106 protein-coding genes and 1 tRNA gene (2 of these 107 only partly in view) are annotated in these 115,343 nt (G+C 54.2%); 51 read left to right on the forward strand and 56 right to left on the reverse strand.

Going from position 1 to position 115,343, the window contains the following annotated elements:
• A protein-coding gene (locus SMB34_RS01485) for a cytochrome b (protein ID WP_007090112.1) crosses the window boundary here: on the reverse strand, nt 1-781 show its 5' portion. Its footprint begins 488 nt before the window's first position; the window shows 781 of its 1,269 coding nt (coding positions 1-781); it begins with the start codon at nt 779-781; the stop codon falls past the left edge of the window.
• Nucleotides 782-792: 11 nt separating this feature from the next.
• Nucleotides 793-1,344, reverse strand: a complete 552-nt coding sequence (gene petA / locus SMB34_RS01490; RefSeq protein WP_007090111.1) for a ubiquinol-cytochrome c reductase iron-sulfur subunit — start codon at nt 1,342-1,344, stop codon at nt 793-795.
• A 394-nt stretch (nt 1,345-1,738) separates the two neighbouring features.
• On the opposite strand from petA, the gene SMB34_RS01495 reads away from it, so the two are divergent.
• Entirely contained in the window at nt 1,739-2,209 is a 471-nt protein-coding gene (locus tag SMB34_RS01495; protein WP_037987335.1) for a tRNA (cytidine(34)-2'-O)-methyltransferase, read from the forward strand.
• Nucleotides 2,209-3,099, forward strand: coding sequence for an oxygen-dependent coproporphyrinogen oxidase (gene hemF, locus SMB34_RS01500; protein WP_051682062.1), 891 nt, complete (start codon nt 2,209-2,211; stop codon nt 3,097-3,099). Before SMB34_RS01495 ends, hemF begins: the two co-directional genes overlap by 1 nt.
• 19 nt (nt 3,100-3,118) lie before the next feature.
• Here hemF and SMB34_RS01505 read toward each other — a convergent pair whose 3' ends face one another.
• Nucleotides 3,119-4,036 carry a hypothetical protein gene (locus SMB34_RS01505; protein ID WP_037987336.1) on the reverse strand — a complete coding sequence of 306 codons (918 nt, stop codon included), beginning with the start codon at nt 4,034-4,036 and terminating at the stop codon, nt 3,119-3,121.
• 116 nt (nt 4,037-4,152) lie between these two features.
• Complete coding sequence (locus SMB34_RS01510) at nt 4,153-5,040, reverse strand: choline sulfate utilization transcriptional regulator (RefSeq protein ID WP_037987337.1); 888 nt, start codon at nt 5,038-5,040, stop codon at nt 4,153-4,155.
• Nucleotides 5,041-5,263: 223 nt separating this feature from the next.
• Between SMB34_RS01510 and betC the strand changes: the two genes are divergently transcribed.
• Nucleotides 5,264-6,778 carry a choline-sulfatase gene (betC, locus tag SMB34_RS01515; RefSeq protein WP_037987338.1) on the forward strand — a complete coding sequence of 505 codons (1,515 nt, stop codon included), beginning with the start codon at nt 5,264-5,266 and terminating at the stop codon, nt 6,776-6,778.
• Nucleotides 6,779-6,823: 45 nt separating this feature from the next.
• Here the strand turns inward: betC and SMB34_RS01520 are convergent, their stop codons facing one another.
• Both SMB34_RS01520 and SMB34_RS01525 read right to left on the reverse strand, forming a co-directional pair.
• Nucleotides 6,824-7,507 (reverse strand): glutathione S-transferase family protein, encoded by a 684-nt coding sequence (locus SMB34_RS01520; protein ID WP_051682063.1) that lies wholly within the window; start codon nt 7,505-7,507, stop codon nt 6,824-6,826.
• A 96-nt stretch (nt 7,508-7,603) separates the two neighbouring features.
• Nucleotides 7,604-8,500: a branched-chain amino acid aminotransferase gene (locus SMB34_RS01525; RefSeq protein ID WP_007090104.1), complete on the reverse strand. Its 897-nt coding sequence runs from the start codon at nt 8,498-8,500 to the stop codon at nt 7,604-7,606.
• 113 nt (nt 8,501-8,613) lie between these two features.
• Between SMB34_RS01525 and SMB34_RS01530 the strand changes: the two genes are divergently transcribed.
• From SMB34_RS01530 to SMB34_RS01540, 3 genes are all read left to right on the forward strand, one after another.
• Nucleotides 8,614-9,129, forward strand: a complete 516-nt coding sequence (locus tag SMB34_RS01530; RefSeq protein WP_007090103.1) for a MarR family winged helix-turn-helix transcriptional regulator — start codon at nt 8,614-8,616, stop codon at nt 9,127-9,129.
• Between the two features lie 155 nt (nt 9,130-9,284).
• Complete coding sequence (locus tag SMB34_RS01535; RefSeq protein ID WP_037987339.1) at nt 9,285-10,013, forward strand: response regulator; 729 nt, start codon at nt 9,285-9,287, stop codon at nt 10,011-10,013.
• 88 nt (nt 10,014-10,101) lie between these two features.
• Nucleotides 10,102-11,400 (forward strand): ATP-binding protein, encoded by a 1,299-nt coding sequence (locus SMB34_RS01540; RefSeq protein WP_037987340.1) that lies wholly within the window; start codon nt 10,102-10,104, stop codon nt 11,398-11,400.
• Between the two features lie 76 nt (nt 11,401-11,476).
• Here the strand turns inward: SMB34_RS01540 and SMB34_RS01545 are convergent, their stop codons facing one another.
• Both SMB34_RS01545 and SMB34_RS01550 read right to left on the reverse strand, forming a co-directional pair.
• Entirely contained in the window at nt 11,477-12,172 is a 696-nt protein-coding gene (locus SMB34_RS01545; protein WP_037987342.1) for a nitroreductase family protein, read from the reverse strand.
• Nucleotides 12,173-12,378: 206 nt separating this feature from the next.
• On the reverse strand, nt 12,379-13,062 hold the full coding sequence (locus SMB34_RS01550) for a GntR family transcriptional regulator (RefSeq protein ID WP_037987343.1): 684 nt from the start codon (nt 13,060-13,062) through the stop codon (nt 12,379-12,381).
• Between the two features lie 310 nt (nt 13,063-13,372).
• Between SMB34_RS01550 and SMB34_RS01555 the strand changes: the two genes are divergently transcribed.
• Nucleotides 13,373-14,149, forward strand: coding sequence for a ferredoxin--NADP reductase (locus tag SMB34_RS01555; protein ID WP_007090098.1), 777 nt, complete (start codon nt 13,373-13,375; stop codon nt 14,147-14,149).
• A gap of 238 nt (nt 14,150-14,387) precedes the next feature.
• Entirely contained in the window at nt 14,388-15,878 is a 1,491-nt protein-coding gene (locus tag SMB34_RS01560) for a methyl-accepting chemotaxis protein (RefSeq protein WP_037987492.1), read from the forward strand.
• Between the two features lie 91 nt (nt 15,879-15,969).
• Here the strand turns inward: SMB34_RS01560 and SMB34_RS01565 are convergent, their stop codons facing one another.
• From SMB34_RS01565 to SMB34_RS01590, 6 genes are all read right to left on the reverse strand, one after another.
• Nucleotides 15,970-16,314, reverse strand: coding sequence for a tRNA-binding protein (locus SMB34_RS01565; protein WP_037987344.1), 345 nt, complete (start codon nt 16,312-16,314; stop codon nt 15,970-15,972).
• A gap of 166 nt (nt 16,315-16,480) precedes the next feature.
• A complete protein-coding gene (locus SMB34_RS01570; protein WP_007090095.1) occupies nt 16,481-16,933 on the reverse strand; it encodes a phasin family protein in 453 nt (150 codons plus the stop codon).
• 199 nt (nt 16,934-17,132) lie between these two features.
• Entirely contained in the window at nt 17,133-17,837 is a 705-nt protein-coding gene (locus tag SMB34_RS01575) for a TetR/AcrR family transcriptional regulator (protein WP_037987345.1), read from the reverse strand.
• Nucleotides 17,838-17,861: 24 nt separating this feature from the next.
• Nucleotides 17,862-18,677 carry a pyrroline-5-carboxylate reductase gene (proC, locus tag SMB34_RS01580; protein WP_037987347.1) on the reverse strand — a complete coding sequence of 272 codons (816 nt, stop codon included), beginning with the start codon at nt 18,675-18,677 and terminating at the stop codon, nt 17,862-17,864.
• A 352-nt stretch (nt 18,678-19,029) separates the two neighbouring features.
• On the reverse strand, nt 19,030-19,536 hold the full coding sequence (locus SMB34_RS01585; RefSeq protein WP_007090092.1) for a type III secretion system chaperone family protein: 507 nt from the start codon (nt 19,534-19,536) through the stop codon (nt 19,030-19,032).
• A gap of 190 nt (nt 19,537-19,726) precedes the next feature.
• The gene (locus tag SMB34_RS01590; RefSeq protein ID WP_007090091.1) at nt 19,727-20,032 is read right to left on the reverse strand and encodes an accessory factor UbiK family protein; all 306 of its coding nucleotides are present in this window, start codon (nt 20,030-20,032) and stop codon (nt 19,727-19,729) included.
• A gap of 256 nt (nt 20,033-20,288) precedes the next feature.
• Here SMB34_RS01590 and rfaD point away from each other — a divergent pair, with 256 nt between their 5' ends.
• The 10 genes from rfaD to SMB34_RS01640 all read left to right on the forward strand — a co-directional run bounded on the left by rfaD (nt 20,289) and on the right by SMB34_RS01640 (nt 30,151).
• A complete protein-coding gene (gene rfaD, locus SMB34_RS01595) occupies nt 20,289-21,272 on the forward strand; it encodes an ADP-glyceromanno-heptose 6-epimerase (protein WP_037987348.1) in 984 nt (327 codons plus the stop codon).
• A gap of 93 nt (nt 21,273-21,365) precedes the next feature.
• Nucleotides 21,366-22,217, forward strand: coding sequence for a prolipoprotein diacylglyceryl transferase (lgt, locus tag SMB34_RS01600; RefSeq protein WP_205618029.1), 852 nt, complete (start codon nt 21,366-21,368; stop codon nt 22,215-22,217).
• The gene (locus tag SMB34_RS01605) at nt 22,214-23,341 is read left to right on the forward strand and encodes a class I SAM-dependent methyltransferase (protein ID WP_037987351.1); all 1,128 of its coding nucleotides are present in this window, start codon (nt 22,214-22,216) and stop codon (nt 23,339-23,341) included. Before lgt ends, SMB34_RS01605 begins: the two co-directional genes overlap by 4 nt.
• Before the next feature lie 11 nt (nt 23,342-23,352).
• On the forward strand, nt 23,353-24,174 hold the full coding sequence (pgeF, locus tag SMB34_RS01610) for a peptidoglycan editing factor PgeF (protein WP_240478717.1): 822 nt from the start codon (nt 23,353-23,355) through the stop codon (nt 24,172-24,174).
• Between the two features lie 112 nt (nt 24,175-24,286).
• Nucleotides 24,287-25,300: a hypothetical protein gene (locus SMB34_RS01615; RefSeq protein WP_037987354.1), complete on the forward strand. Its 1,014-nt coding sequence runs from the start codon at nt 24,287-24,289 to the stop codon at nt 25,298-25,300.
• A 317-nt stretch (nt 25,301-25,617) separates the two neighbouring features.
• Nucleotides 25,618-26,550, forward strand: coding sequence for a ribose-phosphate pyrophosphokinase (locus SMB34_RS01620; protein ID WP_007090085.1), 933 nt, complete (start codon nt 25,618-25,620; stop codon nt 26,548-26,550).
• Nucleotides 26,551-26,672: 122 nt separating this feature from the next.
• Entirely contained in the window at nt 26,673-27,293 is a 621-nt protein-coding gene (locus SMB34_RS01625) for a 50S ribosomal protein L25/general stress protein Ctc (RefSeq protein WP_007090084.1), read from the forward strand.
• A 14-nt stretch (nt 27,294-27,307) separates the two neighbouring features.
• The gene (pth, locus tag SMB34_RS01630) at nt 27,308-28,078 is read left to right on the forward strand and encodes an aminoacyl-tRNA hydrolase (protein ID WP_037987356.1); all 771 of its coding nucleotides are present in this window, start codon (nt 27,308-27,310) and stop codon (nt 28,076-28,078) included.
• Between the two features lie 64 nt (nt 28,079-28,142).
• Nucleotides 28,143-29,246 carry a redox-regulated ATPase YchF gene (ychF, locus tag SMB34_RS01635; protein ID WP_037987357.1) on the forward strand — a complete coding sequence of 368 codons (1,104 nt, stop codon included), beginning with the start codon at nt 28,143-28,145 and terminating at the stop codon, nt 29,244-29,246.
• A 158-nt stretch (nt 29,247-29,404) separates the two neighbouring features.
• Entirely contained in the window at nt 29,405-30,151 is a 747-nt protein-coding gene (locus SMB34_RS01640) for a glutamine amidotransferase-related protein (protein ID WP_037987358.1), read from the forward strand.
• A gap of 22 nt (nt 30,152-30,173) precedes the next feature.
• Here SMB34_RS01640 and SMB34_RS01645 read toward each other — a convergent pair whose 3' ends face one another.
• From SMB34_RS01645 to SMB34_RS01690, 10 genes are all read right to left on the reverse strand, one after another.
• Complete coding sequence (locus tag SMB34_RS01645) at nt 30,174-30,692, reverse strand: DUF2478 domain-containing protein (RefSeq protein WP_037987359.1); 519 nt, start codon at nt 30,690-30,692, stop codon at nt 30,174-30,176.
• Between the two features lie 125 nt (nt 30,693-30,817).
• Nucleotides 30,818-31,408, reverse strand: coding sequence for a cytochrome c3 family protein (locus SMB34_RS01650; protein ID WP_007090079.1), 591 nt, complete (start codon nt 31,406-31,408; stop codon nt 30,818-30,820).
• A gap of 11 nt (nt 31,409-31,419) precedes the next feature.
• Entirely contained in the window at nt 31,420-31,884 is a 465-nt protein-coding gene (locus SMB34_RS01655) for a nitrate reductase cytochrome c-type subunit (protein ID WP_084716440.1), read from the reverse strand.
• An 11-nt stretch (nt 31,885-31,895) separates the two neighbouring features.
• The gene (gene napA / locus SMB34_RS01660; protein WP_007090077.1) at nt 31,896-34,400 is read right to left on the reverse strand and encodes a periplasmic nitrate reductase subunit alpha; all 2,505 of its coding nucleotides are present in this window, start codon (nt 34,398-34,400) and stop codon (nt 31,896-31,898) included.
• Nucleotides 34,401-34,442: 42 nt separating this feature from the next.
• Nucleotides 34,443-34,694, reverse strand: a complete 252-nt coding sequence (locus SMB34_RS01665; RefSeq protein WP_037987361.1) for a chaperone NapD — start codon at nt 34,692-34,694, stop codon at nt 34,443-34,445.
• Nucleotides 34,687-35,214 carry a ferredoxin-type protein NapF gene (gene napF, locus SMB34_RS01670; RefSeq protein ID WP_037987362.1) on the reverse strand — a complete coding sequence of 176 codons (528 nt, stop codon included), beginning with the start codon at nt 35,212-35,214 and terminating at the stop codon, nt 34,687-34,689. Before napF ends, SMB34_RS01665 begins: the two co-directional genes overlap by 8 nt.
• A gap of 17 nt (nt 35,215-35,231) precedes the next feature.
• Complete coding sequence (gene napE / locus SMB34_RS01675) at nt 35,232-35,405, reverse strand: periplasmic nitrate reductase, NapE protein (RefSeq protein ID WP_007090074.1); 174 nt, start codon at nt 35,403-35,405, stop codon at nt 35,232-35,234.
• Between the two features lie 222 nt (nt 35,406-35,627).
• Nucleotides 35,628-36,668 carry a zinc-dependent alcohol dehydrogenase family protein gene (locus tag SMB34_RS01680; protein WP_037987363.1) on the reverse strand — a complete coding sequence of 347 codons (1,041 nt, stop codon included), beginning with the start codon at nt 36,666-36,668 and terminating at the stop codon, nt 35,628-35,630.
• A gap of 33 nt (nt 36,669-36,701) precedes the next feature.
• A complete protein-coding gene (locus tag SMB34_RS01685) occupies nt 36,702-37,664 on the reverse strand; it encodes a rhomboid family intramembrane serine protease (RefSeq protein ID WP_037987364.1) in 963 nt (320 codons plus the stop codon).
• Between the two features lie 54 nt (nt 37,665-37,718).
• Complete coding sequence (locus SMB34_RS01690; RefSeq protein WP_037987366.1) at nt 37,719-38,642, reverse strand: LysR substrate-binding domain-containing protein; 924 nt, start codon at nt 38,640-38,642, stop codon at nt 37,719-37,721.
• A gap of 166 nt (nt 38,643-38,808) precedes the next feature.
• Here SMB34_RS01690 and SMB34_RS01695 point away from each other — a divergent pair, with 166 nt between their 5' ends.
• Both SMB34_RS01695 and ahpD read left to right on the forward strand, forming a co-directional pair.
• Nucleotides 38,809-39,336, forward strand: a complete 528-nt coding sequence (locus SMB34_RS01695) for a peroxiredoxin (protein ID WP_007090070.1) — start codon at nt 38,809-38,811, stop codon at nt 39,334-39,336.
• A 158-nt stretch (nt 39,337-39,494) separates the two neighbouring features.
• Nucleotides 39,495-40,031 carry an alkylhydroperoxidase, AhpD family gene (ahpD, locus tag SMB34_RS01700; protein WP_007090069.1) on the forward strand — a complete coding sequence of 179 codons (537 nt, stop codon included), beginning with the start codon at nt 39,495-39,497 and terminating at the stop codon, nt 40,029-40,031.
• A 109-nt stretch (nt 40,032-40,140) separates the two neighbouring features.
• Here the strand turns inward: ahpD and SMB34_RS01705 are convergent, their stop codons facing one another.
• A complete protein-coding gene (locus SMB34_RS01705; RefSeq protein ID WP_037987367.1) occupies nt 40,141-40,947 on the reverse strand; it encodes an alpha/beta fold hydrolase in 807 nt (268 codons plus the stop codon).
• A 116-nt stretch (nt 40,948-41,063) separates the two neighbouring features.
• Entirely contained in the window at nt 41,064-42,266 is a 1,203-nt protein-coding gene (locus SMB34_RS01710; protein ID WP_037987368.1) for an aspartate transaminase, read from the reverse strand.
• Nucleotides 42,267-42,572: 306 nt separating this feature from the next.
• On the opposite strand from SMB34_RS01710, the gene uvrB reads away from it, so the two are divergent.
• Nucleotides 42,573-44,723, forward strand: a complete 2,151-nt coding sequence (uvrB, locus tag SMB34_RS01715) for an excinuclease ABC subunit UvrB (RefSeq protein ID WP_037987369.1) — start codon at nt 42,573-42,575, stop codon at nt 44,721-44,723.
• A 143-nt stretch (nt 44,724-44,866) separates the two neighbouring features.
• Nucleotides 44,867-45,631 carry a substrate-binding periplasmic protein gene (locus tag SMB34_RS20550; RefSeq protein WP_051682064.1) on the forward strand — a complete coding sequence of 255 codons (765 nt, stop codon included), beginning with the start codon at nt 44,867-44,869 and terminating at the stop codon, nt 45,629-45,631.
• A gap of 28 nt (nt 45,632-45,659) precedes the next feature.
• On the opposite strand, the gene msrP is transcribed toward SMB34_RS20550, so the two are convergent.
• Entirely contained in the window at nt 45,660-46,628 is a 969-nt protein-coding gene (msrP, locus tag SMB34_RS01725; RefSeq protein ID WP_007090064.1) for a protein-methionine-sulfoxide reductase catalytic subunit MsrP, read from the reverse strand.
• A gap of 276 nt (nt 46,629-46,904) precedes the next feature.
• On the opposite strand from msrP, the gene SMB34_RS01730 reads away from it, so the two are divergent.
• The 7 genes from SMB34_RS01730 (at nt 46,905) to SMB34_RS01760 (ending at nt 53,838) form a co-directional block, all read left to right on the forward strand.
• Nucleotides 46,905-47,798 (forward strand): LysR family transcriptional regulator, encoded by an 894-nt coding sequence (locus SMB34_RS01730; RefSeq protein ID WP_007090063.1) that lies wholly within the window; start codon nt 46,905-46,907, stop codon nt 47,796-47,798.
• A gap of 89 nt (nt 47,799-47,887) precedes the next feature.
• Entirely contained in the window at nt 47,888-48,739 is an 852-nt protein-coding gene (locus SMB34_RS01735; protein WP_007090062.1) for a putative hydro-lyase, read from the forward strand.
• 39 nt (nt 48,740-48,778) lie between these two features.
• Nucleotides 48,779-49,831, forward strand: coding sequence for a TRAP transporter substrate-binding protein (locus SMB34_RS01740; RefSeq protein WP_007090061.1), 1,053 nt, complete (start codon nt 48,779-48,781; stop codon nt 49,829-49,831).
• Nucleotides 49,832-49,861: 30 nt separating this feature from the next.
• Complete coding sequence (locus SMB34_RS01745) at nt 49,862-50,410, forward strand: TRAP transporter small permease subunit (protein ID WP_114109680.1); 549 nt, start codon at nt 49,862-49,864, stop codon at nt 50,408-50,410.
• A complete protein-coding gene (locus SMB34_RS01750) occupies nt 50,407-51,687 on the forward strand; it encodes a TRAP transporter large permease (protein WP_007090059.1) in 1,281 nt (426 codons plus the stop codon). Before SMB34_RS01745 ends, SMB34_RS01750 begins: the two co-directional genes overlap by 4 nt.
• Before the next feature lie 134 nt (nt 51,688-51,821).
• A complete protein-coding gene (locus SMB34_RS01755) occupies nt 51,822-52,505 on the forward strand; it encodes a DUF2848 domain-containing protein (RefSeq protein ID WP_037987372.1) in 684 nt (227 codons plus the stop codon).
• A 52-nt stretch (nt 52,506-52,557) separates the two neighbouring features.
• Nucleotides 52,558-53,838 (forward strand): amidase, encoded by a 1,281-nt coding sequence (locus SMB34_RS01760; protein WP_037987373.1) that lies wholly within the window; start codon nt 52,558-52,560, stop codon nt 53,836-53,838.
• A 79-nt stretch (nt 53,839-53,917) separates the two neighbouring features.
• Here SMB34_RS01760 and SMB34_RS01765 read toward each other — a convergent pair whose 3' ends face one another.
• The 5 genes from SMB34_RS01765 to trxB all read right to left on the reverse strand — a co-directional run bounded on the left by SMB34_RS01765 (nt 53,918) and on the right by trxB (nt 62,011).
• A complete protein-coding gene (locus tag SMB34_RS01765) occupies nt 53,918-54,388 on the reverse strand; it encodes a Dps family protein (RefSeq protein WP_037987374.1) in 471 nt (156 codons plus the stop codon).
• Nucleotides 54,389-54,510: 122 nt separating this feature from the next.
• Nucleotides 54,511-56,598 carry an elongation factor G gene (locus SMB34_RS01770; RefSeq protein WP_037987375.1) on the reverse strand — a complete coding sequence of 696 codons (2,088 nt, stop codon included), beginning with the start codon at nt 56,596-56,598 and terminating at the stop codon, nt 54,511-54,513.
• Nucleotides 56,599-57,489: 891 nt separating this feature from the next.
• Complete coding sequence (locus SMB34_RS01775; RefSeq protein ID WP_037987376.1) at nt 57,490-58,803, reverse strand: adenylate/guanylate cyclase domain-containing protein; 1,314 nt, start codon at nt 58,801-58,803, stop codon at nt 57,490-57,492.
• 997 nt (nt 58,804-59,800) lie between these two features.
• Nucleotides 59,801-60,718, reverse strand: coding sequence for a LysR family transcriptional regulator (locus tag SMB34_RS01780; protein ID WP_007089855.1), 918 nt, complete (start codon nt 60,716-60,718; stop codon nt 59,801-59,803).
• Nucleotides 60,719-61,060: 342 nt separating this feature from the next.
• Entirely contained in the window at nt 61,061-62,011 is a 951-nt protein-coding gene (gene trxB / locus SMB34_RS01785; RefSeq protein WP_007089854.1) for a thioredoxin-disulfide reductase, read from the reverse strand.
• A gap of 309 nt (nt 62,012-62,320) precedes the next feature.
• On the opposite strand from trxB, the gene SMB34_RS01795 reads away from it, so the two are divergent.
• Complete coding sequence (locus SMB34_RS01795; RefSeq protein WP_007089852.1) at nt 62,321-62,806, forward strand: Lrp/AsnC family transcriptional regulator; 486 nt, start codon at nt 62,321-62,323, stop codon at nt 62,804-62,806.
• A gap of 263 nt (nt 62,807-63,069) precedes the next feature.
• On the opposite strand, the gene SMB34_RS01800 is transcribed toward SMB34_RS01795, so the two are convergent.
• From SMB34_RS01800 to carA, 4 genes are all read right to left on the reverse strand, one after another.
• Nucleotides 63,070-63,546: a GNAT family N-acetyltransferase gene (locus SMB34_RS01800; protein ID WP_007089851.1), complete on the reverse strand. Its 477-nt coding sequence runs from the start codon at nt 63,544-63,546 to the stop codon at nt 63,070-63,072.
• Nucleotides 63,547-63,631: 85 nt separating this feature from the next.
• Nucleotides 63,632-64,105: a transcription elongation factor GreA gene (greA, locus tag SMB34_RS01805; protein ID WP_007089850.1), complete on the reverse strand. Its 474-nt coding sequence runs from the start codon at nt 64,103-64,105 to the stop codon at nt 63,632-63,634.
• Nucleotides 64,106-64,209: 104 nt separating this feature from the next.
• The gene (gene carB, locus SMB34_RS01810; protein WP_037987378.1) at nt 64,210-67,452 is read right to left on the reverse strand and encodes a carbamoyl-phosphate synthase large subunit; all 3,243 of its coding nucleotides are present in this window, start codon (nt 67,450-67,452) and stop codon (nt 64,210-64,212) included.
• A 90-nt stretch (nt 67,453-67,542) separates the two neighbouring features.
• On the reverse strand, nt 67,543-68,709 hold the full coding sequence (gene carA, locus SMB34_RS01815) for a glutamine-hydrolyzing carbamoyl-phosphate synthase small subunit (protein ID WP_037987379.1): 1,167 nt from the start codon (nt 68,707-68,709) through the stop codon (nt 67,543-67,545).
• A gap of 365 nt (nt 68,710-69,074) precedes the next feature.
• On the opposite strand from carA, the gene SMB34_RS01820 reads away from it, so the two are divergent.
• From SMB34_RS01820 to SMB34_RS01850, 7 genes are all read left to right on the forward strand, one after another.
• Complete coding sequence (locus SMB34_RS01820; RefSeq protein WP_007089847.1) at nt 69,075-69,530, forward strand: GatB/YqeY domain-containing protein; 456 nt, start codon at nt 69,075-69,077, stop codon at nt 69,528-69,530.
• Nucleotides 69,531-69,674: 144 nt separating this feature from the next.
• Nucleotides 69,675-71,567, forward strand: a complete 1,893-nt coding sequence (dnaG, locus tag SMB34_RS01825; RefSeq protein ID WP_037987381.1) for a DNA primase — start codon at nt 69,675-69,677, stop codon at nt 71,565-71,567.
• Nucleotides 71,568-71,684: 117 nt separating this feature from the next.
• Entirely contained in the window at nt 71,685-73,757 is a 2,073-nt protein-coding gene (gene rpoD, locus SMB34_RS01830) for an RNA polymerase sigma factor RpoD (protein WP_037987384.1), read from the forward strand.
• A gap of 96 nt (nt 73,758-73,853) precedes the next feature.
• Nucleotides 73,854-73,930 (forward strand) — tRNA-Ile (locus SMB34_RS01835).
• A gap of 216 nt (nt 73,931-74,146) precedes the next feature.
• The gene (locus SMB34_RS01840; RefSeq protein ID WP_037987498.1) at nt 74,147-74,449 is read left to right on the forward strand and encodes an ArsR/SmtB family transcription factor; all 303 of its coding nucleotides are present in this window, start codon (nt 74,147-74,149) and stop codon (nt 74,447-74,449) included.
• Nucleotides 74,450-74,526: 77 nt separating this feature from the next.
• The gene (locus tag SMB34_RS01845; protein ID WP_037987499.1) at nt 74,527-75,516 is read left to right on the forward strand and encodes a zinc-dependent alcohol dehydrogenase family protein; all 990 of its coding nucleotides are present in this window, start codon (nt 74,527-74,529) and stop codon (nt 75,514-75,516) included.
• A 28-nt stretch (nt 75,517-75,544) separates the two neighbouring features.
• The gene (locus tag SMB34_RS01850) at nt 75,545-75,901 is read left to right on the forward strand and encodes an antibiotic biosynthesis monooxygenase family protein (RefSeq protein WP_037987385.1); all 357 of its coding nucleotides are present in this window, start codon (nt 75,545-75,547) and stop codon (nt 75,899-75,901) included.
• A gap of 67 nt (nt 75,902-75,968) precedes the next feature.
• Here the strand turns inward: SMB34_RS01850 and SMB34_RS01855 are convergent, their stop codons facing one another.
• From SMB34_RS01855 to SMB34_RS01865, 3 genes are all read right to left on the reverse strand, one after another.
• Nucleotides 75,969-76,805 carry an alpha/beta fold hydrolase gene (locus SMB34_RS01855; RefSeq protein WP_037987386.1) on the reverse strand — a complete coding sequence of 279 codons (837 nt, stop codon included), beginning with the start codon at nt 76,803-76,805 and terminating at the stop codon, nt 75,969-75,971.
• Between the two features lie 661 nt (nt 76,806-77,466).
• The gene (locus tag SMB34_RS01860; protein ID WP_084716444.1) at nt 77,467-79,089 is read right to left on the reverse strand and encodes a GMC family oxidoreductase; all 1,623 of its coding nucleotides are present in this window, start codon (nt 79,087-79,089) and stop codon (nt 77,467-77,469) included.
• Between the two features lie 314 nt (nt 79,090-79,403).
• Nucleotides 79,404-80,312 (reverse strand): LysR family transcriptional regulator, encoded by a 909-nt coding sequence (locus tag SMB34_RS01865; protein ID WP_051682066.1) that lies wholly within the window; start codon nt 80,310-80,312, stop codon nt 79,404-79,406.
• Between the two features lie 173 nt (nt 80,313-80,485).
• Here SMB34_RS01865 and SMB34_RS01870 point away from each other — a divergent pair, with 173 nt between their 5' ends.
• Both SMB34_RS01870 and SMB34_RS01875 read left to right on the forward strand, forming a co-directional pair.
• Nucleotides 80,486-80,800 (forward strand): putative antibiotic biosynthesis monooxygenase, encoded by a 315-nt coding sequence (locus SMB34_RS01870; RefSeq protein WP_037987387.1) that lies wholly within the window; start codon nt 80,486-80,488, stop codon nt 80,798-80,800.
• Nucleotides 80,801-80,925: 125 nt separating this feature from the next.
• On the forward strand, nt 80,926-82,326 hold the full coding sequence (locus tag SMB34_RS01875; RefSeq protein ID WP_205618022.1) for an aldehyde dehydrogenase family protein: 1,401 nt from the start codon (nt 80,926-80,928) through the stop codon (nt 82,324-82,326).
• A 219-nt stretch (nt 82,327-82,545) separates the two neighbouring features.
• Here the strand turns inward: SMB34_RS01875 and SMB34_RS01880 are convergent, their stop codons facing one another.
• The 8 genes from SMB34_RS01880 to SMB34_RS01915 all read right to left on the reverse strand — a co-directional run bounded on the left by SMB34_RS01880 (nt 82,546) and on the right by SMB34_RS01915 (nt 90,177).
• Entirely contained in the window at nt 82,546-83,412 is an 867-nt protein-coding gene (locus SMB34_RS01880) for a substrate-binding periplasmic protein (RefSeq protein WP_037987388.1), read from the reverse strand.
• Between the two features lies 1 nt (nt 83,413).
• Nucleotides 83,414-85,063 (reverse strand): MFS transporter, encoded by a 1,650-nt coding sequence (locus tag SMB34_RS01885; protein ID WP_205618023.1) that lies wholly within the window; start codon nt 85,061-85,063, stop codon nt 83,414-83,416.
• On the reverse strand, nt 85,063-85,476 hold the full coding sequence (locus SMB34_RS01890) for a DoxX family protein (protein ID WP_037987390.1): 414 nt from the start codon (nt 85,474-85,476) through the stop codon (nt 85,063-85,065). Before SMB34_RS01890 ends, SMB34_RS01885 begins: the two co-directional genes overlap by 1 nt.
• 104 nt (nt 85,477-85,580) lie before the next feature.
• The gene (locus SMB34_RS01895) at nt 85,581-85,859 is read right to left on the reverse strand and encodes a DUF1427 family protein (protein WP_037987391.1); all 279 of its coding nucleotides are present in this window, start codon (nt 85,857-85,859) and stop codon (nt 85,581-85,583) included.
• Nucleotides 85,860-85,873: 14 nt separating this feature from the next.
• Nucleotides 85,874-87,730 carry an amidohydrolase gene (locus SMB34_RS01900; protein WP_037987392.1) on the reverse strand — a complete coding sequence of 619 codons (1,857 nt, stop codon included), beginning with the start codon at nt 87,728-87,730 and terminating at the stop codon, nt 85,874-85,876.
• Between the two features lie 245 nt (nt 87,731-87,975).
• Nucleotides 87,976-88,653 (reverse strand): hydrolase, encoded by a 678-nt coding sequence (locus tag SMB34_RS01905; protein WP_037987393.1) that lies wholly within the window; start codon nt 88,651-88,653, stop codon nt 87,976-87,978.
• 66 nt (nt 88,654-88,719) lie between these two features.
• Nucleotides 88,720-89,355, reverse strand: coding sequence for a LysE family translocator (locus SMB34_RS01910; protein WP_037987394.1), 636 nt, complete (start codon nt 89,353-89,355; stop codon nt 88,720-88,722).
• Nucleotides 89,356-89,532: 177 nt separating this feature from the next.
• Nucleotides 89,533-90,177 (reverse strand): hydrolase, encoded by a 645-nt coding sequence (locus tag SMB34_RS01915; RefSeq protein WP_037987395.1) that lies wholly within the window; start codon nt 90,175-90,177, stop codon nt 89,533-89,535.
• A 113-nt stretch (nt 90,178-90,290) separates the two neighbouring features.
• Between SMB34_RS01915 and SMB34_RS01920 the strand changes: the two genes are divergently transcribed.
• From SMB34_RS01920 to SMB34_RS01930, 3 genes are all read left to right on the forward strand, one after another.
• Nucleotides 90,291-91,208: a LysR family transcriptional regulator gene (locus SMB34_RS01920; protein WP_240478723.1), complete on the forward strand. Its 918-nt coding sequence runs from the start codon at nt 90,291-90,293 to the stop codon at nt 91,206-91,208.
• A gap of 205 nt (nt 91,209-91,413) precedes the next feature.
• On the forward strand, nt 91,414-92,349 hold the full coding sequence (locus SMB34_RS01925) for a pirin family protein (RefSeq protein ID WP_037987396.1): 936 nt from the start codon (nt 91,414-91,416) through the stop codon (nt 92,347-92,349).
• A gap of 114 nt (nt 92,350-92,463) precedes the next feature.
• Nucleotides 92,464-93,438: a LysR family transcriptional regulator gene (locus SMB34_RS01930; RefSeq protein ID WP_240478718.1), complete on the forward strand. Its 975-nt coding sequence runs from the start codon at nt 92,464-92,466 to the stop codon at nt 93,436-93,438.
• 801 nt (nt 93,439-94,239) lie between these two features.
• On the opposite strand, the gene SMB34_RS01935 is transcribed toward SMB34_RS01930, so the two are convergent.
• The 9 genes from SMB34_RS01935 to atpD are packed head-to-tail and all read right to left on the reverse strand — an operon-like array spanning nt 94,240 to nt 100,802.
• Nucleotides 94,240-95,085: a F0F1 ATP synthase subunit gamma gene (locus SMB34_RS01935; RefSeq protein ID WP_037987397.1), complete on the reverse strand. Its 846-nt coding sequence runs from the start codon at nt 95,083-95,085 to the stop codon at nt 94,240-94,242.
• A complete protein-coding gene (locus tag SMB34_RS01940) occupies nt 95,082-96,653 on the reverse strand; it encodes a F0F1 ATP synthase subunit alpha (protein WP_051682067.1) in 1,572 nt (523 codons plus the stop codon). Before SMB34_RS01940 ends, SMB34_RS01935 begins: the two co-directional genes overlap by 4 nt.
• A complete protein-coding gene (locus SMB34_RS01945; protein ID WP_037987398.1) occupies nt 96,643-97,380 on the reverse strand; it encodes a F0F1 ATP synthase subunit B family protein in 738 nt (245 codons plus the stop codon). Before SMB34_RS01945 ends, SMB34_RS01940 begins: the two co-directional genes overlap by 11 nt.
• 4 nt (nt 97,381-97,384) lie before the next feature.
• On the reverse strand, nt 97,385-97,630 hold the full coding sequence (locus tag SMB34_RS01950) for a F0F1 ATP synthase subunit C (RefSeq protein ID WP_037987400.1): 246 nt from the start codon (nt 97,628-97,630) through the stop codon (nt 97,385-97,387).
• On the reverse strand, nt 97,630-98,343 hold the full coding sequence (locus tag SMB34_RS01955) for a F0F1 ATP synthase subunit A (protein WP_037987506.1): 714 nt from the start codon (nt 98,341-98,343) through the stop codon (nt 97,630-97,632). The genes SMB34_RS01950 and SMB34_RS01955 overlap by 1 nt, the downstream gene beginning before the upstream one ends.
• On the reverse strand, nt 98,340-98,630 hold the full coding sequence (locus SMB34_RS01960) for an N-ATPase subunit AtpR (protein ID WP_037987404.1): 291 nt from the start codon (nt 98,628-98,630) through the stop codon (nt 98,340-98,342). Before SMB34_RS01960 ends, SMB34_RS01955 begins: the two co-directional genes overlap by 4 nt.
• Complete coding sequence (locus SMB34_RS01965; RefSeq protein WP_037987405.1) at nt 98,627-98,929, reverse strand: AtpZ/AtpI family protein; 303 nt, start codon at nt 98,927-98,929, stop codon at nt 98,627-98,629. The genes SMB34_RS01960 and SMB34_RS01965 overlap by 4 nt, the downstream gene beginning before the upstream one ends.
• Entirely contained in the window at nt 98,926-99,342 is a 417-nt protein-coding gene (locus SMB34_RS01970) for a F0F1 ATP synthase subunit epsilon (RefSeq protein ID WP_196871085.1), read from the reverse strand. Before SMB34_RS01970 ends, SMB34_RS01965 begins: the two co-directional genes overlap by 4 nt.
• The gene (gene atpD, locus SMB34_RS01975; protein WP_051682068.1) at nt 99,339-100,802 is read right to left on the reverse strand and encodes a F0F1 ATP synthase subunit beta; all 1,464 of its coding nucleotides are present in this window, start codon (nt 100,800-100,802) and stop codon (nt 99,339-99,341) included. Before atpD ends, SMB34_RS01970 begins: the two co-directional genes overlap by 4 nt.
• Nucleotides 100,803-101,390: 588 nt before the next feature.
• On the opposite strand from atpD, the gene kdpF reads away from it, so the two are divergent.
• From kdpF to SMB34_RS02015, 9 genes are all read left to right on the forward strand, one after another.
• Nucleotides 101,391-101,477, forward strand: a complete 87-nt coding sequence (gene kdpF / locus SMB34_RS21555; protein ID WP_084716446.1) for a K(+)-transporting ATPase subunit F — start codon at nt 101,391-101,393, stop codon at nt 101,475-101,477.
• A 13-nt stretch (nt 101,478-101,490) separates the two neighbouring features.
• Nucleotides 101,491-103,200, forward strand: coding sequence for a potassium-transporting ATPase subunit KdpA (gene kdpA / locus SMB34_RS01980; protein WP_037987407.1), 1,710 nt, complete (start codon nt 101,491-101,493; stop codon nt 103,198-103,200).
• Between the two features lie 17 nt (nt 103,201-103,217).
• Entirely contained in the window at nt 103,218-105,251 is a 2,034-nt protein-coding gene (gene kdpB, locus SMB34_RS01985; RefSeq protein ID WP_037987408.1) for a potassium-transporting ATPase subunit KdpB, read from the forward strand.
• A gap of 13 nt (nt 105,252-105,264) precedes the next feature.
• Nucleotides 105,265-105,831 carry a potassium-transporting ATPase subunit KdpC gene (gene kdpC, locus SMB34_RS01990; protein ID WP_037987508.1) on the forward strand — a complete coding sequence of 189 codons (567 nt, stop codon included), beginning with the start codon at nt 105,265-105,267 and terminating at the stop codon, nt 105,829-105,831.
• A gap of 208 nt (nt 105,832-106,039) precedes the next feature.
• Complete coding sequence (locus tag SMB34_RS01995; protein ID WP_037987409.1) at nt 106,040-108,769, forward strand: sensor histidine kinase; 2,730 nt, start codon at nt 106,040-106,042, stop codon at nt 108,767-108,769.
• A complete protein-coding gene (locus SMB34_RS02000; protein ID WP_240478719.1) occupies nt 108,747-109,454 on the forward strand; it encodes a response regulator in 708 nt (235 codons plus the stop codon). The genes SMB34_RS01995 and SMB34_RS02000 overlap by 23 nt, the downstream gene beginning before the upstream one ends.
• Nucleotides 109,455-109,800: 346 nt before the next feature.
• The gene (locus tag SMB34_RS02005; protein ID WP_037987411.1) at nt 109,801-112,140 is read left to right on the forward strand and encodes a NosR/NirI family protein; all 2,340 of its coding nucleotides are present in this window, start codon (nt 109,801-109,803) and stop codon (nt 112,138-112,140) included.
• A gap of 18 nt (nt 112,141-112,158) precedes the next feature.
• Complete coding sequence (gene nosZ / locus SMB34_RS02010) at nt 112,159-114,075, forward strand: TAT-dependent nitrous-oxide reductase (RefSeq protein ID WP_007089838.1); 1,917 nt, start codon at nt 112,159-112,161, stop codon at nt 114,073-114,075.
• Nucleotides 114,076-114,149: 74 nt separating this feature from the next.
• Nucleotides 114,150-115,343: the 5' portion of a nitrous oxide reductase family maturation protein NosD gene (locus SMB34_RS02015; protein ID WP_037987412.1), read on the forward strand. It continues 42 nt past the right edge of the window; only the first 1,194 of its 1,236 coding nucleotides appear in the window; its start codon is at nt 114,150-114,152; the stop codon falls past the right edge of the window.

Raw genomic sequence — 115,343 nt, forward strand, 5'->3', positions numbered from 1 at the left:
GCGCAAAGAACACGAAGAACAGGAAGAAGATCAGGAACACGCCCATACCGAACAGATCCTTGATCGTATAGTACGGGTGGAACGCGATTGCATCCTGCGGTGTCTTGATTTCAACGCCGGTCGGGTTGTTCGACCGTACGGTGTGCAGGGCCCAGACATGCAGGACCACAAGACCAAGGATCACGAACGGCATCAGGTAATGCAGCGAGAAGAACCGGTTGAGCGTCGGGTTATCAACCGAGAAACCGCCCCAAAGCCATGTCACCAGCGGATCGCCAATGATCGGGAAGGCCGAGAACAGGTTGGTAATAACCGTCGCCCCCCAGAATGACATCTGGCCCCACGGCAGGACATAGCCCATGAACGCGGTTGCCATCATCGCCAGAAGGATCAGGATACCGATCCACCACAGCATTTCACGCGGTGCTTTGTAAGACCCGTAATACAGGCCACGGAAAATATGGATATAGACGCAGATGAAGAACATCGATGCGCCGTTCATGTGGATATAGCGGATCAGCCAGCCATAGTTCACATCACGCATGATGCGCTCGACCGACCAGAACGCCATATCGGCATGCGGGGTGTAATTCATCACCAGGAAAATCCCGGAGAGAATCATCGTCACCAGAACAAAACCGGCCAAAGAACCGAAGTTCCACATATAGGACAGGTTCTTCGGGGTCGGATATTCATAAGCGGAGTGATGCAACATGGAGAAGACCGGAAGACGGTCATCGACCCATTTCACTACCTTGTTATTCCAAACGGGTGCACTCATCTACCTGCTCCTTAGCCGATCTGAACCGACGTGTCGGTGAGGAAGGTGTAGGTCGGCACGACAAGGTTCAGCGGTGCCGGACCTTTGCGGATACGACCGGACGTGTCGTAGTGCGACCCGTGGCACGGACAATACCATCCGTCATAATCACCGCGTGTCTCACCGGTTGCCGTGCCCATCGGAATGCAGCCCAGATGGGTGCAGACACCGACCACGATCAGCCATTCCTTTTTCTGGACACGGGCTTCATCGGATTGCGGATCGACCAGCTCGTTCAAGGAAACCTCTTCGGCTTCATTGATTTCACGTTCGGTACGGTGGCGGATGAATACGGGTTTACCGCGCCACATGACCTTGACGGCCTGACCGACCGGAATATTTGACAGGTTAACTTCGACCGAGGCCAGCGCAAGAACGTCCTTGGACGGGTTCATGCTGTCCACGAACGGCCACAGCGCCATGCCGGTGCCAACAACACCGACTGCCGTGGTCGCCAGGGTCAGAAAATCCCTGCGGTTCTCGTCCGGAGTGTGGTCCCCGGATGATTGCACCGTTTGCGACATAATGTATTCCTCTTTCTGCCCCCAAAACAGGCATGCGGAATGCCCAACTGCACACTTAGGGCAAAGACCTTTAATTTCCATTGATGGAAATCAAACAATGCTTTTGCCCCAAAGCCTTCAGGCCTGAAACCGGGTTCGTATACTAACAAAAAGGGGGTTTGTTAAGGGGAACTTGGAGTTGCAAATTGTTCGCATTCGATTTGCCTATTTGGTTTTGCGGTGCACAATCGAAGCGAACGTAGCGTTTTCTAACAGACTGGCGTATTCACAACCAAGTGGTTATATCCTTGTCTCGTCTTATTCCAAATAAGTCTAATGGCGATATATCGGCGTAATTTTGTAAGGTTTTGCGCCCGGATTTCAGATCGAAAATGTTGCGAGTCTATAAAGCCTTATGAGAATCTGTCTGTTCGAACCCGACATTCCCCAGAACACCGGTACCATCTTGCGCATGGCGGCATGTCTCGGGGTTCCCGTCGACATTATCGAACCCTGCGGTTTTCTTCTGACCTCGGCGGCACTCAAGCGTGCGGGGATGGATTATCTGGGGGCGGCGGATTATACACGCCATGCCGATTGGCGCGGCTTTGTGCAGGCGCGTAAGGATGGAACCGTTCCCGGGCGTCTGGTATTGCTGACGACCAAGGGGGCGGTGCCTTATTGCGATTTTGACTATCGACCCGATGATATTCTGATGCTGGGCTCCGAAAGCAGTGGCGTGCCCGATCAGGTGCATGATTATGTCGATGCCCGCGTCGTTATTCCGCTTAAACCCGGAATGCGGTCGCTTAACGTCGCGATGGCTACGGCAATGACATTGGGCGAAGCCCTGCGCCAAACCAACAGCTTCCCGGAGAAGGCCTGATGACCAGCACCGATAACGATCTGATCGCCCAAAAGATCGAAGAGCACAAGGAAACGGCGCGGAACTGGTTTCGCCAGTTGCGCGATGAAATCTGTGCCAGTTTCGAGGCGCTCGAAGACAGCTATACCGGACCGCTCGCCGATCAACCGGCCGGGCGGTTTGAACGCAAAAGCTGGGAACGTGGCAAAGATCAGAATGGCGAAGATCAGGGCGGCGGTGAAATGTCGGTCATGAAGGGCCGCGTGTTTGAAAAGGTCGGGGTCAATATCTCGACCGTTTATGGCGAATTTTCCGAAAAATTCCGCGCTGAAATCCCCGGTGCGGATAAAAATCCGAATTTCTGGGCGGCGGGCATTTCACTGGTGGCCCATCCCTGTTCACCGCATGTCCCGGCGGTGCATATGAATACCCGCCATATCGTGACCACCAAGGCATGGTTCGGCGGTGGGGCTGACCTGACCCCGGTATTCCCGCAGGATGCCGACACCGCCGATTTTCACGGCGCGCTGAAGGCGGCCTGTGACGCGCATGACGATGATTATTACGACCGGTTCAAAAAATGGTGCGATGAATATTTCTTCCTGCCGCACCGGAACGAACCGCGCGGGGTTGGCGGGATTTTCTATGATTATCTCGATGCTGACTGGGATGCGGATTTTGCCTTCACACAGGATGTGGGCCGCGCCTTTCGCGACATCTATCCCGAACTGGTCAAACGCCATTACAACAAATCCTGGACCGACGATGAACGCCGCGCCCAATTGATCAAGCGCGGACGCTACGTCGAATTCAACCTGCTCCATGATCGCGGCACGCGCTTTGGTCTGATGACCGGCGGCAATACCGAGGCGATCCTGATGTCCCTGCCGCCCGAAGCCAACTGGCCATAAGCCAGAGGGCGGGGGTCTGTCACTGCGATGAAACGGTCGGATGATCCCTATCGATTGTTTCTGCCGTCGCGTTCAATGTGTGCCAGTCCTCGACTTTGGGATGGATGACGCCATTATTCATTAGGCAAAGCCTTATAAAACCATTGTCGCGCAATGTCTTGATACCGCGGTTCAGGGCTTCGATCACCTTGTCGGCATCTTTCAGTTTTCGCGAAACCATGAAATGCTGCGTTTCGGGCAGGGATACCTTTATGCCGGGAATTGGGTAAAGCCATATACCGTCGACTTCCCGGCCCATATCCGGCCGGGATGAAAATTCAAGCAACGTGAAATCGGCACGACCGGCATTGATGATCGAAAACATTTGTTTGACTGTCGCCGCATTGGTCAGGCTTGCCAGTGGCAGACTTTCAAGAACCTGCCAGTCCAGCCGCCAGTTGCGGATGCCCACCGCCCGGAGTGTGTGAATATCTGGCAGGGCGTTATCGGCTTTGCCCTCCATAAATCCGCGCGGTGCATAAAGGCCTTTCTCGATCTCGCCTGCTTTTAAAAGCGGATCAGTTTTAAGGAAATCGGCATTTCCGGAAATGTTGAAGGCCCAGTCTGTTTTGATATCGGCCATCCCCGATGCAATCATTTTCCGGCTGCGCTCGGAATTGGGGGATATGACGGGTTCGACCTCGGACTTGATTCCGCCCGCATGCAGGGCTTCGTGCAGCAGAGTATAATTCATCAGCGAAAGGTTCGATTGATTGCTTTCCCGACATTTTCGGCAATCATCTGATGGGCTGCGAATGCATGCTTCAACACCCTCAATATCCGCCTGCCTTACCGGAAGCCGGATAATCTGGTCCTGCTTCAAGGGCGCCGTACTGGCGCTGGTGGCGAGAAGCATGAACGACGCGGCGATTGTCATCACAGATTGCATGATCCGCATGACGTTCCTCATTCACATTTATTCTTATGTGTTTTCTGTTTTACCGCAGGGAAAAGTAAAAAACTATCCAAAAGTATTAGTTTTAAGGGGCGCTTTTCAATCGGCATGTCAGCGCCTCAGGTTTCGTTGATCAGCCAATCCAGAAGAGCGGCGGTTGTGCCGTGGGCCAACGGGCTTGGCACCAGCCAGTATCCCCGATCATGGCGGGTGATTTCGGGACCTACCTGTATCAGGCTGCCCTGCGCCAGATGATGATCGACAAGCCCGATCCAGCCCAGTGCCAGTCCCTGTTCGGCAAGGGCTGCCTGAATGACAAACCCATATGTGTTCAGGCCCAGATCGCCCTGTTCGGGTTCGCGGGCAACCCCGTGTGCCGCCAGCCACGTCGCCCATGTCAGCCAGCGGGCCTTTTCCGTGGTTTCGAGATGCAGCAACGGCACATTGGCAAATTGTGCCGGATCGTCGAACGGGCCATATCGTTCAAGGAAACCGGGCGCACAGACCGGCACGACGCGTTCGGGGATCAGAAACTTTGCGCTTGGCGGAAAATCGCCTCTGGCGCCGAACACCATCGCCGCATCGGTATCGCGTTCCAGTTCGTCCTCAAGACTTTGCGACGCCACGATATGCACTTCGGCCTTGGGATGCAGGCGACGGAAATCCGCCACGCGCGGCATCAGCCAGAAGGCAGCAAAACCATAATCGGTAAAAATCCGGATCGCCGGATCGCGCGCCTTGCGCAACGTTTCCTGTGCCGCGTCATCGATGCGTTCCACACTTGCCCGCACCGCTCGAAACAGAACCTCGCCCGCTTCGGTTAACCGGCTGCCGCCCTGTGATCGGTGAAAAAGCGACAGGCCAAGCTGCTCCTCCACCCGCCGGATCTGATAGGTCACGGCGGGCTGTGTCAGGCCAAGTTCCTGTGCGGCCCGTGTCAGGCTGCCCAGTCGGCCAACCGCGTCAAAAGTCCGAAGCCATCCAAGGTCAAGATGTCGCTGGGCCATAAAGAATCTTTATAATAGCAATTAAAAAACACCGGCTTTCGCCATGGATCGATTTGTGAATTTAATGGAGCATATCAGATCAGCATCAAAAAGAATAAGCGGAGCTTCGCCAGAATGTCGCACCACTTCCCTGCCATCACGCAGTTCCTTGCGGTGTCGGATCGTTCTGGTTGGTGCTGTCCGTCTTTTTCCGCGTGATACCCGTTAAAAAGCAGTACATTAAATGAAACGCCCGAATATCCTTATCGTGATGGCCGACCAGCTAAACGGAACGCTTTTCCCCGATGGCCCGGCTGAATTCCTCCATACCCCGCATCTTTCCGCCCTTGCGGCCCGGTCTGCGCGGTTTCGCAATTGCTATACCGCATCTCCGCTATGTGCGCCGGGGCGGGCATCCTTCATGGCCGGACAATTGCCCAGTCGCACCCGGATCTATGACAACGCAGCCGAATTCTGTTCCGACATTCCGACCTACGCCCATCATTTGCGCCGCGCGGGATATCACACCTGCCTGTCGGGCAAGATGCATTTTGTCGGCCCCGATCAGTTGCATGGCTTCGAAGAACGTCTGACCACCGATATTTATCCCGCCGATTTCGGTTGGACGCCCGATTATCGCAAGCCGGGCGAGCGCATCGACTGGTGGTATCATAATCTGGGTTCCGTCACCGGGGCCGGCGTGGGCGAGATTTCCAACCAGATGGAATATGATGACGAGGTCGCCTATCACGCCACCCACAAGCTGTATGACCTGGCCCGGGGCAAGGATGACCGCCCATGGTGCCTGACCGTCAGCTTCACCCATCCCCATGATCCTTACGTCGCGCGCAGGAAATTCTGGGACCTTTACGAAGACTGCCCGGCGCTGGAACCCTCCGTTTCGGCGATCCCGTTTGATGAACAGGATGCCCATTCAAAACGCCTGATGGCGGCGTGCGACCATACCGCCTTTGACATTACCGATGACAATATCCGCCGGTCGCGCCGCGCCTATTTCGCCAATATTTCCTATATCGATGACAAGATCGGCGACATCATCGATGTGCTCGAACGCACCCGGCAGGTGGATAACACCATCATTCTGTTCCTGTCCGATCATGGTGATATGCTGGGTGATCGCGGTCTTTGGTTTAAAATGAGCTTCTTCGAAGGTTCGGCACGTGTGCCCTTGATGATGGCGGGGCCGAACATCACACCGGGCTGCTACACCGATCCGGTATCGACCCTTGATGTCACGCCGACCCTTGCCGAACTGGCCGGTATCTCGCTTGACGATGTCATGCCCTGGACCGATGGCATCAGCCTCGTGCCAGGCTTTTCCGGCACCCGGCGCAGCGAACCCGTTCTGATGGAATACGCCGCCGAGGGATCAAACGCCCCGCTGGTCTGCATTCGCGACGGGCGCTGGAAATACGTTCATTGCGAACTCGATCCCGAACAGCTTTTCGATCTTGAAACCGATCCGGACGAATTGCGCAATCTGGCCCCCGATCCGGCATATGCCCGGCAGATTGATGCGTTCCGCAAGCAGCGCGATGCGCGCTGGGACATGGCGGCATTTGACAGTGCGGTTCGTGAAAGTCAGGCCCGGCGCTGGATCGTTTATCAATCGCTTCGCAACGGTGCCTATTTCCCGTGGGATTACCAACCCCTGCAAAAGGCATCCGAACGCTATATGCGCAATCACATGGACCTGAACAAGCTTGAAGAAAGCCAGCGCTTCCCGCGTGGGGAATAGTAGATATCTGCGATATACCAGAACTGCCTTGGGGGATGATCCGGCTTAAGAAGGCGGCTGACCCTGGTCATGGGTTTGACCGCTATAGCCGGTTTGCACCATTGATGGACGTGCGCAGAAATCCTCATACCATTGGTTCAGCCTCGGGCGACCGGTTCTGAAATCGGCCAGTTCGCGAAACGCGATCCAGTCAAGCCCGGTCGCAAGCGCGATTTGACCTCCATTGAGCGGCGCTTTGGGATCAAGTTCGTTTTCCAGATAGTCAAATGCTTCGATCAGCTTGGTTTTCTGTCCCTCGGCCAGCGGCGGATACCGCAGGTTTTCCGGGCGACGATTGGTTTCCCAGCGATAAGCCACACCGGCATCACAGATACCCTGCGCCAATGCCTGCAAACGCAGCACCTGCCAGCGTTCCGTGCCCGCCACCGGGATCAGCTTCCGACTGGTATGCAGGCTATCAAGATACTCGCAGATCACGTCCGAATCAAACAGGGCCATGCCATCTGGCAGGATCAGAACCGGGACCTTGCCCAGCGGATTGGCTCTAAAAACCCGGTCATTGCGATTGGTCGGGCTGGTTTCCTGATGGATGACCTCGATCCGGTCGCCCAATCCGCATTCAAGGGCAAAGACCAGTGCCTTGCGCGCAAATGGGGAATGGGTCTGATACAGCAGGGTATGGTTGCCGTTTTGTATATCATCAGACTTTTGTGAAAATGGCGTCGTCATGATGCGTTTTGTCCCTGGATCAAAAAATAGCCCGGCAAACGGATGCCAGGCTATTTTTCATTAAAAGTGAATAATCGGGCTGATTATTGAATTTTACTACTCGGCGGCAACAGCTTCTTTTTCACCGCGCACCAGCGCCATATAGTCTTCCATCAGCGTCTTGCAGACATGGGCCGGGGTGAAGGTGTAATCGGCGATGGAGGCCACCGGGGTCACTTCGGCTGCCGTCCCGGTGAGGAAGCATTCCTCGAATTCGGCCATTTCTTCGGGCATGATCGCCCGTTCAATCACCTCGAAACCGCGCGCTTTGGCAAGCCCGATCACGGTGCGGCGCGTAATACCATCCAGGAAGCAATCCGGGGTCGGGGTATGGATTTTGCCGTCCTTGACAAAGAACACGTTCGCCCCGGTCGCCTCGGCAATCTGACCACGGTAGTCAAGCATCAGCGCATCGGCAAAACCGTTGCGTTCCGCTTCGTGTTTCGACAGGGTGCAGATCATGTAAAGACCGGCTGCCTTGGCCGAGGTCGGCGCGGTATTCGGGGCTGGACGTGCCCATTTCGAAAGGGCGAGACGAATGCCTTTCAGGCGTTCTTCCGGCTTGAAATAGCTGGGCCATTCCCAAGTCGCAATCGCGACATTGATGCGCGTGGTCTGGGCCGAAACACCCATCATTTCACTGCCGCGCCATGCAATGCGGCGGATATAGCCATCGGTGATATTGTTGGCCGCAAGTGTTTCGATCACCGCATCATCAAGTTCGGCCGCGCTGTAAGGCACTTTCATATCGAGAATTTCACCCGATTTGATCAGACGCTGACCATGTTCGGCAAGTTTGAACACTTTGCCGTTATAAGCCCGTTCCCCTTCGAAGACGGCACTGCCATAATGGACCGCATGGCTCAGCACATGGAGGGTGCTTTCACGCCAGGGTTTAAGTTCGCCATTATACCAGATAAAACCATCACGGTTGTCGAAGGTCGGAGTGATCATTTGCCAGATTCCAATTCAAAAGGGCACTTGGACGTAACTTTATGTCCTTAATTGTCTGGCCGGAGTAACATTCATCGATTAATATGTCAACATAACTGACATAACGGAAAAGCATGGCTGATATCTCAACACGCAAGGTAAACCCGCTTTTTTTGCGGGAAGAAGAGCTTAGGCAAGGTATTGAACTGCTGTTCTATGCCTATCGCGATTTCACGGCAGTGGCAGATCAGATACTTGAGCAATATAATTTCGGTCGCGCCCATCACCGGGTCATTTATTTCGTCAGCCGCAACCCCGGCATTACGGTAAGCGAGCTTCTGTCGATTCTCAAAATCACCAAGCAGTCCCTATCGCGTGTTCTGGGCCAACTGGTGCGCGAAGGCTTCATCGATCAGAAAACCGGTGTGCAGGATCGTCGCCAGCGGCTTTTGACCCTGACGGAAAAGGGCGAAGCGCTGGAACGTGAACTGACCGAAAATCAGCGCAGCCTGATCGCGGCCGCCTATCGCGAAGCCGGGGCCGAGGCGGTTGAAGGTTTTCGCAAGGTGATGCTGGGCATGCTCGAAGAACCCGACCGGGCCCGTTTCACCGATGACAGCCCTCCCGGTATGCGCCGCCGGGCGAGTTAGCGATGTTTCGTTAAAATTTTTTATCGCGACAATCACCGGATCAGGATGCTGACCTGATCCGGTGTCTTTTGGACAGATACAATTTTGAAACTTTTTTTTGCCTAACTCGCATAGGATAAAGCGTTTCAGATGTTCAGGTTTCAGGAGAGCCGTGTATGAGCCGTCACGATCAGCCGCACATTCTTGTGGTCGATGACGATGACCGTCTGCGTGATTTGCTGACCCGTTATCTGGGCGAAAACGGATTTGTGGTTTCGGCCGCGCGAAATGCTGCCGAAGCGCGGTCCAGCCTTGCCGGCATGCAGTTTGATCTTCTGGTGCTGGATGTTCTGATGCCCGGTGAGAAGGGGGTTGATCTTGCGCGTAGCTTACGCGGCGAGGGGACGAAGGTGCCGATCCTTCTGCTGACAGCACTTTCGGAAACCGAAGACCGCATTTCCGGGCTTGAGGCGGGGGCGGATGATTACCTTGCCAAACCGTTCGAGCCCCGTGAGCTTGTCCTTCGGATCGAAGCCATTTTACGTCGCTATGCCCAAGTACCAGCGCCGTTAGATGAGAACGCGCGCGATGACAAATACACCATGGCGCAGTTTGGCAACTTCACCTTTGACCTCAGTCGGATGACGTTGCAGCGCGGATCGGAGCATATCTATCTGACAAGTGCCGAGCAGGCGCTTCTGGCCGCTCTTGTGCGCAGGCGCGGTGAAACAACAACGCGTGAAGACCTTCACCAGATGATGGGCGGAAATGCCGTTGATCCCGGCGCATCGCGCAGCATTGATGTGCAGGTGACGCGCCTTCGGCGCAAGTTCGAGGAAGACCCGAAACAACCAAGATACTTGCAGACGGTACGCGGACGGGGCTATGTCCTGTATGTTGATTAACACAGATTGGCCGAACCGCCGACTGGCCAGTGACGGATAGGGATTAAGGGTTTTGGGCAGCGAAAACGCAGGATGGATCAAGTCATTTATGCCGAAAGGTCTTTTGGGCCGGTCGCTTCTGATCCTGATGACGCCGATGCTGCTGTTGCAGATCGTCACCGTGCTGATCTTTTTCGAACGGCATTGGGATACTGTCGCGCGCCAGCTGAGCCGCGGCCTTGCCGGTGATATCGTTTTCGTCATCGATTATCTTGGCGAATATACCGATGCAGATCATTTCGAATGGCTGCAGCATTCAGCGCGATCAAACCTGCAGCTCGATATTCTGTTTGAGCCCGACGAAATCCTTGAACGGCAGATTACCCAACCGCCTTTCGGGCTGGTGTCGCAGGAACTGTTCAATGCGCTGAATGAACGTTTGCAGCGTCCATTCTTCTTTGATCTTGATGTTGATGACCGCAAGCTTGAAATCCGGGTCCAGTTGAAGGACGGGGTTCTTTCGGTGGTTGCGCCGCGAAAGCGTCTGTATTCCTCGACGACTTATATCTTCTTTATGTGGATCGCGGGTTCCGCTCTGATCCTGTATGGCGTTGCCGTGATGTTCATGCGCAACCAGGTCCGCCCGATCCGTCGTCTTGCCAAGGCCGCCGATCAGTTTGGTCGCGGTGTGGAAGTTGACACCTTCAAACCCGAAGGTGCGGCCGAGGTGCGATTGGCTGCATCTTCCTTCATTTCGATGCGTGATCGTATTGTACGTCATCTGTCACAACGGACCGCCTTGCTGGCCGGGGTGTCGCATGATTTGCGCACGCCGCTGACGCGCATGAAGCTGGAACTGGCGATGCAGGGTTCGTTGCCCGGTGTCGACGCGCTTAAGCAGGATGTTGTCGACATGGAACGTATGGTCGATGCCTATCTTGCGTTTGCACGCGGCGAAGAAGGCGAAAAGGCCGTGCCAACTGATATTGGCAAGCTGATTACCGATCAGGTTGGGGAAGCACTGCGCGATGGTCAGCAGATTGATCTGCATATCGCCGATAGTCTGGAAATGGAACTGCGTCCGCAATCCGTGCGGCGTTGCCTTGCCAATATCATGTCCAATGCCGGGCGCTATGCCAATAACCTGTCGGTTCGCGCGGGACGTCGCGGGCAGGATTATGAAATTGTCTTTGACGATGATGGTCCGGGTATTCCGGTTGACAAGCGCGAAGACGTTTTCAAGCCGTTCTATCGTCTTGAGGAATCGCGTAATCAGGCGACGGGTGGTGTCGGTCTTGGCATGACAATTGCGCGTGATTCAGCGCGTGGCCATGGCGGTGATGTCTACCTTGAAGATGCGCCGGGCGGCGGGCTTCGCGTCCGTCTTGTCCTGCCGATCGGGCATTAAGCGTCTTTGGAATGTTAAATAGAAAACCCCAAGCCCCGCCGTGCTGCGGGGCTTCTTGTTTTGGGGTTGATGTGTTTCAGAAGAAAGTCGCGATTTCCGAAAGGTCTTTTTTCTCCGTCGCATGTTTCGGGATCGTCGCATCCGCTGCCGGATATCCGGTGACCAGAAGGATATAGGGCTTGTTGTGGTCCGGGCGTTGGCAGATTTCGGTCAGGAAGCTCATCGGGTTTGGCGTATGTGTCAGTGTCGCAAGCCTCGCACGATGCAGGGCGGCAATCAGAAAGCTGGTCGCGATGGAAACGGATTCCGGCACGTAATAGTTTTTGCGCAACTTCCCGTCGGCCGACACACTTTTACGTTCGCCGAAAATGCAAATCAGCCATGGTGCGATTTCCAGAAACGGTTTGCTGTCATCTGTGCCCAAGGGGCGAAGAGCTTCGATCCATTCTTCGCCAGCGCGGCCGGCATAAAATGCGCGTTCTTCTTCCTCGGCAGCGGTGCGGATTTTCTTTTTCATCGCCGGATCGCCGATAACCGAAAAATGCCATGGCTGATGATTGGCCCCGTTGGGGGCCGTACCCGCCGCACGAATGCATGTTTCGATGATGTCGCGTGGCACCGGCCGATCCGAAAATTCGCGTACCGTGTGGCGTGTACGTATTTCATCATAAAATGCCTGCGCACCAAGGCGCATCTCGTCAAGCGGTCGTTCCTGATAATCGGGCAACGGGATCGGCAAAAATTCGGTGGTCGGGGTGGGGCGGGTTGTCATGGTGCTCTCTAATATTTGTTTGTTTAAATTGTCAGACAATTCTAATCGAGGGAATTCAGGGATGCAAGTCTCATGTCCAGCGCCGATGAGGGAGCTGATGAAGGACCCACGATAGACTGGCAATCTGGTTCGGAGATGTATGGTGAGGTGGGGTTCTATGCGGTCGTACATCCGGCAAGGGACCGGGTTGGCAGGGGGAATAGCCGTCAGTCTGCCGGGCTTTCGGCGAAATGATTGTCGGGCAGCGATTGCACCAATTGGCGCGAATGATCGACATGATCAATCATGATGGCCTCGGCTTTGGCGGCATCCCCGCTGCGAACTGCGTCAACAATGTCACGATGCCGGGTATTGGTTTGCAGGACCTTGTCATCAGCGACCAGAACGCGGAATTGCAGCCAATAAACACTGTTGGAAATCCGTCGCAACTGTTCACATAAAAGCGCGTTGCCGGTGACATCGGCAAACAGCATATGGAAGGCAAGGTTGTGGCGCGACATGGCAGCAAGGTCGTTGCGGGTTTCGGCAGTGTCCAGCTCGGCCTGGATGGCAAGCAATTTCGACGCATCGTTTTGAAGTGTTGGGGTTGCCAGCCGCACGGCAAGGCCTTCAAGCGCACCCCGCACGACAAACAGATCATCGACTTCGCGTCGTGTCATGTGGCGCACGCTGACCCCGCGATAGGGTTGGCTGTGCAGTAGCCCGTCTGCGGTCAATTGACGAAAGGCTTCGCGAACGGATGGACGGCTGACGCCAAGGCGTTTGGCAAAATCGATTTCCGTCAGACGTTGACCCGGTACCAAGCGCCCGTCGCGCACTGCATTGGTGATGGCATCTGAAACCTGCTGAACGGTCAGACTATCGTTGGGTAATGCGGCGGTTTCTGTCATTTTTCACCGGATTGCGATGGATCATTGCCGTGCGGCGCATCGTAGCCTATCTATGGGGCAGTTCGCGTTTGCGATATAGACCTGATGCGATTATCGTGCACTATTGTCAGACAATATTCTACACTTAATTTGTATATTTCTGTGTTATCTTACATAAAAATACACAAATGATGAATGTTTTCTTGCGATATACGTTTGATTGATGTTAAATCGCGTCAACTTGGCATGGATATGGTGCTGGGAAAGTGTGTCCGTCGTTCCCGCCACGGTCCAGTAGAAAGCTTTAGACGAAACGGATTGATGCAGCGTTATGGCCAGCAATTTAAACGAAGAAACAGTCACTTACGTCCATCACTGGACTGACACCCTCTTCACATTCAAAACCACCCGTGATCCGGGGTTCCGGTTCATCAACGGTCAGTTTGCCATGATTGGACTCGAAGTCGAAGGCAAGCCGCTTTTGCGCGCTTATTCGATGGTGAGTGCCAATTATGACGAAGAGCTTGAATTCTTTTCGATCAAAGTGCCAAACGGTCCGCTGACATCACGTTTGCAGCATATCAAGGTCGGTGACAAGATCCTGGTAGGGCGCAAGCCGACCGGCACCCTGATCCATGACAATCTGCTGCCGGGCAAAAACCTCTGGCTGCTGTCGACCGGCACCGGTCTGGCCCCGTTCATGAGCGTTATTCGCGACTATGAAACCTACGAGCGCTACGACAAGGTCATTCTTGTTCATGGCTGCCGCGAGGTTCGCGAACTGGCCTATCAGGAATTCATCCATAGTGAACTGCCCAACAATGAATTCTTTGGCGAGGAAGTGACCAAAAAGCTTCTGTACTATCCGACCGTCACCCGCGAGGAATTCAAACATCAGGGCCGCATCACCGACCTGATGACGTCTGGCAAACTTTACGATGATCTTGGCCTGCCCAAGCCGACCCTTGAAGATGATCGCTTCATGCTGTGCGGCAACCCTGAAATGATTGCTGAAACCCGCCAGATGCTGATCGATTGGGGCGGCAAGGAAGGCAATATGAACGAGCCGGGTCATTTCGTGATCGAGAAGGCATTCGTCGAGAAGTAATACCTTTTTAACGGAAGAAACTGACCGTTCAAAGGTGCCCTTTCGGGGGCACTTTTTTTGTGCGTGATACATAAGTGACTGATTAAATTGCGGTAAAATCAAGGTCACCTTTATATTTTAACACTCCCTATATGGGGATATGGGAGGCTATACACCTGTATTATCTTTCTGGCAGTTCCAAGCCAGATCGCGGAAACAACACTGACGCTCTGGCACCCTGATTTTCAAGAGGTGTATGATGTCTATGTTAAGCTTCCTTTCGTCAAAAAAGAGCGGTCTGGCTTCCGAAACTATTGTTGCGCTTGATAAATCAATGGCTGTGATCGAGTTTGAAATTGATGGCACTATCATTCGCGCCAACGAAAACTTTCTTGATTTCATGGGCTATAGCGCGTCCGAAGTTGTCGGAAAGCACCATCGCATGTTCGTGCCAGAAGAGATACGTTCGGCACCTGCATACGGTCAGTTCTGGAAGGATCTGGCGGCTGGTGAGTTCAAACGCGAAGCTTTCCCACGTATTACCAAAAGTGGCCGAAAGGTGTGGATCGAAGCATCCTACAACCCGGTTCTTGACCGGCATGGCAAGGTGCTTAAGATTGTCAAATTCGCGTCCGACATTACCGAACGACAAGAAAAGCTTGCTGAACTGGAAGGCAAGGTCAATGCGATTGCCCGCAGTCAGGCGGTCATTGAGTTCGATTTGCACGGGAATATCCAGGATGCGAACGAAAACTTTCTGTCGGTAATGGGATATGAAATGTCCGAAATCGCTGGCAAGCATCACAAGATGTTCGTCGAGCCGGAATACGCGAGTAGTCGGGAATATGACGATTTCTGGAAAAGCTTGCGGGCGGGTAACTTTGTCTCCCAGCAATTCAAACGTTTGGCCAAAGGCGGTCAGATTATCTGGATCGAGGCGTCCTATAACCCGATTTTTGACGCCAACGGGGTTCCATACAAGGTGGTCAAGTTTGCAACAGATGTGACCGAACAGGTCAATCTTCTGATTGATCTGAAGGCGATGATTGATAACAACTTTTCAGCCATTGATCAGAGCCTTCACCAATTGGATGAGAAGTCGATCTTTGCAGCGACGGTTTCCAATCAAACATCGGCAAATGTTCAGGCAGTTGCTGCGGGTTCCGAAGAATTGGCGGCATCAATCGCGGAAATTTCACGCAGCATGTCCGAAGCCAGAGCATCCACCGATCAGGTTTTCGAGAAAACGGTTCTGGCTGGTCAATCAACCGATAAAATGAACGAAGTTGTCGCGGCGATGGGTAATATCGTCGAGGTGATCCAGAATATCGCCAGCCAGATCAATCTGCTTGCGCTCAATGCGACCATCGAATCGGCCCGTGCCGGTGAAGCCGGAAAAGGGTTTGCGGTTGTGGCAACCGAGGTCAAGAACCTTGCCAATCAGGCGGCACGCGCCACCGAACAGATTTCTGGCGAGATTGGCGGAATTCAAACCATTGCAAGTGAAGTTGTCGCGGTGCTTGGGTCTATCCGCAGTGACGTTGAAACCGTTCTGAACAACGTCACGACAATTTCTTCGGCAGTGGAAGAACAGAGTGCCGTGACCCAGGAGGTTTCGGGGAATATGCAAAATATGGCAACGTCGGTCGAAAGTTTCGCCGCCACAATCGAAGAGATCAAATCATCTGCGATCAGTGTTGCCGGAACAGTCGGCCGTACCCGCGAAGCCGCGATGGTACTGGCGCGCTAAGAAAATACGAATACGGAGTGCTGAAAAGGGCGTGGCCAGATGATGGCCACGTCCTTTTTGTTTGTGCCGGATTGACGGTTAGGAAAGCATCCTAGAACAGGCGTCCGCCATTGGGGATGTTGCGTTCCGGTGCGATCAGGACGATGCCCTTGTCGTCCTCGCCATCGGGGAAGCCGAGGCAGAGGAATTCGGACATGAAAGGACCAACCTGTTTTTTGGGGAAATTGACCACACCGGCGACCTGGCGGCCGATCAGGCTTTCGGGCGTGTAATATTTGGTGATCTGGGCTGATGTTTTGCGGGTGCCGATTTCAGGGCCGAAATCCACCCAGAGCTTTAAAGCCGGGCGGCGGGCTTCGGGGAATTCCTGTGCATCGACAACCGTGCCAACGCGGATATCCACCTTCAGGAAATCTTCAAAACTGATCTCGCTCATAAATCTTTCTCCGTTGAATTTGAGCCAGATTAGCGGGGGCACGGTTTGCCGTTAAGGGTTTATCGATGCGTTTGACCAGATCAGGAGTTTGGGCAAAAGCACAAATAAAAACGGCAGAGCCAGAAGGCTCTGCCGGAAAGTTGATAACGGGAAGTTATCAGCTAGATTATTTCGCAGTGGCGGTCTTTTCGATCGCGGACTTGAATTCGTCCAGGGATTCGGTAAAGCGGCTCTGCAGAAGAGCAAGAGCTTCTTCCTGCGACTTGCTTACCAGACCAGACAGTTCCTTGGCATTGGCGAGGGCTTCTTCGTAAGCGGCTTTCGCAGCTTCGGTCTGCTTTGCAGCAGCGGCCATCGGGTTGTCAGCAGGAGTAGCAGCGAAATCTTTGCCCTGGGTCTGAACTTTATCCAGCAGCGTTTTGAAAATTTCGCTCTGACGCTGAGCAACAGCCTGGAAACCATCGAAGGCAACCTTGTTGGCTTTGGTCAGGGCTTCAACGTTTTTACGCTGAAACGCCATCATCTCGTTCACGTCGACACCCGGCATTTTGAAATCCGCAGTGTATTTGGTGAAGTCGAGATCGAAGAACGGGTTGGTAGCCTTTTTAGCGGCAGTCATGGTGTGCGCTCCATCAGCAATTTGCAACAGATGTGGAATGAGGCGCTATTGTGCGCCGCACAAATTCAACTGCAATATGAAGGAATGAACCGTTTTCGTCAAGGTTTATTTTGCAGTGCACAAAAACTTCATGGTTTGGTTTTTGTTTGATGAAATAACCTTGGGTTATGCTGTGGCTGCCCTGTTTCAGATCAGATACTTAGGATGCCGTGCTGTTATTTTCAGTCGTCGGCGACGTCTGTTCTGTGTGATTGGTTCGGCGACATTTTTGGGCAAACCGGTCACATTTTTTCTGAATTTTTCCGCAAGCCCGGCTTAGGCGGGAAATACCGGTGCCGATCCGTTTATCCCATTCGCTGCCGCGCGATAGTGCGCGGTCAAGGGCGGCCATTGTCGGACCGAAGTCGGCGGTTTCATCCTCAAGCCATTGTCTGAAGCACCGGGCATAAATCGTGCCCATCCCGGCCACACGCAGGCTGCCATGCAGGCCGCCGGTGGTGAAGCCGCTGGCATCAAGCATCCAGCGCATCGAACCGAAATGGGTTTTGATCGCGCGCAGCGTATCAGTCGGGCCAAGGTCGCCGCCACTGGCGATGATCGATCGAAGGGCGGGGCGATAGGGCATCAGTGCATCGAACCGCGCCATCATCACGGCGATCAGGCGATCATGCCCCGGTTCATCGAAATCGGCGGGATCAAGATCGGCAAGAACAATCCGGTCAATCCGGCGCACGAATTGGCGCAGGATATCGGCCTTGCTTCTGAAGTGATCAAAAGCCACACCAATGTCGACATTTGCGGCCTGCGCAATATCGATCATGGTGACGTCATGCCAGCGCCCTGATGCGGCCAGTTCCATGGCTGCATCGATCAGTGTGGTTTGCGGATCTTTCTTTGCCGGCATGATCGTCTCCTTGATCGGTTTGTCTTAGCCCGCCAGTTCGACGGAACGTTTCCGGGCGGCTTCAACCGCGCGGGTCATCAGGTCGGGCAGGCCGTTCTGGGTATCCATCAGCACCGAAAGTGCTGCAGCCGTCGTGCCACCGGGGCTGGTAACATTTTCGCGCAGGGTCGCCGCGGTTTCTTCGCTGGCATCAAGCAGGAAACCGGCGCCGACAACAGTCTGACGGGCGAGCATCATTGCCTGATCGGCTTGCAGTCCTGCGGATTCGCCTGCCTGTGCCATGGCTTCGACCAGATGGAAGATATAGGCCGGTCCACTGCCCGAAAGGGCGGTGACAGCATCCATCAGGCTTTCATCGCTTACCCACGATACCATGCCGACAGTGGCCAAAAGCGTTTCGCACATATCGCGCTGCGCCTGACTGACATTATCGGTCGGGCACATCACGGTCATGCCACGGGATACGGCAGCCGGGGTATTGGGCATGGCGCGCACAATGCGTGCGGTTTCGCCAAGGTGTCCTGCAAAAAAGCCGATGGTTTTCCCTGCGGCAACCGACAGGAAAACCGTTTCAGCCCGGACCAGCGGTTTGTAATCTTCCATCACATCGGGCAGGACCTGTGGCTTGACGGCAAACAGCACGACTTGCGGGATGAAATCCTGCGGGACTTCGGTGATATCGGTAATGCCGTGCACGCCATAGCGGGTTGAGAGTTTCTCGGCGGCTTCGGCTTGTTCGATAATATAGACATTATCCGATTTAAGCCCTTTGGCCAGCCAGCCTTCCAGCATGGCACTGCCCATTTTGCCACAGCCGACCAGCAATAGACGCGTATTCATGAAATCTGCTCCGATTTTTCCATCCCTGACTGCCGAATATGTGTGGATCAGCAATCGCAATGCAATGCCGTAGCGATGTTCTGAAGGTGGGTCAAGTCGGTGACAGGGGCAAGGGGCGTGAGGAAATTCACAACAGTTTGCCCTCAGATATCACGCTGCGGGGTGTTTTTCTGACAACACCAATCCGCGCGGGATTTTGTATCGTCCGAGGTATTGTTCAAGCCTGTCGACCGGGATTTATATCGCGATGACCATTCGCGGGCGGTGGCAAAAATTTTTCAGCGCCCGCAAACAGAAAGGGTCGGCACATGGTCCGACCCCTTTGAAAATGCGTCTGGCGGTAACGCGCCGCCTATGCCTGGCCGACAGGTTCCAGCATCGAATGGGTCAATGCCTCGTCCGGGGTTTTGCCCTGACCCAGCACAAAGTTGAAAGCCGGGAAAAAGCGTTCGCATTCGGAGATGGCGATATCAATCAGTTCTTCGAACTGTTCGACCATCGGCGGGACATCGCCGCCAAACAGAAGCGTATGGCGGAACAGCGGCATGTTTTCGTCGAGCCACAATCCGAAATGGCCGAGCCAAAGCTGTTCATTGCATTTTGCCAGCAATTCATAGATGCGCGGGCGCAGCGGCTCGGGAACGAACAGGTCATAGCAGCAGGCAATGTGAAGCGCTTCGGCATCTTCGCGCCAGGTGAAATAGACCAGATACGTGCACCAGTGCGCCGGGATTTCGACAACGACTTCATCGTCGCTGCGACGTTCCACGTGCCAGTCATTGGTGCGGGCGATATCTTCAACAAGCAGCAACGGATTTTCGTCACCGAGGTCGCCGATATCTTCCAGGTGGTCGTTCATATAAATTTGCCAGTCTCTGCATATGCGAAAGGGCGCGCACTATATGCCGGTGCCCGCCGCGTTTCAACCGCCCCGCGACGCGTGACGGAAATGAATTTCAAATGATCGGCAATCCGCTGTCCCTGGCCGACCTTTCCGCGGCCCTGCGATGAACGGCGTTCCTTGCCTGTATGTGGGGATGATTTCCCGGTTATGCGTCTTTTTTTGCTGCCGGTTTGCTGCTGGTGCGTTTGGTGGCCGGTTTTTCAGCTTTTGCCAGACGATCTTCGAGTTCTGCAATCCTGGCTTCGAGGCCGTCGATGCGTTCAGCCGCGCGGATGGCGACATCGTGAATGACGTCGAATTCTTCGCGTGTGACCATGTCCATCCCCGCCAGGATTTTTTCAAACTGCTGGCGGACAAGTGCATCGATCTCGCCTTTGACACCGGTCATGGTTCCGAGGGCGGAATTGGTGACACGGGTCAGGTCGTCAAGAATACGGTTATTGATCTGCATCTTTGTCTCCGGCTTTTGGCGGTATCTGTGTGTTACGGCATATCCGCAAAACATGCGCATAATATGGGCTTTGCACAGCGCAAGGCAAGTTGATCGTCAATCAGGCACCTGTAAAGGAAAAACAAACGGCTTTCCTTGCCCCGGATCGGGGCGGGGCCTATAAAGTTGTCAGTTTTCATAATTGATTGCCCCAAAGGCCCGACAGGGTCGCAGCAAGGGCTGGCGCACAAGACCAATGTGCCGCGAGGAGAATGCAATGCTGATCGTAACCGGTGGTGCCGGATTTATCGGGTCCAATATCGTGGCCGCCCTTGAAGAACGCGGTGAAACCGACATTGTGGTCGTTGACCGTCTGCGCGACGGGATCAAATGGAAAAACATCGCAAAACGTAACCTGCGCGATATCGTTCATCCCGATGATCTGCCGGCGTTTCTGGACGCGCATAACGATATCAAGGCGATTTTTCACATGGGCGCGATTTCGGCCACCACCGAACGCGATGCCGACAAGATCGTGCAGAACAATTTCAAACTGACCACCTGGCTTTGGGAATGGTGCGCGCGCCATTCATCGCGGTTGATCTATGCATCGTCGGCGGCGACCTATGGCGATGGCAAGCAGGGCTTTAACGACAGTTTTGATCAGGGTGATCTGGCAAAACTGGCACCGCTGAATGCTTATGGCTGGTCAAAACATGCAACCGACCGCCGGTTCAGAACCATCCTTGATCAGAACGGTTTCCGTCCGAAACAGTGGGCCGGGCTTAAATTCTTTAACGTCTATGGCCCGAACGAATATCACAAGGGCGGCATGCGCTCGGTCGTGTCGCAGATGTTTGACAAGCTTTCGGCGGGTGAAACCGCAACCCTGTTCAAATCGCATCATCCCGACTACGAGGATGGCGGGCAGCTTCGCGATTTTGTCTGGGTCGGGGATGTTGTCGATATCATCATGTGGCTTTACGACAACCCGCAGTTTAGCGACCTGTTTAACGTCGGCACCGGCAAGGCACGCAGTTTCAAGGATCTGGCGCTTTCGGTATTCAGTGCGATTGGCAAGGAACCCGATATTCAGTATGTGCCAACACCTGAAAGCATTCGCGACAAATACCAGTATTTCACCGAGGCCAATATGGCCAAACTGCGTGCGTGCGGATACGGTGCGAGCATGACCCCGCTTGAAGAAGGGGTGCGGCAATATATTCAGGATTACCTTGCGACCGAGGACCCGTTCCGTTGATCCGATGCGGGGTAGGGGATGGTTTGCCATGTTCCTGCCCTGATCGTTTGCGACCAGTCGGTAAATTAACAGATATACGTCACGGAGTTTCCCCTGATGCTAAGCCTTGCCTTTCCGGCGATTGATCCGATCGCGATCTCTATCGGTCCGATTGCAATCCGCTGGTATGCCCTTGCCTATATTGCCGGGTTGCTGCTTGGCTGGCGTTATGTCGTCTATTATTGCACCAAAACGCCCAATATCATGAGCAAACGCGACATCGACGATTTGCTGTTTTGGGCGACGCTTGGCGTCATACTTGGCGGGCGTACGGGATATATCCTGTTTTACAATCTGGAATATTACATGGCGAACCCGGCCAATATCCTGAAAGTGTGGCAGGGTGGCATGGCGTTCCATGGCGGGTTCATGGGCGTGATCGTGGCGATCATCCTGTTTGCGCGCAAACGCGGCATTTCGATTCTGGCGGTACTGGATGCGGCGGCGGTGGCAACGCCGATCGGGCTGTTTTTCGGGCGGATCGCCAATTTCATCAATGGCGAGCTGTTTGGCCGTGTGACCGATTCCCCGCTTGGCATGGTGTTTCCAAATGGCGGGCCGGAACCGCGCCACCCAAGCCAGCTTTACGAAGCAGCGCTTGAAGGTCTGATCCTGTTTATCGTGCTGTTTGTCCTGTCGCGCAGTGCCTATGTCCGCCATCGGCCGGGTATTCTTGGCGGAACATTCGTTGCCGGTTATGGCATTTCGCGCATCATCGTGGAATTTTTCCGCCAGCCCGATGCGCAGCTTGGCTTCCTGACATTCGGGGCGACCATGGGGCAGTTGCTGTCGATCCCGATGGTTCTGGCCGGCATTGGCTGCATTGTCTTTGCGATGAAATCCGATCCGATTGAAACGCGCAAGCTTCCAAAAGAAGACCAGCCAAAAGACGGACAGAAGGCGTGACCGAGACTTCCGAAAACCCGCTGCTTGAGCATCTGAAACGGCGCATCGCCCTTGGCGGGCCGATCACGATTGCCGATTTCATGAGTGACGCGCTCGCCCATCCCGAGCATGGATATTACCGCAAACAGGACCCGTTCGGGCGCAAGGGTGATTTCATCACCGCGCCTGAAATCAGCCAGATGTTTGGCGAACTGATCGGGCTTTGGGCGGCGGTGACATGGCAGCAGATGGGAAGCCCGCGCAAGATCAATCTGGTGGAGCTGGGACCAGGGCGCGGGACGCTGATGGCCGATGCCCTGCGTGCGGTGCGCAATGTGCCGGGGCTTTCTGATGCGTTAACCGTGCGGTTTGTTGAAACCAGTCCGGTCCTTAGAACCCATCAGCAAACCGCGATCATGCCTTATGGCATCCCCGCAACCTGGCACGAGGCATTTGACGATATTCCGGTCAGTGGCAATGCACCGATGATTGTGATCGGCAACGAATTTTTCGATGCCCTGCCGATCCGTCAGTTTGAACGCGCAAGCCATGGCTGGTGCGAACGGCTGGTTGGGGTGGATGCCAATACGGGTGAACTTGGGTTCGTGCGCGGGGCGGAAACGCCGGTGACGGATGCGCTGGTGCCAGCCACATTGCGTGGCACGGCAAAGCCCGGCGATATTTTTGAAAGCTGCCCGGCGGCGATTGCGATTGCAGATCAGGTCGCGCGCCGCCTGAACGCGGTTGGCGGCGCGGCTTTATTCATTGATTACGGCCATCCCCACAGTGCGTTTGGTGATACCTTGCAGGCGCTTAAGGACCATAAATATCATCCGGTTCTGGAGCAGCTCGGTGATGCGGACCTGACCGCGCATGTTGATTTTGCCGCCATCGGGCGGGCAATGCTGGAAGCGGATGCGCGGATCGGTGCGGTCCTGACGCAGGGCACGTTCCTTCGGATGCTGGGTATTGAACAGCGTGCCGAACTTTTGAAAGAAGGTGCCGATGATGTGCAGGCAAAATCGATTGATGCGGCCTTGGCACGCCTGATCGATGCCGATCAGATGGGAACCCTTTTTAAAGTGCTGATCGGATATGGTCGCGAAACGGCGCCGCCACCTTGTGTCAGCGGTGCCGAAGGATGACGGAGCTTTCGATGACCAGCCAGATAACCCGCGGAATTGAACGCAATGCCAATGGCCTGATGTGGTTCGAGGCCGAAAGCCTGCAACATCAAGGTGGTCTGCGTCATGGCTTTCTGACCCGCAAGGGCGGGGTGAGTGATGGCATCCATAGCGGACTGAATGTCGGGTTCGGGTCGGATGACAGCCGGGACCGTGTTACGGAAAATCGCGCACGTGCGGCAAAGGCGTTTGGTACGAAGGCGGACCGTCTGACCACGGTTTATCAGGTGCACGGGATTGATGTTGCGGTGCTGAAACGCCCGCTGGAGCGCGAAGAAGCCCCGAAGGCTGATGCGATGGTAACCGACCGCCCCGATGTGATGCTGGGCATTCTGACGGCGGATTGCACGCCGGTATTGTTCCATGATGCAAAGGCGCGCGTGATTGGTGCGTGTCATTCAGGATGGCGCGGATCATTTGCCGGGATATCCGAGGCAACCGTAAGTGCGATGGAAAAGCTTGGCGCGTCGCGTGACAATATATCGGCCTCTGTCGGGCCGTGCATTGCGCGTCCGTCCTACGAAGTCGATGCCGGGTTCCGTGATACGATCCTGTCGGGTCCATCCGGGGATGAGGACCTTTTTGATCGATCCGTCCGCGATGGTCACTTCATGTTCGATCTGCCGGAATATGTCCGCCGCCGGACCATGGCGACAGGTATTGCCGCGGTCGAGCTGGTGGCGCGCGATACCTTGGCCGAAGAAGAATTGTTTTACAGCTATCGCCGTACGACCCTTCGCGGTGAACCTGATTACGGACGGCAGTTATCGGCGATCATGCTGACCGGTTCCTGATCCCGGGATTGCGAGGAAACATGCTATGCCCCATTTGATCATGCTGTTCTTCTTTATGATCATTGCAGCCATGGTTGGCTGCGTTTTGATGTGACGCGGTGAATTTGAATAGATGATTTCTCGATTACGGTTTCTGGTTCTTTTTGCGTCCTGTGTTTTGCCGCTTGCGGCATGCGGTGATTTACCGCGCCCGTTTGAAGGTGCCGGTCGCGAAGGTGATCCGACATTGCTGGAACTGCGCGATACCAACACGGTCCGGGTCGAGATCGGCGAAGATCTGCCCGAGGGGGCATCGGTGCATTTGTCGCGCGCGATGGCACGCGCGCTTCGCAATCTTGATATCCCGGCTTATAGCGACAGCCAGACCGGCGGTGACTTTATATTGCGGCCCAATGTCGAGTCCCGCCTGGCGAGCGGTGATGCGGCCTATATTGATGTGACCTGGGTTTTGATGAACCCGGATGGCCTGGCGATTGATACCGCCCGCGGGGCGGGGGAATTGCAATCAGGTTACTGGTTTGCCCAAACCCCGAACGGCCCCGAAGAAACCAACCTTGCCGTGCCCAAGGAGCTTGCCGACAAGGTTCGCGACCTTAAGGGCGAAAAGGTCGATCCGGCACAGCAGGCATATGATCAGCTGGTGGACGAGCCGGCCAAGCGGATTGCGTTTCTGATTTCGGGTGATCGTTCCCAATTTGCCGAGGCACCGGTGGTGAAGATCGCACTTGTTGATTTTGCAGGGGCACCGGGCGATGGGAATGAAGCACTGGTACGTTCCGCGGGGGCGTTGCTGCGTGCCAAGGGGATCGAGGTTGACGATGAAATAGACGATAGATCGATCATTTTATCAGCGACAATTTCCGTTAAACCGGTGGAACGCAAAACCACGACGCCGCTTGATCAGGTTCAGATCGACTGGGTGATCATGGACCCGGATGGCACCGAATTGGGCCAGATGGCGCAAAACAATGTCGTGCCGCACGGACGGCTTGATGAACGTTGGGGGTCGGTGGCATCGATTGCCGCCCAGGCCGCTGTCGATGCCCTTGAAGGGGCGCTTAATCAGGTGGCGCGCAAAAAGGGCATGATGCTTAAGGCCGATAAAAAGACGGTATCGTCACGTTGATAGCGTGCTGATCGTCCGATATTGTGCCAATCTGCATGACTGCCTTGTCGATATTCGGCACCGCGACCATTTACAGACTGTTAACGGCTGGTTATAACACCGCCGCGGTTCACTGATATGTGGACTTGCTCATTATTGGTCTTTGAGTGTCGTGGATATGTCGTTGGACCGGAAGGCGAAAGCGCCGAATTATACGGTCAAGTAAACGACAGGAAAGACGTGACGGGATCTGTTACCGGCAAGTTTGCATCCGGCCTGTACCGCACAGGACATTAGATCTATTCACTTTCCCGGCACCCATTAACCGAGGCCCCGCCATGAAGATCCTCGCTTGTAACAGCAACCGCCCGCTGTCTGAGGCAATTGCTGATCACTTGAGCCTGCCGCTTACCCGTGCAGATCTCAAGCGATTCTCCGATCAGGAAATCTGGTGTGAAATACAGGAAAACGTCCGCGGTGAGGACGTTTTTGTCATTCAGAGCACTTCTTTCCCTGCAAACGACCATCTTATGGAACTTCTGGTGGTTCTTGATGCGCTTCGCCGTGGTTCGGCCCGCCGCATTACCGCTGTGCTTCCGTATTTCGGATATGCGCGTCAGGATCGTAAATCGGGTCCCCGTACCCCGATTTCGGCAAAGCTGGTTGCCAACCTGATCACGGTTGCCGGTGCAGACCGCGTTCTGACCATGGACCTTCATGCCGGTCAGATTCAGGGCTTCTTCGATATTCCGCTTGATAACCTGTTTGCGTCCCCGGTTCTGACCAGCGACATCCGCAACAAGTTCGAAGGCCAGAAACTGGTTATCGTCAGCCCGGACGTTGGTGGTGTGGCACGCGCGCGTTCCGTTGCAAAACGTCTGGATGCCGAACTGGCCATCATCGACAAACGCCGCCCGCAGGCCGGTGTGTCCGAAGTCATGCATGTTATCGGTGACGTGAAGGATGCGGCCTGCATTCTGGTTGACGACATCGTTGATTCGGCTGGCACCCTTTGCAATGCGGCGACGGCTCTTAAAGAGCGTGGTGCGGCATCGGTTGCGGCCTATGTTTCGCATGGTGTTCTGTCGGGCCCGGCTGTTGAGCGCATTGCCAATTCGCCGATGACCGAAGTCGTGACCACGGACTCGATCAAGGCATCCGAAGCGGTGCGTGGCTGTTCGAAAATTCGTCAGCTTCCGATTGCACCTTTGATGGCCGAAGCCATTCGTCGAATTTCGGAAGAAAAATCTGTTTCCGTTCTTTTCGATTGAGGGTATAAGGCGCTGCTGCGCTGGCACCCCTGGAGGCCAGCGCGTTTGCTTTCGTGGGTTTTCACCGGTGATTTGCACCAGCCCACGGTCGCAATATGTTTTTAGTTCAAGGAGATTTTCCGATGGCAAACACTGTTATCACTGCGGAAATCCGTGAACGGGCCGGAAAGGGGGCCGCCCGTGCCGTGCGTCGTGCCGGTATGGTCCCTGGTGTCATTTACGGAGCAAAACAGGAACCTGTTCTGTTCCAGATTGACCCGCGTCCGCTCAACAAGCTTCTGCACAAGCAGGGTTTCTTCTCGCACATTCTTGATGTCAAGATTGGCAAAGAAACCTACGAAGTCCTGCCACGCGACGTACAGTTCGACAAAGTGACGGATGCTCCGATCCATGTCGACTTCCTGCGTTTTGCAAAAGGTCAGACCATGACCGTTGAAGTCCCGGTTCGCTTCGTTAATGAAGAGAAATCTCCGGGCCTGAAAAAAGGCGGCGTTCTGAACATCGTTCGTCACGATGTCGAAGTTGAATGTGCACCGAATGCCATTCCGGAAGAACTCGTCTTCGATCTGACTGGTGTCGAAGTTGGCGACTCGATTCACATTTCGGCGATCAAATTGCCGAAAGGTGTCGAACTCACCATTACCGACCGTGACTTCACGGTTGCGACTGTTGCTGCTCCGTCTGCGCTTAAATCGGAAGAAAATGCCGAAAGCGCTGACGACGAAGAAGCGACCGAAGAATAAGATCGAGGTCTACGATGTTATTGGTGATTGGATTGGGGAACCCGGGTTCGGGATATGCCGCCAATCGCCACAATATCGGCTTTATGGCGGCGGACGAACTCGTCCGCCGTCATTCTTTTGGCCCCTGGCGCAAGAAATTTCAGGGGCAAATTGCCGAAGGCGAAGTGAACGGCCAAAAGATTCTGGTATTAAAGCCGGAAACTTTCATGAACCTCTCGGGCCAAAGCGTTGGCGAAGTCCTGCGTTTTTACAAAATTCCGATCGAAGACGTTATTGTCCTGCATGACGAGCTGGATCTTCCACCGGGCAAGCTGCGCGTCAAACGCGGCGGCGGCCATGGCGGGCATAACGGATTGCGGTCCATCGACGCCCATTGCGGCAAGGAATATCGTCGTGTGCGGCTTGGTATTGGCCATCCTGGGGAAAAGGAACGTGTTCACGGGCATGTTCTGGGCGATTTTTCCAAGGCCGAACAGAACGGTTGGCTTATGGCGCTGCTGGATGGCGTCGCACTTGAATTCCCGCGTCTCGTCAAGGGAGACGATGGCGGTTTCATGAGCAAGGTTTCGCACATTGTCTCGCCGCCAAAACCCAAGGCCGAGAAAAAGCCAAAACCGGCTGCGGCGGGTGAGAAATCGGCCAACGCTGTGAAAGGCGACGGCAAGATAGAAGATAAAGGTGCGTCTGATGCGCCGGAGGTTGAAGGCAAGCCCGACACCCCGGTCAGCAACGCCGCAACCGCCATGGCGCAGGCACTGGCCCGCGCCTTTAACAAAAAGAAATAGCATCGGGATCGGGGCCTGCCCCATCCTGTTTCAGACACATTCGAAGTGACGGAGCCCGGAAAAGATGGGATTCAAATGCGGTATTGTCGGTCTGCCCAACGTTGGTAAATCGACCCTGTTTAACGCCCTGACACAGACGGCCGCGGCCGAAGCCGCGAACTTCCCGTTCTGTACCATCGAACCGAACACCGGTCGGGTCAGCGTTCCTGATGAACGCCTTGATAAGATTGCCGCCATCGGCAAGTCGGCGACCATCATTCCGACCCAGCTTGAATTCGTTGATATCGCCGGTCTTGTGCGCGGTGCATCCAAGGGCGAGGGGCTTGGTAACCAGTTCCTGGCCAATATCCGCGAAACCGATGCCATCGTGCATGTTTTGCGTTGTTTCGAAGATGGGGACATCACCCATGTCGAAGGATCGGTTGATCCGGTGCGCGATGCGGAAACCATCGAAACCGAATTGATGCTGGCCGATATGGACAGCCTTGAAAAGCGCGTTACCGGCCTTCAGAAGCGTGCCAAGGGTGGCGATAAAGATGCCAAACTGACGCTGGAGCTGATTGAACGTACGCTTGAAGCCCTGCGCGAAGGCAAACCGGCACGTGTTGTTGAAATTAACAACGAAGACGAAGCCAAGGCGTTTCGCATGTTGCAGCTTCTGACCAGCAAGCCGGTCCTTTATGCGTGCAACGTGGATGAAGACAGTGCGGCTGATGGCAATGCGCTTTCGGCCAAGGTTGCCGAAATGGCTGCCTCACAGGGTGCGCGTTCGGTTGTGATTTCAGCCGCGATTGAGTCCGAGGTTGCCCTGCTCGAGAGTGCCGAAGACAAGAAAGAATTCCTTGAAGGTCTTGGCCTTGAAGAAACCGGTCTGGCACGTGTTATCCGCGAAGGCTACAAGCTGCTTAACCTTTTGACCTTCTTCACGGTTGGCCCGAAAGAAGCGCGTGCATGGACAGTATATTCCGGCGCAACCGCACCGAATGCCGCCGGTGTGATCCATACCGATTTTGAACGCGGTTTCATCAAGGCCGAAACCATCGCCTATGACGATTTTATCACCTTTGGCGGTGAAGCCGGTGCACGCGATAACGGCAAACTGCGTCAGGAAGGCAAGACCTACATCGTCAAGGACGGTGACATCTTCCACTTTAAATTCAACGTATAAACCGCTTTTCGGCATTATATGACGATTGGGAAATGCCCCGAAGGCCATCGCAGAAATGCGGTGGTCTTTTGTCATGTCGTTTTGCCTTTTATGGTCTCGGGGCTTGTCAAAACGGTTCTAAACCGCCACCCTTTCGCTATCGCAGCAACGAGGTCGGCATGAACGAATTAAGTCCCGCGAAACGCGTTTTAATGGTTTTCAATTCTGCCACCGGTCAACCCGGTCGGGTTGGGGCTGTTTTGCGCCGGTATGGGTACGAGTTCGATATTCGCCGTCCGGGCGAGGGTGACAGGCTGCCGTCCGATATGTCAGGCTACCATCTGGCGATAGTCTTTGGCGGCCCGATGAGTGCCAATGACGACCATGAGGCCAATGTTGCAAAGATCATGGAATGGCTACCCCATGTCGTGAACAGCAACGCGATGTATCTGGGCATTTGCCTTGGTGCGCAATTGATGGCGCGCCATTTGGGGGCCAAAGTCACCTCGCGTGCCGATGGCATGACTGAAATCGGTTATTATCCGATCGAGGCGACGGAAGCCGGACGTGACCTTTTCCCCGCCGAAATGATGGTCTATCACTGGCACAGCGAGGGGTTCGAGCTTCCCGAGAGGGCCGAGTTGATGGCCCGTGGTTCGGTTTTCCCCAATCAGGCCTATCACGTTGATAACCGGATCTGGGGGATTCAGTTCCATCCCGAGGTCGATGACGAAACCCATGAACGCTGGCTTGCGAAATCGGCGGAAAAGACTGAACGCCCGAATGGTCAGAACCCTGATCAACAGCGTGCCGGACGCGCCAGATATGATGCGGCATTCGGGGCATGGTTTGAAAGTTTTGCGACCCGCGTTCTGATCGACGAGCGGGTTATTGTTGACGCCAACCTTGGCGTTTGCAGCGTTTAGCGTGTGGCCTGATGACAGGTCATCAGGCTTCCTGTGTCGCGCGTTCCCTGACTTGTTCCTGCCACCAGATGATGATTGAGTCCTCGTCAAAGGGCAGGGTTTGGGCATAGCCACCGTGGAAGTCCTGCCAGGCGGCGTCATATTCATCGCGAACCCCGACCAGTACCGGAATTCCCAAATCCATTGCCTTTGATATTACGTCGCGCAATCCGCGCCCGTCGGCTTCGCTGCGTCCAAACCGCCCGATGATCAGGATATCGGGGGCATGATCCAGATCGCCTTCAAGCTGTTCGGACAGGGTTGCCAGTGCATCGCCATCCAGCTTGCAGCCGCGCGCCAGCGACCCGCGGTTTTTGGTGATCGGCATTTCATGTCCGGTGCCAAGATTGCGGACATAAACTAGGGTTCCGCAATCACGGTCCGCGCGGCGTTTCTGCACATAGCCCGCGACGCGCAGCCCCTTGGCAACGACGTGATTTGCCAGACGATCCAGCAGATCGTCGATAGCGTCTTTGGGGAGAAAGGGGATACCAGCCAGCATTTATCTAGCCCCGGTTGCCATGTGGCAAAATGCCGGTGTCGACAAATATCGTCAAAGTCATAGCCCGTCCCTCACGCGGATTTCGGCGTGATCGCCACACAGATGCGATCACGCCGGATAATCGGTTACTGCCACTCGGGAACACCCGACATGTCAGGCAGATGATGCGCGATCCCTTTGTGACAGTCGATACATGTCTTTTCGCCGGTGAACAAAAATTTCTCGTGCGCTTCGACGGCACGGGGGCTTTGGCGGGTAATGTCCATCGATTCAGCAGAATGGCAGTTACGGCATTCCAGCGAATTGTTGGCTTTCAGGCGGGCCCATTCGTGCTGGGCCAGTTCAAGACGCTTTTCAACAAACTTGTCGCGTGTGCTGATGGTGCCGAAAATCTTGCCCCAGACTTCCTTGGATGCCTGCATTTTACGGGCAATCTTGTCAGTCCATTCATGCGGAACATGACAATCCGGACAGGTGGCGCGCACACCGGACCGGTTGGAATAGTGGATGGTTGATTTAAGTTCGGCAAAAACGTTGTCCCGCATTTCATGACATGAAATGCAGAACTTTTCAGTGTTGGTTGCTTCAAGGGCGGTGTTGAACCCGCCCCAGAAGATAACACCGGCAACGAAGCCGCCCAGCGTCAAAAAGGCGAGGCTGAAATGCACACTTGGTGAATTCAGGACCTTCCAATAGCGTTTCAGAAGATCGAACATTGGCAATCTCCCTATTCCGCGATCCGCGTGCTATTGTTGGGCAGCAATGCATCAATATCGACAAAGCTGTTGCCGACCAGCGGCTCGACCTGACGTTGGGGCACATGGCACTGCGTGCAGAAATAGCGCCGTGGGCTGACCGCGGCCAAAAACTGACCGTCCCGATCCATGAAATGGGTGATCGAAACCATCGGTGCGCCGCTTTCGCCGGTGCGTGAGCGCGCATGACATGACAGGCATTTATTGGCGTTTTTATCGATCTGATATCCTTCGATATCGTGCGGGATGGTTGGCGGCTGTTCGGGATAATTGCGCGGGCGTTTCTGGTCCGTATCCTCGAAGTTGCTGATCCGCGGTGCCTCGCTCTCCTGATCGGGGGCGGTGCTGCGCAGGGTGGTGATCGGTTCGGCGGCATATGCCGCGCCAGCAATTGCAATAATCGCCAGCGCCATGAGCCATTTCGGGGTCATTTTCATGGTTTCCTCCCTCACACCTTTTCCAGACGGACGGCGCATTTTTTGAAGTCCGTCTGTTTGGACATCGGGTCGGTGGCGTCCAGCGTGACTTTGTTGATCAGCTGGCTTGCATCGAACCACGGCACAAAGATCAGGCCACGCGGCGGTTTGTTACGGCCGCGTGTTTCAACGCGGGTGCGCATTTCACCCCGTCTTGAAATCACCCGGACCTCGTCGCCGCGTCGCATGCCCATTTCGGCGGCATCGTCGGGATGGATGAAGCAAAGTGCGTCCGGGAACGCCCGGTAAAGTTCGGGCACCCGTTCGGTCATCGAACCGGAATGCCAGTGTTCCAGCACACGCCCGGTACACAGCCAATAGGGATATTCTTCATCCGGGCTTTCGGCAGGCGGCTCATACGGCAGGGCAAAGATGCGTGCCTTGCCATCCTTGTGGCCGTAAAATTCGACCCCGGCCCCCGGCGTGACATAGGGATCGTACCCTTCACGGTAACGCCACAGGGTTTCCTTGCCGTCCACAACAGGCCAGCGCAGGCCGCGTACTTCGTGGTATCTGTCGAACGGGGCAAGGTCGTGACCATGGCCGCGGCCAAAGGTCGCGTATTCCTCGAACAGGCCTTTTTGAACGTAGAAACCGAAATGCTTGGCTTCGACGTTGTTATAGTCCGGTGCGGTATCTTCGAGCGGGAATTTATTGACCTGTCCATTCTGGAACAGAACGTCAAACATGGTTTTGCCACGCAGTTCCGGTGCCTTGGCCAGAAGGTCTTCGGGCCAGACTTCCTCGATCTTGAAGCGTTTGGAGAATTCCATCAATTGCCACAGATCGGATTTGGCTTCGCCCGGCGCGTCGACCAGCTGATGCCACATATGCGTGCGGCGTTCGGCATTGCCATAACAGCCTTCTTTTTCAACCCACATCGCAGTCGGCAGGATCAGGTCGGCGGCCTCGCAGGTGACGGTCGGATAGACGTCTGAAACGGCAATGAAGTTTTCCGGGTTGCGGTAACCGGGCCAGCCTTCCTCGTTCATGTTGGCGCCAGCCTGCATGTTGTTATTGCACTGGACCCAGTACGCGTTGAGCTTGCCGTCCTTGAGCATCCGGTTCTGAAGCACTGCATGGTAGCCGACCTTGTCGGGAATTGTGCCTTCGGGCAGTTTCCAGATTTCTTCGGCGTGTTTGCGGTGTTCGGGATTGGTCACCACCAGATCGGCGGGCAGGCGATGGGAAAACGTGCCGACTTCGCGTGCGGTACCACAGGCCGAGGGCTGCCCGGTCAGCGAGAAGGGTGAATTGCCCGGTTCGGCGATTTTACCGGTCAGAAGATGGATGTTGTAGCAAAGGTTGTTGGCCCAAACCCCACGGGTATGCTGGTTAAAGCCCATGGTCCAGAAGGATGTGACCTTGATTTTCGGATCGGCATAAAGTTCGGCCAGAGCTTCGAGGCGCTCCTTGGGAACGCCGGTCATTTCATGGACCTTATCAAGGGTGTATTCCGAGACGAATTCGGCGAACTCGTCAAATGTCATGTCGGTCGAGCCACCGGCATCCGATGCATTTTGGGCCGATTGTTCGCGCGGATCTTCGGGGCGCAGGCCATAACCGATATCGATGTTACCGCGGCGGAAGATCGTGTGTTTGTTGACAAAATCGGTATTGACCCGGTCGGTCTGGATGATGTGATTGGCGATATAGTTCAGGATCGCCAGGTCGGTCTGCGGCTTGAACACCATCGGGATATCGGCAAGGTCAAAACAGCGATGTTCATATGTTGAAAGAACCGCGACCTTGACATGCGGGGCCGACAGGCGACGATCAGTGACACGCGTCCAAAGGATCGGGTGCATTTCCGCCATGTTCGATCCCCACAGCACAAACGCGTCGGCGGCTTCCATGTCGTCATAGCACCCCATCGGTTCGTCCATGCCAAATGTGCGCATGAAACCGACAACGGCGGACGCCATGCAATGACGTGCATTGGGGTCAAGGTTGTTGGATCGGAAACCGGCCTTCATCAGTTTGGAGGCGGCATATCCTTCCCAGACCGTCCATTGGCCGGACCCGAACATCCCGACGGAAGTCGGACCTTTTGCCTTGAGTGCGGCTTTCCATTTTTCGGCCATCACGTCAAAGGCCTCGTCCCACGAGACGGGCGTGAAATCGCCGTTCTTGTCATAGACACCGTTCTTTTTACGCAGCAACGGCTGTGTCAGGCGGTCCTGGCCATACATGATCTTTGACAGGAAGTAGCCTTTGACGCAGTTCAGGCCACGGTTAACCGGGGACAGGACATCGCCATGGGTGGCAACCACATGGTTGTCCTTGGTCGCGACCATGACGGAACAGCCGGTGCCGCAGAACCGGCAGGGGGCCTTTGACCATTTGAGTTGGGTGTGTTCCGAATCAGTCACCAGATTTTGTGCCGCAGCAGGCAAACTGATGCCAGCAGCCGCGGCGGCAACGGCGGCGGCTTTTGCTTTCAGGGCATCGCGACGGGATATCTTTGCCTTGAACATTGTTAATTTCCTCGAGCCAAAGGTCAGACGGATTATTGGTTGTTATTGGGCGTTTTCATTGTGATGGAAGACCAGGTTAACCCCCAGAACACCGGGGATGTCGCCGATCTTTTTCATGCCGTCTGCGAGCTGTCGGTCGCTTGCGGCTTCCATCACGACAACGATCTTTCCGGACGGGTCATCGGCACTGATTTCAGTGTCGGGCATGTTCAGAAGGGCTGCCTTGATTGCTGTCATATTTTCAGGGCGAGACTGAATGATCATGCTGGAGATCACGCCGACTTTGTCATCCATGGGCTATCTCCGTGGAGGGTTTGATTGAAATGGCATCAACCGGGCATGCGCTAAAACAGGCACCACAGCCGGTACAAAGATCGTCGTCGATCAATACGCGGGCGCGACCGCCCAATTGCGGAATGATGCGGATCGCGCTTTCCGGGCAGACATCACCGCAGGAACGGCAATAGATACCGTTTTCGGCAAAGCATTTGCTGCTGACAGAAACGTCAAGATGCCAAGGGGCGGGAGCCGAACGATCAAAAACCGGTTCGTTACAGGCATCCGCACAGGCTTCACAGAAGGTGCATTCGCCTTTTGCGAAGTCGATTTCCGGGTGTCCGTTCGGACCGGCCTTGATGATGTTTTCCGGGCATGCGGGAATGCAGTCACCACACGCGGTGCAGTGATCTTCGAACCCCCATGACCAAGGAGGCCGGATGATATTTGGCGTGTGCTTTTCCCCTGTGTCCGCGGGCAAACCGCGCAGACCGGAAAAGAAAGCACGCCTACTGGTAAGTTTCGGTGCAGATGACATGACGACGTTCCCCGATATTACATCGGTGGTCCAGGAGGCCCGGCAAACATCTGATAAATCCAGATTGAAAATCCAAGCCCGCCGACCAGCGCAACCGCCAGTACCGGGGCCAGGACAACAGCCAGCAAAACGAAGCAGCGCAATTCAGTTTTGCGCCGTGTGCCGGAATCCATCGTTTGAATATCTGTCATCGGTTCCCTCTCTTTTCAGGCTGGAAACCGTTTCTTTCGCACTTTGTATCCCCTGCGAAAGCCGGTGTTCTCTTGTGAATTACTTTGAGTACCCACAAGCAACGTAGGGGCTATGCACAGGGCATTCAACCATGAATGATTTAAAGTTTGCAATTATTAAATTATAAGTATTCTAAAAAGGGCGGTGAGGGTGCGGGATGCTTGGCATATTAATTGTTGGTGTTAGAAGCGGTCGATCACAGTAACGCCGGTGCTGACGAAATTATCCATATTCATCAAGGCCGTTGCGCCCTCGGCCAGGGTGACTCGATCCCTGATCAGTTTTTGTGGCGCGAGTTTGCCGGTCATGATCATGTCGATCATCGCGTCATAGCGAAATGCCTGCATGCCGTGGCTACCAAGGATTTCAAGTTCGTGGGCAACCACGCGGTCCATCGGAACGCGAGCATGGGCATGGTCGCCGGTCATAAGGCCGATCTGGATGTGCTTGCCGCGTTTGCGCAAACATGACACCGAATTGAAACTGGTGATCGCACTGCCAAGGGCATCGACGGATACATGTGCCCCGCCGCCAGACAGGTCCCTGATCGCGGACGGAATGTCATCACAGGTTTTGGCGTTAAGGATATCGATCGCGCCCAGTTCACGGGCAAGGTCAAGCTTGGCATCGTCGATATCAACCGCGATCACGCGTGCACCAGCCGCTGCTGCGATCATGATGGCTGACAGCCCTACACCGCCGCAGCCGTGAACGGCTACGATTTGACCGGCACTGACTTTGCCCTGGTCAATCACGCCACGGAAACTGGTGGCGAAACGACAGCCAAGGCTGGCGGCTGTGGCGAAATCCATTTCATCGGGCAGGCGCACCAGATTGGTATCGGCATAGTCAATCGCGACATATTCGGCAAAGCTTCCCCAATGGGTAAAGCCCGGCTGGAACTGATGATCACAAACCTGATGATTGCCGCTGTGGCATTCCGGGCAATGGCCGCAGCCCGAAACGAACGGGACCGTGACCCGGTCGCCGACTTTCCAGCGTTTGATATCCTTGCCAACCGCTTCGATGGTGCCGGCAAATTCATGGCCGGGAACGTGGGGCAGTTTCACATCGGAATCATGACCCATCCAGCCGTGCCAGTCGCTTCGGCAAAGCCCCGTCGCCCCAACCTTGATGACAACACGGCCATTTTCCGGTGTCGGATCGTCCAATTTCCTGACTTCAATTGGGCCCTGATATTCGGTGAAAAAGGCAGCGCGCATGATCGTTCCCCGGTTCGTTTGGAAAGACTTTGATCAAGTATTGTCGGGTTCATCCCCGCGATGCAAGCGCGTAACTTTTGGTACGCCTACACCTGGTTTTGGTTGTGGCTTTGGCGGCTGATACCGGCCCCACGGGGATTTATCCATATTGGTTTCACCCGCGCGTCCCCATGGTCCACGGCCCGCACGTTTCATCCGTTCACGGCGTGCCGCACGTTCGGCCTCGTATGCCGCGGCCCACGGCGGTGGTGAGGCATTGGTTGCATTGCTTTTGCGACCTGGCCGGTAAACACCGAAAACCGGGACCTGTTTGGGGCCGCCCTGCCAAAGCGGGATATAGCGATATTTAAAGAACGGGATCAGCGCCAGACCGGCAAAGAAACCGGCAATATGGGCCAGAATGGCCACCCCCTGTTCGGCACCACTCGACAGATTGACGAACTGCATGCCGATCCAGAGACCAAGGACGGCAACCGCCGGAACGTAAAAGATAAAGACCCAGAAGAACCACACCAGAACCCGTGCCTTGGGATACAGAAGGAAATAGGCTCCCAATACCCCGGCCAGCGCCCCGGATGCGCCGATCATCGGAATTTGCGATGTGGTATCAAGCAAGCCATGGCCGAGTGCGGCGGCAATACCGCAAACAAGGTAAAACACCAGAAATCTGAAATGCCCCATGGCGTCTTCGACATTGTTGCCGAATACCCAAAGATACAGCATGTTGCCGCCGATATGCATCCAGCCGCCATGCATGAACATGGCGCTAAAGATCGACAGGAATTCAAAGCCCGGCGGAAAAACGGCAAGCTGCGGGGGTAATTGGGCATTCCCGAACAGAACCGCAGGAATGGCACCATATTGCAAATTGACCTGAAACTGGCTTTGCGGTGCAAGGGACATGGTTAACAGGAACACGACGACATTAACGGCGATCAGGCCATAGGTCACCCATGGGGTGATTGTCGTCGGGTTGTTATCCTTGATTGGCAGCATCGGCTATCGTCCGGTCCCGTGGCTTATCCAAATGGGCTGGGTGGTACTGCACAATCAGGCGACATGTGATCGTTCACAGCTTTCAAGAGTATTGCGCAAATATGTCCCCAACTGGCGGAACTCCTTTTTACGGGCGGAACTGCGCCTCCAGACCAGTCCTATACGTCGAACCGGAACCGGATTCTGGAAAGGAAGGATGGCCAGAGAGTCGGGGCGGCGTGCCTCCACCTCCAGCGACATTTCCGGAAGCAGGGTGGAGCCGATCCCCGCCGATACCATCTGAACCAGCGTTGACAGGCTGTTGGCCTGGAAATCGGCAGATTTGCTCCAGCCGGCTTTCTGGCAGACTTCCAATGCCTGATCGCGCAGGCAGTGGCCGTCCTCAAGCAGCAGCAGCTTTTCATCCTTGATGTCGGTGATGTCGATTTTCTTTTTGCGCGTCAGCGGATTGTCCGGGCTGCAGGCAAAAACGAATCTGTCTTCGAACAGGTCCATTTCTTCGAGCCAGTTTTCCTCAATCGGCAAGGCAATCAATGCGATATCAAGTTTTCCGGCGGCCAGAAGTTCTATAAGCTTGGCTGTCTGGTCTTCGCGCAGGAAGGGCTGCAATTTCGGGAAACCGGCCCTGAGGCGGTTGATGACATCAGGCAAAAGATAGGGGCCGATTGTCGGGATCACGCCAAAATTGATCGGACCTGAAAGGGGTTCGGTCGCTGACTGTGCCATCATGGTCAGTTCATCAACTTCCTGAAGAATATTTCGCGCCCGCGAGACAACTTCACGTCCAAGCGGCGTGATCAGGACCTGACGCTTGTTGCGTTCCACCAACTGGGCGCCAAGCAGGTTTTCAAGCTCGCTGATGGCAGCCGACAGGCTTGGTTGCGTGATAAAGCACGCTTCGGCAGCCCGGCCAAAATGGCCGGTTTCCGACAATGCGACCAGATATTTGAGCTGCTTTATGCTTGGTTGGGCAGCCATAAATTTTTCCTATCGAACATCGAAATTAATTCTATTGGTCTTAGTTAGTTCATTTAACTACAAATCGCCAGCAAGGAGTGCATTATTGCACTTGCGAACAAAATTTGTACGGCCTGTCGGGGGCCGTCTTTGGGATAAATTCAAACCAAGGTTAGGAGTAACCAATATGCTTACAGTTGGCGATACGCTTCCAGAATTCAATCTTACCGGCGTTTCGGGCAAAGGTCCGGACAGCTTCGCACCGGTTACCGACAAGTCCTATGAAGGCAAATGGAAGATCCTGTTCTTCTGGCCGAAAGACTTCACCTTTGTTTGCCCGACCGAAATCGTTGGTTACGGCGAACTGAACGGTGACTTCGAAGACCGCGATGCGGTTCTGCTTGGTTGCTCGACCGATACCGATTTCGTCCACGCTGCATGGCGTACCCACCATGAAGATCTGGGCGACAGCCCGTTCGTATGGCTGGCTGACGAGAAAAAAGAACTGTCGAACGCGCTTGGTGTTCTGGCCAAAGGCGAAGGCGTTGCTTTGCGCGCAACCTTCATCATCGATCCGGACAACATCATCCGTCACGTTCAGGTTAACGACCTTTCGGTTGGTCGTAACCCGCAGGAAGCCCTGCGTATTCTTGACGCGCTGCAGACCGACGAACTCTGCCCGTGCAACTGGAACCAGGGTGAAGCAACCCTTTAAGGTTTTCCAGACCGATTTGGATCCGGGCTTTTGCCCGGATCCGCTTTCAGTCCATCGGTGAAATTAATCCATGTGCCCGCAAAACTTGCGGTGTGCGCGATGGCTGAGGGCCTTTTTCAGTTTTGAATTTCATTCTTCAGTCAAAAGGGGATGCTTCAATGTCTTCCATTTCCGAAATCAAAGACGTCATGCCGGACTATGCCAAGGATCTGAAGCTGAACCTTAGCAGTCTTGCCAACAATCCTGGTATGACCGATCAGCAGGTCTATGGCACTGCCCTTGCGTGTGCCTATGCATCGCGCAACGCAAAGCTTCTGAAAGCTGTTGCCGCCGAAGCCAAAACCAAGCTGAGCGACGAAGCGTTTCAGGCTGCCAAGGGTGCGGCGGCGATCATGGGGATGAACAATATCTATTATCGGTTCACACACCTTGTGTCCGAACCGGAATACGCCACCATGCCCGCGCGCCTGCGCATGAACATCATCGGCAAGCCAGGCATCGACAAAGCCGATTTCGAACTGTTTTCGCTTGCGGTTTCGGCGATCAATGGTTGCGGGATGTGCATCGACAGCCACGAGAAAGTTCTGAAAAACGCCGGAATCAAAAAAGAAACTGTTCAGAATGCGGTGCGCATTGCATCGGTGATACATGCGGTTGCGGTTGTTCTCGATGCCGAGGATGCGTTGGCGGAATAAGCTAGGTGCACCAAACTATTCGAAAAGCCCCGCTGCATTGCACAGGCGGGGCTTATACATTGAGAGGCAGAAGGATTTGTTATGATCCTTCTGCCTCTTTTTCGTTTGATCAGGCCGCAACCGGTTCGATCTGACGAAGCAGCTTTTGACTGGCTTCGATGATCTGATCCGGCTGATCGAAATGCGGGATGTGGCCGCAGTCGGCAAGGATCATTTTGTTCGCAGTACCGCTGACCTTATCGCAAATAATGTGGACCTGCTCGTCGCTGCCGAACTGGTCGTCATTTCCCTGAATAACCAGTATAGGGCAGGTGATGTTGGGCAGTTCGTCAATCATCTGCCAGTCGCGAAATGCCGGTTGGCGCCACGTATCGACCCAGGCACGGAATACGTCATCGGTCTGGAAGAAATGATGGCGTTCGAGTTTTGATTTCCAATCCGTACTGGCATAGATCGATGCCGCTTCATTGATCCCGGCAATCGTGACGTCCTCGACAAAAACATGTGCGGCTTCGCTGACGACGGCACGAACATTGTTCGGGAACCGGGCGGCATATTTAAGCGCGATGGTGGCCCCGTCACTGTGGCCAAACAGGATCGGGCGATCAAGGCCAAGTTCCCTGATCAGACCATGGAGATAGATATCGGTTTCCGTGTTGTGGAAATCGATGGGCCGCGGGATATCGTTCGGACCGTGCGGATCGGATTTTCCGTGACCGCGCCGTTCGTAAACAATCACCGGATGGCCGGTTGCGGTGGCGAGCTTTGCCGGGAAATCGCGCCACATGCGGATGGTCCCGAGTGCCTCGTGCAGAAACAGGATCGTTGGGGCATCCGGCCTGACATTGGTCGGGATGATCTGCTGACAGGACAGGCTGATGCCGTCCACAGTGACGTAGAAATTCTCGTTTTGCATGGTGCGTCCGATTTATCGGTAATTTAGTGCGTAAATATTGAATTGGATAATGGACAAAAAAACGGGGCCCGGCAAGTACCGGACCCCGTCGAATTTTCCGTAACCGGAAAACCGGCTTATTTCAGCGCGGCGCAGGCACGTTTGATGCGTGCGCAGGCTTCGGTCAGTGCCTCGGTCGAGGTGGCATAGGAAATGCGGAAATACGGCGCAAGACCGAATGCCGAGCCCTGAACCGCGGCAACGCCCTCGGCTTCGAGAAGGTATGTCACGAAATCGGTATCGGTTTCGATGACTTTGCCATCCGGGGTTTTCTTGCCAATCGTGCCGGCACAGGACGGATAGACATAAAACGCGCCTTCCGGCTTTTTGCAGGTCAGACCTTCGCATTCATTCATGGCCTTGACGACCAGATCGCGACGTTCCTTGAACACTTCGGCGCGTTCTTTCAGGAAGTCTTGCGGGCCGTTAAGGGCTTCGACCGATGCGGCCTGACTGATCGAGGAGGTATGCGTGCTGGACTGCGATTGAACTTTGTTGATCGCCTTGATCAGTTCAACCGGGCCTGCGGCATAACCAAGACGCCAGCCGGTCATGGCATAGGATTTCGACACGCCGTTACAGGTGAGCGTACGCGATTTCAGTTTCGGTTCCACCTGTGCGATGGTGGTGAATTCGAAACCGTCATAGACGAGATGTTCATACATGTCGTCGGACATGACCCAGACATTTTCATGTTTGAGCAGAACATCGGCAATTGCGCGCAGTTCGGCGCGCGAATAAGCCGCACCGGTCGGGTTCGATGGCGAGTTCAGAACAACCCATTTGGTTTTTGGCGTGATCGCGGCTTCAAGTTCGCTTGCCGTGATCTTGAAGTCGTTTTCTTCCTGACATTCGACGACAACCGGAACGCCTTCGGCCATCAGGGTCATGTCTGGATAGGACACCCAGTACGGTGCCGGAATAATGACTTCATCACCCGGGTTCAGCGTTGCAAACAGCGCGTTGAAAAGCGTCTGTTTGCCGCCGCAACCGACGGTGATTTCGTCGATCGTGTATTCCAGGTCATTTTCACGTTTGAACTTCGCGACAATCGCCTTGCGCAATTCCGGAGTGCCAGCGACCGGAGTGTATTTGGTCTTGCCAGCATCAAGGGCTGCTTTGGCGGCGTCTTTGATGTTGTCGGGGGTATCGAAATCCGGCTCGCCTGCGCCAAGGCCGATCACATCAACGCCGGCAGCCTTGAGTTCGGCAGCCTTGGTGGTGACAGCAATGGTAGGAGAGGGTTTGATACGGCTCAAACGGTCGGCAATAAACGCCATTGGTCTGTTTCCCTGGAATGAAATGAAATAGAAAGAATCGCTTTCTTTCGGTTCGGACCCTACGCCCGTGTTTAAAGCAATTCAAGGCAGTTTCGCGCCTTTTGTGGGTTCTTTGGGATGAAAACGGCCCGTCGCAGCATCCGATCCGAAAGTCATGAAGATTTAACGCGATAGTCCGGTCCCTGTTCCGGCGTTTTTTGTCCTGACGTCTCCTGACAACTGCTGACAGCAGTTGTCAGGGCCGGGGCTTGCGATGTTGTCGCGCTGGCCTATAACTATAGGCATGTCGAAAAAGGGATCGATCTGATGAATGCGCCGATACATGACGGCTTGCCGGAATTCTTGCTGAAACGCCGCCCGCCGGTTGCGGGATCGCGGGAATTCAAACTGGTGACGGATTACCAGCCCGCTGGTGATCAGCCAAAGGCGATTGCCGAGCTGATGGAGGGGATCACTCGCGAAGAACGCGATCAGGTGCTGCTGGGGGTGACCGGGTCGGGCAAGACCTTTACCATGGCCAACATCATCGCCAAAACGCAGCGACCGGCTCTTGTACTAGCTCCGAACAAGACACTGGCGGCACAGCTTTATTCGGAAATGAAGGCGTTTTTTCCCGAAAACGCGGTCGAGTATTTCGTATCCTATTACGACTATTACCAGCCCGAAGCCTATATCCCGCGCTCCGACACCTATATCGAAAAAGACAGTTCGATTAACGAACAGATTGACCGGATGCGACATGCGGCAACGCGCGCGATTCTGGAGCGCAATGACTGTATCATCGTGGCGTCTGTTTCCTGCATTTACGGTATTGGCGCGGTCGAGACCTACCTTGAAATGACACAGCGGATTGCGGTTGGCGATGAGGTTGATCGCAACCTGATCATGAAGCGGCTGGTCGAGTTGCAATATACCCGCAACGACGCCGCATTTTCGCGCGGGACATTCCGGGTGCGTGGTGACGTTCTGGAAATCTTCCCGGCCCACGCCGAAGACCGGGCATGGCGTGTTTCCATGTTTGGTGACGAGGTCGAGGAACTGGCGGAGTTTGACCCGCTGACCGGGCACAAATTTGCCACCATGGACTCGGTCACCGTCTATGCCAATTCGCACCACGTAACCCCGCGTCCGACACTGGTGCAGGCGATGACCGGCATCAAACAGGAATTGAAAGACCGGCTGGCGCAGTTCCAGCAGGAAGGCAAGCTTCTGGCGGCCGAGCGGATCGAACAACGCACGATGTTCGATCTGGAAATGATGGAAACGGTCGGGCATTGCAAAGGGATTGAAAACTATTCCCGCTGGCTTTCGGGACGCAATCCGGGTGAACCACCGCCGACATTGTTTGAATATCTGCCGGAAAATGCGTTGTTGTTTGTTGATGAAAGTCACGTTGCCGTGCCGCAGATCGGCGGCATGTTCAGAGGTGACTATAATCGCAAATTCACCCTGTCCGAACATGGCTTCCGCCTGCCGAGTTGCGTGGATAACCGCCCGCTTAAATTCGAGGAATGGGAAGCCATGCGCCCGCAAAGCGTGTTTGTGTCAGCAACGCCGGGCAATTGGGAAATGGAACGCACGGGCGGTGTATTTACCGAACAGGTCATTCGCCCGACCGGTCTGATTGATCCTGTTTGCATCATTCGTCCGGTGGAAACACAGGTCGATGATCTGCTGGCCGAGGCAAAGGCCTGTGCCGCCAAGGGGCAGCGTGTTCTGGTCACGACGCTGACCAAACGCATGGCCGAGGATTTGACCGAATATCTGCATGAGCATGGGGTGCGGGTCCGTTACCTGCATTCGGATATCGACACACTGGAACGGATCGAAATCATTCGCGATCTGCGGCTTGGCGTGTTTGATGTTCTGGTCGGCATCAACCTTTTGCGCGAAGGTCTGGATATTCCGGAATGTGCGCTTGTTGCCATTCTGGATGCGGACAAGGAAGGTTTCCTTCGGTCGAAAACATCGCTGGTGCAGACCATCGGGCGTGCGGCGCGTAACATTGATGGCCGGGTATTGCTCTATGCCGACAAGATGACCGACAGTCTGGAATATGCGATTGGCGAAACCAACCGCCGCCGCGAAAAACAGATTGCCTATAACGAAGCCAATGGCATCACGCCAGAATCGGTGCGCAGCAAAATCCGCGATGTTCTGGAAAGCGTTGCCGAGCATGATTACGTCACGGTCGATACCGGCGTTTCGGGTGATGTCCTGATCGGGCACAATCTGCGTGCGCATATCGAAGACCTTGAAAAACGCATGCGTGAAGCCGCTGGAAACCTTGAATTCGAGGAAGCCGCCCGCCTGCGTGACGAGATCAAGCGCCTTGAAGATCAGGAACTTGGCCTTGCCGATGTCGGGCCGATGGCACGCAGTATTGGGACCGTCGGGCCAGGGTCAAAATCGGCCAACAAGTCGAAATACAAGGGGCGTCGACGCAGCGGACCTTGAGGCCTGTTCGTCTGGATAGTTGTCTGACATTTCAATGTAGTCATATAAGTTGAGTCTAATTGAATGGCCTTGAATTTTTAGACTAAGGAAGCAGTCTTTCGTTGAAATCGATCAGCTAGCCGGTCTGCCGGACGGAGACGCTTTTGCCGGGCTTTGCGAACCGCCTGATTGCATTCTGTGCCCTGATTGTCTTGTGCGGGGGCGGGAAGGCTGTGCTTGCCACAGAATTGCTGGTTGCAATAAACGATGCGCCGCCTTACCGCATTGTTGCCGGGGAAGGGCAAGAGCCGGAATTTTCCGGCATATATGTCGAGGTTTTGAAAGAAGCAGCATCACGTGCCGGGCATACTTTGCGGTTTGATGTGGTTCCGTTCCGTCGGGCCCTTTATCTGATGGAAGAAGGTGGGGCGGATATAATGCTGGGACCGAACCGTTCGGCAGAGAGGGAGAAATTCATGTATTTCTTCGATGCCGCACTGCCCGACGAACCAAAAGCGATTTATCAATCGGCATTAACCCCGGATATCAGGCAGATTGAAGAGCTGGCAGGCCAGCATGTCGGCGTGCTTCGCGGTGCGTCCTATATCGATGCGCTGTCGTCAGAAGAAAGTATCGAATGGGTGGAAGCAGCAGACTATCTCACACTGTTTCGGATGCTCAATCAACAGCATGTCGACGCGGTCATTGTGCCGGAATTGCTGGCAGCGGATTTGCTGAGCGACAAGAAGCTGGCGGTGCGCAAGGCAAGTCTGGTGTTGCAGGGCGAACCTTCCCTTATCGGTCTGTCGCGTAAGTCGCAGTTCTTTCTCAGCCGGGAATATCGCGGTCTTGAGAAAGAACTGATCAACATGCGCGACGATGGCACGTTTAATGATATTTATCGCCGCTACGCGGGATCGGGGTCATGAGGGCCACCGATCCCGTGACGTTTGGCCGTTACATGAACAGTTTTTCGTCTTCCATGCCCTTGTAAAGATCCGCGACATATTCCTCGTAGCCATTGTAAAGCTGTGTCGGGACTTCTTCGCCGGTGGTCAGCAGGCGTTCCTGTGCCTGGCTCCAGCGCGGGTGGGGAACTTTTGGGTTCACGTTGGCCCAGAAGCCATACTCGCCATCGTTAAGCTGTTCCCAGAAACTGACGGGGCGTTTGTCGGTAAAGGTAAATCGGACAATCGATTTGACGTTCTTGAAGCCGTATTTCCACGGAGTGACCAGACGCAACGGTGCGCCGTTCTGTTTGGGAAGCGGTTCGCCGTAAATGCCGGTCGCGATCATTGCAAGTTCGTTGGTTGCCTCGCTGATTGTCAGGCCTTCGATATAGGGCCATGGATACCAGAACTGCCGCAGGCCCGGCATGGTGTCCTTTTGTTCCGCAGTTTGCATTTCGATGTATTTTGCACCTGAAAGCGGTTTGGCATAATCGACCAGTGCCTTCATCGGGAAACCGGTCCAGGGCACGGTCATCGCCCAGGCTTCTACGCAGCGGAAGCGATAAACGCGTTCTTCCAGCGGCATTTTGCGCACCAGATCCTCAAAATCGATTTCAATCGGTTTTTCAACCATTCCGTCAATCTTGACCGTCCATGGGCGGATTTTCATCGCCTGTGCAGCATCGGAAATGAATTTGTGCGATCCGAATTCATAGAAGTTGTTATAGGTCAGCGCCTTTGATTTGTCGGTAATGGCGCGATCAACAACGTAAGCCGGATTGCGCATCGCCGGATAAAGATCGGCGGTGGGATCGGATCCCTGGGCCAGTGCGCGACCGAAGGGCAGGCTGGTTGCTGCTGCGCCGATCGATCCTGCAGCAATGCCCTTCAGAAACTGGCGACGGTTTTTGTAAACGGATTCCGGGGTCACATCGCGTTCGGCGATTTCCCAACCCTTTTTGCGGCGTATCAGCATCTAACCCTCCAAACTGGCTGTGTTCAATGTCGAAGGAAAAGGCGCTTTGGGCAAGTAACGCCTCGGTGAGGGGGGAGTGATGAGCATTTCTGATGTTGTGCAATTAAGCCAGAATGCCCGAAAAACGTATCTTTTCTATGGTCATGTTTTGCATACGATCCCAAAACCGCGATGGATTGATCGTGCCAGATGATCGGTTGCAGGGTATTGTGATCTTAAATCAAACGATCCGACTGACAGGATCGACGATGCAGTTGCTATTCAGGGAACGAAAACGTGTTTGAATTCAAAGATATCGAGATTCTGCAGGATATCGTCAAGGCAGGGGGCTTTCGCGCGGCGGCCCAAAAATATGATCTGTCCCAGTCGGCGATTTCATCGCGGGTTTCCGCACTTGAGAAAAGGCTGGGCATCATGCTGTTTGACCGGTCCAACCGGCAGGTGCGTCTGACGGCGGCAGGTCTTCGTTTTCTTGAAGAAGCGCAGCGTTTATCGCGTGCACGCGATCGTATCTGGCAGGAATTGACCCATCCTGGGGAACTGAGCGGCACGGTCCGCATTGGCGTGGCGGAAACCATCGTCCATACGATTCTGACCGATATGTTGAACAAGCTCAAAGACGATTACCCGAAAGTCCGTTTCGAACTGTCGGTTGATACATCCGGCCAGTTGGCGATGACCATGGCCGACGATGCACTTGATGTTGCGATCATGTTGCGGGAATCGGTGCCGCAGGGCGCGGTTGCCGCCGCCCTTAAGCCGGTTCAACTGGGCTGGTATTGCACCGGATCGATGGAATTACCCGATCATCCGCTATCGCTGGCCGAGCTTGCCGAACATGCAATTGTTACCTTCCCGAAGGGAACGCCACCGTTTCGTGAGGTCGAAAGCATCTTTTCCGCACCCGATATTTCACCGCCTGCATTACATGGATCGGCGTCACTTTCGACCGTAAAACACCTTGTCGGCGGGGGATTTGGTATTGGTGTTTTGCCGTCCCTGATGGTCACAAATTCCGTTTGGGATGAACATATTAAGGCAATTCCGGTACAGGATGAAGCCCGACTGACCGACCTTCATTTCGTGATCAGTTACTTCCCGGAACGCAACCGTGAAATTGGCGAGGCGGTGATCGAGGCGGCCAGATTGTTCGATCAAACTGATCTATAAATTAGATCATAAATTGACGAAAATGATTTCTTGACAAGATCGGTTGAGTTTCTCAAGCTTATTGCGAGGCTGAGAACAGGACCGAATAAATGAACGCGACAAAAAGCGCATCTTGTTCCCCGACAACCGTTTCGGAATCTGCATCGACGATATCGCCACTGGCCTTGCGCCACGCAATTCGTTCCGGAAAACATCGGGGCACCACGACTGGCTATGCATCCGGGTATCTGCAGGGCAATCTTGCGATCCTGCCGGCAAGCCATGCCGACGAGTTTCTTAAATTCTGTGTCAAAAACCCGAAATCATGTCCGTTGATCGGCATGTCCGAACCGGGTTCACCGTATATTCCGGAACTTGGCACCGATCTTGATATTCGTACCGATCTGCCGGGTTATCGCGTGTTTCGTGGAACAATCGATTTTGAAAGTGTTTCCGATCTAACCGCGGTCTGGCGCGATGATCTGGTAACCTTTGTTCTGGGCTGTTCATTTTCGTTCGAGGCAGCAATTACGCGCAGTGGTGTGCCACTGCGTCATATGGATGCCAACCGGAACGTGCCGATGTATGTGACCAATATTGCGACCACCCCGGCCGGGCGTTTTCATGGCCCGCTGGTGGTTTCGATGCGGTCCTTCAAACCCTCCGATGCCATTCGTGCCATTCTGTATTCTGATCGTTATCGTCTGGCGCATGGTGCGCCGGTTCATATTGGCGATCCGGCCAGCATTGGCATTTCCGATCTCATGAAGCCGGACTTCGGCGACGAACCTGTCGTGAACGAGGGGGATATCCCGGTTTTCTGGGCCTGTGGCGTTACGCCGCAAATGGCGATCCGCAATGTTTTGCCGGACCTTGCCATTACGCATGAACCCGGTCTGATGCTGGTGACGGATGTCCTAGCAGAAGCCGCGGAATTTTCATTACAGACAAAGACCGCCTGAAATCACAAACAAAACCCAGCTATCAGAGAGGACCATCTCATGAAAAAGACAGTATCATCGTTACTTGCCGTTTCGGCCCTTGGTGCAGGCATGATCGCAACCCCGGCCTTTGCCGAGGACCTTGCCGTTGTCGGCAGCTGGAGCAGCCTGCCACTGAACAAGCAGTTTGAAACACCATTCTGGACCGAAGAACTCCCAGCAGCATCGAACGGCGAAATCAATGTTCAGATGACCACCCATGATCAGATGGGCATCGGCGGCGGTGACGTTTTCCGTATCCTGAATGACGGTGTTTTCGATGTTGGCATGACGGTTGCCGATTATGCGGTTGGCGATGCCCCGGAACTTGAAGGCCTTGACGTGCCGCTGGTTGCCAATACCGCCGAAGAAGCGCAGGCAATGGTTGAGGCTGCCCGCCCGATGGTCGAGGATATCTTCAAGGAACGCTTCAATTCCAAGGTTCTGGCAATTGCCCCGTATCCGCCGCAGGTCGTTTTCTGTAAAGGTGACGTGACGTCACTTGAAGACCTTAAAGGTAAAAAGGTTCGTGGTTCGGGCCGCATGACCACCAAGTTCCTTGAAGCACTGGGTGCCAACGGCGTCAATGTTGCGTTTTCCGAAGTGCCGGGTGCGCTTGAACGTGGTGTAATTGACTGTGCCGTTACCGGTGCCGGTTCGGGATACAGTGCCGGTTGGTGGGAAGTTTCCGACCATCTGATGACCATTCCGCTTGGCGGCTGGGACCCGGTCGTAACAGCGATGAATTTCGACAAGTGGAACAGCCTGTCGCCGGAAATGCAGAAACTGATCACTGATGAAGTCAATTCCAAGTTCGAAGCCCCGGCATGGGCCGCGGCCGCAGGTGCGCTTGAAGCCGACATCGCGTGTCTGACCGGTAATGGAACCTGCCCGGCGGGTGATCCGGCAAGCATGACCCTGGTTGAGGCATCTGATGCCGATCTTGCCAAGGCCAAGGAAATCCTGACGACTGTTGTTTTGCCGGAATGGGCCGAACGCGCCGGTGCGGACTGGGTTAAACGCTGGAACGATACAGTTGGCAAAACCGTCGGTGTTGCCGTACCTCTGAGCTAAGCAGAAAACCAGCCGGAGGAGGCCGCAACCGTGACTACCTCATTGATTGCGGCCATCCGCCGCATTAACCGCATGATCGCGTTGCTTGTTGGACTTGTTCTGACAGGCTGCGTGATCCTGATCATCGCAGATATTCTTTTGCGTGAAGTCGGCATTTCCTTTGGGGGTGCGGATGAAATATCGGGATATGTGATGGCCGGGGTTGCCAGTTGGGGCATGTCCTATGCCCTGACGGAACTGGCGCATGTCCGCATTGACCTTATCCGTTTGCGCCTGCGCCAGCGTGGCAAGGCGATGCTTGATCTTCTTGCGATCATTGCCCTTGCCGGAACGTCGATTGTTATTGCCGTTCAAAGCTGGCCGGTTCTGCAAAAGACGATTGAGCGCGGGTCACGCGCCAATACCCCGCTTGAAACACCGCTATGGATACCGCAGTCGATCTGGCTTTCCGGCTGGATATGGTTTGCCGTGTGTTCAAGTGTTCTGGTGATCCTGACATTGTCGCTTCTGGTCAAGCGTAACCTTGAGCAGGCTGATGCGCTTGTTGGTGCGCGCTCCGAACTGGAGTTGGAAGCATGATCTTTACAGTTACCGCATCGCTTCTGGGGCTTTTGGCCCTGTCCATTCCGGTCGGGATTGTTCTGTTCCTTCTGGGGTTCGGGGTCGATCAGCTGTTTTCGCCTTTCCCGCTTTTGCGCGGGCTTGGGCAGGTGGTCTGGTCATCGTCGAATTCATCAACCCTGATCGCCATTCCGTTCTTTGTGCTGCTTGGGGAAATTCTGGTGCGCGGGGGCATTGCCGAACGCACCTATGAAGCCCTTGATAAATGGTTTTCATGGCTTCCGGGCGGATTGATCCACGCAAATATCGGTACCGCGACGATGTTTTCGGCAACGTCGGGGTCATCGGTGGCGACGGCGGCGACGGTGGCAACCGTTGCCATGCCGCAGGCCGAAAAGCTCGGTTATGATCCGAAACTGTTTTCCGGTGCGATTGCCGCGGGTGGGACGCTTGGCATCATGATCCCGCCTTCGATCAACCTGATCGTCTATGGCTTCCTGACCGAAACATCGATCCCGCGTCTTTTTCTGGCCGGGTTGATCCCGGGGCTTCTGATGGCGGTGGCCTTCATGATGGTCACGGCGATCCTGTGCAAGATCAAGCCGACCCTTGGCGGCACAAGCCGTTCATTCACCTGGTCGGAGCGGATCGGTAGCCTGCAGCATCTCCTGCCGATTGTGGTTCTGTTCCTTGTGGTGATCGGGTCGATCTATGCCGGTTGGGCAACGCCAACTGAATCAGCCGCCGTCGGGGTTGCGATTGCGATGCTGATTGCGGCTTTCAATCGCGGTGTTTCGCGCGAAATGATCGAACGCTGCCTGTATGGCACGGTTCGGATCACCGCGATGATCATGCTGGTGATTATCGGGGCTTATTTCCTGAACTTTACCCTGACCGCCGCAGGCATGGGGCGCGAGCTCAAGGATCTTCTGACCGGTCTGAATTTTTCGCCGATGGGGACTTTGATGGTCGTGATCCTGCTTTACATCGTGCTGGGTTTCTTCATTGAAACCCTGTCGCTGATGGTGGCGACCATTCCGATCATTGTGCCGATCATGACCGGCATGGGATTCGATAAGGTCTGGTTCGGAATCCTCCTGATCGTTCTGATCGAGATGGCCCTGATCACACCGCCTGTCGGACTTAATCTTTACGTTGTGCAGGGCGCACGCAAATCTGGTCGATTGTCCGATGTGATGCTGGGCGTCATTCCGTTCGTTCTGGTGATGCTTGCCATGATCGCCCTGCTTGTCGCGGTGCCGTCCGTCGCCCTGTTCCTGCCCGACATCCTTTGATCCGGTCGGGATAAACACGCGCGCCAACACGCATCATGTCTTGATCTTTTGTGCCTTCGGGGCGGACCGGGAAACCGGTCCGCAACCGCCAGATGCGCGCAAAATTTGTAAAAATCAGAATTGGGATAACGCAAATGCAGATGAATTTTATCCTTGATGGCGGTGCCGTCAGCTTTGAAATCGGCCATTGCACGGTTGCTGGCTGGACCGGCCGCGATGCCAAGGCAATCCAGCATCACATTGACGAACTGGCCGCTATCGGGGTCAAACCGCCTTCGACCGTGCCGCTTTATTACCGCACATCGTTTGGCATGCTGACCCAGGCACCGGTGATCGAGGTGGTTGGCAAAGGCACATCGGGCGAGGTAGAGCCGCTGGTGATTGCAAAGGATGGTGTTTTGTATCTTGGACTGGCATCCGATCATACCGACCGCGAACTTGAAGCCCATTCGGTTGCACTGTCAAAGCAGATTTGCGCCAAGCCGGTCGCCAACACGATCTGGAAATTTGACGATGTTGCCGATCATCTGGAACAGATCGAACTGAAATCCTGGATCCGTGAAGGCGACAGTGATGAATGGGTTCCATATCAGGAAGGCACGATTGCATCGATCCGTCCGCTTTCCGATCTGATCGAAGGTTCGGGGCTAAAGTCGGCAGGGGCCAGTGGTAAGGCGGCTGCGATGCTGTGTGGAACTTTTGGTGCGAAGGGCGGGGTGCGTCCGGCACGTTCGTTTAAAATGGCGATGAATGACCCGGTACGGGGGCTGAGCATTACGCACAGCTATGACATTGTTGAATTGCCTGAAATCGCCTAGGCTCGGTTTCAGAAAATTTCCATAAAAATCAGAATGTAACGGAGGCAGCCCGATGGGTGCGATCATCGACAAGGCGAAGGCGGCAATCGACAGGGTCGATCAACTGGGCGATTTGGCAGCCAGGATTTTCACCGAGGTTGACCGCGACCGCATTTTGCGTGGTGCCGCGGCGGCTGAAGAGCGCGTGGCGCAATCGGCAACAGACTTGCCGTTGGCCGGTATGCTGGTTTCGGTAAAGGACCTTTACGACGAGGCCGGTGTGACCACCACGGCAGCATCAAAATTGTTGCAGGGGCGTCCGGCAGCAACGCGGGATTGTGAAATCATCGCGCGTATCAAGGCTGCCGGTGCCGTGCCGTTTGGTCGCACCACGCTCAGCGAATTTGCCTATTCCGGTGTTGGACTTAACCCGCATTACGGAACGCCGGGCAATGTGTTTGACCCTGAAGGCATTCCGGGCGGGTCGACATCGGGCGGTAGTTTGACGGTTGCGCTTGGTCTGGTCGATATCGCGTTGGGTACCGATACCGGCGGCTCGGTCCGCATTCCGTCGGCGATCAACGGGCTTTATGGCTATAAGCCCAGCCGTTTGTGGATGTCGGGCGAAGGCATTCATCCGCTGGCCAAAAGTTTTGACACGGCGGGTCCGCTTGCCGGTGATTTGCAAACCGCCATAACCGCATTTGAAGTCATGTCGGGCAAAACCGTCCCCGCACAGGATGGCAAACCCGCCCCGATCAAAATCGGTGTGCCGGCCCATGCCTTTGTGAATGATCTTGATGACCGGGTGCGGGCGGATTTTGATGCGGTTTGCAAAAAGCTGGCAAATGCCGGACATCAGTTGATCGAGATTGATCTGGGCTTTTTGGCCGAAAATGCCGTGATCAATAAAATCCTTGTCGCGGCCGAGGCGCATAAAATCTATTCGCGGGATTTCAAGGCGCTTGAAACTTGCGGCGATCCGCGTGTTTTGAACCGGATGCGTTTCGCCGATACGCTAAGTGCGGCAGACCTGATTGATGCCTATGCCAAACGGACCGACGTGATTGCGATGTTCAGTTCGGCAATAGCGGATGTCGATGTGATGATTGCACCAACCTTGCCGATGATGGCACCCAAGATTGCCGAAGTTGAGGCCGACTTCGATCGTTTGAATGCAATGATGTTGCGCAACACATCCTATCTGAACCTTTCGGATGCCTGCGCCATATCGATCCCGGTTCCGGTTGGTGATGGTGTGGCACCGGGGGCGTTGATGATTGCGGCACCGCACGGGCATGATTTTGCGGTTCTGCGTGCGGCAAGGCGGATTGATCCGTTACTGCGCGGATAGGGTTCGGTTGGCGAAGCCGGATACGAAGAAGGCCCGGAAATCCATCCGGGCCTTCTTGTTGAGCACGACGTTTTGCGTCTTAGCCTTCCAGCAGGGATCGCAACATCCAGGCGGTTTTTTCATGGACCTGAATACGTGCGGTAAGCAGGTCTGCGGTGGCGTCATCGTCTGACGAGTCGCAGATCGGATAAAGTGAACGCGCGGTCTTGATCACGGTTTCATGGCCTTCGACCAATTGCGCGATCATGTCCTTGGCCGCAGGCACACCAGTTTCTTCGGGGATCGAGGAAAGTTTCGAATAGGCCGAAAAACTACCCGGTGCAAAGGCCCCCAGCGACCGAATACGTTCGGCAAGTTCGTCAATCGCCATGGCCAGTTCGGTATATTGTTCTTCGAACATGGTGTGCAGCGTCTGGAACATCGGGCCGGTCACGTTCCAGTGGAAGTTATGGGTTTTGAGATACAGCGCATAAGAATCTGCCAGAACGCGGCCCAAGCCGTCGGCGATTGCAGTGCGGTTGGTTTCATTGATTCCGATATCGATCTGCATGTTGTCACTCCGGTTAAATGGGGCACATGCCCGAGGGGTTTCTCTTTGTCTGTAAAGAGTATCAATCATTGGAAAACTTTACGCCAATCAATAGTTTAATGATTAGCGATAGATCAATTCTATTACTTTTTATGTGGTTTTTGTCGGGTGCTGACGATCAGGTCGGCCTGTTTTCCCGCAATCTCCTGCATGTGCGAGAAACTTCGCGTGAAAAAGCCAGTGCCCTGTGTGAGTGACCGTAATTCCATCACCATGTTGCCGGTTTCGGATGCTGGCATCTGCACGTCGATTTCGTCCCATCCCTGCCAGTCATCCTTGGCGCTGAACCCAAGGATCTGACCACGCCGGGTGCTGACCAGTCGCTGGGCTTTTGACGTGAATTCGGACGGAATTGAAATCGAATATCTTTCGATGGGTTCAAGCAGGATAGACTGCCCTTCTTTAAGCGCTTCGGCGATGGCAATGCGCCCGGCCATCTGAAACGCCTGATCCGAACTGTCGACCGCGTGATAGGACCCGTCAACCAATTCAACCGCGATGTCGACAACCGGAAAACCGAGCGGCCCGGAACGCGTGGCGTCGCGCACCCCTTTTTCGACAGCTGGGATATATTGCCGGGGAATGGCCCCGCCGACGATCCGTTCAGTGAATGAAAAACCTTCGCCGCGTCCAAGGGGTTTCACTTCGATCTGGGCATCGCCAAACTGCCCGTGACCGCCGGTCTGCTTTTTATATCGCCCGCGCGCCTGGGCCGGTTTGCGCACGGTTTCCTGATAGGCGGTTTCAACAGGCCGGGTTTCGATTTCAAGGTGATAGCGGCTGCGAAGCTGCGCCAGTGCGACCTGAAGATGGATATCACCATGCCCCCGTAAAACAAGTTGTCCGGTATTGTCGCTATGGATGAAGGACAGCGACCTGTCCTGTTCGCACAGATGGCGCAATGCTTCGGTCAGTTTGACGTCATCACCGGGTTTGGTGACTTCCAGCCCTGTTTCATAAAGCGGGGGCAATGGATCGGGCCACAGATTATCCATTTCACCATCGGTGGTGCAGAGCGAGCCGGTTCGAAGATGATCGATGCGCGGCAGGCCGATGATGCTGCCAAATGTGCCGATATCGAGCTTTTCGTGCTTATCGCCAAAGACCTGACACATGCCTGCGACCTTGTCGCGACCAAGTGTGTCGCCATTCTTTAGCTGTCCCGAAAGGACGCGCCCATAACAAAACCGCCCCGCATGGGGCAGATGAACAGTTTTAAAAATCTGGACGGCGACATTGTTGCCTTCCGGTTCAATGCCCAGGCGGTGGGCGCAGACATCCGCATTCGGGGCTTCGTGGCGCAACGCCTTTAACAACCGGATGATCCCGTGATCATGTTCGGCAGAACCGAAAAAGACCGGAACAATCAAATCCTTGGCCAGATCTCGTTCAAGATTGTCATAGATCGTTTCTGTTGCCGGTTTCTGATCTTCTAGAATCTGTTCAAGCAGGTTGTCGTCAAAATCTGCCAAAGCTTCGAGCAACCCGTCGCGGACTTCTGTTTCGCGATCCTTGGCATTGGCGGGCAGCGTGATCAGTTTCGACGGTTGCCCTTCCAGATATTGATAGGCCCGTTCGGAAACGACATCGACGAAACCGGTTATCGTATCGTCAGGCTCCTTGCCATCGCGGATTGGAATTTCACGAAGAACAAGTGGGCGTTCCGAAATTGATTGCAACGCATCAAGACTGTCGCGCAGGCGGATGCCGCCATGGTCGGTTTTGTTGATGAAAATCAGGTGCGGAATGCGGTTGCGATCAAGAAATTTCAGGGTCGGTGCGGCGATCATGGCGCGTGTCGGATCGGGTTCGACCACGACGATTGCAACATCGCATATCATCGCGGCTTCGCGGGCATCCTGTGCAAAGTCGACAGAGCCGGGGCAGTCGATGAAGTGCCATTCCTCGTCAAGATAACGGGTTTGGGCAACTGTCATTTCGGTGCTCATGTGCCGTTCGCGTGCTTCGGCGGTTGCATCACCGATTGTCGTGCCATCGCGAACGCTTCCCTTGCGATGGACACGGCCGGTTGCGGCAAGGAGGCTTTCAAACAGGCTGGTCTTGCCGCTGGAATAGGGGCCGATCAATGCTGCGCTTCGCGGAACGTGCCGGGGGCCTGAGGGGGAATTTGTGGCGTCATCTTTGTCTTTTGTGTTTTTGGACGGGGGCATGGACATCTCCTTGACGCATCATGGGACGCATGGGACCGGTCCGCGCATGGAGGTTGGTTCTGTCATCGCCCGGTAATTTTTGGCGGTTCCATGTGCTGTTGCCAAGGTGGCAACCGGTCAGGACGTTTCGCGGGCCCGGTTTGTGCCGGGTCTGTTTAGTGCGTGATGTCCGGTCTGCGTTGGCATGCGGGGCAAGGAGCCGGTGCCGGGAGTTAATGCAGGTGCATGCTGAATTTCGGATTGGCACATTCAGGCCAATGTGAAACCGGACAATCTTCAGGATAGATCATTATTGTTCATTTCGCTATCTCGGGTTTGGAGTATCCGTGCCTCTTTTTGACCATAATTCGCCCTCAAATGGCCCTATGCGACCTGTTTTCCTGCCCTATTCTCAAGGCAGATTGGTCATTGTCAGTCGAGGCAACGGCCAGAACCTTCTGTCCCCCCTCAAACGTCTTCTGGCCCGTTCTTTCATCTTCCCCCGAAGAAAGAACAATTGCAGACCTCGCTGATCGGTCTCCCCAAGACCATGAAGACCCCGAAAATGGGGCGGGTAAATCCCGCCCCTTCTTTTTTCCCGAACGGAAACAGGTTTTTCGCGGTTTCAGCTCCAAACTTTATTTTGCCCCAATTTGCCCCTGAATGGTCATTACCGGCCGGTTTTTACGCCCCAATTCAAGGGCATATTCACAATTGTCAGATGCGGAAACGCCGGTGAAGCGCCCCTCCCTCGCTACTCACCGGGACCTTTAAAATCACTGTCCCCCGCAGTGATCTGCACCCCAAGGTCAAGGCACCGTATCTGACCGGTCTCCCCAAGACCATCTGTCCCCAAAAAGCGTGGGGCGGGCAAATCGCCCGCCGCGCGCTTTTTCTTTGTGGGGCCTGACCCTAGAGACTGAAGATCGGTGTTGGCGTTTCGCGCCCACGCACGGTGACTTCACCGCGCGCCTGCCAGGCAAAACCTTCCTCGCAGGCCCTGACGGTATCCTCGGTCGCAAGGATGTAGCTGCCATATTGTTTGTTTAGCTGTTCCAGCCGGGCGGCAATATTGACATTGTCACCATGGACGGTGAAGGTCAGACGGTTTTCCGATCCAACCGCACCGATCACGATATCGCCGGTATTGATCCCGCAACGGGTTTTGAGCCTGCCGCCATGGCAAAATGTGGTTTCAGCACAGACCCGTGTAATATCGATTGCTGTCCGTACTGCGTTTAATGCGTGGTCGGGATCGGCTTTTACCGCGTTGAAGGTAATCAGCATTGCGTCGCCCTGAAACTGGGTGATCACGCCACCATGTTTATTGATCACATTGCTGGTCGCGGCGAAATATTCGTTGAGCATTGCAGCAAGTTCTTGCGGGCTCAGTTTTTCGGAAACGCCGGAAAACCCCTCGATATCGGTAAACATGATGGTGGCCCTTGCGGCTTCACCATCGCCAGGTTTGATTTGCTGGTTTGCGTGGGTAATGCGCGCGGCGACCTCGGGTGAGATAAAGCGTGACAGTTCGCTTGCCGCGATTTCATCTGTGACGGCACGGGTGAACGAACGTTGTGCTCGCAAAACTGCAATCGCTAGCACGGTTGATACCAGAACAATGGCAATGATCTTGTCGATCTCGGCCCCGATCAAGATCGAATTGGATGTCAGATATGTCACATAGTCCCGTGTGATCATACTTTGGCCGCGTTCGCTCCAGATCACATAGAATACCAGTATCAGCCAGCCAATTGCCGCCGTTGCGCCCGCCAGCAAAATATAACGCGGGTCAAACCGCAGGGTGCGCAGCGAGATGAAGATGAACACATAGATCATGGTCGGCGATTTGAGATAGAAGCTCGCCGGTTGCATATACTGGATATGGAAGCTCCAGATCAGGACCATCAGCAAACCAATATCGACAATAACCGACAGGGTCAGGAACCAGTTTGACAGGCTGCTGCGATAAGACAGTGCCAGTCGGATAAAGGTGAACATGAAATATAGTCCCAAAGCCCATGGGACAGGATGAATTCCGGTGTTCATGAATGTTTTGGGTGAGACGGCGTAAAGGGTCGCAAAGATCGTCACCAGCAAGAGCTGCACCCAGCCGATCAGTTTTTCGCTCTCTTGCTGCTGAAGGGCAATCGCATGACGCACACGTTCCGGCAGGCGATCCTCTGCCGGTTTGCCAAACAGGAACTGGCCGATATTTTTCTGCATGATTTTAATCCCCGATTACCAGACGCACGTGCGCGCAAGCTTCATACTGCGTGGTTTCGGTGAGGCTGCCAAGGTGAAGACGGTTGCAGCGGGTCACAGTTGCGCGTGGTGATGGTGAGGCTGTCGTGAGGGCAAAAAAAAGCCGGGCAAATGAATGCCCGGCAAGTTTATCAGGGAGGCTTCACGTCTGGGAGACGTAGGACCCTTCTCAGGGCCCTGGGTATGCCGGGCAGGGCGCCCGGCAAAGACCGAAATTCGGTCAGGGAGAAAACTCTGTACCGCGATGCGGTTGTTCACCGCTGCGGTTCGAAGAGGAAGATAGCGTTTTTGACGGGAAACACCACTGTCAAATTGCTCATTCAGCCATGCGTAAATTGCATAAATCTTGGGCTGCGAAAATTTTTCCTATAAGTAACTGAAATATATAAAATATTTATGGATTCTAATGCGCTTGTTCCCAATCTTTTGATCAGTTTACTGCCGCTTAATTGTGCGAATGCGAAAAAAATGCCGGTAGCTAGGGGAAGCTACCGGCAAGATCAACAGGGAGGCTTTAACGTCTGGGAGACGAGGAATCCAAGGAAGATTCCAAGCCGAATAACGTTTCGGCGGACGGATCATGCGGAGATCAGGAAAAGATGAAAGCGCTCTTCGCGTTTGCGGTCGCTAACAACTTCTGATGTGAATATACGCATATGATCTTACGCTTAAAAATAGAATAACGACAAGCCAACCATGCGCTCAGTGCATGGCGAAAAAATGTCAGTAAATTGAAGCTATTATGACTGCGTTTTCTTGAAAGGCCCGATTTTGCATCCTGATAAACCTGCACATCATGTCAGTGATTTGCTAATGCACGCTCAGGTTTGGCCGTCGTCGGCATGTCATCGTGTGGAGTGCTGTAAATCAAAGGTTGTATTGTTCCGTTGAGACGCAAGAAAAAAGCCCCGCAACCAGATTTGTTGCGGGGCTTTGGATTCTCTTGCTGCTGTTTGCGTTAGTCAGCCGCAGCGGCAGCATTGACTTTTGCTTTGACCTTGTTGATTTCCTCGATCAGGAAATCACGGAACACCGCAATGCGTTTGGAATGGCGCAGTTCTTCGGGATAAACGAAATAGGCATCGAAACTTGGCCCTTCGAGTTCCGGCAGAATGCGGACCAGATTGCTGTCGGCGGGCAGCAAGTAATCGGGCAGAGCTGAAATACCAAGCCCGGACTCGGTCGCACGGAAGATACCATAGATATTGTTCAGCTTCAGGATCGGCCGCATGTCCGGTTTGAACTGCTGGGCGACGGCCATCATCCAGTTGACGTTGGAAACCGGCGGGCGCGCATCCGCACCATAAATGATCAGGCGATGATCTTTCAGGTCTTCGGGTTTCTTCGGAATGCCGAACTGCTTGATATATTCGGGGGATGCGAAGACATGATAACGCAGCGTCATCAGTTGACGCTGCACCAGATCGGCCTGACGTGGGGGCTGCATGCGGATCGCAACATCGGCCTCGCGCATGGCAAGATCGAGTTCCTCGTCGTTGAGTACCAGCGACAATTCGATTTCCGGATAGCGTTCAAGGAATTCGTTGATCCGCGGTGTCAGCCAGGTTGAGCCAAAGGCGACCGTGGTGGTGACCTTCAGCGGACCGCTGGGGCGTTCCTTGGATTCGCGAATGCGGGCTTCGGCCATGGAAAGCTTGGCAAACACATCATGGGCCGTGCGATACAGAAGTTCACCCTGCTCGGTCAGGATAAGGCCGCGGGCGTGACGGTGGAATAGCGGCACCTTGACGCTTTCTTCAAGTGCGCTGATCTGCCGGCTGACAGCCGACTGGCTCAGATTGAGATTTTCCCCCGCGTGTGTGAAGCTTCCCGCTTCCGCAACAGCGTGAAAAACACGCAGCTTGTCCCAGTCCATAGACCTGCTCCTAATGTCACTGTCGCGCTATTGCCGCAACAGTCCCCTGATACTTCTTTATCTTCTTCTTAGAAGCATTTGGTTTCCACACTGTTAAGCCGCATGCGGAATTGCTTCCAAACTGATATCATTAGATCAATATGAGGCCTTTGACGCGATCTGCAAGCAACCAATTGCGAAAGTGGTGATTTCGTTCACGCCGAATTCGTAAATGAACTCAGGGGATTGCCCGGAAACAGCGTATTCGTGCATTGCGACCAAGGTTGTATTTCCGGGTAACGCACAGAAAAAAGGGGCACCATGAGCACCCCTTTATCATATCTGGTTCTCGTGTTGCCGTGTTTATTCGGTGTGCTCGGCAATAAACTTTTCGGCTTCGAGGGCGGCCATGCACCCCATGCCTGCTGCGGTAACCGCCTGACGGTAAATCTTGTCGGTCACGTCGCCTGCGGCAAAGACGCCCTTGACGTTGGTTGTGGTGCTGCCCGGTTTTACAAGGATGTAATTTTCGTCATCCATGTCGATCTGTCCTTTGAACACGGCGGTTGCCGGATCATGGCCGATCGCAACAAAGAAACCATCCGCAGTAATGTCTGTCAGATCGCCGGTTTTGACATTGCGCACGCGAACGGCTTCAACGCCATCCATCGGGCCGTCACCGCCAAGAATATCGTCAATGACGCTGTCCCAGACGACGTCGATCTTTTCATGCTTCAGCAGGCGATCCTGCAGCATTTTTTCCGCGCGCAATTCGTCGCGACGGTGCACGAGCGTCACCTTCGAGCAGATCCCGGCAAGATAAAGAGCTTCTTCAACCGCGGTATTGCCGCCCCCAACAACCACAACCGGTTTGTTGCGATAGAAGAACCCGTCACAGGTGGCACATGCGGAAACACCGCGACCGTTGAATTTTTCTTCGCCCGGAAGGCCAAGCCAGCGGGCCTGTGCGCCGGTTGAAATGATCACGCTTTGGGCAACATAGACATCACCCGAATCGCCTTTGCAGACGAAGGGGCGTTTCGAAAAGTCGACTTCGGTGATCAGGTCGTGGACCATTTTGGTTCCGACATGCTCGGCCTGCGCCTTCATCTGATCCATCAGCCACGGGCCCTGGATGACATCGGCAAAGCCGGGATAGTTTTCAACATCTGTCGTGATCGTCAACTGACCACCTGGTTGCAGGCCCATAACCATCATGGGTTCCAGGTTGGCGCGTGCAGCATAAATCGCTGCTGTGTAACCGGCCGGGCCGGATCCGATGATGAGGACTTTGGTGTTATGTTCCTGGGCCATGTGCTTTGCATATTGTGGTCGGTGAAAAACAGGTTTCGAACATATGGGGTGATATGGCATTGCGCAACCGCCTCGCACGATGTTTTGCAAGGTTTTCGGAACGGTGTCCGATGATGCTTTTCAGCCTGACATTCCGATTGGCGGAAAATAGCGGTTTGCAACGTTTTGATACAAAATTGTGCAGTGCATTTGTACGCGTTACAAAAGGGCAGATTGCATTCTGCTGCCGAATATATTATTGCCAGCGTACTGGCCCCCTGTAATATTGTTTCGTCCGGGGTAAGTTCAGCGCACAGAATCGAGGGATAAATGCAACGGGTCAAACTCGACAAGATCGACCGCAGAATTCTGCGCGATCTCCAGGAAGATGGCCGCATGACCAATGTGGAACTTGCACGCCGTGCAGGTATTTCTGCGCCACCCTGTCTGCGTCGTGTCCGTGCGCTTGAAGAAGCCGGTTTCATTCAGGGCTATCATGCCGATGTTGATGCGCAGGCGCTTGGATATAATGTAACCGTGTTTGCGCTGGTCGGTCTTGCAAGCCAGGCTGAACATGATCTGCGCGCCTTTGAAGGCCGTGCCGCTGCATGGCCGGAAGTGCGCGAATGTCATATGGTTGCCGGTGAAATGGATTTCCTTTTGAAAATCGTTTCACACAGCTGGGACGAATATCAGAAGTTTCTGACAACCGAACTGACGGTTGCGGAAAACGTCAATCACGTGAAATCGGCACTCTCGATTCGCACCGCCAAAAACCAGCCCGGTGTTCCGATTGATATCGAGGCCGAGGACTGAGCTGAATTGCATCAGTCCGATAGATAAAAACCGGCACCTTCGAGGTTGCCGGTTTTGTTTTGTCTGCGTGCCAGAAACAGATTTGTCGTTAATCAAAGCGGAGCCAATCATTTGACTGGCTCCGCTTTGAGACGCCCGTTATCCCCCCGGCCGGGCGTCGCACGCTGTTGGTGTTCTCGATCTTTCCAGAACGATCATTTCAGAATGATGCCGAAAAATATTATGAATTCAATTCTTTGTCACGTGCTTGATGATCAGTGGTTTTATTGGCCAAGGTTCTTTAACTCATCCCCATCAATTTCATATTGCAGGGCCCCGGAGTTACGCGCGCCTAGCCGTTCGTAAAACCGGCAGGCGGCTTCGTTGCGATGCAGGACGGACCACCACATCGAAATATAGCCGTGATCCAAGGCGTATTTGCCAAGAGCCTTCATCAGTTTGTTGCCAACTTTTTCCGAACGCATGTCTGGCACAACATAAAGTTCGGTCATCCATAACCCGATTTTTGAATAATCCGGGTTATAGAACGGCTGAAAGATCGCCTGTCCGACAGCGCGACGCCCATCCCATGCGATCAGGCTTTTGATCAGCGCTCTTGGCCCGAACATCATTTCATGGATGCTTTCGGTCGTATGGGGCGGATTGTCGTAATCAAGTTCAACATGCAGGGCATTGGACATGTCGGCGACATGGACGCTGTCTTCCGGGCGGGCATGGGAAATGATGATGTCAGGTGTCATGGCAGATGCTTGTGCAGGGTATTTGGATCAAAAAAAACGGCCCGATGTTTATCGGGCCGTACTTTCGCAAAATATTACAATCGGATCAGGCGAATTCGACCTTCAGTATCTCGTAGCTCTTCGTGCCACCAGGCACGGTAACTTCTACGGATTCACCAACGGCCTTGCCGATCAGCGCACGGCCAATCGGAGAGGTGGTCGAAATACGGCCGGAATTGATATCAGCCTCGATCGGACCGACAACCTGATAGGTGGTTTCCTCGTCGGTGTCCTCGTCGACAAGATGCACGGTCGCGCCAAATTTGACGACCGACCCAGCCAGCGACTTGATATCGATGACTTCGGAGCGGCTAAGAACATCTTCCAGTTCGGCAATTCGACCTTCGCAGAAGCTCTGTCGTTCACGCGCGGCATGGTATTCGGCGTTTTCCGAGAGATCGCCATGCTCGCGCGCTTCCGAGATCGCCTTGATGATTTCAAGGCGTTCGACGGATTTGCGGTGCTTCAGCTCTTCTTCGAGGCGCTGATGCCCTTGCGGGGTCATAGGTACTTTTTCCATCGCGCTCACAGCCTATTCTTATTAGCGATCGATACTACAAAATCGACCGCCCGGCAGATACCGCCGGGCGGTCTAAACTCGTTGAACGGGTTCGAAAAGGAACCTCAGTACTCGTCCCCAAGATATTCCTGAACGGGTCGCACTGCAAGTGCTCCGCGTTTCAGGTTGTCGATGGCACGCAGGGTGGCGCGGGCACCGGCAATCGTGGTGTAGTACGGAATATCGTTGCTGAGTGCCGTCCGCCGGATCGAGAAACTGTCGACCACAGCCTGTTTGCTCTCGGTGGTATTGAATACCAGGTTGATATCGCCGTTCTTCATCATGTCCACGATATGGGGACGTCCTTCCTGTACCTTATTGACCGGGGTGACGTCCAGCCCTTCTTTTTCAAGAGCTTCGGCAGTGCCATGCGTCGCAACAATCACAAAGCCAAGCTCGATCGCGTCGCGTGCGAGTTGAACAGCGGCCGGTTTGTCATAGTTTTTGACTGACATGAAGATCTTGCCAGATTGCGGCAAATCGTGACCCGCCGCCATCTGGGCCTTCGCAAAGGCGCGACCGAAATCGGTATCAAGGCCCATGACTTCGCCGGTTGAGCGCATTTCCGGGCCAAGCAGGGTATCGACACCCGGGAAGCGGTTGAACGGAAGCACCGCTTCCTTGACCGCAATATGCTTGAACGGACCTTCGTTGATCTTGAAGTCCGAAAGCTTTTCGCCTGCCATGATGCGCGCGCCGATTTTTGCAATCGGGTTGCCGGTGGCCTTGGCAACAAACGGAACGGTACGCGAGGCACGCGGGTTGACTTCGATCAGATAGATCACATCACCCTTGATCGCGAACTGCACGTTCATCAGGCCAACAACATCAAGTGCCTTGGCCAGCTGAACAGTCTGTTCTTTCAGGCGGTCAATCATGTCCTGACCGAGCGAATAGGGCGGTAGTGAGCAGGCACTATCCCCGGAATGGATACCGGCTTCCTCAATATGCTGCATGATGCCGGCGACAAAGACATTTTCGCCGTCCGAAACCGCGTCGGCATCAATTTCAATCGCATCCTGAAGGAAGCTGTCGATCAGAACCGGGCTTTTGCCCGAAACCTGAACGGCTTCGGTCATGTAGCGTAGCAGGTCTTCGGTGGTGTGAACGATTTCCATCGCACGGCCGCCTAGCACGTAGCTTGGGCGGATAACGATGGGGTAACCGATGCCTTCGGCGATCTTGACGGCTTCGTCGACCGAACGGGCAATACCGTTGGCCGGCTGCTTCAGGCCCAGCTTGTGGATCAGTTCCTGGAACCGGTCGCGGTCTTCGGCAAGGTCAATGCTGTCGGGGCTGGTGCCGAGGATCGGAATGCCGGCCTTTTCAAGGGCGGCTGACAGTTTAAGCGGGGTCTGGCCGCCATACTGAACGATCACGCCCAGAAGTTCGCCATTGCTTTGCTCAAGCTGGCAAAGTTCGATCACGTCTTCGGCCGTCAGTGGTTCGAAATACAGGCGGTCCGAAGTGTCATAGTCGGTGGAAACCGTTTCCGGATTGCAGTTGACCATGATGGCCTCGATACCGACTTCACGAAGCGCATAGGCCGCGTGAACACAGCAATAGTCGAACTCGATGCCCTGACCGATACGGTTCGGGCCACCGCCAAGAATGATGACTTTCCTGCGATCGGTGACTTCGGCTTCGTTTTCTGGTTCAAAGAAACCGTCGCCTTCGTAAATCGAATACATATAAGACGTGCGTGACGGGAATTCGGCCGCACAGGTATCGATGCGCTTATAAACCGGGCGAAGTTCCATCGCGTGACGGATCGCGCGAACGTCGTCTTCTTCCATACCCACCAGTTCCGCGAGACGCGCGTCCGAGAAACCGAGTTTCTTGAGACGCAGCAATTCCTGCTTGTCCTTAGGCAGGCCTTTGGCACGAACCTGTTCTTCTTCGGCGACCAGCATTTCGACCTGACGCAGATACCATGGGTCAAACTTGGTGGCCGACTGGATTTCCGAAAGAGTCAGACCGTGACGGAATGCCTGTGCCGCATAAAGAATGCGGAACGGCATCGGTTGCGTCAGTTTTGCGCGGATCGCGGCCTTGTCCGGCGCGCCTTCGATTTTCACTTCGTTCAAACCGGTCAGGCCGGTTTCCATCGACCGTAGGCCCTTCTGAAGGCTTTCGGCAAACGAGCCGCCAATCGACATGGCTTCGCCAACCGACTTCATCGCCGTCCCCAGAAGCGCCTGGGCACCCGGGAATTTTTCGAAGGTGAAGCGCGGAATTTTGGTGACGACATAATCGATGGTCGGCTCGAACGAAGCCGGGGTCACGCCGGTAATGTCGTTATCAAGTTCGTCAAGCGTGTAACCAACAGCCAGTTTGGCCGCGATTTTGGCAATTGGGAAGCCGGTCGCCTTGGACGCCAGTGCAGACGAACGCGACACGCGCGGGTTCATTTCAATGACGATCAGGCGGCCATCATCGGGGTTGACCGCGAACTGAACGTTCGAACCGCCAGTATCCACACCGATCTCGCGCAGGACCGCCAGCGAGGCGTCGCGCATGATCTGGTATTCCTTGTCCGTCAGGGTCAGGGCCGGGGCAACGGTGATCGAATCACCGGTATGAATGCCCATCGGGTCGACGTTTTCGATAGAGCAGATGATGATGCAGTTATCCGCGTGATCACGGACGACTTCCATCTCATATTCTTTCCAGCCAAGAATGGATTCTTCGACCAGAACCGTATGGGTCGGCGAAATCGCCAGACCATTACGAACGATCTGTTCGAATTCTTCGCGGTTATAGGCAATGCCGCCGCCTTCACCACCAAGGGTGAAGCTCGGCCGGATGATGGCCGGAAGACCAGTGGTTTCAAGGGCGACAACGGCTTCTTCAAAGGTACGGACCATTGCGGAACGCGCGCTTTCAAGGCCGATCTTGTCCATGGCTTCGCGGAAAAGCTGACGGTCTTCGGCTTTTTCGATCACGTGCTTTTTCGCACCGATCATCTCGACGCCATATTTATCAAGCGTGCCATCGTCATAAAGTGCCAGCGCGGTATTCAGTGCTGTCTGACCACCCATGGTCGGCAGCAGGGCATCCGGGCGTTCCTTTTCGATGATCTTGGCAACCATTTCAGGTGTAATCGGTTCGATATAGGTCGCATCGGCCAGGTTCGGATCGGTCATGATCGTTGCCGGGTTCGAGTTGACCAGAATGACGCGATAGCCTTCTTCCTTCAGGGCCTTGCAGGCCTGTGCGCCTGAATAGTCGAATTCGCAAGCCTGACCGATCACAATAGGACCGGCACCGATGATAAGAATGGATTTGATATCTGTACGTTTCGGCATGTCTTTTTCCGCTTTTGGCGTGGCGGGCGCGATTGCTGCACCGCCCGAAATTAAGTCCGTTAATCGCTTGTCGCTGATGTTGTCGCGCTATCAGGCTTTCGCGTCTTCGATCAGGCTAACGAAACGTTTGAACAGGTAATGGCTATCGTGCGGTCCCGGGGATGCTTCGGGATGGTACTGAACCGCAAACACCGGCTTGTCTTTCAGGCGAAGCCCGGCAAGGGATCCGTCAAACAGCGAGAAGTGCGTTGCTTCAACATTGTCGGGCAGGCTGTCCTTGTCGACGACAAAGCCGTGGTTCTGGCTGGTGATTTCGACGACACCGGTTGTGGTGTCCTTCACCGGATGGTTCGCACCGCGATGGCCGACATCCATCTTTTTGGTTTTCGCACCAAGGGCGAGCGCCATCATCTGATGACCAAGGCAGATGCCGAAAACCGGTTTGCCGCTGTCGATCAGTTTTTTGATGGTCGGAACCGCATATTCGCCGGTTGCCGCCGGATCGCCGGGGCCGTTCGACAGGAAAATCCCATCAGGGTTCATCGCAAGTATTTCTTCGGCGGACGTCGTTGCCGGAACAACCGATACCTTGCATTCAAGGGCGGCAAGATTGCGCAGGATGTTGCGTTTCACACCGTAATCGATGGCAACGACATGGTGTTTGGCATTGCCCAGTTCGCCGTAACCGCCTTCGCGGGTCCACAGCGTCTGATCCCAGTCATAGCCTTCGGTGCAGCTATTGTCCTTGGCAAGGTCCATGCCTTCAAGGCCCGGCCATTCATTGGCCTTGGCGATCAGGGCATCGATGTCGAACTTGCCATCCGGGTTGTGGCAGATCACACCGTTCGGTGCGCCTTCGTTCCGGATGCGTTTGGTCAGGCGTCGGGTGTCGATACCGGCAATACCGATCCGGCCTTGTTTTGCCAGCCAGTCATTGAAATGCCCCTGTGAACGGTAGTTGGACGGCTCGGTAATGTCCTGGCGCAGGATGCAGCCAAGGGCGACGGGGGTGGTGTTTTCGATATCCTCGTCATTGGTGCCGACATTGCCGATATGGGGGAAAGTAAAAGTGATCATCTGCCCGGCATAGGACGGGTCGGTCATGATTTCCTGGTAGCCCGTGATCGAGGTGTTGAAGCAGACTTCACCAACAACCTCTCCTCGGGCACCAGCGCCTCGTCCCCAGAAAACAGAACCATCGGCAAGTACCAGAACGGCAGAAGCACCAGGAGGCGGGGTGTGCGTGGGCGCTGACATTGGCGAATGTCCTTTCGATCTTTCCACGGTGAGACACGGAGTCTTTATATATAATAATTACGAGCAGGCCGAGAAAAACGGCCCAATTCCCCTGCATATCGGGCATGCGGACATGGCAAGGTATCCCCAGTCGCATCTACCGCAACGCCAAAAGACGTCGGTACAATATGCTGAAAGCGGGTAAAAACCTCATCCCGGCAGGCAAATTGGCGGATGTCTACGGGAGTCGTGCTGCCCTGTCAAGGATGCATCCAAACTTTTATTTTTCCTTTTAAATCAATAAGTTAAATGGAAAGGTTTTCTTTGCCTAGATGGCGCTTTTGGGGTATGTTCGCTCCTTTCTTCCACAGAATCAGAGACAAGCCATGCTGCGATCGCAGCTTACAGACGCTTTGAAAAAGGCCGTCCTCGCGAAGGATGCCGTATCCGTGACTACCGTGCGCCTGATCCTGGCAGCACTCAAGGAACGCGATATTGCGGCACGCGGCGAGGGGAACACCGATGGCATTTCCGACGAGGAAATCCTGACCCTGCTGCAGGCGATGGTCAAACAGCGTCGCGAAAGCATCGAAATGTACACCAAGGGTAATCGCCCCGAACTGGCGGCACAGGAAGCCGCAGAGATCGGTGTGATTGAACGGTTCCTGCCCAAACAGATGTCCGATGATGAAATCGAGGCGGCTGTTAAGGGGGTGGTTACCGACCTTGGCGCGACCTGCCTGAAGGATATGGGCCGGACGATGGCAGCACTTCGCGAAAAATACGCCAGCTGCATGGATTTCGGCAAAGCCGGCGGTGTTGCGAAAAAACTTCTCGGCTGATTTCGAGAATAGCTATTTTTAATGGAAGCCGGGCGTGTAAAATCGTCCGGCTTTCGTCGTCCCTAAGCCCGGATTCCAGACAATGGAACAATTAAAGGGTAAAACGGGACTTGGTATCAACATGATCACGGGATCGGGACAATCATGAGCTTTCCCCAGTCGTTTCTTGACGATCTGCGGGCGCGCGTCGGACTGGCGGATATTGTCGGTACGTCGGTGAAGCTGATTAAACGCGGCCGGGAATATTCCGGCCTGTGTCCGTTCCATTCCGAAAAATCCCCCTCTTTCACGGTTAACGAACAAAAGGGATTTTATCACTGCTTTGGCTGTGGCGCGCATGGTGACGTGATCAGCTTTGTGATGAATACCCGCGGCCTGACTTTTGTCGAGGCGGTCGAGGTTCTGGCAAATCAGGTGGGCATGGATGTTCCCAAACCATCACGTGAAGCCCAGGAGCGTGAGAAAAAGGCCAAAACACTTTACGAAGTGATGGAAGCGGCCTGTGTATTTTACGAACGCGTGCTTCATATGCCCGAAGGCCGCGATGGGCTTGAATATTTTCGCCGTCGTGGCCTTGACGATAAAACGATTGCGGATTTTCGACTGGGCTTTGCGCCTGATAACCGTGGGGCGCTCAAGGCTGCCCTCAAGCGCGAAGAGTTTGACGAGTCCCTGATGATCGAGGCGGGGCTTCTGATCGAGCCCGAAGATCAGGGACGCCAGACCTATGACCGATTCCGTGGGCGTGTGATGTTTCCGATCCTTGATCGGCGTGGCAGGGTCGTCGCTTTTGGCGGGCGTGTCATGGGTGACACCAAGCCGAAATATTTGAATAGCCCTGATACACCCTTGTTTCACAAAGGCCAGCTCCTTTATGGCCTGCCTCAGGCGCGTGAAGCCAGCCAGCAGGATGCGCCGATCATCGTGACCGAGGGTTACATGGATGTGATAGCCCTTCATCGGGCCGGTTTCCGCGGGGCAGTGGCTCCGTTAGGAACAGCGGTCACAGAGGAGCAGATCGGCGAGCTTTGGAAAATGACCAACGAGCCGATCCTGTGCCTTGATGGTGATGCCGCGGGTAAGCGCGCTGCGGTGCGTGCCGCGGAACGTGCGCTTCCGATTCTGCGTCCGGGGAAATCATTGCTGTTTTCCATCCTGCCAGAGGGCGAAGACCCCGATAGTCTGATGGCCGGGGCAAACGGTTTTGCCAATTTCCGCAAGATTCTCGATATGGCGGTGCCGCTGGCCGAACTGGTCTGGCGTATGGAGGTTGCCGGGCGGGCAACCGATACACCGGAACGCCGTGCGGCCCTTGAGGCCGATATTCAGAAACGCATTTCGGCAATCGGTGATGATGCCGTCAGATCGCAATACCAGTCGATGTTTCGTGATCGTATCTGGCAGTTGTTCAAGGGGGATCGTACCACAGGCGGAGCAGGGCGCGCCGCGCGCAGTAGTGGGACATACCAGAACAAAAAATTCGCCAGGGGTGGCAAGGGCGGAAAAAAAGACTATTTCTGGGAACCAGCGGGCAAAGCTGTTCCGGGGATGTTGCGTCCGCCCATGCATAAGCGACGGAGCCTACAGGATTGCATTTTGCTGGTGACGCTGATCAATCATCCGCATTTGCATGATGATGTTGGCGAACGGCTCGGAATCTACTCTTGTGCTGACTCCGAACTTGACAATCTTCGTCGTGCCGTCTTAAAGCTCCTTGACGGTGATCCCGGACTTGATTCCGATGCAATCAAGGCCTATTTGGAGCGCGACGGGCTGTCAGAGACAGTTTTGCGGGTGGTAGGTGCGGATATTTTGGCGCACGCCGCTTTCGCTAGGCCCGAAACGCCGCTCGAACGGGCTCGCGCGGGTTGGGAACAGGTTTTTTCTATGGCTGTAAGCTCCCTGGAGGACGAAGAGGCAAAATACGCCGTCCGACAGTTGGCAGCAGATATCAGCGAGGAAGAATGGGAAAGATTTTCGCATAGACGCGACGATCTGGCCCGGCGCCGGGAAAAAGTGTTTAAGCTCGACGACTGATCAATGCATGCGTTTGTGTGCGGGATCGGCGTTCGGGCTATTTGTGATTTGCGCTGAGCAAAACAGTGCTTGGGATAACAACGGTACGAACTGTACCCAGCGGGAAACGGGGAATAGATGTCGTCTAAGACTTCGAACGCTGAAGAGAAAAAGAACTCTTCTGAAACCGCAGACGGACCTCTTCTCGATACATATAAAGCGGCCATCAAGAAGCTCATTGCCAAGGGCAAAGAGAAAGGCCACATCTCGGTCGATGAATTGAACGCTGCCTTGCCGTCGGAGCATTTTTCCTCCGAACAGATCGAAGACGTGATGAGCAATCTCAACGAGATGGGCATCAATGTTATCGATGGTGAAGATGGGGACGACTCGGACGACGATGACGAGAAAGACTCGGATCCGAGCGGCAATATCTCTGAAGATGATGTTGGCCGTACCGATGATCCGGTCCGTATGTATCTGCGTGAAATGGGCAGCGTCGAGCTGCTGTCGCGCGAGGGCGAAATTGCCATTGCCAAACGTATCGAGGCTGGCCGTGACATGATGATTGGCGGGATTTGTGAATCCCCGCTGACCATTCGCGCGATCGTCAACTGGCATGATCAGCTTCAGGCTGGCAATCTTCTGCTTCGCGATGTGATCGATCTGGAAACCACTTATGGTGGTGGTCCGGATGCGGAAATCGCAGCCGCAGAAGGTGACGAAGCAGAAGAAACCGAAGGCGATGATTTCGAGGCAGCCGCTGTCGAAACCGATGCCGACGAAGACGAAGAAGCCGAAACCGAAACGCCAGAACCGACCGGTGCGCCCGCCAGCGACGAGGAAGAAGAGGACGACGAAGAAGAGTCGGACGAAGATTCCGAGGGTTCTGAAGGCGAAGGTGATGGCGACGATGAGGACGATGACGAGAACGAACAGGTCAACGTTTCACTTTCCAAAATGGAAGAGGAACTGACCGAGCAGGTTCTTGAGAAGTTCGAACTGATCGCCAAAACCTATGAGAAATTGCACAAGGCACAGGAACAGCGCCTTGTCGCGATGAACAAGGGTGAAACCGTTCCGGCTGCGACCGAAAAACGTTATGCCAAGCTGAAGGGCGAGATGGTTGACCTGATGGAAGATGTTCATCTGAACAACTTCCGGATCGAGGAGCTGCTTGATCACCTGACCGGCCTGAATAACCGTTTGCTCGGCCTTGAAGGCAAGCTTCTGCGTTTTGCCGACCGTTGCAAGATCAAGCGTCCCGATTTCGTCAAACAGTATCAGGGCCATGAACTCGACCCGAACTGGATGGAACGCGTCAGCGAATTGCCGGGCAAGGGCTGGAAGGCTTTCATCGAACGCTACCCGGATGAAATCGCGCAGCTGCGTGAACAGGTGGGCGGTGTTTCGGCCGAAGTCGGTTTGCCGATTGGTGAATTCCGCCGTGTTTACGGTGTCGTCAACAAGGGCGAACGCGAAGCGGCACGTGCGAAAAAGGAAATGATCGAGGCCAACCTGCGTCTCGTGATTTCGATTGCCAAGAAATACACCAACCGCGGTCTTCAGTTCCTCGACCTTATTCAGGAAGGCAATATTGGCCTGATGAAGGCGGTGGACAAGTTTGAATACCGCCGTGGTTACAAATTCTCGACCTATGCGACCTGGTGGATCCGTCAGGCGATCACGCGTTCCATCGCCGATCAGGCCCGTACGATCCGTATTCCGGTTCACATGATCGAAACCATCAACAAGCTGGTCCGTACCTCGCGCCAGATGTTGCATGAAATCGGTCGGGAGCCGACCCCGGAAGAGCTGGCAGAAAAACTGCAGATGCCGCTTGAAAAGGTTCGCAAGGTTCTGAAAATTGCCAAGGAGCCAATCTCGCTCGAAACCCCGATCGGGGACGAGGAAGACAGCCATCTTGGCGATTTCATCGAAGACAAGAACGCCGTTCAGCCGCTTGATGCTGCGATCCAGGCCAACCTGCGTGAAACCACCACGCGCGTTCTGGCATCGCTCACCCCGCGTGAGGAACGTGTTCTGCGTATGCGTTTCGGGATCGGCATGAACACCGACCATACCCTCGAAGAGGTTGGTCAGCAGTTCTCCGTGACCCGCGAACGTATCCGTCAGATCGAGGCAAAGGCGCTGCGCAAGCTCAAGCATCCGTCGCGCTCGCGCAAATTGCGTTCTTTCCTCGATTATTAAAAAATCTTGCGACGTTCGGGCTTGACCTTGGCCCGAAAATCGCTAGTTTTCGGGACCGCGCCAAACAATTGGCGCGGTCTTTTCCATTCCCCTTGGGGGCCCGTAGCTCAATTGGTTAGAGCCGACCGCTCATAACGGTCTGGTTGGGGGTTCAAGTCCCTCCGGGCCTACCAAGGAGCAATACTCATATAATATGAGTATTGCTCCTTGGTCCCAAACCTCCCAGATTTTCCGATGAAATTCCCCTAATTCCCAAATTGTCATAACTCGGGGGTATGCAGCAATGTCTCCACTTTGCCGATGCTCCGATCAAAGGTCCGCATCAACGCATAGCTGCCCGGCTCATTCCGCATATTGACATATCGGAAAATCCAGATATATTTCGCGTCATGGAAATGCTCGAAATATTCAAAGCCCTCTCGAACCGGACCCGCCTTGAAATCCTCAAAGGCTTGAAAGAGCCTGCGAAGAACTTCCCTCCGCAGGATGAAGGTGACGTCAATACGGTTGGAGTTTGCGTCAGCAGTATTCAGGAAGGTGTCGGACTGTCGCAATCGACGGTGTCCGATTACCTTGCGACGCTGCAACGGGTGGGTCTGGTGGAAGTCAGACGCATCGGGCAGTGGACCTACTACAAGCGGAACGAAGCAACCATCCGCGCTCTTGCCGATGCCATCGGAAAAGAACTGTAGTTTTTTTGTCCGAATATATCGAGAAATTGCGATATCCCTTTTTACCGAAATAAGGCACCAAAATGAAAGTCCAGACAATGAAAGCTCAAATCCTCAAATCCTTTGGCGGCCCGGAAGCCTTTGAACTTCAGGACGTCGCCATGCCCGTCCCGCAGGCCGGACAGGTCCTTGTCCGTGTCCACGCAACCTCCATCAATCCGCTGGATTATCAGGTCCGGCGCGGCGACTATCCCGATTACGTACCCCTGCCCGCCATTACCGGGCATGACGTTTCGGGCGTCGTCGAAAGTGTCGGCCCCGGTGTCACCAGCTTCGTTCCCGGCGATGAAGTCTGGTACACCCCGCAGATTTTTGACGGGGACGGAAGCTACGCCGAATACCATGTCGCTTCGGAAAAAATTATCGGCAAAAAACCGGCCTCGCTCAGCCACCTCGAAGCCGCCAGCCTGACACTGGTCGGCGGCACGGCGTGGGAGGCACTGGTGGTACGTGCGGGCCTTCGGGTCGGTGAAAGCATCCTGATCCACGGCGGTGCCGGCGGTGTCGGCCATGTGGCAATCCAACTGGCAAAGGCAATTGGCGCAAAGGTCTTTACCACCGTGCGCGAAGACAACTTCGAATTCGCCCAAAGCCTCGGTGCCGACGTCCTCATCGACTACACCAAAGAGGACTATGTCGATGCCATCCTGCGCGAAACCGATGGCAACGGGGTTGATGTCATCTTTGACACCATCGGTGGCAATACACTCGCCAAAAGTGCGGATGCACTCGCCCAGCTTGGCCGTGTCGTCTCGATTGTCGATATCGCACAGCCGCAGAACCTGATCGAAGCCTGGGGCAAAAACGCCAGCTACCACTTCGTGTTCACCCGCCAGAACCGGGGCAAGCTTGACGAACTGAGCACGCTGATCGAACGCGGCCAGCTCCGCCCCCATGTCGGTGCCGTCTATTCACTGGCCGACATCCCACTTGCCCATGCCCGGCTGGAGAACCCCGATAACGGCCTCCGGGGCAAAGTTGTGATTGCAGTTGACCCGTCAGCTCATCCTGCAAGTGCGGACTCTTAACCGTTGAACTTATTTTAAAGGTGCAACCATGATTTATGAGGTCGCCCAGCTGCCCGTTTACAAGGAGCAGACTGAATCGTTCCGGCAAGCCTTCGCCAAAGTTGTTCCGTTGCTTATCCGCGCGAAGGGTTACCGCGGTCACCTTCTGTCGCAGGGGATTGAAACACCCGAACGCTTCCACCTGATCGTGCGGTGGCGCTCACTCGAGGATCACACGCCGGGCTTTGAGGAGAGTGAAGACCATCAGACGTTCATGACGGGCCTGGAGCAATATTTCTCGGAAGAACCGCAAGTCTATCATATCGAAGGCGCAGCTTTTGCCGCAAGCGAACATGATGACCCGATCAAAAACAACGCCGGCATTCCGACGGATTTGTGGTCATAAAACAATCGGGTGGCTGTTGGATCTTCTGACAGCCACCCGTTTCCTGAACGCAAATTCCATTGTCACATCAGTTGGCAATGAACTTCAAAAGGTCGGCGTTAAGTACATCCGCATTTACGGTCAACATGCCGTGAGAAAATCCTGGATAAGTTTTCAAGGAACCGTTCGGCAGCAATTTAATGGCTTTCATAGCTGAGGCAGCTATCGGCACAACCTGATCGTCCTCACCATGTAGTACCAAAGTTGGCACGTTAATCGCTTTGAGGTCGTCGGTCAGGTCTGTTTCCGAAAATGCCTTGATACCATCATAATGTGCTTTGGCACTGCCCATTATGCCCTGACGCCACCAGTTTTGGATCACGCCTTCGCTCGCAGTCATACCTTCGCGATTGAATCCAAAGAACGGACCGGACGGAATATCGCGGAAGAACTGTGCGCGGTTGCTGGCCAAAGCAGCTCGGAAGCCGTCGAAAACTTCGATTGGCGTGCCTTCGGGATTGTCCTTGGTCTTCAACATCAGCGGTGTGATGGCTGCAACAAGAACAGCCTTGGCCACCCGACCTGCGGGCTCTCCATGTCGTGCTACATACCGGGCAACTTCGCCGCCGCCTGTGGAGTGGCCGATGTGAACAGCGTTGCGCAAATCAAGTGCTTTAGCGACAGCGAATGCATCTGCTGCGTAATGGTCAATATCCTGGCCTTCGGAAACCTGTTCGGATCGACCGTGACCACGACGGTCATGTGCCACAACACGATAGCCCTTCGACAGGAAGAAGATCATCTGTGCATCCCAGTCATCCGCACTGAGCGGCCAGCCATGGTGAAACATTATAGGCTGGGCGTCTTTGGGGCCCCAGTCCTTGTAGAAAATCTGTACGCCATCGTCAGTCGTGATGTAGCCCATGGTGTCTTCTCCTGCTGGAAGATGCTGAATGGTGGGGGGGGCGCGGCATGCGAAGTGCCCCACGGAATGGCTAAACTTGCGGCAAAAGCTGTTGCAGAGATGAGTGCATCTCGTCGATTTAATATGAGCTTGGGGGCGTCAGCTGGCATGAAGTAACTCCCGGAGTAATTCAAAAGCTGAAAAGCAGACGGGGGGATTCCTGACTTTTACAAGCAGGTAATGACGCCTGGCCGTCTAATAGCCGTTTGTGAAGACTTCTTCAGAGGTCGAGAACGCGAACCACAAGGGTTCAAAATCAAGTTTCGATTCACGTGCGAAAAGCAGGCACGTGGTCATGCGTTATTTTCCGCAAGTTCTACAAAAATATTGATATCACTTGATCTTAAGGGGCGGTAGTCGGGCATGATTGAAAGCTGTGTCGCAGAAAACGCAACAGCATGCCACGCAACTTAACCGGTGTGAACAGGTTCAATTATCAGGAACGGTATTGTTTTGCTGTTTGGCAAATGGCAATGCAATGATGATTGCCGTACCGGGTTAAACTTCCGTATATCCGAGAATCCCGAGCCGGTGGCTCGGGATTCGTATCCAAGGCAATCGCGGGCGACTTTTTATAATTAAGATGACCTATTGGCGGAAGCGCAGGGGTGGCTGCATCGTTTTACGCGCGCATCCAGTCACTGATGCGTTCTGCCAGCATGATAACGGTTGGATTGGTTGCAACCGAAGGTACATCGGGGAAGCTGGATGCGTCCGCAACCCTCAAATTTCCAACACCGTTCACGCGTCCTTGATAATCGGTCACCGCATGCGGGGAGTTGTGTCCACCCATAGGTGCCGTTGACGTTGGATGGTGATAGATATCAAGTGCCTTTGGCAGCGAGGCCATGAGATCGGCGGAGCTAGTGAGGGATGCCCCCGGAACCAGTTCCTGAACAATAATATCGGAAAGCGGCCCCTGACTTGCGATCCGGCGGATCATCTCGATACCTTCAACCATTTTCTGCCGGTCCTCGGCTTCACCGAGAATGTTGAGGGCGATACGGGGTGATGTCGTCGCCTTGCGATCTCGCAAGGTCACAGTGCCGATGGATTTCGGGCGTGTTAATGCCAATGCAAGCATGAAAATGGCACCGGTTGGTGAAGAGGCCGGGTCACCATAATGCACCGCACTTACATGGAAATCACCTTCTCCTGGGGCAGCCTTTGAAGATTGCGCCCAAAGAATGGCGCCAACAGGCGGAACCGGAAGCCCAAGACGTTCCGGTTTTGCCGCCCAGATTGTGTAGAAAAACGGATGCTCCTGCAACCGTTGGCCCACCGGCAGATCGGCCATAACAGGAATATCCATCGCACGCAGGTTGTCGGCAGGGCCAACGCCTGATCGCAGCAGAATGGCCGGAGTTCCATAGGCTCCCGCCGAAAGCACAATTTCACCACCGGTAATGCGTTCTCCATTTTCGAGAATGATGGCTTCGGCACGTCCTTGGCGAATGTCTACCCGGTCAACAATCGCTTCGCTTCTTATGGTCAAATTAGCGCGCGCCCGAACAGCTTTGGACAAAAATGTCATGCCGGTATTAAGCCGCAGTCCCATACGGTTATTCATCGGATAAGGGCCGACACCCAAAGGCTGATTCCCGTTAAAATCATCGACTTTGGGAAAACCCGCCATCTGGGCGGATTTTATAAAAGCGCGCTGCATATCTGAAATTTCATCGTCCTGCAGCTGATGGATCGGCCACGGACCGTAACGACCGTGAAGTTCATCCGCACCATTTACCGTGCGCTCACTCTTCTTATAAAATGGTAAAACATCGGCAGCCGACCAATTTGGCAGCCCGGCCTTCGTCCAACGGTCGAAGTCGGATGCCGTCGCCCGCATTGCAACACCGGCATTCACTGCAGATGATCCTCCCAGAACCTTTCCGCGGGGTACTGGGAAAGACGTCTCACCCCATCCCGGTTCAGAGGTGAACCCCCAATCATGCTCGGAATCGCCACCAATGATGCTTTGCAGACGAACGGCGTCCGGATAACTCTCCGGCGCATACGACTTTCCAGCTTCGAGAAGCAGTACGCGTCTGGATGAATCTTCGCTCAAACGACTGGCTAAAACGGCACCAGCCGATCCTCCTCCGACGATGATTACATCAAAGGAAGACGACTTATCATTCGTCTTCGCAAAAGCACCGTTATAGGTAATAGCAGCCAGACCGGCACCGGATGCCCCGATGATGAAATCCCGTCGATTAACACCTGTCTTGTTTTGTGTATCGCTCATGATATTGACCCTCGCCTCTCTCGATGTGGAATCTGCGGGACATCACAAAAGGCATATCCCTATCGAATGACGGTTCTTATAGATTTCCGACATCGCAAAAATATTGCAAGTGGCGCTGGTATTGTAGAAGGCTGTCTGTCGCTTCATTCCAGACAAGATGTCTTGAATTACTGCGTTCCCCTTAGGACAACAATTCGTCATGGGATTATCATGCGGTCACCATGGCATTGACCGACCATTGTGGATTATGCGCATCTCAACCGGGATAGCGCATAGTCAAAGAAATGCAGTCACGGTAAGGCTTGGCAAATGATCTAAATCTTGTCTGCCAAACATTGAGAGATGAAATTAACAAACGCGCGCACACGTGCCACCTTCGTTCGTGATGACGGCCACACAATCGAGACAGTGCCGCGATTGTCTGTAAATTCATCCAGTATGGATACCAATCGTCCAGCTTCGATATCCTCGGCAACGAGGTAACGCGGTGCCTGTACAATTCCGAGCCCGGCCAGTGCGGCTGAGGCAAGAGCCCCCCCATCATTGAGCACAATCCCCGGCTTGACGATCATCCCGCGATACTCACCTTTAAATGCCCATTTCTCAGGGAGACCCGTCGTCGGGAAGCGGTATAAAACACAGCAATGATGACCAAGGTCTGCGGGCGTTTGAGGCGTGCCGTGTTTCGCAAAATAGCTGGGTGAGGCGCAGGTAGTAAAGGCGTGCGGCCCAATCCGGCGGGCATGAAGATTGGAATCTTCAAGGTCTCCCAAGCGAACCACCAGATCATATCCGCCTTCAATCAAGTCAACTTTCAGATCATCGAGAGAGATTTCCAGCGTCACATCCGGATAGTCGGCTGCGAATGTACCAAGAGCGGGCAAGACAATGCTTCGCCCCATGACAGTTGGTACGCTGATCTTAAGCCGCCCTTGGGGCGTATTTTGTGCGCTGAGTAGCTCCAGTTCCGCTTCCTGCAGGTCACTTAGAATACGGAAAGCATATCGGTAAAGGATTTCCCCTTCGCCCGTGAGAGTGAGCGAGCGTGTCGTTCGCGTTAGCAATTTGACGCCAAGCCTCTGCTCGAGCCGGTCGACCGCTTTACCGACCGCAGATGCGGAGAGACCAAGCTTACGCCCTGCCGCCGCAAAGCTTCCCAGCTCCAACGTGACAGAAAAGGCCACAAGGCCGCTCAAGGATTCCAAAGAAGTTATTGCTGACATATTGTCCGCAATGATGAGACACGGAGCCCTCTTCCGTCAAGGAGTTCTTCGTTGGATAGTTGATGGCGCACGATCTATGCCGCCAAGGAGGAAATTGATGAGAATCTCATTAGCTGTCACCTCCAGTATCAATAGATTTGCACCATCACAGGCATCCGTATTGGAGTTTTTCAATGTCTAGGCAGCTTAACCATTCCCTCATGGCGCGGTTGAAAAAGACCACGCGGATATGGCTCGCCGTTTATCCAACAGTGCTTGTTTTCTTAACGATATTTGGTGATGCGCTTAAAGAATTTCCGTTTCCCATGGGAGTTCTCGTCTCGACACTTGTCGTCGTCATCATTGTCTCGAATATCACCGATCCCCTTGTCGGGAAGGTTTTTTGCCATTTTGGGCGTACTTTTCGCAAACCCGGCCTTCACTCCAAAGCCGCTCCTATGGCCAACAACACCGCGCCAGTTGAACGTTCTGCTCCATCAGACAATTAAAAGGGATAACGACAATGACGAACAACGACAACAAGGTCGCCATCAATGCCCCGGGCAAGTCTGGCATGACGGTTCAGGCAACAGCATTCAACTGGATCAACGGTGTCCAGACAAATGACGGGGAATTGAAGCCATCGATTGATCCGGCCACCTACGATACCATTGGATATTATCCGGACAACGGCCTAGAGGCAGCGAAAACTGCAGTTGCGGCAGCCTCAAAGGCTTTTAAGGAAACGACTTGGGCGTGTGATCATGAACTGCGAGCGCATGTTCTAAATCAGCTAGCCGCTGCATTCGAGCGTAACCGCGATCGCCTTATAGAAATCCTGTCGCTTGAAAACGGCAAGGTGAAAGTTGAAGCTGCCTTCGAAGTCGATATGATCCCCAGCAAATTGCGTTATTCGGCGGCAACAGCTCTGCTGGAAAGCGGTAGAGCTGTTACGCCAAAACCAGGAAGCCTGTCTGTGATCCTAAAACAGCCGATGGGTGTTGCTGGCGTCATTGCGCCCTGGAACTCTCCTGCGGTTCTGACCATTCGCTCTCTGGCACCAGCACTCGCAGCTGGATGCACTGCTGTCATCAAGCTTCCGGCACAAATCGCGCAAGCTGCCAGTGTCATGGCGGAAATCATGGCCGAGGCCGAGGATCTTCCGAATGGTGTAATCAACCTCTTCTTTGAAAGTGGTCCGGAAGGATCTGCGTATTTGGTCGAAAGCCCGGATGTTCCCGCGATTAGTTTCACTGGCAGCACCGGCACAGGCCGCGCCATCTGCGCAATTGGTGCCAAACGGATGAAGCGTTTCGGGATGGAGCTTGGCGGCAAGACGCCGGTCATTCTGTTCGATGATGCCGATATCGATGCGGCCCTGCCCGTGATTGAGAAGGCGCTGACAGTATTTTCCGGTCAATTTTGTATGACCGGTTCACGTCTGCTTGTTCAAGAGGGCATTTTTGAACATGTGCGCGATGCGCTTGCCCAGCAACTAACCGATGTGAAAGTTGGTCCGGCAAGTGACCCCTCAAGCGATATGGGGCCACTGATTGATCGAGAGAATGTCTTGCGGGTAGACGAGGTGGTCAAGAACGCCATTTCGGAGGGAGCAAACGTTATTGTACGTGGGGGGCCTGTTTGCGCCGGACCGCTTGCAAAAGGTGCTTTTTTCCGGCCTGCATTGTTGGAAGTTAACGACAATAGCCTGTCGATTCTTCAGGAAGAGACATTTGGTCCTGTCCTGACTATTCAGCGTTTTCATGACGAGGCAGAAGCCATTCAGCTTGCAAATGACAGCGAGTTTGGTCTTGCTGCCAGCGTCTGGACGCGTGACGTCGACCGTCCGTTGAAGGTGGCGCAGGCGCTTGAGGCTGGCACCATATGGATCAATGACTGGGCCAAGGTCTATGACAATACCGAGGAAGGCGGCTTCAAACAGTCAGGCCTTGGGCGGCTTAACGGCCTCGCTGCACTCGACGACTTTATCGAGTATAAGCATATTGCCCTGAAGCCCGGTCTTCATAGGGGCTGATGACGTCACATGATTGATGTCGAAAGGGGCCAAGGTCGTTGCTTTCAATTGCGAAAATCTTGGTCGCCATCTGCAGGGGGCAGGGCAGCCCTTGCCAAGCATCACGATCCTTTGGGTAAGACAAGAACTGTACTTGGCGTATCGCGAGGATACAGCAAGAAAATCGGAACTTATGGTATGGGGCATGTCCCCATACCAGTCCGGTGAACGACAAGGCTGTTAGTTTTGCTCTTGAGGCGCATCAGAGGTATTTGGGCCAGTTCGATACTTTGCCAAAATGCTGTCAAAGAAACCACTCTGGCGGATTGTCTTCAGACCAGCATTCAAATGATCCAGAATAATTTCCGGGGCCTCGGTCTTGCGGGAAATGCAGGAGTAATGGGAACTGGTCGATATTACCTTGGTCCTTATTCTTTCTACATCAGGGAGTCCGTCCTCATCTCCATTGAGCAGGTAATAGTCCATAGGGGGGCGAAACGTTAAGGCTGCGTCAATTCGATTTGAGTTCAAAAGGTTGACCAGCGCTTTTTCGCTATTGGCAATCATGACATCAAACTTTGCTTTGCGCGCGTACACCTCCAGACTGTATCCATTCACAACACCAACGGTCAGCTTGGACGCGTCTTCGGTGTCGATCATGTCAAAAACCTGTTCATTGGTGCTATACATGGCGATCTCTCCGTCGCCAAGTGGATCAGAATATAGGAATTCTGCGTCTCTTTCTGGCAGGTAGCTACAAGAACAAAGCCCATCAACATGACCTGCACTGGCAAGAAAATAAGCCCTTTTCCAAGGATAGAACGGTGTAAGGAGTGTGATGTCGCGTGTGGCAAATGCGGCACGCAAGATTTCAACATCAAATCCGGGCATGACGTTGTTGTCAGCGATCATCGCGGCAGGGAACGGATTGCAGGCAAGTGTCACGGTCTTGCGTTCACTGGCGGATGAGCCCAATGAACTATCTGCCAGTGCCGCACCGATCAATGTGCTGATAAACGTAATCGTTAATGCGGTAAAGATTGCAGCATTTTTTCCAATCCAATTGGAACTTAACTGATTTTTGGCTTTCTGAAGGAATGGGGTCATATCATTTAACTGCAATCAAATGATCAACTTTTGGGTTTGTTTCGCCCAGATGCAAGCGGTTAACCTTTTCCTGAATATCGCGATCCGCGCCAGACACCCGTTTGTGATGACGTAAGTGTTCTATCCATGAACCTTCCGACCATGTTTCGACAAACAGGTCGTGATCAGTGCTGTCCTGATGAAGCCCCCAATGGTATGCGCCATGGCGCTGGCGGGCTTTGCGCATTTCAGTCATGAGCTGCTGGAACGTCTCATGATCTTTCGAGTTGATCCGATAGGAAATCCTGATCATGACAGGGCCGCGATCCTGTTCGGCACTTTCAGACAGGATTGGTTCGGGCCAGTGCATTGACGGGCTCAGATCAAGATCGGCACCCTGATTAAGCCGGATGCGCATTGTTGCGATCATCAGAATGATTGCTCCAACCCCAGCAGTCAGCAAAGCCATCTCAATCGAGAACTGTTCGGCAAGCCAGCCCCATGCCACGCTACCAGCTGACATCGAGCCGAAAAATAGCGTCAGAAACACAGACAAACCCCGAGCACGCACCCAGTCAGGCAAAGCGGTTTGCGTGGATACATTCAACGAAGATAAAACTGCTATCCATGACGCCCCGGCAATGAAGGAGGCCATAACAGCCACGACTGGATGCTGAACCAAAGCGAAGCTCAACATCACAAGAGCTGTCCCGGTCGTCCCGGCCATAACGGTTTTGTCTGGACCAAGCCGTGCCTTGATTTTGGGTAGAACAATGGCGCCGGCGACAGCGCCCGTGCCAACACTGGCGAGCAGAATTCCATATAGCTGTGCCCCGCCTGCCAGCATGTTGCGCGCAATCAGTGGCAACATCGCCCAATAGGCGCTGGCAAACAAAAAGAACGCAACAGCCCGGATCAAGGTGGCGATCACCGGCGGGCTGTTAAATACATAGCGAAGACCAGCACGCATGGCCCCGGTCATGCGTTCTCGTGGCATGGTCTGGACATTCTCTTGAGGTTTCCAGAAGAACAGAACGCCAAGAATTCCAAGAAAGCTGAGTGCATTGAGCGCAAACGGAGATACCAGACCTGCGCTGACAATCAGAAAACCGGCCAATGCCGGACCAATCGCGCGACTGACGTTGATGCCCATGGAATTGAGCGCAATCGCAGCGCCCAGGCGTGGTTTATCAACCAACCCCGGAACGATTGCTTGCCATGCAGGTGCCATCAATGCTGCACAGGTTCCCATCAAGAATGTAAACAGGATCAGGATCGAAGGCGTCACCAATTGCAGATAAACCATCGCAGAGAGTGCTGAAGCCAAGCCGGCCATTACCAGATTGATGGAAATCAGTAATTTTCTGCGATCCATTAAGTCCGCAAGCGCCCCGGCAAAGATTGCAAACAGGAATACGGGCAATGTGGTCGCTGCCTGCACCAGCGAGACAACCAGAGGCGAGGGGGACAGCTCTGTCATGAGCCAGCCTGCGCCGACATCGTGCATCCATGTGCCGATATTCGATATGACGGTTGCCACCCACAAAAAGGCGAATGCCCTATGCCGAAACGGTGCCCATGGACCTGTGTCAACTGGTTTGGTTTCGTTCATTTTTCCTCTTCCTGATGAAGATGGCAATGCGCTTTGATCCCCTAATGCCGCAAAGCGCACTAAATGCGTCGGGATGTTTTTTCGGACAGAATTGCTACAAGAGCGAGCCCCGCAATGATCGCAACATGCTCAAAAAATATGTTGCTTTGTGCGGCGCGCTCCGCCTCTGGAAAAGTCCAGTACGCATGTGCAGTGAGTGTCGCCACAGCGGTAAATACTCCCAATGCGACAGCGGCCAGCCACACTTGGCGCCCCAGGATGATGGCAATAGAGCCGCCCAGTTGGAGAAGGATAATGCCCGCTGCAAGTGGTGCCGCGGGCGAAAGTCCGAAATGGTTCATCTCACCTATCGCTGCCGCCCAGTTGAACAGTTTTGTCAAACCAGAAAGCCAGAACGGACAGGTCAGAGCAACCCGGATACCCAATTCAAATATAACGCTGTTTAACAACTTCGAGATGGGGGCTGGCGTCATGACATTGTTCTCATGGTAAAGGAAACGAAAATTGTCAGTTATGCAGAAACAAACCTGGTTCGGTGCACCGGTTTCCAAATGGAATTGACTGGCGCACCAGGGGGTTATGACTTTGTTTCAGGTGATGCTGGGCCACAGTTGGTTTGAGCACCTTTGGCATCACTTGCTACACTAAATGATTTGCCATGCAGGCAGTGTGCAGCGGCTTCTTGGACAGACATCCTGTCTTTGGCCCAGTTCACCGCAGTTTCACCGGCCAGCATACCAAGCAGTCCAAGGAGTGCGATGACGGGTGGGGCCGGGGATCGGGTTCCCAGCAGCGCATAAATCACACCAACACCAAGCCCGATCCCAAGTGAAACGAGATAAGGGGAAACAGTCATTCTCTTCTCCTTTGCTATACCGCGAAGCAGGAACAACCCAGCGCACCCCAGAAAGATTTGCTGTCTGCAACCGGGATTGGATTGTTCCATGCAATGCCATGGTCGTGGCCGTGAACGCCGCAACCGTGCGAACAACCATCGTGGCAGGCACGTTCATGTGTCGAGGCTTCAGGACGTTGGGCCGGGCTTTGTTGATGCAAAACCGGACTCCAGGATGGCGATGCCGGTGGCAGTTTCGGTGAAAGGGACTGATAGTTGCCTTCGCCGTAAACCACTTTGCCGCCAACCATGGTCATGACCGAGTTGATCCGCCGGATTTCTTCGGGCGCAACGGCCATATAATCCGCCGACAGAACTGCCAGATCAGCATATTGCCCCGGCGCAAGCGATCCTTTGACGTCCGCTTCGCCCGAGAACCATGCCGAACCCTTGGTCCAGAGCATTAAGGCCGTTTCACGATCAAGAACGTTGTCATTCTCATAAAGTGGCATGCCGCCAACCGTTTTACCGGTCGTTAGCCAGTAAAGGGCAACCCACGGATCGTAAGACGCGACACGCGTTGCATCCGTTCCCGCCCCGACGGGCAGCCCCTGTTCAAGCATTTTGGCAATGGGCGGGGTCGCCATGGCGGCGTCTTTGCCGTAACGATTGACGAAATATTCGCCTTGGAAGGCCATACGATGCTGAATGGCAATGCCGCCGCCCAGTGACTTGATCCGTTCGATATTGCGTTCGGAAACGGTTTCGGCGTGATCGATGATGAACCGGGTTTTGAACGGGTTCTTGCCATTGACGCGTTCAAATACGCCAAGGAAACGGTCGATGGTTTCGTCATAGGTTGCGTGAATACGGAACGGCCATTCACGATCAGCCAGCAGTTCAACAATCGGTTCAAGTTCACTTTCCATCACCGGTGCCAGATCCGGACGCGGTTCAAGGAAGTTTTCAAAGTCCGCAGCCGACCAGGTCAGGTTTTCGCCCGCCCCGTTCATGCGCAGCATGTCGCTTCCAGCACCCGGTTCGGTCAGTTCGACCCAGCGTTCGTAATCGTTCAATTCCTTGCCCGCTGTTTGGGCAAAAAGGTTGTAGGCGATGCGAACCGTCATTTGCCCGTCGTCATGCAGACGTTGGATGACGTCATAATCGTCGGGATAATTTTGTCCGCCGCCGCCAGCATCAATCACACTGGTGATGCCAAGCCGGTTCATCTCACGCATATAGTGGCGGGTGGAATTGATCTGATCCTCAATCGGAAGCTTAGGCCCCTTGGCCAGCGTAGAATACAGAATCAAGGCAGATGGTTTCGCCACTAACAGGCCGGTTGGATTGCCCTTGGCATCCTTTTCAATGACACCACCGGGCGGGTTTGGCGTGTTTTTATCAAAACCAAGAACCTTGATTGCGGCCTGATTAAGCAGGGCCTGCCCATAAAGATGCAGGATAAAGACCGGGGTTTCGGGGGCGGCAGCATTGATTTCATCAAGCGTCGGCAAACGACGTTCAGCAAATTGGAATTCCGACCAGCCTCCAACGACACGCACCCATTGCGGTGCAGGCGTAACGGCCGCTTGGGCCTTAAGCATGCGAAGGGCATCGGCCACAGAGGGCACGTTCTCCCATCGCAGTTCCATGTTGTAGTTCAACCCGCCGCGAATAAGGTGGGTATGGCTGTCATTGAGTCCCGGAATGATGCGACGACCGCCAGCATTGATCATTTTGGTTTTGCCATCGGCAAGCTTGCGCATATCTGCTTCGGCGCCGATTGCCAGTACTTTGCCGCCGGCAATCGCAATGGCGTCGACTTCGGGATTTTTTGGATCAAGCGTCGTGATACGGGCGTTGTGGATGATTGTTTCGGCTGTCTTGCTCATCTCGGTACTCCCAGTTGATCTGATTGGCAGCGCACTGAGTGCTGTGCTTGCAGCAGCACCTTGAAGAAATGTCCGGCGTTTCATGCGTGTGACCTTTCAATACCAAGCCCCGCACCTGCCGCTCATGTACGCCCGTTCAGTGAGGTACTTGACTTGGAAACGGCACTGAGAGTTTGGCGTGACAGAGGGATTCGGAACGAAAAAACGCGGCAGATATTTTGTATCTGCCGCGTTTCCTTTATCGATCAGGAAGCTGCTTTCGGCGCAATCCGAGGACCATGTTCGACGCGTTCCGGCGCCTTGTGAACCATGGTGTAGGCGTAATCGACACCCATGCCATAAGCACCGGAATGTTCTTTCACCAACGCCATGACATCATCATAGGTTTCACGGTGTGCCCAATCGCGCTGCCATTCGAGCAGAACCTGCTGCCAGGTTACCGGCACCACACCAGCCTGAACCATGCGATCCATCGCATAATTATGCGCATCAACCGATGTGCCTCCCGAAGCATCGGCGACCATGTAGATTTCATATCCGCCTTCAAGCATTGCACAGAACGCAAAGGAGTTGTTGCAGACTTCGGTCCACAAGCCGGAAACGATCACTTTCTTGCGGCCGTTTGCAGCGAGTGCATCACGCACTTTCTGGTCATCCCAGGAATTCATCGAGGTCCGTTCGAGAAGCGGCGCTTCGGGGAAGACGGCCAGAAGTTCCGGATAGGTATGTCCTGAAAAGCTTTCGGTTTCGACGGTCGTGATCGTGGTCGGGATGTTGAAAATCTTGGCAGCCTTTGCAAGGCCAACGGTGTTATTTTTAAGGACCTGACGGTCAATCGACTGAACGCCGAATGCCATCTGAGGCTGGTGATCGATGAAGATGATCTGCGAATTTTTCGGGGTAAGAAGTTCAAGCTTTTCCATTTTAGGTCTCCTGTTTGATAAAACGACATTGCCTGCATGCAACAAGCGCGGGGGAAGGGCCGGGGACTAGGAAGTTGGGATCGCAGAAACGATCATCAGCACGCCAAAAACGACAAAGATTGCGCCGGTCAACGCACGCCCACGCCGGGCATGTTCCGGTTTTTGAAACATCCTTACGACGTGCCGCGCACCAATTGCGTAACCGCCCAGAACAACAAGCTTTGCAACGACAAACGTCAAAACCAGAAGTGCCAGAACAGCTGGGCCGCTCTCGGCGGGAATAAACTGCGGGAACAATGCCGCAAAAAACAGAACGGCCTTTGGGTTGCTGATCCCGACACCGAATGAGTGAAACCAGAGAGCCAAACCGTCGCGTCCACGTGCTATCTCAGCAGTCCCATCGGCCTCTTTCGGTTGGCCGACGGATCTGAGATACGTCCACCCCAGCCACAGGACATAGAACGCACCAAGCAAGCGCAGGCTGAGAAAAATCAGTGGATACGCTTCGAGTAAAGCACCCAAGCCGACCACCGAAAGTGTCGCCAGCAGTGCAATTGCGACAAGATCACCACTTAGTGCACCCAATGCGCGACGCCACCCAAAGGCAAGAGCATTGTTAACGAGAAACAATGTCGACGGACCAGGCGTCGCGCTTTGAGCTGCGCTGATCAAGATAAAAGCAAGATATGATGATAATTCCATTGCGCACCCAAGACAATAATTTGTTCAACGAAACAGAAAGGGTTAAAGTAACCCAATAGTTTTCCTGCCCTTTTGCAAAGCAGAGCGCCGTTTCCATTCTGACTCTCAAGAAGTGATGAAGAGCCGTGACAAATCCTCAGGCGTTCATCTGGAATCTGATCAGTCCATTATTTATCCCTAGCCGGGGGCAGGTGTGTTAAGCAGTTGCTGTTCCCATTGGAATGCGACACCACTAGCCCCGGCATGTTGCTTAAGTATCTCGGCAAGTTCGGGAATATGTTCTTCGCGCGCCCAGTCGCGTTGCCATTCGGAGGCCAGAGCCAGCCATGTCATCATATTCGCGCCTGCTGCGATCATTCGCTGGATAGCAACTTCATGTGCCTCGACTGAAACACCGCCGCATGCATCGGTTACGACCGTGACATCCCACCCTTCGCCAAGGGCCTGAATGGTTGGCATGGCAACACAGACTTCGGTCCACAGACCCGCTATAACAAGTTGCTTGCGGCCCGTTTCCTTGACGACATCTACCACTTTGGGATCTTGCCAGGTGTTGATCAAAGTACGGTCAATGATTTCCTGTCCCGGGAATACATCGGCAATTTGGGGAAAAATATTGCCGCCCTGACGTGCGATTACAGTTGTTAAGATGGTCGGTACGCCAAACGCCTTGGCAGCTTTTGCCAGCCCTACCGTGTTGTTCACCACCATATGAGGATCATGGCTGTTGAGGTTTGCAAGCTGGTAGGGTTGATGGTCGATCAGCACAAGTACTGAGTCTTCGGGGCGAAGGAGTGAATCAAGGCCATTGCGAATATTCATAGACTGTCCCTTCTGTTTTGTAATCAGGGCTCGTTTGCTCGAATTGATTTTTAGGTGCCCTATGAATCGACAGTCGCAGGTCTCTGGATAAGACACTAGTGCCCGTATATGATGTGCTGTGTCGCAACACGGGGAACACGAAATTGGACATAGAAGAATTAGAAACATTTGTAGAAGTTGCTGATTCCGGGGGAATTTCCCCTGCTGCGCGTCGACTGGGTGTGTCCAAGTCAATCGTCAGTCGACGGCTTTTGCGTCTGGAATCAGCGCTTGGTGTTCAGCTTCTGGCGCGCACGACCCGAGGTGCGGCACTTACCGAAGCCGGGACTACATTCCGCGAACATGCCGCGCGGATTCGTGATGAATTAGAGTTGGCGAAAGACACATTGCTGCCAACGGGTGAACTTTGTGGCCGGCTTCGTATCGCCATGCCGCTTTCGTTCGGACCGACACACTTTGCCCCTGTGCTTGCAAAAATGGCGCAACGCCATCCCCAGCTTCAGATCAATGCCTGCTATAGTGATCGCTTCGTAGACCTTATTGCCGAGGGGTTTGATTGCGCGATCCGATTGGGCCTTCTTCCCGATTCCAACCTGATTGCAAAGCACATTGCGCCGATCCATGGCAAGCTGGTTGCAAGCCCCGCTTACATCAAGATGCATGGCGCACCTGAAACGCCCGAAGACATTGCATTCCACCAAGCCGTTCTACAGGGTACAGAGTCCTGGCATCTGATGGACGGTGATAAAATCGTAACGGTGCAGCCGCAAGGGCGTTTCAAGTCCGATAATGGCATCGCATTGACTGCCGCTGCCGCAGAAGGTCTTGGCATTGGATGTCTTCCCAATTGCCTTACCCTCGAATACTTGGTTTCCGGAGCCCTCGTTCCGGTGATGCCACAATATCCCCCAAAATCCGGAGGAGCCTTTGTGGTGCGACCACCCGGAAGCTACCCGGACCGCAAGGTGCGCGTACTGACCGAAATGCTCATTGAGCATGTCCAGTCCAATCCCCATCTCTGGGAAGAATAGCCCTGGCTAGCCAGCAAGCGCCAACTCGGTCATCTCGGTCAGTATTATTCCGAGCAGACATTCCACTTCGTGCGACACAGTTAAGCGCATAGCGTGACTAGCGCAGCGAAAAAACATCCGCCAATGTGGGTTATCCTTCTGATCGGTAGTGCAATTTTGCCTGCTCGGCCTGGAAGGGCGCTAAGGACAAGTAAGGAGTGCGCGTATGAGTTGGAACCCCGCATTGCAACCGGGCTGCCCCGATGATGTAGATACTGACGCGATTGAGACACTCATTGTCCCGCGTGCAAGAGACCTTGGCGATTTCGAAGTTCGTCGTGCCCTGCCTGCACCAAAGCGGCAGATGGTAGGCCCTTTCATCTTCTTTGATCAAGCCGGGCCGGCCGAGTTCCTGACCGGTCAAGGGGTCGATGTAAGACCTCACTCGCATACTGGTCTTGGCACAGTTACGTATCTTTTTCGCGGTGATTTCCACCATCGCGACAGTACAGGGGCAGACCAGATCATCCGTCCTGGCGAATTGAACTGGATGGTTGCCGGGCGCGGTGTATCCCACTCAGAGCGGACTTCAGCGCAAGCCCGGTCCGGCCCCAACAGTTTGTCCGGCATACAGACCTGGGTCGCACTACCCGATCAGTATGAGGACATGGCACCGATATTCGAACATCATAACAAAGAGGCGCTGCCGATCATCGAGGATTCTGGCGTCACTGTTCGACTTATTCTCGGCAACGCCTATGGCAAATCTGCCCCCGCGACAATGCTCTCAGAAACCTTTTACGCCGATGTGGTGCTCGAAGCAGGAGGTCGATTGCCTTTGCCCGACAATCACGAGGACAGAGGCATCTACATCGTCGAAGGCTCAATATTGATCGCCGGACAAGAGTATCAATCATCGCAAATGATGGTCTTCCGCTCCGGAGACAAAATCACCGTATCGGCTGGTGAGAAAGGTGCTCGGATCATGATCCTCGGCGGCGCCACCCTTGAGGGTCCACGGTACATCTGGTGGAACTTCGTTGCCTCGTCAAAAGAGCGTATCGAAGAAGCCAAGGCCGAATGGCGCGCAGCAAACTGGGGCAAAGGACGTTTCGATCTCCCTATCAATGATCGTGATGAGTACATCCCCATGCCGGATTGAGCGGCGTTGAGGAAATACCTCAAAGACAGCCAAGTCGGTCCGGTGTTGCTTTAGCACTCATTTCGAAATGTCTTTTTCTGAGATCACAACCAGTAACCGCTGTACATCTATGAGATGGATACGCTCAGTTTCGCGCGGAGTAAATCAACATACCGTGTCGTGCTGCTGTGTCGTGAAATAGAGAATGCCAAGTTGAATATAGAAGACTTAGAAACATTCGTCGTGGTTGCCGATGCGGGTGGAGTTTCTCCCGCTGCAAGACGGCTAGGTGTATCCAAATCAATTGTCAGTCGCAGGCTCTTTCGGCTTGAAGCAGCGCTTGGTGTTCAGCTTCTTGCCCGAACAACACGCGGTGCTGCCCTCACTGAATCCGGGGTTGCATTTCGCGAACACGCCGCAAAGGTGAGTGCCGAAATCGAAATTGCGAGGGATACGATCATGCCCACGGGTGATCTTCGGGGGCGCCTGAGAATTGCCATGCCGCTCTCGTTGGGACCAACACATTTTGCCCCCGTTCTTGCGAAGATGGCGCAACGCTATCCCCAGATTCAGTTACATGCTTGCTATAGCGACCGGTTTGTTGACCTTATCTCCGAAGGTTTTGATTGCGCGATCCGGGTCGGCTACCTTGAAAATTCCAATTTGCTCGCTAAACGCATTGGGCCCGTCTATTTGAAACTTGTCGCAAGCCCGTCTTACATCGAGACACATGGAGCGCCAGAAACGCCCAAGGAACTCATGGCGCACCAAGCCCTTATGCAGGGAGCAGAGTCTTGGAAATTTATGGATTGTGACAGGGTCGTCACGGTCCAGCCACAGGGGCGTTTTAAATCCGACAACGGCATCGCTCTTACCGCTGCGGCAACAGCCGGGCTTGGTATTGCCTGCCTTCCTGACAGCTTGATCTGTGAATATTTGAGATCGGGTGCCCTCATTACGGTTATGACTGGGTATCCTCCGCCGCCTGCCGCGGCGTATGTTGTCCGGCCACCTGGGCAGCACCCTGTAAGAAAAATCCAAGTGCTTACCGAAATGCTGATTGAGCATCTCGAACAAAATCCGTGTCTTCGAGGGAGGGCTGAAAATTGAGAGCAAAGCTCTGACTAACGCGTAGAACCAAATCTCAAAACGAATAAGAATTTATCTATGCAGAATTGAGCCGAACTGAAAAAAGGTTCCTTACTCTAAATGCCATGAGGCACAGCGGCAATTTGTCATTTTGCTCAATTCAGAGGGTATGACGAACCATATGTTTGAAATTGTCAGCTTTTCTGTCAATTCTGCAGGTTTTTGTCATCTTTGGTGACAATCGATGACAGCTTATCTGGCAATCGAAAATGCTAACCAATTGATTTTTCAAGAAGTCGAATGTCACCTTTTGTGGCACCTGACATCCATCCTGTTGTCGAGTGCCACAAAAGTTGAAATTTTCGCCAGAAAAGATGAAGCTCGTCGAATACAGTCTCCGGTAAGATGTATCAATCAGCATAGCCTTCTTTTCGCGTAGTCCCTTCCGACGGATGCATTCGGTGATGCTCCGGGTGCTATTTTCCACGCACAATATGCTCGTATATTGCGAATAGTCGCATAGCCCATCCGGCTTTAAGTTCTCAGAAAACATTTCCAACGCAATCGTTCGACTTCAAACAAGGGTTCTTGCTTGAATGTTACCTGTCTGGTCCCAACTCAAGGTCTTTTAGGTATAAGTTTTGAAGCCGAAATAACTAACGTGGTCAAAAAATAATTTGAGGCAAATCGAACATTTAATAGGCGAAATTTATGCCAAATAAATTCCCTTACCTTCTTTAGATATTGAGGGAATTTGTTGCTTATTTTTGTCCAAATATGCAAGCGACGATTTGGTCGCGGTCCGGCATGCGTGTTCCTTATTCATTTCTTGTGGTGCGCAGATGCAGTGCCCGTTCCCAATTCAATGATTTCGGCTGTGATTTCTTCTTGACGGACTTGGCGCAATCTGGCTTGAAACAGATCAAGTTCGCGTTCGATTTGGCTTGCTGCAGCCGACATTGCTTCCAGTCGCGCTTCGTTTTCGGCCGCAAATGCGTGCAGGCAAGACTTGCAAACCAGAGCATGAAAGTAATCAGCGCTCAGGCTATCGAGCAAGGCTGCTTTCGGGAGCTGCATCATCGGTGGCCGCGAGGCATGAGATGCGAACTCGGTCAGATCAATTGGAAACAGACTGTGCCGGACGATTTCGGGTCTTCCTGAATGCCATGTGGAATAGATGACATCAAGGCTGTCAATCTTGCCGACTTCGACGCTGCCATAGATGGCCTTGGTGATATTGTCCGCCATTTTCGGAATGCCCGGTGTGTGGGAGGGCATTGCCGTGCTCCAGAAAGGATAAATCCCGCGTGTCCTTGCGATGGATAAACCGCGCGTTCCAATCAAAAACAGGGTTGCTTTTTTAAGGTCTTCAGCAATTTTTTCGAGAACATGTTCACTGAAGGCACCGGCAAACCCCTGCTCGGCGCAGAAAACAAGAAGCCCCTTACCAGTGTTGGCAGGTATCTTTGTTGTCGGTCGGTGTTCCTCCGGGGATAGGGTGCTTCGCATGGCATTTGCGATCGTGGATGCATAACCGTCGACGGCTTTGATATGCTTCCTTGCGTCTCTGGAACGTGCTGCTGCGATGCCTTTCATGGCATTGACAACAGCGCCAAGCTGACGAATGCCTTCAATCCGCTCACTGACATCTGCCAAACGTTCGGTCATGCTTTTTCACCGGTTCTCTCAGGATTGTGGCTCTCAATATCATGTGACGTGTCATTTTTGATGGCGGATAACGAAGACGCAAGGCCGGTCATTGCTGCGATCAGCATGGCGCGGGCAGCTTCGTCCAGATTGCCTGTTTCGGAGATGACACGCACGCTTTCTGCTGCGTCACTGTCCAATATGGCGGGCAGCCGTTCGCGGAATGCTGTGACGGCCGAAACAGGCAGGGGATCAAGCAACCCGGATTGCACGGCGATTAGCAGGGCAACCTCGTCGACAAGCCGGAATGGTGAGTGTTGTGACTGTTTCAGAGCTTCGCGTATCCTGGCACCACGCGTTAATTGTTGGCGTACACGCCCTTCGGGCATTCCTCCAAAACGTGTAAAAACTTCCAGTTCCAGAAATTGCGCATAATCAAGCCGCAATGAGCCCGCTGCTTCCCGTAATATTGGTGCCTGGGTCTTGCCGCCAACCCGGCTGACACTGAGCCCTACATCAACAGCAGGTTTCTGGCCCTGATGGAACAGGGCGGAATCAAGCACGATCTGGCCATCGGTAATCGAAATCAGATTGGTCGGAATAAAGGCCGATAGATTGCCAGCATCTGTTTCCGCGATCGGGAGTGCTGTCAGCGAACCGCCGCCAAGATCCTTTGATAGTTTTGCCGCACGTTCAAGAAGGCGCGCATGAATATAAAAAACATCCCCAGGATAGGCTTCGCGACCTGGAGACTGGCGGGTCAGAAGGGCTATTTCACGATGTGTTGCTGCATGCTTTGATAAATCGTCGATCACAACAAGGGCATGTTTTCCCTGATCGCGAAAGTATTCCGCCATGGTCATGCCAGCATAGGGGGCAATCCACTGCAATCCGGGGGCGCTCGCCGATCCGGCAACGAGAACGATACAGCGTTCAAATGCGCCTTCGGATTGCAGCGCATCAATGGCGCGGCGCACGCTGGATGTTTTCTGCCCTACGGCGACATATATGCAAATCATATCGCTTGCGTGTTGGGCAATCATGGCATCGATTGCCAATGTTGTTTTGCCGGTCGAATGATCGCCAACGATCAATTCGCGCTGCCCCCGGCCAAGCGCAAATAATGTATCTACCACCAGCATCCCGGTCTGTACCGGTTCGGTAACAAGATCACGTTCTATGATTGATGGAGCAGGGCGTTCGATAGGCATCCTTTCGGTGGTGGATAGCTCATCCTTGTCATCAAGCGGGCGGCCAAGAGGATCGACAATACGACCAAGCAAGGCATCGCCGACAGGAACCTGGATGATTTCACCTGTACCAAATACCGCGTCTCCCGCTTCGATTTCGGTTGCGGCATCAAGCAAGACGCAACCGATAAGATCCGGATCAAGAACCCGGGCAAAGCCAATCTGCCCGCCCTGGAAACGCAGCACCTCGTCAAGGCGAACATCGCGCAGGCCGGAGATCATCGCGACACCATCGCTAATTTCTTCGACTCTTCCTTTGTGTTCCGTGCGGGGGCCCAAGGGGACATTTTCAATCGCATGCCGCGCCGCAATGCGCCAATCGGGATCATCAGGCAGCATTTTTTAGCTCCTTCAGAATCCCGGCAAGATCGGATTGCCAGCTGTTATGCAAAATGAAATGCGCGGTTCGGATTTCCATTCCGGCAATCAGTTCTGGATCCGTCATGAATGTAATATCAGGCGTACCGCCAAGGGCCTTGTGGATGGCGTTGCTGAATTTGGTCCGATCGGCATCCTCAAGCGCATATGCGCTGACCAGATCAAGGCCGTCTGCGTTCTGCGCCAATGTTGTGCGCTCCGCCTCTGGCAAGTTTGCGATACTATCGAGAAGCAATTGGAAAAATGCCTCCTGAACGATTGCCGTATTAAGAGTTTGCAGCAGTTTTGATGCAATTTCTGTGGCAAGTTCAGCCGCCTGTGTGACCGTTTTCTTCTGTGCGGCATCTGTCGCGCGGGCGATTGAAATTTGTGCTGTTGCGACGATTTTTTCCGTTTTTTCGTGCGCTTCGAGAAGTGCGGCCTTGGTTGCGTTATCTGCATCTTGTCTTGCGGCAAGCAAGATGGCTTCGCGTTCCGCAGCGATGCTTTTGCGTTCTTCTGTCAATTCGGCACGTATTGCATCCGCTTTGGACTGAGCTGCCTTTGCGGCATCAAGCATTGCCTGTGATGCTTCTTTGCGCTTTGCGATTGCATTGGCAACCGGCCGCCAGAATACACGAGACAATAACCACATCAGGATCAGGACATTGACCGCCTGCAAGCCAAGGGTCCACCAGTCAATTGTCATTGGATCATCCCAGCAACGGATTGGCGAACAGCAACAAAAGCGCGATCACCAGGCAATAGATTGCGGTTGTTTCTATCATTGCAAGGCCAACGAAAAGGGTTCGTGAAATGGTGTTTGCGGCTTCTGGCTGACGGGCAATCGCATCCATTGCGGCGGCAACTGCGCGACCTTCGGCCAGTGCCGGGCCGATTGCCCCGAATGAAACGGCAAATGCCGCACTTACGATACTGGCGAGGTTAAGGTAATCCATCACATGTCCTTTTGTTCGGGAGGAAGAGGGATCGTCTTTTCTGTGGGTTGACGTGTGCCGTCTCGGACGGCCGACGTGATGAAGACCATCGCCAGCACAGCAAAAATATAGGCCTGCACCAGTCCGGTTAGCAGATCGAGTGCGATGAGTGGGATCGGAACGATGAAACCTGCCAGGGTTGCAACAATCCCGATGACGAATACTCCGCTCATCACATTGCCAAACAGACGTACGAACATGGAAAAAGCCCGCGTTACACTTTGGACCATGTTCAGCGGGATCATTACCGGATTTGGTGCTGCGAAAGATCGCAGATACCCGCCAACCCCGGCACCTTTGATGCCAAACCAGATAACAGACAGGAAAACCAGCATCGCTAATGCCGCGTCTGTCTCAAGTCGTGCTGTCGGTGGTTCAATTCCCGGCACAAGTGATGACCAGTTTGCGATCAGGATGAACAGGAACAGCGATCCGATAAAACTGCGATATGGGGCCGGCTCTGCACCGCTTGTTTCGCGAATTTGGTTATCTATGGTGTCGACCAGAAGTTCCAGTGTGGCCTGGCGTTTGGTTGCAATTAACGCAAGTCGCCGTGTCAGAAGCATGGAACCAACCACCAGGATGATCATGATTACCCATGTGGTGACCACGGCCGCCGTAACGGGTATTGGGCCGACATAAAAAAGAGGAAGCGTTTCAAGAGGCGACTTCACGGCCGGGCTCCCCATTTTATTCGGATGATCATTTCGCGCCCGCCGATAACGCCTGCCAAGGTTACCAGAATTCCGAACCCGCCAGCTTGGAGAGCAAGCGCAAATCCACAAACCAGAAGAGCCAGCCTGCCAATCGCCAAAGCAATGACAAGCATCGGTCTTTGGCCTGATACAATCATGTCAGCCGTTATGCGGATGGTGCAGAAATAAACGATACCCATGGCAAACCCACCCGAGAAACAGACAGGCAACAACAGAAGTATTGGCGATACATCGGAATTAATCATTGTGTGTTCATCCATTTCCATGCAGTCCAGCCCCCAATTGCCAAGCCGACGATCAGCAATGGTCCTGTCCAGAAAATGCCCGTACCAAACTGTTTGTCGATCCAGTGTCCCAAAAAAAGTCCACCCAATGTCGGTACAATAATGATCCAGCCCAGCACCCCGATTTGGGCCAATCGTCGACCGACTGACATATCGCCTTCGCGTAACCAGCGATCATGCCGTTCGCGTCGCCGCCTTACTTCCCGAACAAGCGGGTCTTCTTCCGGTGGCTGCGGAAATCTATCGGGTGCTTTGCTCACCGGAATGTTTCCTTATGCATGCCAGGACGCAGGCGGCTGATGATCTGTCGAATGGCATGCATCTGAAGACGCATCGTTTCAACATGCTCGACGCGTTCTTCGTCGGCTTCGGAATGAAATCTTTGTAAAACTTCCTGATCGAGAGTTGCCAGATCGTCTCCGGTGACAGCTTCGCGGGTCGCAATGTTGATTTTTGTACGTTCACTTACAGTCATGACGCCGTTACGCACGGCGCAAAACCGGTCCTGACCTTCGACGCGCCAACTGACAATGGAAATTGCCAATGCCGTCAGAAACGGCGCATGCCCGGGCAGGATACCAAAACTGCCACTTTCATCTTCGGCATGAAGGCTATCGATTTCTTCATCAACGACGATTGAAAGCGGTGTGATGATCGTCAACCTCATCGTCATGATCTGGCCTCGCGATCGCTGGCATCGGTGGCGGTTGCTTTTTCTTCTTTCGCACGGGCTTCTTGGAGTGTTCCGACCATATAAAGCGAACTTTCAGACCAATCGTCTGTTTCCCCGTCCAGGATTGCCCGGCATCCTGCCAATGTATCGGAAAGGGCAACGCTTGTGCCCGGCGTGCCTGTAAAAGCCTGTGTGACCATGAAGGGTTGGCTTAGGAAACGCTGTAGCCGGCGTGCCCGTTTAACGGTCTTTCTGTCCGCAATTCCCAGTTCCTCGATGCCGAGCAGAGAGATAATGTCGGTCAGTTCCCTGAACCTTGCCAGTGCCTGACGGACTGCTTCGGCAGTTTCATAATGATCTTTGCCAACGACCAGCGGGTCCAGCAACATCGAGGAAGAGGCAAGAGGATCAATCGCGGGATAGAAACCTTCGGCAGCTTGCGCGCGCGACAGCACAACGACACAATCCATATGGCTTGAAATTGTTGTTACGGCGGGGTCCGTAAAATCATCGGCGGGCACATAGACCGCTTGAATAGCGGTAACTGCCGCTCCGGCAACCGATGCGATGCGTTCCTGAAGTCCGGCAACTTCGGTTGCCAGTGTCGGCTGATAGCCAACGCGCGATGGTAAACGTCCCAAAAGGCTTGATACCTCTGCTCCTGCCTGGACAAAGCGAAAGACATTGTCCATCAACAACAGCACATTCTGGTGCTTCTGATCGCGAAAATATTCCGAAACGGTCAGGGCGGTAAGCGGGGTGCGCCAACGTGCGCCGGGTGGTTCATTCATCTGGCCATACACAAGAACGGTTCGTTCCAGAACGCCGGATGCCTGCATTTCGGTCAGAAGTTCATGACCTTCACGCGAACGTTCACCGATCCCGGCAAAAACAGATATGCCCTCGTATTTCTGGACCATGGCATGAATAAGTTCCATGACCAGAACCGTTTTCCCGACCCCAGCACCGCCAAACATTGCGGCTTTTCCGCCTTGTGCCATTGGTGTGAGAAGATCAACAACCTTGATCCCGGTTTCGAAAATTTCAGTGTTTTTTGTTTGTGCTTTCAACAATGGCGGAAGGGCGTGGATCGGGCGACGTGGTGTGTCCTTTGCCAAAGCAGGCCCGCTATCCTTCGGTTCACCGACGACATCAATCAGGCGACCCAGAATGTTGTTGCCGACAGGCACTGTCACAGGGGTACCAGTTGCATAAACTTTTACGCCGCGGGACAATCCCGCCGTCGACTGGAATGCGACAGCACGCAGCGTTTCCAGATCAAGGTGACTGTGAACTTCCAGGGTTAAAGGTGTCGGTTGATCCCATGCCACGATCAACGAAGAATTGATTGGTGGCAGACCCGACCCTGTGAAAACGACGTCAACAACCGCACCGCGAACGGCGTGCACAATGCCGTGCAGTTCTTCTTTTATGGCTGGCTGTTTGTCATCCCGGTGCATGGTCGGAGGAACTCCTGACCTTTGGTGCTCTATTTATCTTCGGGGTTTGGTGCTATTTCCCAATTGATAGTATTCAATCAGGCACCGCGCGACACTGATTCAAATCAATATGGTGTTGGCTTCCGGCGTCAACCTGCCTAACGGTTAGATAGTGGGTGCTATTATATTCCCGCAATCAAATTAATGACGGAGTTGCAATTAATTGAAGAGAGCAGTTCGGGAAATGTGAGCCTTTCTAGCATATAACCTCAGAAATTTATTTCTCATTACTTGAGTTGTAGCTTGCAAGCTCGGTAAGCCTGCTTGTCATGATTCGGGGGCATGTCTGGCGTGAACGCCAATCAAAGCCGTTCAGAAGGCATCACCGCGCGCTTTTATCGGGGTTTTACGCATTTTTTATGCCTGACATCGGTTCAGAACACATTTCTGCCATCGTATTTTTACGGCCCTCCCTCCTAGCCTGTAGCGGTTGATGCGAACACTACAGGAGTATCCCATGTTCGATCTGATCTATGCCGTTCTGGCATTGGGTGCCTTTGCCATGTGCGGGCTTGCGGTACGCGGCTGCGCACGGATCTAGGAGGTTCCATGATCAGTTACATTCTTGGTGGTGCCGTATCGGCAGCGCTGATTGTCTATCTTTTTTACGCCCTGATCCGGGCCGAAAAATTCTAGGACGGAGTTCCCGATGACAACCGATCTCGGCCAGTTCGCGCTTTATTGCGCGATCCTGCTGGCGTGCGCCCCGTTGCTGGGCGGGTATATGTACCGGGTTTACAGTGGACAGGCGGTTTTGCTGTCACCCGTTTTCAAGCCGGTTGAGAAAGTCATTTATCGCATCTGCGGTATTGATGCGCAGGCATCGCAACATTGGTCACGCTATGCCGTGACCCTTCTGGCCTTTAATGCTGCCGGATGGGTTTTGCTGTTTGCCATTCTGCGTTTGCAGCATCTTTTGCCTTGGAATCCGGCCGGACTGCCACCGATGTCGTCCGATCTGGCGTTTAATACGGCGGTCAGTTTTGTCACCAATACCAACTGGCAGGCCTATGGCGGCGAAACTTCACTGTCCTATTTCAGCCAGATGGTCGGCCTGACCATGCAGAACTTTGTCAGTGCATCAACGGGCATGGCGGTTGCTGTTGCCGTGATCCGCGGTTTCGCCGGTCGCAAGATCCGTGATCTTGGTAATTTCCACGTCGATATGACGCGCGGGGTTCTTTACATTCTGCTGCCGCTTTCGATTGTTGCGGCGATTTTCCTGATGTCGCAGGGAGTTCCGCAGAACCTGAATTCCTATGTCGATGCAACCACGCTTGAAGGCACAAAGCAGGTTCTGGCACAGGGGCCGGCCGCATCGCAGATCGCGATCAAACAGCTTGGCACCAATGGTGGCGGCTTCTTTAACGTCAACTCTTCGCACCCTTACGAGAACCCCACAGCGCTGAGCAATCTGCTTCAGATGGTTTATATCCTGCTGATCCCGGCGGCATTCTGCTTCCTGTTTGGCAAGATGGTTAATGACAGGCGCCAGGGCATTGCGATTTTCGCCGTGATGGCCGTGCTGTTTGTCGGTGGATTTGCCGCGACCTATAGTGCGGAAAAGGCAGGCAATGCGTTGCTGACAAATTCCAGCACGATTGTCGCCGATCCGGGCAATATGGAAGGCAAGGAAACCCGTTTCGGTATCCTGAATTCCACCCTGTGGGCGACAGCGACAACTGCTGCGTCGAACGGATCGGTCAATGCCATGCATGACAGTCTGACACCGCTTGGCGGCATGGTCACGATGCTGAACATGCAGCTTGGTGAAATCGTCTATGGCGGTGTCGGTGCCGGTTTCTACGGCATGCTGCTGTTTGTTGTTCTGACGGTTTTCATTGCCGGACTTATGGTCGGGCGGACGCCGGAATATCTGGGCAAGAAGATCGAAGCCCGCGAGATCAAGCTGGCTGTTCTGGCCATCCTGACCATGCCGATCGGCATTCTGGTCTTCGGGGCTTTGTCTGCCACCGTTCCGGTCGCTATGACGGCAGTACAGGATGCCGGACCGCACGGGCTTTCGGAAATCCTTTATGCCTATAGCTCGGCGACGGGCAATAACGGCTCGGCCTTTGCCGGGTTCGGGGCCGGAATGCCGTTCCATACTACCTTGCAGGGCATTGCGATGCTGCTGGGGCGTTATGGCTTCATCATTCCGATCCTGGCGATTGCCGGGTCGCTCGGGACGAAGAATGTCGTTCCGGTTTCGGGCGGCACATTCCCGACCCATGGTCCGCTTTTCGTTACCCTTCTGATTGCCGTCATTCTGATTGTCGGCGGCCTCACTTTCTTCCCGGCACTGGCACTCGGTCCGATTGCGGAGCATTTCGCAATGCTGGCCGGAATTGCCTACTGACCGGAGGAGTACAGAAAATGAAGAAAACAGAAAATTCCCGTCTGCTGGACGGGGCGCTTGTCCGGACTGCCAGTATTGAGGCGTTTCGCAAGCTTGATCCGCGGATCATGATCCGCAATCCGGTGATGTTCATGGTTGAGGCCGGTGCGGTGATGGCAACCGTCATCAGCATCCATACCGGCATGACGGGCGGTCCGGACCTGTCTGCCCTGATCCAGATTACCGTCTGGCTTTGGTTTACCGTCCTGTTTGCCAACTTTGCCGAAGCGGTCGCAGAAGGGCGTGGTAAGGCACGTGCCGATAGTTTGCGATCAACCAACAAGGAAACCCAGGCAAAAAAGCTGCGGAACGGGGAAAAGACCGCCGTTGAAATGGTCGCAAGCAGCCGTCTTTCGCCCGGTGACTTTGTGCTGGTCGAGGCGGGCGATGTCATCCCGGTCGATGGCGAGATCGTTGAAGGCATTGCCTCGGTCGATGAATCTGCGATCACCGGCGAATCTGCCCCGGTCATCCGCGAAAGTGGCGGGGACCGGTCGGCGGTAACCGGCGGAACGCGGATTGTGTCGGACTGGCTTAAAGTCCGTGTTACCGCCAAACCGGGCGAAAGCTTCCTTGATCGCATGATCGCGATGGTCGAAGGCGCGCAGCGTCAGAAAACACCAAACGAGATCGCGCTTAATATCCTGCTGGTCGGCATGTCGATCATCTTCCTGATCGTGGTCGTCACGCTTGAACCGTTCGCACTGTTTTCAGGGACGTCGATCCCGATGGCGTTTCTGATTGCGTTGCTGGTGACCCTGATCCCGACAACAATCGGCGGTTTGCTGTCTGCCATCGGGATTGCCGGTATGGACCGTCTGGTCAAGGCCAATGTCATTGCCAAGTCCGGGCGTGCGGTTGAAGCATCGGGGGATGTCGATACGCTGCTGCTTGATAAAACCGGGACCATTACCTTTGGCAACCGGATGGCAGACGAATTTGTGCCGCTCAAAGGTGTCACAGATCGCGAATTGGCGGAAGCTGCGGCAATCGCATCGCTTGCCGACGATACGCCAGAGGGCAAATCGATTGTCGAACTGGCAGGCAAGCTGTTTGATTTCCGGGGTGATAAATCGAAACTGTCCAAGGCGATTGCCTTTAGTGCCGAAACACGGATGTCCGGGGCCGATATCGGCCCGGATGAATATCGTAAGGGTGCCGGGGATGCGATGCGGGCTTATGCCGAAGCAGGTCCGCAGGTTGCCGAACTTGGCAGGATCGTTGATGGTATTGCCAAATCAGGTGGTACGCCGCTTGTGGTGGCAAAAAACCACAAGATCATGGGTGTCATTCATCTGAAAGACATCATCAAGCCAGGCATTCGTGAACGGTTTGCCGAACTGCGTGCCATGGGCATCCGGACGGTCATGATTACGGGGGACAACCCGTTAACCGCTGCGGCAATCGCTGCCGAGGCCGGGGTGGATGATTTTCTGGCCGAGGCAACGCCGGAGAAAAAGCTGGAACTGATCCGTCAGGAACAGGAAGGCGGGCGTCTGGTGGCGATGTGCGGTGACGGATCGAACGATGCGCCGGCCTTGGCGCAGGCAGATGTCGGGGTTGCGATGAATGATGGCACCCAGGCCGCACGCGAGGCGGGCAACCTTGTCGACCTTGATAGCGATCCGACCAAGCTGATCGAGATCGTCCAGGTCGGCAAACAGTTGCTGCTCAGCAGGGGCGCGTTGACAACATTTTCGATTGCCAACGATGTTGCCAAGTATTTCGCGATCCTGCCCGCGCTTTTCATTGCGGCCTATCCGCAGCTTGGTGCGCTGAACATCATGGGGCTTGCCAGCCCGCAAAGCGCGATCCTCTCGGCGGTGATCTTTAATGCCCTGATCATTATCGCCCTGATCCCGCTGGCTCTGCGCGGGGTACGGTTTACGCCGGGCAGTGCGGCGGCGCTGCTGCGTCGAAATCTTCTGATCTATGGCCTTGGTGGCCTGATCGTTCCCTTTGTCGGCATCAAGGTCATTGACCTTCTGATCAATGCCGTCGGTCTGGTTTAACGGAGAATTTGTCATGTTGAACTTGTTACGTCCGGCCATTGGCATGGCTGCTGTGATGACGGTGATAACCGGTGTTGCCTATCCGCTGGCAATGACCGGGATCGGGCAGGGACTGTTCGCGGAAGAAGCCAATGGCAGCCTGATTGAAAAGAACGGTGTCGTGGTTGGTTCGCGCCTGATCGGCCAGAAGTTTGAAAGTGACCGCTATTTCCATCCGCGTCCTTCCTATGCCGGCTATGGCTATGAGGGCGATAATTCCGGTGGTTCCAATTTTGGGGCGACGAACCGGGAACTGGTCAACGGGGTCAAGGCCCGTGCCCTTGATCTTTCGGCGGAAAACGGCAATCGCCCGGTGCCAATAGATTTGCTGACGGCATCGGGCAGCGGACTTGACCCCGATATCTCGCCCGAAAGTGCCCGCTTCCAGATGGAAAGGGTCGCTAAAGCCAGAAACATCCCGCTCAATGACCTGGAAGAACTGGTTGCAGCCCATATTGAAGATAGAACCTTTGGGTTGATCGGAGAGCCGCGGGTCAATGTTCTGATGCTGAATCTGGCTTTGGACGAAATGTCGTCCTGATCCGATGGATTATTCCAAAAATACAGGGTATCGGGCTGTCTTTCGGCAGTCCGGTGCCCGGCAAAGACAGGTTCAGCGCGAGGCAGAGGAAATGCGCGCTGTCTGGCTCCGGAGCAAGGTGCTGTCAGTCTATCGGCGATTTATCCGGGTGATCCGCCGATGGTTCTGATATGACAGGATAAATACGAAAGGCTTTGATCGACGCAAGATGACCGACGAAGAGGACCGTCCATCCCCCGAAGCCCTGCTGGAACAGACCCGCAAGGATGATCGGGGCAAGCTCAAGATCTTTCTGGGCGCCTATCCGGGCGTCGGAAAAACCTATGCCATGCTTCAGGCCGCGCAGGAACGGCGGAAGGAGGGGCGGGACGTTATTGTCGGCATTGTCGAAACCCACGGGCGCGTGGAAACCGAAAACCTCTTGCGCGGTCTTGAAGCATTGCCGCGCAAGAGGCTTTTGCATCGGGGGCGTGTCTTTGGGGAAATGGACATTGATGCGATCATCTGGCGCAAGCCGGAAATCGCCCTTGTTGATGAACTGGCACACACCAATGTGCCGGGCAGCCGTCATGAAAAACGCTATCAGGACATCGATGAACTGCTTGATGCCGGGATCGATGTTTATACGACGCTGAACATCCAGCATCTTGAAAGCCTGAACGATATTGTCGCCCGGATTTCACGTGTTCGCGTGCGCGAAACCCTGCCCGACAGTTTCCTTGAAAAAGCCAATGAAATCGAGCTGATCGACCTGCCGCCTGATGATCTTTTGCAAAGACTGCGTGATGGCAAGGTCTATGTCATCGATCAGGTCGGACGTGCGCTTCGGCATTTTTTCAGCAAGGGTAATCTGACAGCCCTTCGCGAACTGGCGATGCGTATTGCCGCGGAACGCATTGATGCGCAGATGCTGGAATATATGCGCACCCACGCGGTCAGCGGCCCATGGCCGACACAGGACCGCCTGATGGTGTGCCTGAATGAAAGTCCGGTGGCCAAGAAGCTGGTTCGCACGGCCAAGCGGATGGCAGAACGCCAGCGTGTTCCGTGGATCGCCTTGCATGTGGAAACACCGCGCGACGACCGGATGGCGAATGCCGAAAAGGATGACATTGCCGAAGCATTGCGTCTGGCGGAACAGCTTGGTGCGGAAATTGTCACGCTTCAGGCCGAAGCCCATTTGGCAAAAGAGATTTCCGCATTGGCGTCCAAACGCAATGTCACGCGTCTTCTGATCGGCCGGCCAAGGCGAAGGCGCTGGACCGGATTGTTGCGCGAGAATGTGGCGCGCAAGCTGCTTGAGAATGCCGAGGGCTTTGATGTTACGGTCATTGCTGCGGACATGGATGAGAAAAAACGTTCGCTGATCTCGGACAATCCGTTCGAACGCGGAAACTGGCGATCACGCAGTCTTTCATGGGTCTTTGGCAGCGTTACTTTGGCAACCGTTGCCGCACTTTTTGCCGACCGCTATGTGCCGCTTGGCAATCTGTCGCTGATTTATCTTCTGGCGGTGTTGTTAACTGCGATCCGTTGCGGCATGTGGCCGTCGATTGCCGCCAGTCTGCTGTCTTTCATTTCCTACAATTTCTTCTTCACCGTGCCCTATTACACCCTGTCGGTGTTCCATCATGAACAGCTGATTACCATCGTATTTTTCCTGATTGTCTCGGTCATTGTTGGCAATCTGGCAGGACGTCTGCGCCTGCAGGTCGATGCCATGAAAACCAGCGGCAAGCGCACTGCCAACCTTTATGATTTCAGTCGCAAGATTGCGGCGGCGGCATCGCTTGACGATGTGTTGTGGGCGGCTGTGCATCATGTGGCCGCGACGCTTGATTGTCAGTCGATGGTCCTGCAGCCGGGTACGGATGGATCGTTGGAAATTACCGCAGCCTACCCGCCAGAAGATCAGTTGGGGCTAAAAGATTGGGGGGCCGCCGAATGGGCGTGGGAGCATTCCAAACCGGCCGGATGGCGATCGGAAACCCTGCCGACCGCAGAATGGCTATTCATGCCGGTAAATACCCCGCAGGGACCGCTTGGCGTTCTTGGTGTCCGCTTCAGGGAAGATGCGCGCACATTGGGGCCTTCCCAGCGTCGCCTGCTTGAAGCGCTTGTCGATCAGGTGGCCGTTGCTGTCGAACGTACCCGTCTTGCGACCGATATCGAAGAAGCACGCTTGCTGAGCGAGACCGAGCAGCTCCGCGCGGCACTTTTGTCTTCGGTATCGCATGATTTACGCACCCCGCTGGTATCGATCATCGGGTCGGCAACCACACTGTCAAGCTATGGCGACAGCATGGGAGAAGAGGATCGCGGGCAGCTTACCCAGACCATCCTTGAGGAAAGCGAACGCTTGAACCGGTTTGTTCAGAACCTTCTGGATATGACACGGCTTGGCTATGGTGCCTTGCAGCCGAAAAAGGAATGGTCCGACTTTGCCGAGATTATCGGTCGTGCGATCAAGCATGTCCGCAAATATGCCGGGTCTCGATCCTTTGACGTGCAGGTATCGCCCGATCTGTCACCGATCCAGCTTGATCCGGTTCTGATCGAACAGGTTCTGTTCAATATTCTTGATAATGCTGTAAAGCATACTGCTGATGATGGCCGGATTACCGTAAAGGCCAAGGCAGATAAAACGCGTATGGTGGTCGAGATATCGGATAACGGGCGTGGTATCCCGACCGAAGCACGGCAGGCTGTTTTTGATGTTTTCTACCGTGTGCGCGCAGGTGATAGCCAGGTGGCGGGTACGGGGCTTGGATTGTCGATCTGCCGTGGTTTTATCGAGGCGCATGGCGGAGGTATCGTTGCACACGACGGGCCGCAGGGGGTGGGCACAACGATTGCCATAACCCTGCCGATAACCGCGATGCCAACGGTTGCAGAGGATGACGAGGATTTGCAGGATGGCAGTGCGGAAGGAAGCTGAGATGCGCGATCAGGCCAAAGTGCTGATCATTGATGACGAACCGCAAATCCGCAAATTCCTGCGGATCAGCCTTGGTGCGCAAGGGTATGAGGTGATCGAGGCCGAAAACGGCCAGTCGGGTATCGAGAAATGCGCCCTTGAGACCCCGCATCTTGTCATTCTTGACCTTGGATTGCCTGATCTGGACGGGCAGGAAGTTTTGACGAAAATCAGGGAATGGAGCGAGGTTCCGATCATCGTTCTTTCCGTGCGTGCCAATGAGGAAGAAAAAGTGATTGCCTTGGACCGTGGTGCGAACGATTACGTGACCAAGCCGTTCGGCATCGCCGAATTGATCGCACGGGTGCGGGCTATCTTGCGCAGCCGCAAATCTGAAGACCTGACCAGTAGCGAGATTGTTTCGGGCGAGCTGAAGATCGATCTGGCAGCGCACAGGGTTTTTAAGGCCGATAATGAACTGAAACTGACCAAAAAGGAGTTTGCCTTACTGACCCTTCTGGCACGTAACGCAGGGCGTATCGTGACCCATCAACAGATTTTACGCGAAATCTGGGGACCTGCGCAGGAAAGTGAAACGCATTATCTGCGTATCTATATTGGTCATCTGCGCCAGAAACTTGGCGATGATCCGCTTAACCCGACCTATATCGAAAACGAGCCGGGGGTTGGATACCGGTTTTGTTAATACCGAAGTATTCCGGAGGTGAAAATGTGCGAGAGTTTCCTTTTGTCGCGGGCTCACAATTCGGGACTATATAGCTTTATGATATGAGCTTAACGGGACTTGAAAGTGCCGCCCATTTTGAGCGTTCTCGTCCCGTATGTCGTTTGGTATTGAAGTTTCGAAGACATCAATTTTAGAGAGCGTCATCAAAAATGACGTTTTTGCGTAGATAAAACGACAAGCTATCAGGCAATTGCGATTTCGCAATTTTGACATGACGTGAGTCAAGTGATGGCGTTTCCGGATCCGATAAGGTCCCGCTCACTGGTGTTCAGATTATGGAGCATCAGTTTGGTGGGGACGTGCCGTGGTTGTTGTATCCGGATCATTTTCGTTATCGGGTTTGCGCCTGCTACTGCTGGCAGTGATCGGTTGGGGGCTTGCGTTCACGAGCAGTTTTGCCGGTACGCTTGACGATTATGTCGTGTCGCTTGATGCCGCAAGCATCATGCCCGGAGCCGATCATATCGGCGAGGAGCAAACAACAGATCATCTTGTTCCCGTCTATAGCGGTAGTAACCAGCTTGGTTACATTTTCCTCAATAGCGACTGGGCCAATTCGGTTGGTTATTCCGGCAAACCAATCGACATTCTGGTCGGCATCTCGATGCAGGGTGTTATTACCGGTGCACGACTGGTTGCCCACAAAGAACCGATCGTGCTGGTTGGCATTCCTGAAAGCAAAATCACGGACTACATCGCGGGCTATACCGGTTTTAACATAGCCGAATATGCCCGCAGCGAAGAGCTGGATGCGTTGCCTGACGATATCGTGAGTGGTGCCACCGTCACCATCATGGTGATTGACGATTCAATTCGGCGCTCGGCAATCAAGGTGGCCCGAACACTTGGTCTGGGCGGGTTGACGCAGCCGGGCGGCAAGGGCGACAAATTCGCCGTCGATATGTCGCAAGACGGGCCGGCAAGCTGGGATGAATTGCTTGGCGACGGGTCGGTTAGGCGTCTGTCGCTATCGCATGGCGATGTTGCGCAGGCCTTCGAGGGAACTGACGACAGAGGGCAAGGTAAAGGTAGTGGCAACGATCAAGCCAGGATCGCTGCCGACGGCCCGTTCATTGATCTATATACCGCTCTCGTTTCCATTCCGATGATCGGACATAATCTGCTGGGGGATGCGGAATATGCCAATCTTCAGAAGGTTCTGAAGCCCGGCCAGCAGGCGTTGCTTGTTGCGGCGAACGGTGAATATTCCTTCAAGGGATCGGGTTATGTTCGCGGTGGGGTGTTTGACCGTATTCAGGTTATACAGGGCGATAACAGTGTCCGTTTCCGTGACAAACATCACAAGCGCCTCGGGGAAATTGCGGCCGAGGGTGCGCCGCGTTTCAGGGAAGTTGCCCTTTTTGTTATCCCCGAAGAAGTGCCGTTTGATCCAACTGTGCCGTGGCATTTGCAGCTTCTGGTCCAGCGCCAGCTAGGCGCTTTGGAGAAGGCCTTTACGACATTTGGCGTCGATTATGCGCCACCGGTCAAATATCTGCGCAAGATCGATGTTGCGACGGCGGCACCGGATAATGTTTCGGAAAAAGCCAACGAGGTTGGTGCACAGAAATCCGGTACCGATACCCAAAACCGGGACGCGCTTTGGAAGCGGATATGGACGAACCGGATTGTCGATATTGTCATCCTGTCTTGCGCAATCCTGCTTCTGACCGGCTTGTTCTTCTTCCAGGACTGGTTTGTCCGCCGTCGCAAACTGACGCAGCGGATCCGGACTGGATTCCTGATCTTTACCGTGGTCTGGATTGGATATTATGCCAATGCACAGCTTTCGGTCGTCAATGTCCTGACGGTTGCCAATTCCTTTGGGTCGGGTTTTGACTGGTCCTATTTCTTGATGGATCCGCTGATCTTTATGCTGTGGTTTGCGGTTGCGGCGTCACTGATATTCTGGGGACGCGGTGCATATTGCGGGTGGCTTTGCCCGTTTGGCGCACTTCAGGAACTTTTGAACAAGCTGGCCAAACAGCTTCGCATTCCGCAAATCGCGGTTCCCTTTGGCCTGCATCAGCGCCTTTGGCCGATCAAATATATCGCCTTTCTGGTCCTGTTTGGCATCTCGTTCCATGCGTTCGATCAGGCCGAGCATCTGGCCGAGATCGAGCCCTTCAAGACGGCGATCATTCTTTCCTTCATGCGCGATTGGCCGTTCGTCCTGTTTGCGGTTCTGCTGTTGGTCGCGGGCCTTTTCATCGAGCGGTTTTACTGTCGTTACCTTTGCCCGCTGGGCGCGGCTTTGGCGATACCTGGTCGGATCCGGGTCAATGACTGGCTGAAACGGTATCGTGATTGCGGTTCCCCCTGCCACCGGTGCGCAAACGAATGCATGGTTCAGGCCATTCATCCTGACGGGCACATTGACCCGAATGAATGCCTGTACTGCCTTCATTGCCAGGAACTGTATTACGACGACCAGAATTGCCCGGTCATGATCCAGAAACTGGCCCGGTTTGAACGCCGCATGGCACTGCAGTCCGGTTCAAAAACTTCCAGACCTCAAACGAAAACCGAAACGACTTCTCATTCGAAACCATCGTCCGCGAGCTGTGGCTCCGGTGGATGCGGCGCAAGTTGTTCCAATCCGAAGTCTTCGGACGGAAACAACGGTGCGTCTAACCAGCTGTGACATATCAGGAGTTCCATTATGTCGAATGAAACAGAGAACTATAAGATCAGCCGACGCGGCTTGCTCGGCGGAACAGCAAAGATGGCAGGATTGGCAGGGATTGCCGGTGCAACCGGTGCTGCGGGCATTGCCGCGGGTTCAATCCTCGCACCAACGGCGGCAAAAGCGGCTGCTGGATCGGTTGAGGTTTTGCCAGGTGATCTTGACGAATATTACGGCTTCTGGAGCAGTGGGCAGGCTGGCGAAGTCCGCATTATGGGGGTTCCCTCCATGCGCGAGCTGATGCGCATTCCGGTTTTCAACCGATGCAGCGCAACAGGTTGGGGCCAAACGAATGAAAGCCGCAAAATCCTGACCGAAGGTCTGTTGCCGGAAACCAAAAAGTATCTGGCCGACAAGGGTGAAATCTGGCTGAACGGGGATTTGCACCACCCGCATATGTCCTTCACGGATGGGACCTATGACGGGCGATACCTGTTTGTGAATGACAAGGCGAACACGCGCGTCGCCCGCATTCGTTGTGACGTCATGAAATGCGACAAGATCATCGAAATTCCGAACGCGTCGGACATCCATGGTCTGCGCCCGCAGAAATTCCCGCGCACCGGCTATGTCTTTGCCAATGGTGAACACCGGGTTCCGGTTCCCAATGACGGTAGCATTCTGGACGATCCGTCGCAGTATCATGCAATTTTCACGGCAATCGATGGCGACACGATGGAAGTTGCCTGGCAGGTGATGGTCGATGGTAATCTTGATAACTGTGATGCCGATTATCAGGGAAAATATGCGGTTTCGACCTGCTACAATTCGGAAAACGGTGTGTCGCTTGCGGAAATGACGGCAAGCGAGCAGGACTGGGCGGTCATTTTCTCGATCGAGCGCATCGAACAGGCGATCAAGAATGGCAATTACAAGGAAATCAACGGTGTTAAGGTCGTTGACGGCCGCAAAGGATCGCCGCTGACCCGTTATGTGCCGGTATCGAACAGCCCGCATGGTTGCAACACGGCACCGGATGGCAAGCACATTGTCATTAATGGCAAGCTGTCCCCGACGGTTACCGTGCTGGATGTACGCAAGTTCGAAGATTGCTTCGAAAACAGGATCGAACCGCGCGGTGTTGTGGTGGCCGAGCCCGAGGTTGGATTGGGTCCGTTACATACCGCATTTGATGGTCAGGGGAACGCCTATACCACCCTGTTCCTTGATAGTCAGATGTGCAAATGGAACATTGATGCCGCGGTTCGCAAGTTCAACGGTGAAGACGTCAATCCGATCCTTGCCAAGGTCGATGTCCATTATCAACCGGGCCATAACCACACTTCCATGGGTGAAACCAAGGATGCGGACGGCAAATGGCTTATTTCCCTTAACAAGTTCTCGAAAGACCGGTTCCTTAATGTCGGTCCGCTGAAGCCGGAAAACGATCAGCTGATTGACATTACCGGTGATGCACCAAAGGTCGTTCATGACGGTCCGACATTTGCCGAACCGCATGATTGCATCATCGTCCATAGTTCGGTGGTCAATCCGGTCAATCTCTGGGATCGCAATGATCCGATGTTTGCCGAAGCCCGCGACTGGGCGAAAAAGGACGGTGTCGATCTTGAAGGCGATTCAATCGTCATTCGGGATGGCAACAAGGTGCGTGTCTATATGTATTCCAACGCGCCGATGTTCAGCATGGACAAGTTCGAGGTCAATCAGGGCGACGAGGTTACCGTATTCATCACCAATATCGATGATGTCGACGACCTGACGCACGGGTTCACAATCGGGAACTATGGTGTGGCAATGGAAGTCGCACCGCAGGCAACGGCATCGGTGACCTTCAAGGCCGATCGACCCGGTGTGCACTGGTATTACTGCCAGTGGTTCTGCCATGCGCTGCATATGGAAATGCGCGGTCGTATGCTGGTTAAACCGGCGTAAGGATAAGCACGATGTTTCCGGTCATCTGTCCAAAGACTGCCATTCGAACCGCTTTATCTGCGCTGGCGGTTTGGATGACAACATTCTCGTCGCTGCATGCGTCGGAAATCGAGGCAGGCCCGTCAGTTAAGGGATTGCAGGAGATTGTCGATACGGCACAGGACGGTGACCGGATTCTGCTCGGCCCGGGAGATTATTCCGGGCCGATCATTCTGCATCGTCCGATCAGGCTTGAAGGCGGTAATGACGTTCGGATTGTCGGGAATGGAACCGGCAATGTGATTACCATCGACGGGCCGGATGTAATGCTTCGCGGTATTACCGTGACGGGATCGGGTCTGGATTTATCAACACAGGATAGCGGGATTTTTGTAACCCCCAATGGCGACGGTGCCGTCATTGAAGACAGTGTGATCAGTGACAATCTGATCGGCATTTATCTTTCCGGTCCGGAAAACGCGACCGTGCGGAACAATATCATCGTCGGTCGGCAGGACCTGCGCGTAAACGAACGTGGTAATGGGGTGCAGCTTTGGAATACACCGGGATCGGTTGTGATCGGCAACGCAATATCGCAGGGCCGAGACGGTATTTTTGTGACGACCAGCAAACAGAACCGGTTCATTGGTAACGAATTTCGCAATGTCCGTTTTGCGATTCATTACATGTATACGCATGACAGCGAAATCCGGGACAACCGTTCCTTTGACAATACGGTCGGCTATGCGTTGATGTTTTCGGATGGTTTGAAGGTAACGAACAACCTGTCACGCGGGGATCGTGACCACGGCATTCTGCTGAACTATGCCAATAAGTCCGAATTTAGCGGAAATGTCGTGGATCGTGGCGGCGAAAAGTGCGTTTTTATTTATAACTCCAACAAGAACGATTTTCGGGGAAACCGGTTCGAGGGCTGCGGGATCGGTGTGCAGTTTACCGCCGGATCGGAACGCAATGTCATTGTTGGCAATGCGTTTTCCGGAAACCGGACACAGGTCAAGTATGTCGGCACACGCTGGCTTGAATGGTCTGAAAACGGTCGCGGAAATTACTGGAGCGATAATGCCGCATTCGATCTGGATGGTGATGGTCTTGGAGATCGGGCCTATCGGCCAAATGACATGCTTGATCAGGTCGTCTGGGCCCATCCATCCGCCAAGCTTTTGCTGAATGCACCTGCAATACAGATTTTGAAATGGGCGCAATCCCGGTTTCCGGCACTGCATCCGGGGGGCGTGATTGACAGTCATCCGCTAATGGCACCGCCG

Origin of the sequence: Thalassospira permensis NBRC 106175 (assembly GCF_000714555.1) — a bacterium.
Lineage (GTDB): Bacteria > Pseudomonadota > Alphaproteobacteria > Rhodospirillales > Thalassospiraceae > Thalassospira > Thalassospira xiamenensis.

Coding starts and splice junctions, on each gene's coding strand:
- napE (WP_007090074.1), bottom strand. CDS start 35,405: ATGACAGATATTCAAACGATGGATTCCGGCACACGGCGCAAAACTGAA.
- SMB34_RS01750 (WP_007090059.1), top strand. CDS start 50,407: ATGATCTTTACAGTTACCGCATCGCTTCTGGGGCTTTTGGCCCTGTCC.
- SMB34_RS01820 (WP_007089847.1), top strand. CDS start 69,075: ATGCTGCGATCGCAGCTTACAGACGCTTTGAAAAAGGCCGTCCTCGCG.
- SMB34_RS01495 (WP_037987335.1), top strand. CDS start 1,739: ATGAGAATCTGTCTGTTCGAACCCGACATTCCCCAGAACACCGGTACC.
- pgeF (WP_240478717.1), top strand. CDS start 23,353: ATGACCAGCCAGATAACCCGCGGAATTGAACGCAATGCCAATGGCCTG.
- ychF (WP_037987357.1), top strand. CDS start 28,143: ATGGGATTCAAATGCGGTATTGTCGGTCTGCCCAACGTTGGTAAATCG.
- SMB34_RS01640 (WP_037987358.1), top strand. CDS start 29,405: ATGAACGAATTAAGTCCCGCGAAACGCGTTTTAATGGTTTTCAATTCT.
- SMB34_RS01850 (WP_037987385.1), top strand. CDS start 75,545: ATGATTTATGAGGTCGCCCAGCTGCCCGTTTACAAGGAGCAGACTGAA.
- napA (WP_007090077.1), bottom strand. CDS start 34,400: ATGTTCAAGGCAAAGATATCCCGTCGCGATGCCCTGAAAGCAAAAGCC.
- SMB34_RS01840 (WP_037987498.1), top strand. CDS start 74,147: ATGGAAATGCTCGAAATATTCAAAGCCCTCTCGAACCGGACCCGCCTT.
- SMB34_RS01550 (WP_037987343.1), bottom strand. CDS start 13,062: ATGACAGAAACCGCCGCATTACCCAACGATAGTCTGACCGTTCAGCAG.
- SMB34_RS01760 (WP_037987373.1), top strand. CDS start 52,558: ATGGGTGCGATCATCGACAAGGCGAAGGCGGCAATCGACAGGGTCGAT.
- SMB34_RS01520 (WP_051682063.1), bottom strand. CDS start 7,507: ATGACGACGCCATTTTCACAAAAGTCTGATGATATACAAAACGGCAAC.
- SMB34_RS01775 (WP_037987376.1), bottom strand. CDS start 58,803: ATGCAGAAAAATATCGGCCAGTTCCTGTTTGGCAAACCGGCAGAGGAT.
- rpoD (WP_037987384.1), top strand. CDS start 71,685: ATGTCGTCTAAGACTTCGAACGCTGAAGAGAAAAAGAACTCTTCTGAA.
- SMB34_RS01940 (WP_051682067.1), bottom strand. CDS start 96,653: ATGCTGCCTGATGATCCCGATTGGCGCATTGCGGCGCGGCATGCGATT.
- SMB34_RS01525 (WP_007090104.1), bottom strand. CDS start 8,500: ATGATCACTCCGACCTTCGACAACCGTGATGGTTTTATCTGGTATAAT.
- petA (WP_007090111.1), bottom strand. CDS start 1,344: ATGTCGCAAACGGTGCAATCATCCGGGGACCACACTCCGGACGAGAAC.
- SMB34_RS01960 (WP_037987404.1), bottom strand. CDS start 98,630: ATGATTAATTCCGATGTATCGCCAATACTTCTGTTGTTGCCTGTCTGT.
- SMB34_RS01585 (WP_007090092.1), bottom strand. CDS start 19,536: ATGAACGACCACCTGGAAGATATCGGCGACCTCGGTGACGAAAATCCG.
- SMB34_RS01685 (WP_037987364.1), bottom strand. CDS start 37,664: ATGCTGCCAATCAAGGATAACAACCCGACGACAATCACCCCATGGGTG.
- SMB34_RS01645 (WP_037987359.1), bottom strand. CDS start 30,692: ATGCTGGCTGGTATCCCCTTTCTCCCCAAAGACGCTATCGACGATCTG.
- SMB34_RS02000 (WP_240478719.1), top strand. CDS start 108,747: ATGGCAGTGCGGAAGGAAGCTGAGATGCGCGATCAGGCCAAAGTGCTG.
- SMB34_RS01575 (WP_037987345.1), bottom strand. CDS start 17,837: ATGCCGGCAAAGAAAGATCCGCAAACCACACTGATCGATGCAGCCATG.
- SMB34_RS01770 (WP_037987375.1), bottom strand. CDS start 56,598: ATGCCCCCGTCCAAAAACACAAAAGACAAAGATGACGCCACAAATTCC.
- kdpB (WP_037987408.1), top strand. CDS start 103,218: ATGAAGAAAACAGAAAATTCCCGTCTGCTGGACGGGGCGCTTGTCCGG.
- hemF (WP_051682062.1), top strand. CDS start 2,209: ATGACCAGCACCGATAACGATCTGATCGCCCAAAAGATCGAAGAGCAC.
- SMB34_RS01895 (WP_037987391.1), bottom strand. CDS start 85,859: ATGACTGTTTCCCCTTATCTCGTTTCACTTGGGATCGGGCTTGGTGTT.
- SMB34_RS01915 (WP_037987395.1), bottom strand. CDS start 90,177: ATGAATATTCGCAATGGCCTTGATTCACTCCTTCGCCCCGAAGACTCA.
- SMB34_RS01905 (WP_037987393.1), bottom strand. CDS start 88,653: ATGGAAAAGCTTGAACTTCTTACCCCGAAAAATTCGCAGATCATCTTC.
- msrP (WP_007090064.1), bottom strand. CDS start 46,628: ATGCTGATACGCCGCAAAAAGGGTTGGGAAATCGCCGAACGCGATGTG.
- atpD (WP_051682068.1), bottom strand. CDS start 100,802: ATGCACCGGGATGACAAACAGCCAGCCATAAAAGAAGAACTGCACGGC.
- SMB34_RS01890 (WP_037987390.1), bottom strand. CDS start 85,476: ATGACGCCAGCCCCCATCTCGAAGTTGTTAAACAGCGTTATATTTGAA.
- SMB34_RS01755 (WP_037987372.1), top strand. CDS start 51,822: ATGCAGATGAATTTTATCCTTGATGGCGGTGCCGTCAGCTTTGAAATC.
- SMB34_RS01970 (WP_196871085.1), bottom strand. CDS start 99,342: ATGACGATGAGGTTGACGATCATCACACCGCTTTCAATCGTCGTTGAT.
- rfaD (WP_037987348.1), top strand. CDS start 20,289: ATGCTGATCGTAACCGGTGGTGCCGGATTTATCGGGTCCAATATCGTG.
- SMB34_RS01590 (WP_007090091.1), bottom strand. CDS start 20,032: ATGCAGATCAATAACCGTATTCTTGACGACCTGACCCGTGTCACCAAT.
- SMB34_RS01650 (WP_007090079.1), bottom strand. CDS start 31,408: ATGTTCGATCTTCTGAAACGCTATTGGAAGGTCCTGAATTCACCAAGT.
- SMB34_RS01795 (WP_007089852.1), top strand. CDS start 62,321: ATGCAACGGGTCAAACTCGACAAGATCGACCGCAGAATTCTGCGCGAT.
- SMB34_RS01995 (WP_037987409.1), top strand. CDS start 106,040: ATGACCGACGAAGAGGACCGTCCATCCCCCGAAGCCCTGCTGGAACAG.
- SMB34_RS01705 (WP_037987367.1), bottom strand. CDS start 40,947: ATGCAAAACGAGAATTTCTACGTCACTGTGGACGGCATCAGCCTGTCC.
- SMB34_RS01735 (WP_007090062.1), top strand. CDS start 47,888: ATGAACGCGACAAAAAGCGCATCTTGTTCCCCGACAACCGTTTCGGAA.
- trxB (WP_007089854.1), bottom strand. CDS start 62,011: ATGGCCCAGGAACATAACACCAAAGTCCTCATCATCGGATCCGGCCCG.
- SMB34_RS01530 (WP_007090103.1), top strand. CDS start 8,614: ATGGCTGATATCTCAACACGCAAGGTAAACCCGCTTTTTTTGCGGGAA.
- SMB34_RS01680 (WP_037987363.1), bottom strand. CDS start 36,668: ATGCGCGCTGCCTTTTTCACCGAATATCAGGGCCCAATTGAAGTCAGG.
- carA (WP_037987379.1), bottom strand. CDS start 68,709: ATGTCAGCGCCCACGCACACCCCGCCTCCTGGTGCTTCTGCCGTTCTG.
- SMB34_RS01510 (WP_037987337.1), bottom strand. CDS start 5,040: ATGGCCCAGCGACATCTTGACCTTGGATGGCTTCGGACTTTTGACGCG.
- SMB34_RS01620 (WP_007090085.1), top strand. CDS start 25,618: ATGAAGATCCTCGCTTGTAACAGCAACCGCCCGCTGTCTGAGGCAATT.
- SMB34_RS01565 (WP_037987344.1), bottom strand. CDS start 16,314: ATGAGCGAGATCAGTTTTGAAGATTTCCTGAAGGTGGATATCCGCGTT.
- dnaG (WP_037987381.1), top strand. CDS start 69,675: ATGAGCTTTCCCCAGTCGTTTCTTGACGATCTGCGGGCGCGCGTCGGA.
- pth (WP_037987356.1), top strand. CDS start 27,308: ATGTTATTGGTGATTGGATTGGGGAACCCGGGTTCGGGATATGCCGCC.
- SMB34_RS01900 (WP_037987392.1), bottom strand. CDS start 87,730: ATGAGCAAGACAGCCGAAACAATCATCCACAACGCCCGTATCACGACG.
- ahpD (WP_007090069.1), top strand. CDS start 39,495: ATGTCTTCCATTTCCGAAATCAAAGACGTCATGCCGGACTATGCCAAG.
- betC (WP_037987338.1), top strand. CDS start 5,264: ATGAAACGCCCGAATATCCTTATCGTGATGGCCGACCAGCTAAACGGA.
- SMB34_RS01695 (WP_007090070.1), top strand. CDS start 38,809: ATGCTTACAGTTGGCGATACGCTTCCAGAATTCAATCTTACCGGCGTT.
- SMB34_RS01950 (WP_037987400.1), bottom strand. CDS start 97,630: ATGGATTACCTTAACCTCGCCAGTATCGTAAGTGCGGCATTTGCCGTT.
- SMB34_RS01655 (WP_084716440.1), bottom strand. CDS start 31,884: ATGAAAATGACCCCGAAATGGCTCATGGCGCTGGCGATTATTGCAATT.
- SMB34_RS01865 (WP_051682066.1), bottom strand. CDS start 80,312: ATGTCAGCAATAACTTCTTTGGAATCCTTGAGCGGCCTTGTGGCCTTT.
- SMB34_RS01870 (WP_037987387.1), top strand. CDS start 80,486: ATGTCTAGGCAGCTTAACCATTCCCTCATGGCGCGGTTGAAAAAGACC.
- SMB34_RS01765 (WP_037987374.1), bottom strand. CDS start 54,388: ATGCAGATCGATATCGGAATCAATGAAACCAACCGCACTGCAATCGCC.
- proC (WP_037987347.1), bottom strand. CDS start 18,677: ATGAATACGCGTCTATTGCTGGTCGGCTGTGGCAAAATGGGCAGTGCC.
- SMB34_RS01800 (WP_007089851.1), bottom strand. CDS start 63,546: ATGACACCTGACATCATCATTTCCCATGCCCGCCCGGAAGACAGCGTC.
- SMB34_RS01740 (WP_007090061.1), top strand. CDS start 48,779: ATGAAAAAGACAGTATCATCGTTACTTGCCGTTTCGGCCCTTGGTGCA.
- SMB34_RS01880 (WP_037987388.1), bottom strand. CDS start 83,412: ATGACCCCATTCCTTCAGAAAGCCAAAAATCAGTTAAGTTCCAATTGG.
- kdpA (WP_037987407.1), top strand. CDS start 101,491: ATGACAACCGATCTCGGCCAGTTCGCGCTTTATTGCGCGATCCTGCTG.
- SMB34_RS01780 (WP_007089855.1), bottom strand. CDS start 60,718: ATGGACTGGGACAAGCTGCGTGTTTTTCACGCTGTTGCGGAAGCGGGA.
- SMB34_RS01910 (WP_037987394.1), bottom strand. CDS start 89,355: ATGGAATTATCATCATATCTTGCTTTTATCTTGATCAGCGCAGCTCAA.
- nosZ (WP_007089838.1), top strand. CDS start 112,159: ATGTCGAATGAAACAGAGAACTATAAGATCAGCCGACGCGGCTTGCTC.
- kdpF (WP_084716446.1), top strand. CDS start 101,391: ATGATCAGTTACATTCTTGGTGGTGCCGTATCGGCAGCGCTGATTGTC.
- SMB34_RS01505 (WP_037987336.1), bottom strand. CDS start 4,036: ATGCGGATCATGCAATCTGTGATGACAATCGCCGCGTCGTTCATGCTT.
- SMB34_RS01855 (WP_037987386.1), bottom strand. CDS start 76,805: ATGGGCTACATCACGACTGACGATGGCGTACAGATTTTCTACAAGGAC.
- uvrB (WP_037987369.1), top strand. CDS start 42,573: ATGAATGCGCCGATACATGACGGCTTGCCGGAATTCTTGCTGAAACGC.
- SMB34_RS01845 (WP_037987499.1), top strand. CDS start 74,527: ATGAAAGCTCAAATCCTCAAATCCTTTGGCGGCCCGGAAGCCTTTGAA.
- SMB34_RS01570 (WP_007090095.1), bottom strand. CDS start 16,933: ATGACTGCCGCTAAAAAGGCTACCAACCCGTTCTTCGATCTCGACTTC.
- SMB34_RS01930 (WP_240478718.1), top strand. CDS start 92,464: ATGGATACGCTCAGTTTCGCGCGGAGTAAATCAACATACCGTGTCGTG.
- SMB34_RS01945 (WP_037987398.1), bottom strand. CDS start 97,380: ATGACAATTGACTGGTGGACCCTTGGCTTGCAGGCGGTCAATGTCCTG.
- SMB34_RS01545 (WP_037987342.1), bottom strand. CDS start 12,172: ATGACAACCCGCCCCACCCCGACCACCGAATTTTTGCCGATCCCGTTG.
- SMB34_RS01935 (WP_037987397.1), bottom strand. CDS start 95,085: ATGACCGAACGTTTGGCAGATGTCAGTGAGCGGATTGAAGGCATTCGT.
- SMB34_RS01615 (WP_037987354.1), top strand. CDS start 24,287: ATGATTTCTCGATTACGGTTTCTGGTTCTTTTTGCGTCCTGTGTTTTG.
- kdpC (WP_037987508.1), top strand. CDS start 105,265: ATGTTGAACTTGTTACGTCCGGCCATTGGCATGGCTGCTGTGATGACG.
- SMB34_RS01690 (WP_037987366.1), bottom strand. CDS start 38,642: ATGGCTGCCCAACCAAGCATAAAGCAGCTCAAATATCTGGTCGCATTG.
- SMB34_RS01555 (WP_007090098.1), top strand. CDS start 13,373: ATGGCCAGCAATTTAAACGAAGAAACAGTCACTTACGTCCATCACTGG.
- SMB34_RS01860 (WP_084716444.1), bottom strand. CDS start 79,089: ATGAGCGATACACAAAACAAGACAGGTGTTAATCGACGGGATTTCATC.
- SMB34_RS01560 (WP_037987492.1), top strand. CDS start 14,388: ATGTCTATGTTAAGCTTCCTTTCGTCAAAAAAGAGCGGTCTGGCTTCC.
- napF (WP_037987362.1), bottom strand. CDS start 35,214: ATGTCATCTGCACCGAAACTTACCAGTAGGCGTGCTTTCTTTTCCGGT.
- SMB34_RS01535 (WP_037987339.1), top strand. CDS start 9,285: ATGAGCCGTCACGATCAGCCGCACATTCTTGTGGTCGATGACGATGAC.
- SMB34_RS01625 (WP_007090084.1), top strand. CDS start 26,673: ATGGCAAACACTGTTATCACTGCGGAAATCCGTGAACGGGCCGGAAAG.
- greA (WP_007089850.1), bottom strand. CDS start 64,105: ATGGAAAAAGTACCTATGACCCCGCAAGGGCATCAGCGCCTCGAAGAA.
- SMB34_RS01665 (WP_037987361.1), bottom strand. CDS start 34,694: ATGGATGACAAAGTCGGCGTGATCTCCAGCATGATCATTCAGTCTCGC.
- SMB34_RS01540 (WP_037987340.1), top strand. CDS start 10,102: ATGCCGAAAGGTCTTTTGGGCCGGTCGCTTCTGATCCTGATGACGCCG.
- SMB34_RS01710 (WP_037987368.1), bottom strand. CDS start 42,266: ATGGCGTTTATTGCCGACCGTTTGAGCCGTATCAAACCCTCTCCTACC.
- carB (WP_037987378.1), bottom strand. CDS start 67,452: ATGCCGAAACGTACAGATATCAAATCCATTCTTATCATCGGTGCCGGT.
- SMB34_RS01925 (WP_037987396.1), top strand. CDS start 91,414: ATGAGTTGGAACCCCGCATTGCAACCGGGCTGCCCCGATGATGTAGAT.